At 64.0% G+C, this 114793-nt stretch carries 98 protein-coding genes and 1 tRNA gene (2 of these 99 running past the window's edge); 47 read left to right on the top strand and 52 right to left on the bottom strand.

The features are described from left to right. The 3 genes from lolD to OTERR_RS07555 all read left to right on the top strand — a co-directional run. Positions 1-554, top strand: partial view of a lipoprotein-releasing ABC transporter ATP-binding protein LolD gene (gene lolD / locus OTERR_RS07545; protein ID WP_149425338.1) — the 3' portion only. The gene continues 166 nt to the left of window position 1, outside the view; the window shows 554 of its 720 coding nt (coding positions 167-720); its start codon lies beyond the left edge, outside the window; its stop codon occupies positions 552-554. 440 nt (positions 555-994) lie between these two features. Continuing rightward, positions 995-3010: a methyl-accepting chemotaxis protein gene (locus OTERR_RS16015; protein ID WP_187775330.1), complete on the top strand. Its 2016-nt coding sequence runs from the start codon at positions 995-997 to the stop codon at positions 3008-3010. Between the two features lie 316 nt (positions 3011-3326). After that, complete coding sequence (locus OTERR_RS07555) at positions 3327-5342, top strand: methyl-accepting chemotaxis protein (protein ID WP_187775331.1); 2016 nt, start codon at positions 3327-3329, stop codon at positions 5340-5342. Between the two features lie 14 nt (positions 5343-5356). Here OTERR_RS07555 and OTERR_RS07560 read toward each other — a convergent pair whose 3' ends face one another. The 3 genes from OTERR_RS07560 to OTERR_RS07570 form a co-directional block, all read right to left on the bottom strand. After that, positions 5357-5698 (bottom strand): GlpM family protein, encoded by a 342-nt coding sequence (locus OTERR_RS07560; protein ID WP_149425339.1) that lies wholly within the window; start codon positions 5696-5698, stop codon positions 5357-5359. A gap of 32 nt (positions 5699-5730) precedes the next feature. After that, entirely contained in the window at positions 5731-6762 is a 1032-nt protein-coding gene (locus OTERR_RS07565) for a potassium channel family protein (RefSeq protein ID WP_149425340.1), read from the bottom strand. 62 nt (positions 6763-6824) lie between these two features. Further along, positions 6825-7385, bottom strand: coding sequence for a DUF2062 domain-containing protein (locus OTERR_RS07570; RefSeq protein WP_054620703.1), 561 nt, complete (start codon positions 7383-7385; stop codon positions 6825-6827). Positions 7386-7536: 151 nt separating this feature from the next. Here OTERR_RS07570 and OTERR_RS07575 point away from each other — a divergent pair, with 151 nt between their 5' ends. The 8 genes from OTERR_RS07575 (at position 7537) to OTERR_RS07610 (ending at position 17416) form a co-directional block, all read left to right on the top strand. Then, complete coding sequence (locus tag OTERR_RS07575; protein ID WP_246154394.1) at positions 7537-10017, top strand: DNA internalization-related competence protein ComEC/Rec2; 2481 nt, start codon at positions 7537-7539, stop codon at positions 10015-10017. Between the two features lie 417 nt (positions 10018-10434). Next, entirely contained in the window at positions 10435-11385 is a 951-nt protein-coding gene (locus tag OTERR_RS07580; RefSeq protein ID WP_149425342.1) for an alpha/beta fold hydrolase, read from the top strand. Between the two features lie 8 nt (positions 11386-11393). Further along, positions 11394-12182, top strand: a complete 789-nt coding sequence (locus OTERR_RS07585; protein ID WP_149425343.1) for an alpha/beta fold hydrolase — start codon at positions 11394-11396, stop codon at positions 12180-12182. A gap of 316 nt (positions 12183-12498) precedes the next feature. After that, on the top strand, positions 12499-13056 hold the full coding sequence (locus OTERR_RS07590; protein ID WP_054620705.1) for an iron transporter: 558 nt from the start codon (positions 12499-12501) through the stop codon (positions 13054-13056). 3 nt (positions 13057-13059) lie between these two features. Next, the gene (locus OTERR_RS07595) at positions 13060-14709 is read left to right on the top strand and encodes a carbohydrate porin (RefSeq protein WP_149425344.1); all 1650 of its coding nucleotides are present in this window, start codon (positions 13060-13062) and stop codon (positions 14707-14709) included. Between the two features lie 15 nt (positions 14710-14724). Beyond that, positions 14725-15087, top strand: coding sequence for a cupredoxin domain-containing protein (locus OTERR_RS07600; RefSeq protein ID WP_246154395.1), 363 nt, complete (start codon positions 14725-14727; stop codon positions 15085-15087). A 60-nt stretch (positions 15088-15147) separates the two neighbouring features. Continuing rightward, complete coding sequence (locus OTERR_RS07605) at positions 15148-15993, top strand: FTR1 family iron permease (RefSeq protein WP_149425345.1); 846 nt, start codon at positions 15148-15150, stop codon at positions 15991-15993. Further along, entirely contained in the window at positions 15986-17416 is a 1431-nt protein-coding gene (locus tag OTERR_RS07610) for a 4Fe-4S binding protein (RefSeq protein WP_246154396.1), read from the top strand. The genes OTERR_RS07605 and OTERR_RS07610 overlap by 8 nt, the downstream gene beginning before the upstream one ends. A gap of 100 nt (positions 17417-17516) precedes the next feature. On the opposite strand, the gene OTERR_RS07615 is transcribed toward OTERR_RS07610, so the two are convergent. After that, positions 17517-18380: a DMT family transporter gene (locus OTERR_RS07615; RefSeq protein ID WP_149425346.1), complete on the bottom strand. Its 864-nt coding sequence runs from the start codon at positions 18378-18380 to the stop codon at positions 17517-17519. A gap of 161 nt (positions 18381-18541) precedes the next feature. Between OTERR_RS07615 and OTERR_RS07620 the strand changes: the two genes are divergently transcribed. Continuing rightward, entirely contained in the window at positions 18542-19900 is a 1359-nt protein-coding gene (locus tag OTERR_RS07620) for an aminotransferase-like domain-containing protein (RefSeq protein ID WP_246154398.1), read from the top strand. 75 nt (positions 19901-19975) lie between these two features. Here the strand turns inward: OTERR_RS07620 and nadC are convergent, their stop codons facing one another. The 8 genes from nadC to OTERR_RS07660 all read right to left on the bottom strand — a co-directional run bounded on the left by nadC (position 19976) and on the right by OTERR_RS07660 (position 29337). Next, on the bottom strand, positions 19976-20860 hold the full coding sequence (gene nadC, locus OTERR_RS07625; protein WP_149425348.1) for a carboxylating nicotinate-nucleotide diphosphorylase: 885 nt from the start codon (positions 20858-20860) through the stop codon (positions 19976-19978). Between the two features lie 71 nt (positions 20861-20931). Further along, positions 20932-21591 (bottom strand): nucleotidyltransferase family protein, encoded by a 660-nt coding sequence (locus OTERR_RS07630; protein WP_149425349.1) that lies wholly within the window; start codon positions 21589-21591, stop codon positions 20932-20934. Between the two features lie 7 nt (positions 21592-21598). Then, the gene (locus OTERR_RS07635; protein ID WP_149425350.1) at positions 21599-22765 is read right to left on the bottom strand and encodes an XdhC family protein; all 1167 of its coding nucleotides are present in this window, start codon (positions 22763-22765) and stop codon (positions 21599-21601) included. Between the two features lie 23 nt (positions 22766-22788). Further along, entirely contained in the window at positions 22789-25035 is a 2247-nt protein-coding gene (locus OTERR_RS07640; protein WP_149425351.1) for a xanthine dehydrogenase family protein molybdopterin-binding subunit, read from the bottom strand. A 9-nt stretch (positions 25036-25044) separates the two neighbouring features. Continuing rightward, on the bottom strand, positions 25045-25548 hold the full coding sequence (locus OTERR_RS07645) for a (2Fe-2S)-binding protein (protein WP_149425352.1): 504 nt from the start codon (positions 25546-25548) through the stop codon (positions 25045-25047). 229 nt (positions 25549-25777) lie between these two features. Then, positions 25778-26584: an ABC transporter substrate-binding protein gene (locus OTERR_RS07650; protein WP_149425353.1), complete on the bottom strand. Its 807-nt coding sequence runs from the start codon at positions 26582-26584 to the stop codon at positions 25778-25780. A 106-nt stretch (positions 26585-26690) separates the two neighbouring features. Next, complete coding sequence (locus tag OTERR_RS07655) at positions 26691-27962, bottom strand: O-acetylhomoserine aminocarboxypropyltransferase/cysteine synthase family protein (RefSeq protein WP_149425354.1); 1272 nt, start codon at positions 27960-27962, stop codon at positions 26691-26693. Between the two features lie 175 nt (positions 27963-28137). After that, the gene (locus OTERR_RS07660; RefSeq protein ID WP_149425355.1) at positions 28138-29337 is read right to left on the bottom strand and encodes an MFS transporter; all 1200 of its coding nucleotides are present in this window, start codon (positions 29335-29337) and stop codon (positions 28138-28140) included. A 153-nt stretch (positions 29338-29490) separates the two neighbouring features. Between OTERR_RS07660 and OTERR_RS07665 the strand changes: the two genes are divergently transcribed. Continuing rightward, entirely contained in the window at positions 29491-30396 is a 906-nt protein-coding gene (locus OTERR_RS07665; RefSeq protein ID WP_149425356.1) for a LysR family transcriptional regulator, read from the top strand. 224 nt (positions 30397-30620) lie between these two features. Here OTERR_RS07665 and OTERR_RS07670 read toward each other — a convergent pair whose 3' ends face one another. From OTERR_RS07670 to prfB, 4 genes are all read right to left on the bottom strand, one after another. Continuing rightward, positions 30621-32117, bottom strand: coding sequence for a DASS family sodium-coupled anion symporter (locus OTERR_RS07670; RefSeq protein ID WP_054620986.1), 1497 nt, complete (start codon positions 32115-32117; stop codon positions 30621-30623). Positions 32118-32525: 408 nt separating this feature from the next. Then, positions 32526-34496 (bottom strand): bifunctional tRNA (5-methylaminomethyl-2-thiouridine)(34)-methyltransferase MnmC2/FAD-dependent 5-carboxymethylaminomethyl-2-thiouridine(34) oxidoreductase MnmC1, encoded by a 1971-nt coding sequence (mnmC, locus tag OTERR_RS07675; protein WP_149425357.1) that lies wholly within the window; start codon positions 34494-34496, stop codon positions 32526-32528. A 96-nt stretch (positions 34497-34592) separates the two neighbouring features. Beyond that, positions 34593-36110 (bottom strand): lysine--tRNA ligase, encoded by a 1518-nt coding sequence (lysS, locus tag OTERR_RS07680; RefSeq protein WP_149425358.1) that lies wholly within the window; start codon positions 36108-36110, stop codon positions 34593-34595. Between the two features lie 161 nt (positions 36111-36271). After that, a protein-coding gene (gene prfB, locus OTERR_RS07685; RefSeq protein WP_149425359.1) for a peptide chain release factor 2 occupies positions 36272-37376 on the bottom strand; the annotation gives its coding sequence in 2 pieces (ribosomal slippage) (positions 36272-37294 and positions 37296-37376; 1104 coding nt in all). Positions 37377-37579: 203 nt separating this feature from the next. Here prfB and OTERR_RS07690 point away from each other — a divergent pair. Then, on the top strand, positions 37580-38512 hold the full coding sequence (locus OTERR_RS07690) for a DMT family transporter (RefSeq protein WP_054620982.1): 933 nt from the start codon (positions 37580-37582) through the stop codon (positions 38510-38512). Positions 38513-38548: 36 nt separating this feature from the next. On the opposite strand, the gene OTERR_RS07695 is transcribed toward OTERR_RS07690, so the two are convergent. The 14 genes from OTERR_RS07695 to OTERR_RS07760 all read right to left on the bottom strand — a co-directional run bounded on the left by OTERR_RS07695 (position 38549) and on the right by OTERR_RS07760 (position 52321). Beyond that, the gene (locus tag OTERR_RS07695) at positions 38549-38743 is read right to left on the bottom strand and encodes a hypothetical protein (protein ID WP_054620981.1); all 195 of its coding nucleotides are present in this window, start codon (positions 38741-38743) and stop codon (positions 38549-38551) included. Between the two features lie 11 nt (positions 38744-38754). Beyond that, on the bottom strand, positions 38755-39069 hold the full coding sequence (locus OTERR_RS07700; protein ID WP_054620980.1) for a hypothetical protein: 315 nt from the start codon (positions 39067-39069) through the stop codon (positions 38755-38757). A gap of 130 nt (positions 39070-39199) precedes the next feature. Then, a complete protein-coding gene (locus OTERR_RS16565) occupies positions 39200-40459 on the bottom strand; it encodes a transglutaminase-like domain-containing protein (protein WP_054620979.1) in 1260 nt (419 codons plus the stop codon). An 85-nt stretch (positions 40460-40544) separates the two neighbouring features. Beyond that, positions 40545-42011, bottom strand: a complete 1467-nt coding sequence (locus OTERR_RS07710; protein ID WP_149425360.1) for a PhoH family protein — start codon at positions 42009-42011, stop codon at positions 40545-40547. A gap of 109 nt (positions 42012-42120) precedes the next feature. After that, positions 42121-42579 (bottom strand): peroxiredoxin, encoded by a 459-nt coding sequence (locus OTERR_RS07715; RefSeq protein ID WP_054620977.1) that lies wholly within the window; start codon positions 42577-42579, stop codon positions 42121-42123. A 199-nt stretch (positions 42580-42778) separates the two neighbouring features. Beyond that, positions 42779-44251, bottom strand: coding sequence for a methyl-accepting chemotaxis protein (locus tag OTERR_RS16570; RefSeq protein WP_149425361.1), 1473 nt, complete (start codon positions 44249-44251; stop codon positions 42779-42781). Positions 44252-44542: 291 nt separating this feature from the next. Next, positions 44543-45445, bottom strand: a complete 903-nt coding sequence (locus OTERR_RS07725; RefSeq protein WP_149425362.1) for a polysaccharide deacetylase family protein — start codon at positions 45443-45445, stop codon at positions 44543-44545. A gap of 150 nt (positions 45446-45595) precedes the next feature. Next, positions 45596-46639 carry a bifunctional UDP-4-keto-pentose/UDP-xylose synthase gene (locus OTERR_RS07730; protein ID WP_054620974.1) on the bottom strand — a complete coding sequence of 348 codons (1044 nt, stop codon included), beginning with the start codon at positions 46637-46639 and terminating at the stop codon, positions 45596-45598. A 36-nt stretch (positions 46640-46675) separates the two neighbouring features. Next, positions 46676-47557: a formyltransferase gene (locus OTERR_RS07735; RefSeq protein WP_246154400.1), complete on the bottom strand. Its 882-nt coding sequence runs from the start codon at positions 47555-47557 to the stop codon at positions 46676-46678. 73 nt (positions 47558-47630) lie between these two features. Continuing rightward, positions 47631-48644, bottom strand: coding sequence for a glycosyltransferase (locus OTERR_RS07740; RefSeq protein WP_149425364.1), 1014 nt, complete (start codon positions 48642-48644; stop codon positions 47631-47633). Positions 48645-48672: 28 nt separating this feature from the next. Then, positions 48673-49800, bottom strand: a complete 1128-nt coding sequence (locus OTERR_RS07745; RefSeq protein ID WP_149425365.1) for a DegT/DnrJ/EryC1/StrS family aminotransferase — start codon at positions 49798-49800, stop codon at positions 48673-48675. A 17-nt stretch (positions 49801-49817) separates the two neighbouring features. Next, complete coding sequence (locus OTERR_RS07750; protein ID WP_054620970.1) at positions 49818-50192, bottom strand: SMR family transporter; 375 nt, start codon at positions 50190-50192, stop codon at positions 49818-49820. An 18-nt stretch (positions 50193-50210) separates the two neighbouring features. Continuing rightward, positions 50211-51863 (bottom strand): glycosyltransferase family 39 protein, encoded by a 1653-nt coding sequence (locus tag OTERR_RS07755; RefSeq protein ID WP_149425366.1) that lies wholly within the window; start codon positions 51861-51863, stop codon positions 50211-50213. 86 nt (positions 51864-51949) lie between these two features. Continuing rightward, positions 51950-52321 carry an Mth938-like domain-containing protein gene (locus OTERR_RS07760; RefSeq protein WP_149425367.1) on the bottom strand — a complete coding sequence of 124 codons (372 nt, stop codon included), beginning with the start codon at positions 52319-52321 and terminating at the stop codon, positions 51950-51952. A 244-nt stretch (positions 52322-52565) separates the two neighbouring features. Between OTERR_RS07760 and OTERR_RS07765 the strand changes: the two genes are divergently transcribed. From OTERR_RS07765 to OTERR_RS07775, 3 genes are all read left to right on the top strand, one after another. Further along, entirely contained in the window at positions 52566-53795 is a 1230-nt protein-coding gene (locus OTERR_RS07765) for a pyridoxal phosphate-dependent aminotransferase (protein ID WP_187775343.1), read from the top strand. A gap of 44 nt (positions 53796-53839) precedes the next feature. Further along, positions 53840-55150, top strand: a complete 1311-nt coding sequence (locus OTERR_RS07770) for a homoserine dehydrogenase (protein ID WP_054620966.1) — start codon at positions 53840-53842, stop codon at positions 55148-55150. Positions 55151-55241: 91 nt separating this feature from the next. Next, positions 55242-55841, top strand: a complete 600-nt coding sequence (locus OTERR_RS07775; protein WP_149425369.1) for a DUF1318 domain-containing protein — start codon at positions 55242-55244, stop codon at positions 55839-55841. 249 nt (positions 55842-56090) lie between these two features. On the opposite strand, the gene OTERR_RS07780 is transcribed toward OTERR_RS07775, so the two are convergent. Beyond that, a tRNA-Asn gene (locus tag OTERR_RS07780) sits at positions 56091-56166 on the bottom strand. Positions 56167-56348: 182 nt separating this feature from the next. Between OTERR_RS07780 and OTERR_RS07785 the strand changes: the two genes are divergently transcribed. Next, the gene (locus OTERR_RS07785) at positions 56349-57953 is read left to right on the top strand and encodes an AsmA-like C-terminal region-containing protein (RefSeq protein WP_187775332.1); all 1605 of its coding nucleotides are present in this window, start codon (positions 56349-56351) and stop codon (positions 57951-57953) included. Positions 57954-58026: 73 nt separating this feature from the next. Here OTERR_RS07785 and OTERR_RS07790 read toward each other — a convergent pair whose 3' ends face one another. Then, positions 58027-59235, bottom strand: coding sequence for an amino acid aminotransferase (locus tag OTERR_RS07790; protein WP_149425371.1), 1209 nt, complete (start codon positions 59233-59235; stop codon positions 58027-58029). Positions 59236-59390: 155 nt separating this feature from the next. Here OTERR_RS07790 and uvrB point away from each other — a divergent pair, with 155 nt between their 5' ends. Next, complete coding sequence (gene uvrB, locus OTERR_RS07795) at positions 59391-61472, top strand: excinuclease ABC subunit UvrB (RefSeq protein ID WP_149425372.1); 2082 nt, start codon at positions 59391-59393, stop codon at positions 61470-61472. Between the two features lie 259 nt (positions 61473-61731). Further along, a complete protein-coding gene (locus tag OTERR_RS07800; protein WP_082396824.1) occupies positions 61732-62316 on the top strand; it encodes an arsenate reductase/protein-tyrosine-phosphatase family protein in 585 nt (194 codons plus the stop codon). A gap of 82 nt (positions 62317-62398) precedes the next feature. Here OTERR_RS07800 and OTERR_RS07805 read toward each other — a convergent pair whose 3' ends face one another. Beyond that, the gene (locus OTERR_RS07805; RefSeq protein WP_149425373.1) at positions 62399-65242 is read right to left on the bottom strand and encodes an Rne/Rng family ribonuclease; all 2844 of its coding nucleotides are present in this window, start codon (positions 65240-65242) and stop codon (positions 62399-62401) included. A gap of 468 nt (positions 65243-65710) precedes the next feature. On the opposite strand from OTERR_RS07805, the gene rluC reads away from it, so the two are divergent. The 4 genes from rluC to sppA all read left to right on the top strand — a co-directional run bounded on the left by rluC (position 65711) and on the right by sppA (position 68755). Continuing rightward, positions 65711-66688: a 23S rRNA pseudouridine(955/2504/2580) synthase RluC gene (rluC, locus tag OTERR_RS07810; protein WP_149425374.1), complete on the top strand. Its 978-nt coding sequence runs from the start codon at positions 65711-65713 to the stop codon at positions 66686-66688. Beyond that, a complete protein-coding gene (locus OTERR_RS07815) occupies positions 66672-67328 on the top strand; it encodes an HAD-IA family hydrolase (RefSeq protein WP_054620959.1) in 657 nt (218 codons plus the stop codon). The genes rluC and OTERR_RS07815 overlap by 17 nt, the downstream gene beginning before the upstream one ends. Beyond that, a complete protein-coding gene (locus OTERR_RS07820; RefSeq protein WP_246154401.1) occupies positions 67325-67711 on the top strand; it encodes a Rieske (2Fe-2S) protein in 387 nt (128 codons plus the stop codon). Before OTERR_RS07815 ends, OTERR_RS07820 begins: the two co-directional genes overlap by 4 nt. Before the next feature lie 66 nt (positions 67712-67777). Beyond that, on the top strand, positions 67778-68755 hold the full coding sequence (gene sppA / locus OTERR_RS07825) for a signal peptide peptidase SppA (RefSeq protein ID WP_149425376.1): 978 nt from the start codon (positions 67778-67780) through the stop codon (positions 68753-68755). A gap of 91 nt (positions 68756-68846) precedes the next feature. Here the strand turns inward: sppA and OTERR_RS07830 are convergent, their stop codons facing one another. The 9 genes from OTERR_RS07830 to map all read right to left on the bottom strand — a co-directional run bounded on the left by OTERR_RS07830 (position 68847) and on the right by map (position 80523). Continuing rightward, positions 68847-70283 carry a flavodoxin domain-containing protein gene (locus tag OTERR_RS07830; protein WP_149425377.1) on the bottom strand — a complete coding sequence of 479 codons (1437 nt, stop codon included), beginning with the start codon at positions 70281-70283 and terminating at the stop codon, positions 68847-68849. A gap of 28 nt (positions 70284-70311) precedes the next feature. Next, positions 70312-71118: a DUF4198 domain-containing protein gene (locus OTERR_RS07835; protein ID WP_149425378.1), complete on the bottom strand. Its 807-nt coding sequence runs from the start codon at positions 71116-71118 to the stop codon at positions 70312-70314. Between the two features lie 45 nt (positions 71119-71163). Beyond that, positions 71164-71676, bottom strand: a complete 513-nt coding sequence (locus OTERR_RS07840) for a DUF2271 domain-containing protein (protein WP_149425379.1) — start codon at positions 71674-71676, stop codon at positions 71164-71166. A gap of 19 nt (positions 71677-71695) precedes the next feature. Beyond that, a complete protein-coding gene (locus OTERR_RS07845) occupies positions 71696-72316 on the bottom strand; it encodes a PepSY-associated TM helix domain-containing protein (protein WP_149425380.1) in 621 nt (206 codons plus the stop codon). Positions 72317-72327: 11 nt separating this feature from the next. Then, the gene (locus OTERR_RS07850; RefSeq protein ID WP_149425381.1) at positions 72328-73008 is read right to left on the bottom strand and encodes a Fe2+-dependent dioxygenase; all 681 of its coding nucleotides are present in this window, start codon (positions 73006-73008) and stop codon (positions 72328-72330) included. Positions 73009-73120: 112 nt separating this feature from the next. Beyond that, positions 73121-75433: a TonB-dependent receptor gene (locus OTERR_RS07855; protein ID WP_149425382.1), complete on the bottom strand. Its 2313-nt coding sequence runs from the start codon at positions 75431-75433 to the stop codon at positions 73121-73123. Between the two features lie 344 nt (positions 75434-75777). Then, the gene (locus OTERR_RS07860) at positions 75778-76881 is read right to left on the bottom strand and encodes an alpha-hydroxy acid oxidase (RefSeq protein ID WP_054620951.1); all 1104 of its coding nucleotides are present in this window, start codon (positions 76879-76881) and stop codon (positions 75778-75780) included. 232 nt (positions 76882-77113) lie between these two features. Beyond that, the gene (locus OTERR_RS07865; protein ID WP_149425383.1) at positions 77114-79690 is read right to left on the bottom strand and encodes a [protein-PII] uridylyltransferase; all 2577 of its coding nucleotides are present in this window, start codon (positions 79688-79690) and stop codon (positions 77114-77116) included. A gap of 11 nt (positions 79691-79701) precedes the next feature. Next, complete coding sequence (gene map, locus OTERR_RS07870) at positions 79702-80523, bottom strand: type I methionyl aminopeptidase (RefSeq protein WP_149425384.1); 822 nt, start codon at positions 80521-80523, stop codon at positions 79702-79704. Positions 80524-80956: 433 nt separating this feature from the next. Here map and rpsB point away from each other — a divergent pair, with 433 nt between their 5' ends. The 16 genes from rpsB (at position 80957) to OTERR_RS07950 (ending at position 96027) form a co-directional block, all read left to right on the top strand. After that, complete coding sequence (rpsB, locus tag OTERR_RS07875; RefSeq protein WP_054620949.1) at positions 80957-81703, top strand: 30S ribosomal protein S2; 747 nt, start codon at positions 80957-80959, stop codon at positions 81701-81703. Positions 81704-81818: 115 nt separating this feature from the next. Beyond that, positions 81819-82718 carry a translation elongation factor Ts gene (tsf, locus tag OTERR_RS07880; RefSeq protein ID WP_054620948.1) on the top strand — a complete coding sequence of 300 codons (900 nt, stop codon included), beginning with the start codon at positions 81819-81821 and terminating at the stop codon, positions 82716-82718. Positions 82719-82739: 21 nt separating this feature from the next. Beyond that, positions 82740-83456, top strand: coding sequence for a UMP kinase (pyrH, locus tag OTERR_RS07885; protein ID WP_149425385.1), 717 nt, complete (start codon positions 82740-82742; stop codon positions 83454-83456). A 13-nt stretch (positions 83457-83469) separates the two neighbouring features. After that, complete coding sequence (frr, locus tag OTERR_RS07890; RefSeq protein WP_054620946.1) at positions 83470-84027, top strand: ribosome recycling factor; 558 nt, start codon at positions 83470-83472, stop codon at positions 84025-84027. Between the two features lie 19 nt (positions 84028-84046). Then, positions 84047-84820: a polyprenyl diphosphate synthase gene (gene uppS, locus OTERR_RS07895; RefSeq protein WP_149425386.1), complete on the top strand. Its 774-nt coding sequence runs from the start codon at positions 84047-84049 to the stop codon at positions 84818-84820. Then, positions 84813-85649, top strand: coding sequence for a phosphatidate cytidylyltransferase (locus OTERR_RS07900; RefSeq protein WP_149425387.1), 837 nt, complete (start codon positions 84813-84815; stop codon positions 85647-85649). Before uppS ends, OTERR_RS07900 begins: the two co-directional genes overlap by 8 nt. 26 nt (positions 85650-85675) lie before the next feature. Beyond that, positions 85676-86857 (top strand): 1-deoxy-D-xylulose-5-phosphate reductoisomerase, encoded by a 1182-nt coding sequence (gene ispC, locus OTERR_RS07905; RefSeq protein ID WP_149425388.1) that lies wholly within the window; start codon positions 85676-85678, stop codon positions 86855-86857. Positions 86858-86891: 34 nt separating this feature from the next. After that, positions 86892-88265, top strand: a complete 1374-nt coding sequence (gene rseP, locus OTERR_RS07910) for an RIP metalloprotease RseP (RefSeq protein WP_342780120.1) — start codon at positions 86892-86894, stop codon at positions 88263-88265. Positions 88266-88267: 2 nt separating this feature from the next. Then, positions 88268-90580 (top strand): outer membrane protein assembly factor BamA, encoded by a 2313-nt coding sequence (gene bamA / locus OTERR_RS07915; protein WP_054620942.1) that lies wholly within the window; start codon positions 88268-88270, stop codon positions 90578-90580. 26 nt (positions 90581-90606) lie between these two features. Further along, positions 90607-91110, top strand: a complete 504-nt coding sequence (locus OTERR_RS07920) for an OmpH/Skp family outer membrane protein (protein ID WP_223116054.1) — start codon at positions 90607-90609, stop codon at positions 91108-91110. Position 91111: 1 nt separating this feature from the next. Continuing rightward, complete coding sequence (lpxD, locus tag OTERR_RS07925) at positions 91112-92113, top strand: UDP-3-O-(3-hydroxymyristoyl)glucosamine N-acyltransferase (protein WP_246154403.1); 1002 nt, start codon at positions 91112-91114, stop codon at positions 92111-92113. A gap of 5 nt (positions 92114-92118) precedes the next feature. Next, positions 92119-92556, top strand: a complete 438-nt coding sequence (gene fabZ / locus OTERR_RS07930) for a 3-hydroxyacyl-ACP dehydratase FabZ (protein ID WP_054620940.1) — start codon at positions 92119-92121, stop codon at positions 92554-92556. Further along, positions 92553-93329: an acyl-ACP--UDP-N-acetylglucosamine O-acyltransferase gene (gene lpxA / locus OTERR_RS07935; RefSeq protein ID WP_054620939.1), complete on the top strand. Its 777-nt coding sequence runs from the start codon at positions 92553-92555 to the stop codon at positions 93327-93329. Before fabZ ends, lpxA begins: the two co-directional genes overlap by 4 nt. 2 nt (positions 93330-93331) lie before the next feature. Beyond that, positions 93332-94537: a lipid-A-disaccharide synthase gene (gene lpxB, locus OTERR_RS07940; RefSeq protein WP_082396815.1), complete on the top strand. Its 1206-nt coding sequence runs from the start codon at positions 93332-93334 to the stop codon at positions 94535-94537. After that, complete coding sequence (gene rnhB, locus OTERR_RS07945) at positions 94527-95141, top strand: ribonuclease HII (protein ID WP_149425391.1); 615 nt, start codon at positions 94527-94529, stop codon at positions 95139-95141. Before lpxB ends, rnhB begins: the two co-directional genes overlap by 11 nt. Positions 95142-95214: 73 nt before the next feature. After that, on the top strand, positions 95215-96027 hold the full coding sequence (locus OTERR_RS07950; RefSeq protein ID WP_246154405.1) for a TrmH family RNA methyltransferase: 813 nt from the start codon (positions 95215-95217) through the stop codon (positions 96025-96027). Between the two features lie 91 nt (positions 96028-96118). Here OTERR_RS07950 and ppsR read toward each other — a convergent pair whose 3' ends face one another. The 6 genes from ppsR to OTERR_RS07980 form a co-directional block, all read right to left on the bottom strand. Further along, positions 96119-96952 carry a posphoenolpyruvate synthetase regulatory kinase/phosphorylase PpsR gene (gene ppsR, locus OTERR_RS07955; protein WP_054620936.1) on the bottom strand — a complete coding sequence of 278 codons (834 nt, stop codon included), beginning with the start codon at positions 96950-96952 and terminating at the stop codon, positions 96119-96121. Positions 96953-97067: 115 nt separating this feature from the next. Further along, complete coding sequence (gene lldP, locus OTERR_RS07960; RefSeq protein WP_149425392.1) at positions 97068-98714, bottom strand: L-lactate permease; 1647 nt, start codon at positions 98712-98714, stop codon at positions 97068-97070. 255 nt (positions 98715-98969) lie between these two features. Next, the gene (locus OTERR_RS07965) at positions 98970-101750 is read right to left on the bottom strand and encodes an FAD-binding and (Fe-S)-binding domain-containing protein (protein ID WP_149425393.1); all 2781 of its coding nucleotides are present in this window, start codon (positions 101748-101750) and stop codon (positions 98970-98972) included. 54 nt (positions 101751-101804) lie between these two features. Continuing rightward, positions 101805-103283: a LutB/LldF family L-lactate oxidation iron-sulfur protein gene (locus tag OTERR_RS07970; protein WP_149425394.1), complete on the bottom strand. Its 1479-nt coding sequence runs from the start codon at positions 103281-103283 to the stop codon at positions 101805-101807. Next, positions 103280-103966, bottom strand: coding sequence for a LutC/YkgG family protein (locus OTERR_RS07975; RefSeq protein WP_149425395.1), 687 nt, complete (start codon positions 103964-103966; stop codon positions 103280-103282). The genes OTERR_RS07970 and OTERR_RS07975 overlap by 4 nt, the downstream gene beginning before the upstream one ends. A gap of 1 nt (position 103967) precedes the next feature. Next, the gene (locus OTERR_RS07980; protein WP_149425396.1) at positions 103968-104795 is read right to left on the bottom strand and encodes a (Fe-S)-binding protein; all 828 of its coding nucleotides are present in this window, start codon (positions 104793-104795) and stop codon (positions 103968-103970) included. A 289-nt stretch (positions 104796-105084) separates the two neighbouring features. On the opposite strand from OTERR_RS07980, the gene OTERR_RS16575 reads away from it, so the two are divergent. The 3 genes from OTERR_RS16575 (at position 105085) to OTERR_RS07995 (ending at position 108588) form a co-directional block, all read left to right on the top strand. Next, positions 105085-105849, top strand: coding sequence for an FCD domain-containing protein (locus tag OTERR_RS16575; RefSeq protein WP_054620930.1), 765 nt, complete (start codon positions 105085-105087; stop codon positions 105847-105849). A gap of 132 nt (positions 105850-105981) precedes the next feature. Next, entirely contained in the window at positions 105982-108357 is a 2376-nt protein-coding gene (gene ppsA / locus OTERR_RS07990; RefSeq protein ID WP_149425397.1) for a phosphoenolpyruvate synthase, read from the top strand. A 9-nt stretch (positions 108358-108366) separates the two neighbouring features. Further along, positions 108367-108588 (top strand): NfeD family protein, encoded by a 222-nt coding sequence (locus OTERR_RS07995; RefSeq protein ID WP_054620928.1) that lies wholly within the window; start codon positions 108367-108369, stop codon positions 108586-108588. A 135-nt stretch (positions 108589-108723) separates the two neighbouring features. On the opposite strand, the gene OTERR_RS08000 is transcribed toward OTERR_RS07995, so the two are convergent. Then, the gene (locus tag OTERR_RS08000; RefSeq protein ID WP_149425398.1) at positions 108724-109005 is read right to left on the bottom strand and encodes a hypothetical protein; all 282 of its coding nucleotides are present in this window, start codon (positions 109003-109005) and stop codon (positions 108724-108726) included. 178 nt (positions 109006-109183) lie between these two features. After that, complete coding sequence (smpB, locus tag OTERR_RS08005) at positions 109184-109633, bottom strand: SsrA-binding protein SmpB (RefSeq protein ID WP_054620926.1); 450 nt, start codon at positions 109631-109633, stop codon at positions 109184-109186. A gap of 68 nt (positions 109634-109701) precedes the next feature. Between smpB and OTERR_RS08010 the strand changes: the two genes are divergently transcribed. Both OTERR_RS08010 and OTERR_RS08015 read left to right on the top strand, forming a co-directional pair. After that, positions 109702-110142 carry a type II toxin-antitoxin system RatA family toxin gene (locus tag OTERR_RS08010; protein ID WP_054620925.1) on the top strand — a complete coding sequence of 147 codons (441 nt, stop codon included), beginning with the start codon at positions 109702-109704 and terminating at the stop codon, positions 110140-110142. A gap of 7 nt (positions 110143-110149) precedes the next feature. Then, entirely contained in the window at positions 110150-110464 is a 315-nt protein-coding gene (locus tag OTERR_RS08015) for an RnfH family protein (protein ID WP_149425399.1), read from the top strand. 121 nt (positions 110465-110585) lie between these two features. On the opposite strand, the gene OTERR_RS08020 is transcribed toward OTERR_RS08015, so the two are convergent. Beyond that, the gene (locus OTERR_RS08020; protein ID WP_149425400.1) at positions 110586-111182 is read right to left on the bottom strand and encodes a DUF4124 domain-containing protein; all 597 of its coding nucleotides are present in this window, start codon (positions 111180-111182) and stop codon (positions 110586-110588) included. A gap of 72 nt (positions 111183-111254) precedes the next feature. Here OTERR_RS08020 and guaB point away from each other — a divergent pair, with 72 nt between their 5' ends. Together guaB and guaA are read left to right on the top strand one after the other, a co-directional pair. Beyond that, complete coding sequence (gene guaB / locus OTERR_RS08025; protein WP_054620922.1) at positions 111255-112718, top strand: IMP dehydrogenase; 1464 nt, start codon at positions 111255-111257, stop codon at positions 112716-112718. A 68-nt stretch (positions 112719-112786) separates the two neighbouring features. Beyond that, positions 112787-114352: a glutamine-hydrolyzing GMP synthase gene (guaA, locus tag OTERR_RS08030; protein ID WP_054620921.1), complete on the top strand. Its 1566-nt coding sequence runs from the start codon at positions 112787-112789 to the stop codon at positions 114350-114352. Positions 114353-114555: 203 nt separating this feature from the next. Here the strand turns inward: guaA and OTERR_RS16715 are convergent, their stop codons facing one another. Further along, on the bottom strand, positions 114556-114793 hold the end of the coding sequence (locus tag OTERR_RS16715) for an IS1/IS1595 family N-terminal zinc-binding domain-containing protein (RefSeq protein WP_425466028.1). 377 nt of this gene lie beyond the right edge of the window; only the last 238 of its 615 coding nucleotides appear in the window; the start codon falls outside the window, past its right edge; its stop codon occupies positions 114556-114558.

The following is a 114793-nucleotide window of genomic DNA, read 5'->3' on the forward strand; positions in this document are numbered from 1 at the left end:
TCGGTGCTTCGGGCTCGGGCAAGAGCACCCTCTTGCACCTGCTCGGTGGCCTGGATACGGCCAGCGCTGGCGAGGCCCGCCTCAAGGGTCGGCTGTGGAGCGGCATGAACGAAAGGGAGCGGGGCGCCTGGCGCAATGCCCACCTGGGCTTCGTTTACCAGTTTCACCACCTGCTGCCGGAGTTCTCCGCCCTGGAAAACGTGGCCATGCCGCTGCTCATCCGCCGCACCAAGGAGGATGAGGCCCATCGTCAGGCCAAGGCGGTGCTCGAAGCGGTCGGCCTGGGCCACCGCCTCACCCATACCCCGGGCGAGCTGTCCGGTGGCGAGCGCCAGCGCGCCGCCCTGGCCCGGGCCCTGGTGACCAAGCCGGCCTGCGTGCTCGCCGACGAGCCCACCGGCAACCTGGACCGGAGTACCGCCGACCAGGTCTTCAACCTGATGCTCGACCTGGCCCGGGATCAGGGCACCGCCTTCGTCGTGGTCACCCACGACCTGGAGCTGGCCGGGCGCTGCCATCGCCACCTGCGCATCACCGACGGCCGCCTCGGCTAAGGCTGTCGTGCCGGCCTAGCGGTCGGTCGCGGTCGTCCATTCGTCGGTTGTCAGCCCGACGACAGGAACGGCTGTGTCCTTGCACCGACTCAAGCGGGGAGTTCCGGTTGCCAGGGCCGATCCTGGCTCCGGGCGGCCGCGATGGCCTTCTGTTGCGCGCCTGCCATGGGGTGCTACAGCGCCGGCACGGTGCCACTATGGGATTTTTCGCAATGCTGCCCGCGTAATTTTCTGCCAGACGCGTGCGTCTGTGCTGCCGCTTGTCGGTTTGCCCCTGTTGCTTGAGTGGTTTTTCCCCAGAGGTGCGTAAAATACTGGCCCTTTGATCGCCAGGGTGTCGCATTTGGCGTTTCGCCGGCATGGAATTTTCGGCGCCATCCTCTGGTCATATCCCGCGAGCCTATCTTTTTTCTCGCAGCGCACGCTCTGACAGGATTCCCATGAAGACTCTCTTTGGCCCTGCCGTCTGGCTGATGAACCGTTTGTCCTACCCGCGCAAGTTCCTCCTGCTTGGCGGGGTAGTCCTGGTTGCGGTGGTGTTGCTCCTGACCAACCTGTACACCACCCTCAACGGCTTGATCGACCTGTCGCGTAACGAGCTGAGCGCCCTGGAAACCCTGCGCGACAGCCAGACCCTGGTGCAGAAGCTGCAACAACACCGGGGCATGTCTTCGGCGGTGCTCAACGGCAACGAGGCCATGAAGGCCGGCCGGGCCGCCAAGGAGGGGGAGGTGAGCGAGGCCTTTGCCCGCACCGAGAAGGCCCTGGGGGCGGGCCTGGCCAACGATCCGGATTGGCAGAAGCTCAAGGACGACTGGGCCAAGCTGCGTAGCGAGGGGCTCAACCTGCCGGCGGCGGAAAACCTGGCTCGGCACACCCGGCTGATCGATGATGTACTCATCTTCCAGGTGACCATCGCCGATGTGCAGGGCCTGACCATCGACCCGGACATCGATTCGTTCTATTTGATCGATACCATCGTGCACAAGCTGCCAGCGACCCTGGAGCGCCTCGGCCAGCTGCGCGCCCGAGGTGCCGGCATCCTCACCCGCAAGGAACTGAGCGAAACCCAGAAAGTGGACCTGGGGGCCCTGCTCGCCGACCTGGACGCCCAGACCAAGTACTACCGTATCCAGATCGCCAAGGCCCAGAAGGTTAACGGGGCGGTCAAGGGCCTGCTCGGCGATTCCGGTCAGAACTTCCTGGCTGCGGTAGACGGCACCACCAAACTGGTCCGCGAGGACATCCTCGGCGGACACTACGCCACCGCGCCCAAGGCCTACTTCGACCAGGTCACCGGGGTGATCGACCAGGGCTACAAGCAGATGTTCGATACCCTGATGCCGGCCACCGCCACCCTGGTGCAGACCCGCATCGCCCACGCCCAGCGCAGTCTCTACATCGCCCTCGGCACGCTGGTGCTGGTGGCCCTGATGGCCGCCTACCTGGCGGCAGGCATGTACCTGTCGGTGATGAAGGGCCTGACCGACTTCGCCCGGGGGGCCTACGTCATGTCCAAGGGCGATCTGACGGTGCGCGTCAGCGTCGACACCAAGGACGAGCTGCAGTGCCTGGCCGAGGGCTTCAACGCCCTGGGCGAGGGATTCTCCAAGCTGATCCGCAAGGTCCAGGAAACCTCGGGCAAGCTCACCGAATCGTCCCGCCAGGTGGCCGAATCCTCCTCCCAGATCACCGAGGCGACCCAGCAGCAGAGCGATGCGGCGGCCAACATGGCGGCTGCTGTCGAAGAAATGACCGTGGGCATCGACCACATCAGCCATAGCGCCACCGAGGCCCACACCCTGTCGGCCCATGCCGGCGAGCTATCGGAAGCCGGGGCCGGCAAGGTCCAGGCGGTGGTGACGGAAATCCAGCGGGTGGCCGAATCGGTGACCGGCTCGGCCGCGGTGATCGAGGATCTGGGGCGCCATTCCGAGGGCATCTCGACGATCGTCAACACCATCAAGGAGATCGCCGACCAGACCAACCTGCTGGCCTTGAACGCCGCCATCGAGGCGGCCCGGGCGGGAGAAGCCGGACGCGGTTTCGCCGTGGTGGCCGACGAGGTGCGCAAGCTGGCCGAGCGTACCGCCCGCTCCACCCAGGAAATTTCCGAGATGATCGGGGCCATCCAGAACGGCACCCGGGAAGCGGTGGACAGCATGCAGGGCGGCGTGGAACGGGTCGATCAGGGGGTACAGCTGACCGGCGAAGCGGGGGAGGCCATGGGCGAGATCCGCAGCAGCTCGCACCAGGTGCTGACCATGACCAACGACATCGCCATTTCCCTCAAGGAGCAGAGCGCCGCCGCCACCGAGATCGCCCGCAACGTCGAGCGCATCGCCCAGATGGCCGAGGAAACCAGCGCCGCTGCGGCAGGCAACGCCGATACCTCGGCCCACTTGCAGTCCCTTGCCCTGGAAATGCAGGAAGAGGTGCGCCACTTCAAGCTCTGATCCGTCGCTTTCCGATCGCTGCCCGGATCGCAAGGACTGGCGCGGATCTTCAAGGTAGGGGCTCTGAGAGCGAGCAACGACGCCATTCTCCACAGGGGGGGCGTGAAGATCGGCGCCCCGCCTAGGGTTTGGGCCGGTGTGTCAAAAAAGACCGCTTTTTTAAAGCGGTCTTTTTGTTTTCATCCGCCTGAAATCTGATCTGCGTGAAAGACGACCTGGGGTGCCCTGCCTAGGATTTGCTCAAATCCTGCCGCGCGCATTGGAGCTCCGGCTCCCGCGCCAGCAGAGCAATCCAAAACCATCGGGGGGGTTTCCCATGTCGTTGTTCCTCACGCCCGCCGTGGCGCTCATGAACCGCTTGCGCTACGGGCGCAAGTTTGCGCTGATCGGCGCCGTCGCCCTGGCCGCCATCGCCATCGTTTTTGCCGGTCTGTTCATTCAGCTGCGTGAGGTCATCACCCAGTCGCGCCAGGAACTGGCGGGCATTGAATTGCTCCAGCCGTTTGGCTCCCTGATCCAGGCGAGCCAGCAGCATCGCGGCCTGTCCGGCGGCGTGCTGGGCGGCAACGATGCCCTCAAGGGCAAGCTCGACCAGCGCACCCGCGACATCGAACGCATGGTCGGCGACCTGGACGGCCGCTTGCCGGCCGAGTTGCGCGGCAGCCCCCGCTGGACGTCGGTGCGCGAAGAGTGGCAGTCCATCCAGAGTGACGGCCTGTCCTGGGTGGCCTCGGAAAACATCGGTGCCCATACCCGTCTGATCGACGACCTGCTGCTGATGCAGATGGATACGGCCGACCACTTCCACATCACCGTGGATCCGGACATGGGCAGCTTCTACCTGCTCGAAACAGCCGTGGTGAAGCTGCCGTCCATGCTGGAGCGGCTCGGCCAGACCCGGGCCCTGGGCACCGCCATCCTGGCGAAGAAACAGATCGCCGATAGCCAGAAAGTCAGCCTGGGAGTGCTGGCGGCCCAGGTGCGCGACACCCTGCGCTTTCTCAACCTCAACCTGGACAAGGCCGCCGCCCTCAACCCGGTGGTGCGCGACACGCTGCAGAATGCGGCCAAGGAGATTTCCGCCGGTAGCGAGGAGGTGGTGACCCTGGTCGGGCAGGATCTGCTGACCGGCAGTCTGGCGACCGAGTCCACCGCCTTCTTCGATCAGGTCACCCGCGCCATCGACAAGGGCTACGTCCAGTACTTCGACACCCTGCTGCCGACCGCCCGCGAACTGATCGATGCGCGCATCGTGAAGGCCGAGCAGACCCTGGCCATTGCCGTGGGGGCTACCGTGCTGCTAGCCCTGCTCTTCTCCTATCTGGCCGCCGGGGTAGCCCGGGCGGTGAGCGAGAGCATCGGCGAAGTCGCGGCGGGCGCCCAGCGCATCGCCTCCGGCGACCTGGGGGCCCGGGTGCGGGTGCGCAGCCAGGACGAGCTCCATGCCGTGGGCAATTGCTTCAATCAGGTGGCGGAATCCTTTGCCGCCCTGGTGCAGAACGTGCAAAGCAGTGCCCACCGGCTTACCGAAGCCGCCGAAGGGCTGGCGCGTTCCAGCCGGGAAATTTCCATTTCGACCCAGAACCAGAGCGAATCCGCCTCGGCCATGGCCGCCTCGGTGGAGCAGATGAGCGTCGGGGTGGATCACATCAGCCAGAACGCCGACGCTACCCGGGCGCTGTCTGCCGAGGCCGAGACGATGTCCGGCCAGGGCGCATCGGTGGTCGGCAACGTGGTCGAGGGGATCGGCGCGATCGCCGAGGTGGTGCATCGCTCGTCCGCCACCATGGCCGACCTGGGGCGTCACTCCGAGAGCATCACCACCATCGTCAATACCATCAAGGAAATTGCCGATCAGACCAATTTGCTGGCCTTGAATGCGGCCATCGAGGCGGCCCGGGCTGGCGAGGCGGGGCGTGGCTTCGCCGTGGTGGCCGACGAAGTGCGCAAGCTGGCCGAGCGTACCGCCAGTTCCACCCAGGAGATCGCTACCATGGTCGGCGCTATCCAGAACGGGGTGAAGGAGGCGGTGGTCGGCATGGACGAAGGGGTTGCCCGGGTCGGGGATGGGGTGCGCCTGACCCATGAGGCCGGCGCCACCATGACCCACCTCCAGGCAGGGGCGCGGGAGGTGGCCGGTAAGGTGGAGGAAATCACTGAGGCCTTGCGCGAGCAGAGCGCCGCCGCCCAGGATATCGCCCGCAACGTCGAGCGCATCGCCCAGATGGCCGAGGAAAACAGTGCCGCCGTGGCCGAGAACGCCAGTACCGCCGGCGAACTGGAATCCCTGGCGGAATACCTGCAGGGCGAAGTGGGGCGCTTCCGCGTCTGAGGGGCGGGCCGGGGTCAGGCGCTGTGCCAGCGGCCCCAGGCCAGCACCAGCAGCACTGCCAGCGCCAGCCAGACCAGGGTGGCCGCCGCCAGGGCGGGCACCAGGGGGAGGCGATCCACCAGGACGTAGAGGGACCCCAGGTAGCCCAGATAGGGCAGCACCGCCCACAGGCCGAACAGCACGGTGGCCTTGAGGTCGGCCGGGCCGCGTTCGCTGCCTACGATGTAGTGGGCGATCAGGGCGAAGGTGGGAAACAGCGGCACCAGCCCGGCGATGTAGTAGTTGCGGGTCTTGGCCAGCAGGGCGATGAGCACCACCACGGCGCCACCGAGCAGGGCTTTGAGTACGAGGGCCATTGGGGCGTGAGAGGGAAACGAGGCGTAGCGCCTCAGGCGATCATGGCGATCAGGGCTTCTTCGAGCTCGATGCGCCCCGCCGGGCTGGCCATGGCAATCAGCACGTGGCCGGGCTCCAGCTCGAATTCCTTGCTCGGGTTGAACACCCATTCACCTTGCATGCGTACCGCCAGCAGCACGTACTCGGCGCTGCGCAGGGCCAGCTTGCCGAGCAAGGTCGGGGTGAAATTGGGGGGCACCGCCACTTCCTCGACACGCAGGCGCTTTTCCGACTTGAGCATCTCGTCGAGGAAGGACACCACGTGGGGGCGCACCATCAGGGAGGCCAGGCGCATGCCGCCGGTCAGGTCCGGGGCGAAGATGGCATCGGCACCGGCCTTCTTCATCTTCTCGGTGTTGCGCACTTCCTGGCAGCGTGCCACTACCCGCAGGCGGGGGTTGAGCTGCTTGGCGGTGATGATGATCATCAGGTTGCGCGAATCGTCGCCGGTAACGGCGAAGACCCCGGCCGCTTCGGCGATTCCGGCTTTTTCCAGCATGTCGTCGTCGGAGGCGTCGCCGTGCAGGGCGAGCAGGCCGGGGAATTTCTCCCGGTAGGCGTCGAGGAGTTCGTGGTTTTCCTCGATGGCGACGAAGTGCCGGTTGGTGCCTTCCAGTTCCCGGGCGACGTTGCGGCCGACCCGGCCGAAGCCGCAGACGATGTAGTGGTCCTTGAGCTGACGGATCATCTTGTCCATGCGTTTTCTCTTCAAAGTGCCGTTCAGGTCCGATTCGAGCACCATCACCGTGACCGAGGAGAACAGGAACGACAGGGTGCCGGCGCCGAGCATGCCGATGAACACGGTAAACATCCGCGCCGGCGGATTGTCGGTCATCTCGATGATTTCACCGAACCCGATGGTGGTCAGGGTGATGAAGGTCATGTAGAAGCAATCGAACCAGCTGTAGCGGCCGCTGGTCAGAGCGTGGTAGCCGACGGTGCCGATGACGAGCACCAGGACCAGGAGTGCCAGTGCCGCCTGCAGGTAACGGAGCACGTTGCTGGATTCGCGTTGCAGGCTCATGGGCGCGGAGCGTGGAGTTGGGAGCGGGGGGAGGGGAACGGCGGCGCAAGGCCGTGTTCGTATCAGGGGGCGGGGGAGGGCGGCCGCTGCCGTTCGCGACAGCGCGCGTGCCAGGTGCGGACCAGGTAGTAGCGCCAGCCGGCGCGCACGATAGCGTATCCCAATGACGCCAGCAAGAAGGCCAGCAGTACCAGACCCACACCCAAGGGTTTGCCCAGCCCGAGCACCCAGTGGCCCATGGCATCGAGCCAGGCGGCCAGGTTGCCGAAACTGAACTCGGGCGGATTGACGAAGGTGCCGCTGGCGCTGCCCAGCACCAGCCGCCCCAGTTCGAAGGCCAACCAGTAGAGCGGAACGATGGTGAAGGGGTTGGTGTACAGGGTGGTGACGAGGGCCAGGGGCAGATTGACCCGCAGCACGATGCAGCAGATGGCTGCGCCGAGCATTTGAAAGGGGCCGGGAATCAGGCCGCAGAACAGGCCGACGGCGATGCCTCCCGCGGCGGAGTGGCGATTGAGATGCCACAGCCGGGGGTGGAGCAGGGTATCGGAAAAAGGACGCAGCCACCGGTTGTCGTGGACGGCATCGTGGTGCGGCAGGAAGCGTTTGAAAATCTTGCGCATGGCCTGGAAATAGTAGCGAGAAATTGCCCGGCGATGCGTTTTACCGATGGGCGGTCGGCCGGCCGGGTGCATTTTCGTCCGCCTGGGCCGGACATGCTGGGAGTCCGCCTGCGGGGGTTGAGTTCTGGTTTAATCCATTGTCATGAGACTGGTGTCGATTGCGTTCGCCCTGGGGGTGTTGCTGCTGCAACTCCAGGGCCATCTGCCCCCCTGGTCCTGGCTGACGCTGCTCCTGCTGGCGAGCCTGGGCGGGGCGGCAGCCGCCTTGCGTGTCCGGCGGCTGCAGCAAGTGGGTCAGGGGCGCGGCCGGGGGACGCATGCGCGCTGGGCGAGCCTCTTGCTCCTGGCCTGCTTTGCCGCGCTGGCCGGATTTTCCTGGAGCGCTTGGCGGGCTGGCCTTGCCCTGTCCAGCCAGCTTGCCGCCGCCGACGAGGGGCGCGACTTCGTCGTCACCGGCATCGTCAGCCGCATGCCGCAGAACACCGCCCTGGGCATCCGCTTTCAACTCGATGTGGAACAGCTCGACCCGGCCGGGCCGCTGCCCGGCCAGGCGGCACCGATTTCCATGCCCCAGCGCTTGTCGTTGGGATGGTGGGGCGGGCGGCGCCAGGGGGCCGTCGCCGAATCGGAGGAGCGGCATAGACCGGTGGTTCACGCCGGTGAGCGCTGGCGCCTGACGGTGCGCCTGAAGCGTCCCCATGGTTTGCGCAATCCTGGCGGCTTCGATGCCGAGGCCTGGATGCTGGAGCGCGGGATCGATGCCACTGGCACTGTCCGTCTGGCGCAGGAGCGCCTGTCACCTTTCGTGATTCGTCCCGACACCACCATTGAGCGGGTGCGCGAGGCGGTGCGCGATCGGTTTCTCGCCACCTTGCCCGCCCAGGACTATCCCTGGGGAGGCGTGCTCGCCGCCCTGGCCGTGGGCGATCAGCAGGCGGTGGATGCGGGCCAGTGGCGGATTTTCGCCCGTACCGGGACGACCCACCTGATGTCGATTTCCGGCCTGCATGTCACCCTGGTGGCGGGGTTGGTGGCAGCCCTGGCCGGCGCCCTGTGGCGCCGCCATCCCCGTGCCCCCCTGGGCCTGGCGACCCCCCGGGCCGCGGCCCTGGCCGGGGTGGCCGCTGCCTTGATCTACACCCTCCTGGCCGGAGCCGGAGTGCCGGCGTTGCGCACCTTGTCCATGGTGGGCGTCGCCGCCCTGGCCGTGGCGACCGGGCGCGCCACCCGGGTCAGCCGGGTATTGGCGGCCGCCTTGCTGGCAGTGCTGCTGCTCGATCCCTGGGCGGTACTGGCGCCGGGGTTCTGGCTTTCCTTCGGCGCGGTGGCGGCACTGCTGTACGTCGGGGCCGGGCGCGTGGGCCACCACGCCAGCCCCACGCCGGAAGCGGTGCCGGCCTGGCGCCGCCGGGTGCGGGACGAACTGGCACGCTTCGGCCTGACCCAGTGGGCGGCCACCTGGGCAACCCTGCCCCTGGTGCTGTTCTTCTTCCAGCAGTTCTCCCTAGTCTCCCCCCTGGCCAACGCCGTCGCCATTCCACTCATCAGCCTGGTGGTCACCCCATTGGCCCTGCTTGCTGCCCTGGTGCCCCTCGATAGCCTGCTGTGGCTGGCCCATGGCGTACTGGCACCACTCATGGCGGCGCTGCAGTGGCTGGCCGACCAGCCCCTGTCCGTGTGGACGCCGGCGGCTCCCCCTGCCTGGAGCGTGGCCCTGGCCTTGGCGGGTTTGGGATTGCTGCTCGCCCCCCGCGGCCTCCCCGGCCGTCTGGCCGGGCTGGTCTTGCTGCTGCCGGCGTTGTCCTGGCCGGCGTCCCGCCCGGCGCCGGGCGAGGCCTGGGTCACCGTGCTCGATGTCGGCCAGGGACTGGCAGTGGTGGTGCGCACCGCCGAGCACACCCTGGCCTACGATACCGGGCCGGCCTGGGGGGAAACGGATGCCGGCGAGCGGGTGGTCGCCCCCTATTTGCGCACCCTGGGGGTGGATCGCCTGGATGGGCTGGTGGTGACCCATTCGGACCGGGACCACTCCGGTGGAGCGCTGTCGGTGCTCGCTGCCTTTCCCGTCGACTGGCTGGTGGATACTCTGCCACCGGCCCATCCTGCCCACCATTTCGATGTCCCGCGCAGCGCCTGCGAAGCCGGGCTGGCCTGGGTGTGGGACGGCGTTCGCTTTACCGTGCTGCATCCACGCCCCGAGGCCCTGGTGCCCGGGGTCAAGCCGAATCGGCAGAGTTGCGTGATGATGGTGGAGGCTGGCGGGAGCCGCCTGCTGCTCGCTGCCGACCTGGAAATTCCCGATGAGGCCGCGGTGGTGGGGCGCAGCGGCAGCGCCTTGGCGGCCGATGTGCTGGTGGCGCCGCACCATGGCGGCGCCAGCGCCTCGTCCCCGGCCTTCGTCGCTGCAGTACGGCCGGCCCAAGTGGTGTTTTCCGCCGGCTATCGCAACCGCTTTGCCCATCCGCGGAGCGAAGTGGTGGAACGCTACCGACAAATCGGCAGCGTGGTCTGGCGCACCGACCGTGACGGGGCAATCGGTTTTCGCCTGGGCCCTGCCGGAGTCACGGGCATCGCCGAGCGGCAACGCCAACCGCGTTATTGGGCGACCGCCGACGAGGCATCGGCAAGATAGCGCGCATTGCTCCCGTTCTGGATGCGGAATCCGACCTAACCCCAACGCGGGTAAGGACTTTTTCGCTTGTCCACAGAATCTGTGGATAACTTTGTGAATAAGTTTGGGATGAGTGACCTAAGTCGCCTTTCCGCAAGGGTTTTTGTTACTTTGCCTATAAACCGGGCTCGAAAAATACTTATTTAAAAACAGTTGGTTAATATATTTTTTTGCTTGGCAAGAGGGTTTTGTAACCGATCTATAACTTTTGTTACAGGGAGCGGTGCGGTGTGCATAAGTCAAGGCCTTGGGGCAACTTTTTTTCCCGAAAAAGTCTTGACAGACCCGATTGCGCGCTGGGTAAAACCATTGCCCCCGGCAGGCGTATGGCATTGGTTATGATGGCGGCTGATTCGTTGTTGGGAAACTAATTACGCCATGTCCGCGTTAAGCGCTCTGCACCGTTGGTGGTCCCGGTTTGCCGGCGACACCAAAGATCAACACGCGGCAGTCGCTCCGGCTGCCCGTCCTGAGCCACGTTTGCATCAGGTGTTATGCGCCGACCCCCACGGTCTGCACCGCATGGCCTATGCCGAATGGGGCGATCCGGCCAATCCACGGGTGGTGGTATGCGTCCATGGCCTGACCCGCAATGGCCGGGATTTCGATGAACTGGCCCGAGTGCTGGCGACGGATTACCGGGTGATCTGCCCCGACGTCGTTGGCCGTGGGCGCAGCGAATGGCTCAACGATCCGGCCGACTACGGTTTTCCCGCCTACATCGCCGACATGGTGACCCTGGTGGCCCGGCTCAACGTGGAGTCGGTGGACTGGGTCGGTACGTCCATGGGCGGCCTGATCGGCATGTTGCTGGCAGCCCAGCCCAAATCGCCGATCCGCCGTCTGGTGCTGAACGATGTGGGGCCGGTGATTACCGCCGAATCCTTGCAACGCATTGGCCAGTACGTTGGCAATGCCCCTCGTTTTCCCAGTTTTGTCGATGCGGTGACCTATGTGCGTACCGTTTCGGCTCCCTTCGGTCCGTTGAGTGACGCTCAATGGCAGGCCTTGACCGAGCACTGTGTTCGCCAGGGCGACGATGGGCAGTGGGCCATGGTCTACGACCCGGGTATTGGCGCGCCTTTCCGTAACGCTTTTGTCTATGCCGACGTGGACCTGTGGGGCTTTTATGAGGCGCTGCGGATTCCCGTGTTGGCCATTCGCGGTGCCGAATCCGACCTGCTCACGCCAGATGTTCACCGTGCCATGGGCGCGCGGGGCCCCCGGGCGCAATTGGCGGAAATCCCCGGGGTCGGCCATGCACCCATGTTTACCGACGCCGGCCAGATCCGGCTGATTACCGAGTTTTTGCGTCAGGAGTCGCAATGAATGCAGGAATGAACGTTGTCTACCAGCCCAGCCGTGTGACGGTTCATGGATTGGAATTGGAAGTCGGTTGCTGGACCCCGACGGGTGAGGGGGAGGGGGCGGATCTGGTGCTGCTGCACGAGGGGCTGGGTAGCCTCTCGCTGTGGCGCGACTTTCCCGAGCAATTGGCGGCGGCCACCGGCAGGCAGGTATGGGCCTGGTCGCGCCAGGGCTATGGTGCCTCCGGCCGCGACCCCCGGCCCCGTACGCCGGATTATCTGGAGATCGAAGCCCGGGACTGGCTACCCGCCACCCTGAAGGCTCTGTGCATCGAACGTCCGGTACTGGTCGGCCATTCAGACGGCGGTTCCATCGCCCTGTTGCACGGCATCCTGTTTCCTGGCGCCCAGGCTGGATTGGTGGCGATCGCTCCCCATAGCTGGGTGGAGGAGGAGTCCCTGGCGGGCATCCGAATCGCCGGGCAGTCGTGGCGTGACAGCATGGGCAAGTCAGGGGGCTTCCAGGCCCGTCTGGCCCGCCATCACGGCGATGCCGACCGGGTGTTCGCCGACTGGCACGATACCTGGCTGTCGCCGCCGTTCCGCGATTGGGACATCCGGGGGCGCTTGTCCGCGATTGCCTGTCCGACCCTGGCGGTGCAGGGCCGTCAGGACGAATACGCCACCTTGGAGCAGATTCATGTGGTCCGCGACCGGGTGAGTGGCGCCCAGGCTGCGATAATCGAGGATTGTGGTCACTCGCCCCACCGGGAGCAGCCGGCGGCGCTGCTCCAGATTATTCATAACTTTCTCGACTAGAGATGTTAATTTTCTGACGAAAGGCTGACGTATTGGCTTCGCCTTTGCTCAGTTGTTTCTGGCGATTAATCCTTTCAAAACGCACCGTTACGGTGCGTTTTCTTTTTGAATTCCATGATGGGAAAGATGTTTTCTTGATCTTTGGTAAAAAATTAGTGTTTTTGCCGGTTTTTACATTTTTGATATTGCACCAGATAGCAAGCTTTACGATAATTATTCTCAGTTAGATCATGAGCAAGCCAGCCAAGCCCGTCGCGGGCCGCTCCTAAGGGGCCAGCCAGCTCGACATTCAAAAAATCACCTGGGAGTTTTCATCATGCGCTGGCGCCTTCTTCTTGGAAAAACGGTTTTTGCACTGGCTGTTTCCTGTCTTGCCACTCTTTCCGCCCAGGCGGTGGAATATCCGATCGGTACGCCACAGCAGCGCGCCGGTATGGAAATCGGCGCGGTCTACCTGCAGGCGGTGACCATGGAGCCGGACGGCATGATGCGCAAGGTGGAAGAATCGGACATCCACCTGGAGGCCGACATCCACGCCATGGGCGGCAACCCCAACGGGTTCGAGGAAGGGGCCTGGATTCCCTACCTGGTGGTCAAGTACGAAGTCACCAAGATCGGCGGCACCAACCAGAAGGTGAGCGGCGAGATGATGCCCATGGTGGCCAACGACGGTCCCCACTACGGCGACAACATCAAGCTGTTTGGCCCGGGCAAGTACCACGTCAAGTACACCGTGATGCCGCCTTCCGCCAACCCCCACTCCCATTTCGGCCGTCATACCGATCGCCTCACCGGTGTCCGCCCCTGGTTCAAACCCTTCGACGTGGAATACGAATTCACTTACGTCGGCGTGGGTAAAAAAGGCGGGTACTAAACCATGGCCTCTCAACCCCTGTGGCGGCCCGTTCGACTGGCCGCAATGGTGGCGCTCGCCCTGACGCCGGCCCTCGGTCAGGCCGCCAGCGACACCGATGTGCGCAAATTGCTGGAAAGACTCAACCAACGGCTCGACAAGCTGGAGCAGCGCAACGCCGAACTTGAGGCCGAATTGAAGGCTGCCCGGGCGGCGCCAGTTTCTGCGGTTGCCGGCTCGGCAGCGGCGACCAAGGGCCAGACCCGGGCATCCACCGCATCCGTTTCCTCCACCCAGCCCGGCCTGGCCGGTCAAGCACCGGCTCCGGTTTCCCTGGAAGAGCGGGTCAAGAGCCTGGAAGAGCAGAACGCCAAGGTGGCCGCGGGGCTCAGCCGTGAAGACGTGAGCGAGAACGAGCCCGACCTGACGGCACGCCTCAAGGCGGTGGAATACCAGTCCCTGGGCATGCTCAAGCAGGCCCGCATGGCCGAGGCTCTGGAAGGCATTACCGCCGGCATGAGCCTGTCCACCGTGGCCCAGCGTCCCGGAAACGGCAGCGGCCCGAATGGCACCGATCTCTACGGCCAGTCCAACAACAGCCAGCTCAACTATCGGGGCGACGTCTATGTAACCCTGCCCCTGGACAACATCGGCGACATCGAGAGCCGCATCTTCGCCCAGTTCCGCTTTGGCCAGGGCTTTGGCCTCAACAACCTGTACAGCTTCTCCAAGCCTAATGCCACCGCCTTCCGCGTTACCGGCCTCAACCCGGACGACTCGGTGGCAATCCTCGGCCAGGCCTGGTACCAGGCGACCATCCCCTTGCCCTACGGCGGCTTCAAGCCCCACTCCAAGGAAAGCCTGGAAGTCACCTTCGGCAAGATGGACCCCTTCGTCTTCTTCGACCAGAACGCCGCCGCCAACGACGAGACCAAGCAGTTTCTCAATACCGCCTTCGTGCACAACCCGCTGCTTGATGCCGGTGGCGACATCGGCGTCGATGCCAACGGCTTCGCGCCGGGCTTCCGCATGTCCTACGCCAACAGCGTGAACAAGCGCGAAGTGTGGCGGCTGTCGGCCGGTGTATTCGGAGCCGGACGGGGCGCCAACTACTCCCGCTTCTTCTCTTCGCCCTTGCTGATTGCCCAGGCCGAAACCCAGCAGCGCTTCTTCGGCGGTCTGCTCGGCAACTACCGCCTCTATTACTGGCGCAACGGCCAGGCGCCGACCTTCGAAGACGGCAGCGCCAAGCGCTCCGGCTGGGGTATTTCGGTGGATCAGCGGGTCGGCGATACCGTCACCCTGTTCGGCCGCTACGGCCAGCTGGTGCAGAATACCGGCGCCCGCTTCGACCGTGCTTTGACCCTGGGGGCCGAGATCAATGGTTCCAACTGGAACCGGGGTGGCGATTCCCTCGGTATCGGCCTGGGCATGATGCGCGCCGCCAACGACTTCCGCAGCGTGTCCAGCCTGATCGACGTGGATGGCAACGGCGTGCCCGACTACGGCTTTGCCGCCAAGGGCAGCGAGCGGCTGGTCGAGGTGTATTACCGCTATCGCATCAACAAGCAGTTCGAGTTGTCGCCCGACTTGCAGTACATCGCACGGCCGGCCGGCAACGCCGACAGCAAGGCGATTACCCTGATGGGCCTGCGTGCCCAGCTGACCTACTGATCCGGAGGCTTGCCCGTGAAATCCATCCGTCTTCCCCGTATCCCCCGACTGCTCCTGGCACTGGCCGCCCTGGTGGCGGGAGCCACGGTGAGCGCGCCGCTCCTGGCGGACGAACTGCCCACCTTTCCTCTCGTGATCCGCGCCGGCAAGTTCTATCCCGACGTGATCGAAGTGCCGGCCAACACCAAGTGGAAGCTGACCATCCACAACGAGGGCCCGGGGGCCGAGGAGTTCGAGAGCATCGAGCTGCGCAAGGAGAAGGTGCTGGCCCCCGGGGCCAGCAGCTTCCTCGTCTTCGCACCGATGAAGCCGGGCACCTACAAGTTCTTCGGCGATTTCCACCCGGAAACCGCCCAGGGCAAGATCATCGCCAAGTAATGCCGCCGTTGCGGCCACTCGCCTTCGTGTATCGCAGTCTTTGCAGTTGGAGTTCGCATCATGGGAAATGCCCTGTTCATCGTCTGGCGTGAAAGCCTGGAAGCCATGCTGGTGGTGGGGGTGCTCTATGCCTGGCTGGCGCGCAATGCTCCGGAGCGCCTGCGCGCCCTCTGGGCCGGCACTGCCGGGGGGCTGGCCCTGGCCGGCGGCCTGGCCTACGCCATCGTCAGTGTTCAGGACGAGTTGTCGGGCGAGGCGGTGGAGTGGTTTCAGACCGGGGCCCTGCTGCTCGCTGCGGTACTGATCGCCCAGATGGTGCTATGGATGCAGAAGCACGGTCGGCACATGAAGAAGAGTATCGAGGCCGACGTGGCGGCGGCGTCCGAAAAGGCCGGTGGCCTGGGCATCGCCCTGGTGGCGGCCCTGGCCATCGGCCGCGAAGGGGCCGAGACGGTGATCTTCCTCTACGGCGTCGGCCTGGAGCAGGGCAGTGCCCTGACCACCCTGAGCGGTGCGGCCATCGGCCTGGCGCTGGCCGGGCTGACCGCCTGGGCGGTCAGCCGCGGCCTGCGCGGCCTCACCTACGCAACCTTCTTCCGCGTCACCAGCCTGCTGCTGCTGATGTTCGGTGCCTCCCTGCTGGTGGCCGGCATCGACCGGCTGGTGGGGGCCGGTCTACTGCCGGCCCTGGTGGATCCGCTCTGGGACACCTCGGCCCTGCTCGACGACACCAGTGGCCTGGGCAAGCTGCTCTATGCCGTGCTCGGTTACCGGGCCATGCCGTCCCTCAGCCTGGTGCTGGCCTACGCTGCCTACTGGGCCGTGGTGTTCCTGGTCGGTCGGATCGGTAGTGCGCCCGCCAAGCCCGCCATGCCTATGCCTGCCCGGGAGAATGGTCGTGGCTAAGGCCGCCGTCATCCCCATCGTTCCGGTCGGACAGCGCGCGGCGCCTTCACCCATGCCGGCCACCTGGCTGGCCCGGCTTGGGGAAGCGATGCGCCGTCACCGCCGCATCATCCTGGCCATCCAGTGGGTGGTCATTGTCTTTTATGTCGTCCTGGTCACAGTACCGGCCTTCCTACCCCTGCCGGAAACCGGCGCCACCATCGTCTCCAACTTGACCCTGGCCGCCCAGTTCGTCTTCTGGGGCATCTGGTGGCCCTTCGTCATCTTCACCACCCTGTTCGCCGGCCGGGTCTGGTGCGGTGTGTTCTGCCCCGAAGGGGCCCTGGCCGAGCATGTCAGCCGCTTCGGCCTTAACCGGCGAGTGCCCAAGTTCATTCGCTGGAGCGGCTGGCCCTTCGTCGCCTTCATCCTGACCACGGTCTATGGCCAACTGGTGAGTGTCTATGAATACGCCCAGGCAGCCCTGCTGGTGCTGGGCGGCTCGACTCTGGCGGCCATCGCCGTGGGTTTTCTCTATGGCCGCGAAAAGCGGGTGTGGTGCCGCTACCTGTGCCCGGTGAGCGGCGTGTTCAGCCTGCTCGGCCGGGCGGCGCCGCTCCAGTTCAAGGTGGATCGCCAGGTATGGCGCGAGCACCGGCCCAACTTCCGTCTCGAATGTGCGCCCCTGGTGGATGTGAAGGGCATGACCGGCTCCTCCGACTGCCACCTGTGCGGCCAGTGCAGCGGCTTCCGCGAGGCGGTGCACCTCACCGCCCGCCTGCCCGGCAGCGAAGTGGCCCGGCTGCCGGACGGCGAGGTGTCAAAGTGGGACGCCCGCTTGGTGGTGTTCGGCATGCTCGGCGTGGCGGTGGGCGCCTTCCAGTGGAGTTCCAGCCCCTGGTTCGTCATGGCCAAGCAGGCCCTGGCCGAGTGGCTGGTGGATCGGGAATGGTTCGGCCCCCTGGAGTCGGACATCCCCTGGTGGATCCTGACCCACTATCCGGAGGCCGGCGACGTGTTCACCTGGCTCGATGGCGCCCTGGTGCTGGGCTACATCGGCGCCATGGCCCTGGTCGTGGGAACCTGGATCAGCCTCTGGCTGGCCCTGGCCGGCCAGCTGACGAAGGGGCCCGGCGACACCTGGCGCCACGCCGCCCGGCGCCTGGCCTACACCCTGACGCCCCTGGCCGGCCTGGGCATCTTCCTTGGCCTATCGGCCTTGACCGTCACCCTGCTTAAGGCCGAAGGTCTGCGCTTTCCCTGGCTTGGTAGCGCCCGCGGCATGGTGCTGGCGGTGGGCGTGCTGTGGAGCCTGGGCCTGGCCTGGCGCCAGCTGCATCACCGCAACGCCCCCCCGTCGCGTATGGCCGCTGCTTTGACCTGCATGGCCATGGCCGTAGTTCCGGTGGTAGGGAGCTGGATGATGTTGTTCTACGTCTGGTAAGCCTCAGCACGGCTGGATTCGCAACTGGCCGTTCGCTTTACCTAACCGCCCGGTCCGCGACCGGGCGGTTTTCATTTCACACTCAGCACACTCAGCACACTCAGCACGCGAACTTCCTGGCCCCGGCGACGCAGGCGACAGCGCCCAGGGTCGCGGCCAGCATTGTCCCGTCCACCGCTTCGTGGAGCAGCAGCGCCGCCAGACCAAGGCCGAGGAAAGGCTGAATCAGCTGTAATTGTCCAATTGCCGCGATGCCGCCTTGGGCCAGACCCCGGTACCAGAACACGAAGCCGATCAGCATGCTGAAGAGGGAAACATAGGCGAGACCGAACCAGGCTGCTGGCCGGACCTGGCCGAAGGCGGGCGGCCAGGTCAGCAGGGTGGCGGGCAGCATGACGGGAAGGGCCAGCGCTAATGCCCAGCTGATGGTCTGCCAGCCACCCAGCCGGCGGGACAGTACTGCCCCCTCGGCATAGCCGAGGCCGCAGCCGAGGATGGCCACCAGCATCAGCAGGTCGCCTACCAATGACACCTCCAGGGTGCCCCAGGCGGCGTAGCCGACGATGCAGGCGCTGCCGAGCAGTGAGAACAGCCAGAACGCCGGTCGGGGGCGTTCGCCTCCGCAGAGAACGGCGAAGAGGGCGGTGCACAGGGGCAACAGCCCGACGAACACGACCGAGTGGGCCGACGAAACATGCCGCAACGCCAGGGCGGTCAGCAGTGGGAAACCGACCACCACGCCCAGGGCCACCACGGCCAAGGCGGGGATATCGCCGAGTGCCGGACGGGGTTGCCGCAGCGCCAGCAAAAACCCAAGCCCCAGCAGCGCGGCGATCGTCGCCCGGGCGGCGGTGAGAAAAATGGGATCGAAGTCCAGGACGGCGATGCGGGTCGCCGGCAGCGAGCCAGCGAAGATCGCCACGCCCAGGAAGCCATTGAGCCATCCGTTCGATTTTTGCGTCATGACGCGCTCCGTTTGCGTGGGTCATCAGTTCATCACCCCGGCGGCAGAGCGGCCATATACAATGCAGTACGATTTAAAGTAACTGTTATGGGTTTGTTGCCCTTACAGTCCGCTGGTGGAGACCCAGGATGAAGGAACGTCGAACCCGGATCGACGCTGTCATGGAAGCCGTTCGCACCCGGATCGCTGCCCGCGCCTATCCGCCCGGGGCGCGCCTGCCCTCGGTGCGGGCCCAGGCGAAAACCCTGGGGTTTTCGGTGTCCACCGTGGTGGAGGCCTACGAGCGCTTGGTGGCGGAGGGCGTCATCACGCCTCGCCAGGGCTCGGGGTTCTACGTTGCTGGGCCAATCGCCCCTCTGGCCCTGGCGGAAATCGGCCCCCGGCTCGACCGGCAGGTCGACCCGCTCTGGATATCGCGCCAGGCCCTGGAAGCGGAGCCCGATGGCCCCAAGCCCGGCTGCGGCTGGTTGCCACCGTCGTGGATGTACGAGGCGGGGATGCGCCGGGCATTGCGCGCGGTGGCGCGGGCGGATTCCGCGATGCTGGCCGACTACGCCACGCCCCGCGGATTGCCGGCGCTGCGCCAGGTGCTTGCCCGGCGCATGGCGGCGGCCAAGGTGGAGGCTACGCCCGAGCAGATCATGCTCACCGATTCCGGCACCCAGGCCATCGACCTGATCTGCCGTTTTCTGCTGGAGCCGGGGGATACGGTCCTGGTGGACGATCCCTGTTATTTCAACTTCCACGCCCTGCTGCGGGCCCACCGGGTGAACGCCGTGGGGGTGCCGTTCACCCCCAACGGGCCGGACGTGGCCGCGTTCGCGGCCGCCCTGCGGGACCATTCGCCCCGGCTCTACATTACCAACTCCGGCATCCACAATCCGACCGGGGCGACGTTGTCTCCCGCCACCGCCCATCGCCTCCTGTCGCTGGCCGACGACTCGGACCTGGTGATCGTCGAGGATGACATCTTTGCCGATTTCGAAACCAATCCGGCACCGCGGCTGGCGGCCTTCGACGGCCTGCGGCGGGTGATCCAGGTGGGCAGCTTTTCCAAGACCGTCTCCGCCGCCTTGCGTTGCGGCTACATCGCCGCCCGGGCCGACTGGATCGACAGCCTGATCGACCTCAAGCTCGCCACCGGCTTCGGCGGCAGCCAACTGGCGTCGTCCGTGCTGCTCGCAGCGCTGACCGACAGCGGCTACCGCAAGCACATGGAAACGGTGCGCACGCGTCTGGCCGGGGCGATGCTTCGGACCGTGGACCGGCTCGCCGCGCTGGGCATAACGCCCTGGATCGTTCCCCAGGCGGGCATGTTCCTGTGGTGCCGCTTGCCGGCGGGCATCGATGCGGCGGACCTGGCCCGGGCGTGTCTGCGTGACGGCCTGGTGCTGGCGCCGGGCAATGCCTTCAGCCAGTCGCACAGCGCCGGCGGTTTTCTGCGCTTCAACGTCGCCCAGTCCGAGGATGGCCGGGGGTACGACATCCTGGCCCGGGCGCTGGCCGGCTGCGGCAACTGAAACGGGGCGGCCGAGGCGGCTAAAAAGCAACAGGCCCGCGATTGCGAGCCTGGAGCGGTGGAGGCGGGGGACGGCTCAGTCCTGGACGAAGCGCATCGACAGGTCCAGGGCGACCACGTCCTTGGTCAGGCCGCCGATGGAGATACGGTCCACTCCGGTTTCGGCGATGCCGCGCAGGGTGTCGAAGTTGACGCCGCCGGAGGCTTCCAGGATCGCCCGGCCGGCGGTGCGGGCCACGGCCTCGCGCATCTGTTCGTTGCTGAAGTTGTCGAGCAGCACCATGTCGGCACCGGCGGCCAGGGCTTCGTCGAGCTCGGCCAGGCTTTCCACTTCCACCTGGATGAACTTGCAGCGCCCCTCGGCGCCGGCCGCCACCTGGCGGGCCGCGGCCATGGCGGCGGTGATGCCGCCGGCGGCCATGATGTGGTTTTCCTTGATCAGGATGGCGTCGTAGAGGGCGATACGGTGGTTCTCGCCGCCGCCGCAGCGCACCGCGTACTTCTGCGCCAGGCGCAGGCCGGGCAGGGTCTTGCGCGTATCGACGATGGCGGCCTTGGTGCCGGCCACCGCCGCCACGTAGCGGGCGGTCTTGGTGGCGACGCCGGAGAGCAGCTGGAGGAAGTTCAGCGCCGAGCGTTCGGCGGTGAGCAGGGCTTGGGCGTTGCCGCGGATCTCGCACAGCACCTGGTTGGGGGCCACCCGGTCGCCGTCAGCGGCGTGCCAGACGATCTGCACGTTGGGGTCCAGGGCGGTGAAGCAGCGCTCGAACCAGTCCCGGCCGGCCAGCACGGCGTCTTCCCGGGAGATCACCGTGGCGCGACCGGGGCGGCCGGCGGGCACCAGAGCGGCGGTCAGGTCGCCGGGGCCTACATCCTCGTCCAGGGCGGCGGCGACGTTGCGGTCGATGATGTGGGAAGGGGGCAGGGCCGCGGCCAGGGCGGCGGAAGGGGCGCGGGACATGGGGGATACTCGGCTGTGAGTGACGGAAAGCCGGGCATTCTACCCCCTCCGTCCCCTCCAGGGCGGTCAGCTCAGGCAGCCCGGCCGGGCCAGTTGCGCGGCCAATCCTCGCTGCGGTCCAGGTCTACCAGGCATCCAGGGTCGTCCACCTCCACCAGTCTGGTATCGGGCTGCATCAGGAGATGGCGGGCTCCCTGTTCGCCATGGAGCGCCGACAGGGATGGTTCCAGATGACGGGCAAATGCCACCGGGTGGCCGCGCTGGCCCTGATACACCGGGGCTGCAATCGATGCCCCCTGGCGCAGGGCGGTAGCTACGGCCCGGGGCGTGTCGGGGTGGATGAACGGCATGTCGGCCAGGGTGACCAGCCAGCCCTGGGGGTTGAAGGCCAGGCTGCGGCGGATGCCGGTGGCCAGGCTGTCGCCCAGGCCCGGTTCCGGCTCGGTGGCTACCGGCACCAGGGCGATGCCGTGGTGGCCGAGCAGTACCGAGGCTGGCGAGCCGGGGCGCACCACCGCTAACACCAGGTCGCAGGCGCTCTTCAAGGATTGGGCTGCTGCCAAGGCCACCGGGGTGCCCCGGTCGGCGTGGGGCAGGTTGTAGGGCAGTGGTTCGAGCAGTTTTTCACCGCCGTAGCGCCGTGCATAGCCGGCGGCGAGTAGCAGGCCGATGACTGGACGGGTTGGTTGGCGTACGGTGGTGCGCTGGGGGCGGGATGTGGGCGGAGCCATGGTGACCTCACGAGCGGATCCCGCAGCGCGGCAGGGGGGATTGGAAAGCAGTAGCGACGACGGCGATGCCGGCGCCCTCGGTGGGGGCCGGATTGGTGCCCTGGCGCATGAGGGTATCGTCCGTGCCGCAGTCAGATGCGGCCGCCCTGGCATGGCCCGCCGGGGCCGCCGCATCCATCTGCCGGGCCGTGCCCCGGCTCACCGCCACCAATTCGGCAGCGATGGCCACGGCGATTTCCGCCGGGGTGCGGCTGTTGAGCGATAGGCCGATGGGACCGTGCAGCCGAGCCAGTTCGGCTTCGCTGAAGGCGAAGTGTTCCATCAGCCGGGCGCGGCGCAGTTGCTGGTTGCGTCGCGATCCCAGGGCGCCGACGTAGAAGGCCGGCGAACGCAGGGCTTCGAGCAGGGCCAGGTCGTCGAGCTTGGGGTCGTGGGAGAGGGCGACGATGGCGCTGCGCGGGTCGGGGCGGAAGGTCGTCACCGCATCGTCGGGCATTTCGCTGCTCAGCTCCGCGGCGCTGCTTCCACCCAAGGCCTGCAGGTCGCCCCAGGCGGCACGGGCCTCGGGGCGGGGATCGCACAGGGTGACCCGGTAGCCGAGCAGGGTGGCCATGGGCAGTAGGGCGGCGCTGATTTGGTTGGCACCGATCACCAGCAGCCGGTGGCGCGGGCCGTAGGTGACGGAAAAACCGTCGGGCCATGCGGTGAAGTCGGCCTGGCCCGTGGTCGCTGGGCTACCGGCAGCATCCGCCAGTTGCGGCGCTTCGCCCAGGCGCACGCTGCGGCGCACCAGCCGGCCGGCGGCCAGCCGCTCGCGCCAGTCGGCCAAGTGCGCCTGGGGCACCGCCGGCTCCAGGGCGATGGACAGGCGGCCTCCGCAAGGCAGGCCCCAGAGCACCGCGTCGGCCTGGTCCATGCCGTAGTGGCGCAGGGCCGGCCGGACAATCTGGCCGGCGCGGATGGCCTCGGCCAGATCGTCCTCGACGCAGCCGCCGGACACCGAGCCGACCTGGACGCCGTCGCCGCGGAAGAAGGCCACCGAGCCCACCGGCCGGGGGGCGGTGCCGAAGGTGGCCACCACCGTGGCGACGGTAACGGCTTCGCCCTGGGACGCCCAGCGGACGGCGGTTTCCAGGGCGGCCTCGTCGGGATCGAGGAGGGGCGCGGGGTTCATGGGATGGTCCTCGGAAAGCCGCGTCAGGCCTTGGCCTTGATGAAGGGCTGTTCGGTGGTCCACTCCCCGGTCAGGCTGGCCAGGGCGTTGGCCACCGCCGGGGCGATCACCGGGGTGCCTGGTTCGCCGACCCCGGTGGGGGCGCCGGCGGAAGGCACGATGTGCACGTCGATGTGGGGCATCTCATCGATGCGCAGCACCCGGTAGGCGTCGAAGTTGCGCTCCCGCACGGCCCCCTTGTCCACGTGGATGGCGCCGAACAGGGCACCTGAGAGGCCGTAGCCGATGCCGCCCTCCATCTGGGCTCGGACCACGTCCGGATTGATCGCCAGACCGCACTCCACGGCGCAGGTGACCTTGTCCACGGTAAAGCTGCCGTCGCCGCGTCGGGTGACTTCGGCCACCTGGGCCACCATGGTGTTGAAGGATTCGTGCACCGCCACGCCCCGGGCGCGCTGTTCGCCGGCCTTGCCCGGGGCCAGGGGCGTACCCCAGCCGGCCTGTTTGGCGGCCAGCTCCAGGGCTGCCAGGTGGCGCGGGTGGCCGGTGAGCAGGGCGCGGCGGCCGGCCACCGGGTCGGTGCCGGCTTCCTTGAACAGGCGGTCGAGGAAGGTCTCGGTGGAATAGGCGGTGTGGGTGGCGCCGACCGAGCGCCACCACTGCACCGGCACCGGCTGGGTGGGGGAATGCAGGTCCACGGTGAGGTTGGGGATGCGGTAGGGCAGGTTGGCGGCCCCTTCCACCGAGGTGCCGTCGATGCCGTTCTTGACCAGGGCACCTTCGAAGGCGGTGCCGGCGATGATCGACTGGCCGACGATGCGGTGCTGCCAGGCGACGATCTGGCCGGCCTTGTCCAGGCCCGCCACCAGCTTGTGCACGTAGATGGGGCGGTACCAGCCGGCGCTGGTGTCGTCCTCCCGCGTCCACACCAGCTTCACCGGCAACCGTTTGCCCTGGTCGGCCAGGCCCTTGGCGATGTGGGTGGCCTCCAGTAGGTAGTCGGAGTGGGGGTTGGCGCGACGGCCGAAGCTGCCGCCAGCGAACAGCATGTGCAGGGTGACCTTTTCCGGCGGCAGGCCCACGGCCTTGCCCAGGGTGATCTGGTCCACGGTCTGGAACTGCTCGCCGTTCCAGATTTCCAGGGCGTCGCCGGTGAAGTGGGCCACCGCGTTCATCGGCTCCATGGCGGCGTGGGCCAGGTAGGGGAAGGTGTAGGTGGCTTCCACCACCTTGTCCGCATTGCCCAGGGCCTGGGCGCTGTTGCCGTCGTTGCGTGCCACCAGGCCGGGCTTCTGCGCCAGTTGGCGGTAGTCGGCGATGATCGAGTCGCTGCCGCCGGCAAAGGCGCCGGTTTCGTCCCACTGCACCTGGAGTTTTTCCCGGCCTTGGCGGGCCGACCAGAAGTCCTTGGCCACCACGGCCACGCCGGAGGGAATCGGCAGCACTGCCACCACGCCCTTCACCGCCAGGGCCGGGGCCGCGTCGTAGCGGGCCATGCGGGCACCGAAGCGGGGCGGGTGGGCGACCACGGCGGTGAGCATGCCGGGCAGCTTGAGATCCTGGGTGTAGATGGCGCTGCCGTTCACCTTGGCGGCGGAGTCGGTGCGGCCGACCCGCTTGCCGATCAGGACGAAGTCCTTGGGGTCTTTCAGCACCACCGTCTCGGGCACCGCCTCCTTGGCGGCGGCGTCGGCCAGCTCGCCGAAGCTGGCCTGGCGGCCGCTGGCGGCGTGGCGCAGTACGCCGTCCTTGACCGTGATCTCGCCGGCCGGCACGTTCCAGCGCTTTGCCGCGGCGGACACCAGCATGGCCCGGGCGGTGGCGCCGGCCTTGCGCATCTGCTCGAAGGAGTTGGCCATGGCAGTGCTGCCGCCGGTGCCCTGGGTCGGGCCCCAGAACAGGTTGTTGTAGCGTTTGGCGTCCGCCGGGGCGCCCTCGACCTTGATCTGGCTCCAGGCCGCGTCCAGTTCCTCGGCCACCAGGGTGGGCAGGCCGGTGAAGGTGCCCTGGCCCATTTCCAGGTGTTTCACCACCACCGTCACGGTGTTGTCCGGGGCGATGCGCACGAAGGCGTTGGGGGTGAGGGTGGCACCAGCAGCGGTCTTCTTGTCGGCGGCCAGGGCTGGGGGCAGGCCCATCCACACGGCCAGGGCCAGCCCGCCGCCGGCCTTGATGAAGGTGCGCCGGCCGGCGCTGGCCGGGGCGTTGGCATCGTCGGCCGCGGGGATGGGGGAGGCGTCATCCACGGCCAGGGTGATTTTGGCGTCCATGGTGCCTCCTTACGCCTTGGCGCTGGAAAGATCGCGGGCCGCTTCGTGAATCGCGGCCCGGATGCGGTGGTAGGTGGCGCAGCGGCAGACGTTGCCGGCCATGGCGGTATCGATGTCGGCATCGCTGGGCGACGGGTTGTCGGCCAGCAGGGCCACGGCGGACATGATCTGGCCGGACTGGCAGTAGCCGCACTGGACCACGTCGAGGCGGGTCCAGGCACTTTGCACGGCCTTGGCGGCCCGGGCGCGGCGGTCCTTAGTGGGCAGGGCCGAGGACGGGGCGGAGACGCCCTCGATGGTGGTGATGGCCTTGCCGGCCACGGCGGAGACCGGCAACTGGCAGGAGCGTACCGGGGCGCCGTCCAGGTGCACGGTGCAGGCGCCGCACTGGCCGATGCCGCAGCCGAACTTGGTGCCAGTGAGGTTGGCGTGGTCGCGGATGGCCCACAAGAGGGGCATATCGGCGGGCACGTCGAGGCGGACGCGCTTGCCGTTGAGGGTGAACTGGATCATGGCGGCTCCAGAACGAAAGGAGAAGGGTGGGGCCGCTGCCAGGACCAGGGCATATGGCCCGTGGACAGGCATCGGCACAAAAACCGGTGTATGACCCGCGCCCGCTGGTGGGCGTTCCGTGAATGTTTGGGCGGACCTGCTGAATTGGCGGGCCATCCAATGATGACAGCCTGCCGTCCGGGACGGAACAGGGCAATAGGCCGTTTGGGTGGGCCCCCGCCGGCTGGGGTCAGCCCCGGGCGAGGGCTTCGGCGGCGTCGCGGATCGCCGCCGCCAGGGCGGGCAGGCCAAGGCGGATGGCGGCCGGGCCGGGGGCCAGGATGTCGGCGGACTTGACCTCGGCCAGCTGGCCCCGGGCCAGGGCCGGAATGACGTCCCAGCCCGGGCGGGCCTGGACCTTCTCGGGGCGGAAGTGCTTGCCGCACCAGGAGCCGACGATCAGGTCCGGGGCGCGGCGCACCACCTCGTCCGGATCGGCGATGATCCGCTCCTTGGCCCCGGGTTTAGCCGCCAGTTCGGCGAAGATGTCCTCGCCACCGGCAATGGCGATGAATTCCGACACCCAGCGGATGCCCGAAATCATGGGCTCGTCCCATTCCTCGAAATACACCCGGGGGCGGCAGGGTAGGGCGGCGGCAGCCTGGCGCACCGCCTCGACCCGGGCCGCCAGCTCGTTGGCCAGGGCCTGGGCCCGCTCGGGGGCGCCGACCAGCCGGCCCACGGTCTCGACCATGGCCAGGATGCCGGCCACGTCGCGCTGGTTGAACAGATGTACCTCGACGCCGGCCTTGACCAGGTCGGCGCAGATGCCCGCCTGGAGGTCGGAAAAGGCCAGCACCAGGTCCGGGCGCACCTCCAGGATCTTGTCCGCCTTGGCCGAGGAAAAACCGCTGACCTTGGGTTTTTCCTTGCGCGCCCGGGGCGGATGGACAGTGAAGCCGGAAATGCCGGCGATGCGCGCTTCCTCCCCCAGGTCGTAGAGCACCTCGACGGTTTCAGTGGACAGGCAGACGATGCGTTGCGGCAGGCGGGGCATGGGGGGCAGGCGGAACGGAAAAGTCCCGCATCTTAAAGAGAAACGGGGCGTCCGGAAAACCGTGGCCGGTCTTCCGGACGCCCCGCGGGCAGGGGGCGCGGCGCCTTTAGACGGCGGCCAGGGCCTGCTCCAGGTCGGCGATCAGGTCGTCAATGTGCTCGATGCCGATGGACAGGCGCACCGTGTCCACCGTGACCCCCGCCTTGGCCAGCTCTTCGGGATTGAGCTGGCGGTGGGTGGTGGAGGCCGGGTGGCAGGCCAGGGACTTGGCGTCGCCGATGTTCACCAGACGGGTGAACAGCTTGAGGGCGTCCTGGAACTTGGTACCGCCCTCGATGCCGCCCTCGACGCCGAAGGTGAGGATGCCGGAGGGCTTGCCGCCCAGGTATTTCTGGGCCAGGGCGTGGTCGGGGTGGTTCTCCAGGCCGGCGTAGTTCACCCACTTCACCTTCTTGTGGCCTTGCAGGTACTTGGCGATGGCGAAGGTATTGTCGACGATGCGCTCCATGCGCAGGGCGGCGGTTTCGATGCCCTGGAGGATGAGGAAGGCGTTGAAGGGGCTGATAGCAGCACCCATGTTGCGCAGGGGAACCACACGGGCGCGGCCGATGAAGGCGGCGGGGCCCAGGGCTTCGGTGTAGACCACGCCGTGGTAGGAGACGTCGGGTTCGTTGAGGCGCTTGAAGCGTTCCTTGTGCTCAGCCCAGGGGAACTTGCCGCTATCGACGATGATGCCGCCGATGGAGTTGCCGTGGCCGCCCAGGTACTTGGTCAGGGAGTGCACCACGATGTCGGCGCCGAACTCGATGGGGCGCAGCAGGAAGGGGCTGGCCACGGTGTTGTCCACGATCAGCGGAATGCCGTTGCGGTGGGCGATCTCGGCCAGCTTCTCAATGTCGGTGATGTTGCCCAGGGGGTTGCCGATGGTTTCGGCGTAGATGGCCTTGGTCTTGCCGTCGATCAGCTTCTCGAAGGAGGCCGGGTCCCGGTAGTCGGCGAAGCGCACCTGAATGCCCAGCTGGGGCAGGGTGTGGGCGAACAGGTTGTAGGTGCCGCCATACAGGGTGGCGGTGGAGACGATGTTGTCACCGGCTTCGGCGATGGTCTGGATGGCGTAGGTGATGGCCGCCTGGCCGGACGCCAGAGCCAGGCCCGCAATGCCGCCTTCCAGGGCCGCGACGCGCTTTTCCAGCACGTCCTGGGTGGGGTTCATGATGCGGGTGTAGATATTGCCCGCCACCTTCAGGTCGAACAGGTCGGCACCGTGCTGGGTGCTGTCGAAGGCGTAGGAGGTGGTCTGGTAGATGGGCACCGCCGCCGCCTTGGTGGTCGGGTCGGGCGAATAGCCGGCGTGGACGGCCAGGGTTTCGAGCTTCATGGAGCTTCCTTTGGCTGAAACGGGGCGCTCTGAGCGCCCCGTGGTCGGGTTGTTATCGTGTGCTGCCGGACCCGCGAGGTCCGGAGAGTGGGGCGAGTTTAGCACCCTGGAATTTCCCGCTTATACGGAATGGGAATACCCAAAGAAGCCGCTGGGCGATCCACGCCCCTGTCGCTCAGACGAGGCTGACGTGCCGGCGCTGGGTCCAGCCCCAGGCCAGCAGTCCAAGCAGGCTGAATACGATCCCGGTGCCCACCACGCCGCTCCAGCCCGCCTGGCTGTAGGCCGTGGCGGAAAGCAGTGACCCGGCGGCGGCACCGATGAAATTGCTGGTCATGTAGCCGGCGGTGATGCGATTGCGCGCCTCGGGGCGGATCCTGTAGATGGCCCCCTGGTTGCTGATGTGGACACCCTGCACCGCCAGGTCCAGGGCCAGGATGCCGATGATGAAGGCCGTCAGGGACTGGCCGGCGAAGGCCAGGGGTAGCCAGGAGAGCAGCAGCAGGACTAGGCCGACGCTGGTGGTGGCCTCCCCTTTGCCACGGTCGGCCAGCCGGCCGACGGGGGCGGCGGCCAGGGCGCCGATGGCCCCGGCCAGGCCGAACAGGCCGATGGTGCCCTCAGAGAAGCGGAAGGGCGGGGCGGCGAGCAGGAAGGCCATGGAGGTCCACAGGACGCTGAAGGTGGCGAAGGTCAGGGCGCCGAGCACGGCCCGCACCCGCAGCACCCGCTCTTCCTTGAACAGGGTGGCGATGGACAGCAGCAGGCGCGGGTAGGGCAGCCCGGCAGTTTCATGGTGGCGGGGCAGGGCCCGGTAGAGGATGGCGGCCATGACCACCATGGCCAGGGCACCGACCCAGTACACCGTGCGCCAGCTACCGAGGGCGGCCAGGGAGCCGGCCACGGTGCGGGCGAGCAGGATTCCAAGCAAGAGGCCGCTCATCACCGTGCCCACGGTCTTGCCGCGCTTGTCCGGAGTGGCCAGGGTGGCGGCGAAGGGCACCAGCAGTTGGGCCACCACCGAGAGCAATCCTGTCAGGGCGGTGCCCAGCAGCACCACGCCGAAGTGGGGGGCGAAGGCGGTGGTGAGCAGGCCGGCGGCGCACAGCAAGGTCATGGTGACGATCAGCCCGCGGCGCTCGAACAGATCCCCCAGGGGCACGATCAGGAGCAGGCCCAGGGCGTAGCCGAGCTGGGCGGTGGTGACGATGAAGCCGGCCTGGGCGGCGCTCAAGCCCAGCTCGTCGGCCATGGTCGGCAACAGGGGCTGGGGGTAGTAGTTGCTGGCCACGGCCAGGCCGGTGGCCATGGCCATGATCAGGACCAGCAGCGACGAGAGTGGGGAGTGGCGGGTGGTGGAGGCGGACGCGTTCATCAGGGCTGTCGGGGGAAAGGGGCGGCATCGAGGCCGCCGTCGTTGGAATCTTGGCTATCGCCGGCCAGGCCGGAGGGGTGGAGTATCTGGTACCTTGTTCAATCACTCCAATGCATTGTTTTCATCGAATTGATGATGAAATAAGATTAATCAATGAACCTGCGCCAACTCACTTACGCCGTCGCCGTGGCCGAGGAAGAGAACTTCACCCGGGCCGCCGAACGCTGCCATGCCGTGCAATCCGCTCTCAGCCACCAGGTGGCCCGGCTGGAGGACGAACTGGGCACCAAGTTGTTCGAGCGCACCTCGCGCCGGGTGCGCCTCACCCCTGCCGGCCGCACCTTCCTGACCCACGCCCGCCAAGTGCTGGAAGCCACACGACGCCTCCAGGACGAGGTCGCCGCCACCAGCGGCGAGATCCGAGGCACCCTGTGTATCGGCACCATTTCGACCCTGACCGCGGTGGACCTGGTGGAATTGCTCGCTGCCTACCAGGAACGCCATCCCCAGGTGGACGTGCAGATCCACATGGGCATGAGCGACCGGTTGCTCGACGAATTGCGCGAACAGACCAGCGACGTAGCGTTCATCGGCTTGTGGCCTGGGGAAGCGGTGGCCGGGGTGGAATCACGCCAGCTTTGCGACGAGACGCTGATGGCGGTGCTGCCGCCGGACCACGCCTTGGCCAGTCGCGCCCTGCTGACCCTGGCCGAACTGGCCGCCTATCCCCTGGTGGATTTTCACGCCGGCACCGGGCCGCGCCGCCAGACCGACGAGGCCTTTGCCGCCGCCGGGGTGCGCCGCCGCGTTCAATATGAAGTGAGCCATGTCGATCTGCTCGAAGGCATCATTCGCCGCGGCCTGGCCCTGGGGCTGGTACCCGCCGCCACGGCGGTGGGCTACCGGGAGTTGGCGGTGGTGCCCGTCCAGCATGCCCCGCGGCGGCGCGTCTATTTCGCCTGGGGGCGCAACCCCACCCCGGCGGCAGCGGCCTTCCAGGCCCTGGTCCACGCCAAGCTCGACACCATCGCCCCAGTGCCTGATCCGGCCGGCGCCTGAGCATCGCCGTTGTGCGCTTTTTTAGGCTCTTCTTCTTATCGTGAGCCCAAGATCCGCGCCAGATAACGATTTCCACGACCCCTCCCTGGAGAACCGCGCCATTCCTTGCCTTCCGAGGATGCCATCTGGAAAGCCGCGTCCTTCCTTGGGTTCGAGCCAGACCCCATGAAAAAGCCCCGGCAGGGCGAACCGTGCCGGGGCTTGTACAGCGGGTGGCTTCAGGCTTACTTGGCCACCGTCAACAACCCGAGGAAGTTCCACCAGGTCAGGGCAAAGAGCAGCAGCATGGCGTAGCCCACCGCGGTGATCCACAGGCCGAACTTGGTGAACTGCTTGCTGGTGAAGGTCTCAGTACCCAGGCAGACCATGTTCTGGGGTGCATTCACCGGCAGGATGAAGCCGAAGCTGACGACGAAGCCGAGCAGCATGGTCATGCCGCCGACGTTGATGTCGCCCCCCAGGCGCTGCAGCACAGCGATCATGATCGGGATCATCGCCGAGGTCAGTGCCGTGGCGCTGGCGAAGCCCAGGTGGATGAGGATCAGGAAGGCCGACAGGGCGGCGAACACCCAGAACGGGGTGAGGGTTTCCAGGTGAAGGCTGCGCACGGCGATGTCGGCCAGCCACAGGGCGGCCTTGGTATCTAGCAGGGCGGTCCCCAGGCTGATGCCGACGCCGAAGACGATCAGGGTGCCCCAGGGCACCTTGGTCTGCACTTCCTTCCAGGTCATCACGCCGATGCCGGGCAGCAGCATGATGGCCAGGCCCACCAGGGTGGTGGAGGTGGTGTCGAAGTTGTGGAAGGACTTTTCCGTGCTCCAGAAACCGAGCAGGGTGATGGCGATGGCCAGCACGCGCCATTCCTTGCCGGTCATCGGGCCCAGTTCGGACAGGGCCTTCTTCATGGCCTCGCGGCCACCCTCGATGCGCTCGGTCTCGGGCGGGAAGAGGCGGCGGGCGATGAAGTAGAGGGCTACCGACATGGCGATGCTCCACGGTGCGCCGGCCACCAGCCAGTCCATCCAACTCGGCGAGTCGCCCAGAATCTTGCGCATGAAGCCGATGGTCAGCACGTTTTGGGCGGCGGAGGTGAGGATGCCCACGTTCCACACGCTGGTGGCCTGGGCCACCATCATCATGATCGAGGCGGCGAATACCGAGCGCTTGTCCACCCCGAAGGCGGTGATGATGCCGGCCATGATCGGCACCACGCAGGCGGTGCGCGCCGTGGCCGATGGCACGATGAACGAGAGCAGGATGGTGACGACGATGGCCCCGAGCAGAATGCGCCGGGAGCCGGTGCCGATCACCGACAGGGTGCGCAGGGCGATGCGCTTGTCGAGGCCGCTGGCGGTCATGGCCACCGAGATGAACAGGGCGGCGCCGACCAGGGCCAGGGCGGTGTTTGAAAAGCCGCCCAGGCCCATCTGCAGGCCGCCGGTGGTGCCGAGGATGACCGCCGGGTTCTTCGGGCTCGGCGCGGTGCCGAGCAGGAAGGCCATCATGGCGACGATGACCACCGACGAAACAGCGTAATCAAGGGCCTCGGTCAGCCAGACGATCACCGCGAAGGCCAGCACGGCAAGCATGCGCTGGCCGGCGATGGACAGGCCGGCGGGTTCGGGCAGGGCGAGGATGGCGGCCGCTGCAACGGCGCCGATGACAACCCCCCAGGGGATCGTTGGGGGTGCCTTGGCGGCGATTGGGGTGGGAGTGCTCATGTTTTTCTCCTTCTAGGTGTCGTACGGGCAAGCCGCGGGAGTTCGCGGAAATCCGGACAGCATCCGCCACCCCTCGGTGTGAATTCGGCCAGACGTCTTACTAATGTCATAGCCGAGTCGCCAGTGGATTGTGAAGGAAAGCATGGGCGGAGAAAATCCCCTGGGTTGAACAGGGGTATTGCCGCGGAATTAACGCCGATGCCGGGCAGGCGCACCGCCATGCTTTGCTGTCACCACCGTGAATGCTGTCGTTGGATGGTGACAAAAGTATAGATGGTGAATTATTAATTCGCCTGAAAGTGGCGTGGATACTTGCGCTGGATCAATGACGGAATGTGATTTGCACATTCCGTAAGCAAACTTGTCGATGTGGCTAGCCGCGCTGGCTGCCGGTGCCCGGGGACGCGCTCAGTCTTCGCTGGCGGCCCGCCAGCGTCGTCCGGGCAGGAGGAAGCGGGCCGGGTCGAGGGCGCCGGCCAGGTCGATTTCCAGGGGCAAAGGGTCGCCGGCCATCTGCGACGCCAGCAGTTCGCCGGCGTGGGCCGACCACACCAGCCCCCGGGCGCCGAAACCGTTGGCCAGCCACAAGCCGGGCTGACGCGGGATGGCGGCCAGATCCTGGGCCGGTTCGGCAGCGACGGCGGGCAGGGCGCCAACCATGGGCAGCCGGTCCGGCGATACCGGGCGGAAACCCACCCGGCCTTCCAGGGTGTCCGGGTCCAGGGGCGGTACAGCCTGGGCCGTCAGGCCGGGCAGGATGAAGTCGAGCTTTTGCAGGTTTTCCCGATGCTCGTTGGGACGCATCGCCGGGTCCGTGTCCCCGGCGATGAAGCTGGCGCCGCACACCCGGTAACCATCCACCACCGGCGTGACGTAGCCGAGGCGGCACACCACCACCTGGGGTGCGGGCAGGGCGGCGGCAGGGATCACCGTGGTCTGGCCCCGGGCCGGGCGCAGGGGCAGCCAGGGCGCCGGGTAAAGGGCCTTGGCCGCCGCCGCGTTGGCCAGCACCAGGTGGGGAGCGCGGCCGAGCAGAGTACCGTCCTCGGCGTGGGCCGCCCATTCGCCATCGATGTGGGCGATGGACGCCACGGCCTGGCCGAAGCGGGTGCGGATGCGTTCGGGAAAGCGGGCCAGGTTGGCGCGGCACAGCGACGGGGGCACGCCCCAGCCGCCGCCGGGGAAAAACCAGCCGCCGGCAGAGGTGGGCCAACCGGCGATGGCCGAGGCTTCGTCCTGGTCGACGTAGCGCAGGTAGCCGGCGGGGGGCTGGTGCTGCTCCACCACCTTGCGCTGGGTGGCCTCATGGACCGGGTCCCGGCCCAGGTGGAGTACGCCGCTGGCGCCCCACTGCACCGGCAGGCCGGCGGCCGTGAGGGTTTGCAGATGGCGCCGGGTGTAGAGGAAGGCGGCCCGGGTGAGGCGGGCGAGACGGTTGTCATCCACCGCCGGCAGGGGGCGCAGCACCCCGACCCGGTTGCCCGAGGCCCCGGCGCCCGGGCCGACGCTGTCGATCATTTCTACCTGCCAGCCCCGGGCGGCCAGACGCTCGGCCACCGAGGTGCCGGCAAACCCGGCGCCGATGACCAGGGCGCGCCGGTCGTCGGCGGGCGTGTGGCTTGCCTCGGCCGGCGCCGGATCGTTGCTCCGGGCAGCCCGTTCCCCGGTCAGCCGTTCACGCTTGGTGCCAAAGCCCGGCACCTTCTCGACGCGGAAGCCGGCCCGGGCCAGCCCCTCGCGCACGGCGCCGGCCACCGACCAGGTGGCGATGCGCGCCCCGGGGGCAGCGAGGCGGGCCAGGGGGTAGAACACCTGGGGCGACCACAGCTCCGGGTTTTTGGCCGGGGAAAAACCGTCCAGGTAGATGGCGTCGGCCTGGGCCGAAAGCTGGGGCAGGGTGGTCAGGGCGTCGCCGAACAGCAGGGTCAGGGTGACCCGCTCCCCATCGTCGTCAGAGCCCAAGTGCAGGCGGTGAAAGCCGGGCAGCAGTTCGGGCCAGGCCTGGCGCAGCTCGTCGGCCAGGGGGGCGAGTTCCGGGTAGGCCCGGTGCAGCACCGCCAGGTCGTCCGCCGAGAAGGGGTGCTTCTCGGTGGAGATGAAGTACAGCTCCCGGGAACGGGCTGGGTCGGCGCGCCAGGCGGCCCAGGTGGCGAGAAAGTTGAGCCCCAGGCCGAAGCCGGTTTCCAGGATGGTGAAGCGCTGCCGTCCCTGCCACCGTTCCGGCAGGCCGCAGCCGGCCATGAACACCTGGCGGGCCTGTTCCAGCCCGCCGGCGGCGGTGTGGTAGACGTCGCCGTAATCCGTGGAGCGGGGCGTGCCGTCGGGGGCGAAGTCGAGGCGGGCCGGCTGGATCGGGGTGAAGGGATGGGCGGCGGACATGGCGGCGGGGGGACGAATTGGGTGTGAGGCGGCTGGAATGGACAACGGCCCGCGGTCAGGCGGGCCGTTGCGGCGGTGTGGCGTGAAACCCGGGACTCAGTCCTTGCGCATGTGCGGGAAGAGGATCACGTCGCGGATGGCCGGGCTGTCGGTGAGCAGCATCACCAGACGGTCGATGCCGATGCCGCAGCCGCCGGTGGGAGGCAGACCGTACTCCAGGGCGCGGATGTAGTCGGCGTCGTAGTACATGGCCTCTTCATCGCCCGCATCCTTGGCCTGGGCCTGGGCGAGGAAGCGCTCGGCCTGGTCTTCCGGATCGTTCAGCTCGGAGAAGCCGTTGGCGATCTCGCGGCCGACGATGAACAGCTCGAAGCGCTCGGTGATCTCGGGATCGGAATCGCTCTTGCGTGCCAGGGGCGACACTTCCACCGGGTAGTCGACGATGAAGGTCGGCTCCCACAGCTGGGCTTCGGCGGTTTCTTCGAAGAACATCAGTTGCAGGGCGCCCAGACCCATGTCGCTGCGCGGGTCGGCCTTCATTTCGCGCAGCTTGTGGCGCAGCCAGGCGGCGTCGGTCAGCTGGGCCTCGGTGTACTCGGGGCAGTGCTTCATCACCGCCTGGACGATGGTCAGGCGGTGGAAAGGCTTGGACAGGTCCAGCACCCGGCCCTGGTATTCGAATACCTCGGTGCCCAGGGCATCCCGGGCGGCGTGGCGCAGTAGGCCTTCGGTGAAATCCATGAGGGTCTGGTAGTCGGCGTAGGCCTCGTAGAACTCCATCATGGTGAATTCGGGGTTGTGCCGGGGCGAGACGCCTTCGTTGCGGAAGTTGCGGTTAACTTCGAAGACCTTCTCGAAGCCACCCACCACCAGGCGCTTCAGGTACAGCTCGGGAGCGATGCGCAGGAACATTTCCATGTCCAGCGCGTTGTGGTGGGTGACGAAGGGCTTGGCCGAGGCACCGCCGGGGATGGGGTGCATCATCGGCGTTTCGACTTCGAGGAAGCCGGCATGGACCATGTAGTTGCGGATGGACTGGATCATCCGGCTACGGGCCAGGAAGGTGAACCGGGAGTTCTCGTTGGTGATCAGGTCCAGGTAGCGCTGGCGGTAGCGCTGCTCGATGTCGGTCAGGCCGTGGAACTTCTCGGGCAGGGGGCGCAGGCACTTGGAGAGCAGACGCACCTCGCTGGCCTTGACGGTCAGTTCGCCGGTCTTGGTGCGGAACAGGGTGCCGACCACGCCGACGATGTCGCCGCTGTCCCAGTGTTTGAAGTCGGTGTAGACCTCTTCGCCCACCGCGTCCTTGGCCACGTAGATCTGGATGCGGCCGGACAGGTCCTGGATGGTGATGAAGGAGGCCTTGCCCATGACCCGCTTGAGCATGATGCGGCCCGCCACCTTCACTTCCACCGGGGTGGCTTCCAGGGCTTCGCCGTCCTTGTCGCCGTAGATCTCGAACAGCTTGCCGGCGGTGTTCTCACGCTTGAAGTCGTTCGGGTAGGCGGCACCGGATTCACGCCATTTGCCAAGCTTGGCGCGGCGTTCGGCGATGATGTGGTTTTCGTCCTGGGGAAGCTCGTTGGTTGGGTGTGCTTGGGCTGCGTCGGTCATGGTGGTCTTTCGTGCGTGGCGTGGGGAGGCGCCACCGGAATCGTGCGTAATTCGTGCTTGACGTGCGTTGCAATGCATCATTTTCGCACATCGCGCCGGAGACGACGCGGGTGCGCGGGCCAACAACCCTCCGGGACCTGAGCCCCGGAGGCGGTCGGCGTTTAGACGCCCTGTTTCAGGCTGGCCTCGATGAACGGATCCAGGTCGCCGTCGAGGACGCCCTGGGTGTTGCCCACTTCGACGTTGGTGCGCAGATCCTTGATGCGCGACTGGTCGAGCACGTAGGAACGGATCTGGTGGCCCCAGCCGATATCGGACTTGGCGTCCTCCAGCTTCTGCTGCTCGGCCTGGCGCTTGCGCAGTTCATGCTCGAACAGGCGGGCACGCAGCATCTTCCAGGCTTCGTCCCGGTTGCGGTGCTGGGAACGGTCGTTCTGGCACTGCACGACGATGCCGCTGGGCACGTGGGTGAGGCGCACCGCCGAGTCGGTCTTGTTGATGTGCTGGCCGCCGGCGCCGGAAGCCCGGTAGGTGTCGGTGCGCACGTCGGCCGGGTTGATCTCGATTTCGATCGAGTCGTCCACTTCCGGGTAGATGAACACCGAGGTGAAGCTGGTGTGGCGCCGGGCGTTGGAGTCGAAGGGGCTCTTGCGCACCAGGCGGTGGATGCCTGTTTCGGTACGCAGCATGCCGTAGGCGTAGTCGCCGCTGATCTTGATGGTGGCGCTCTTGATGCCTGCCACTTCACCCTCGGACTCTTCCAGCACCTCGGCGGTGTAGCCGCGCCGCTCGCAGTAGCGCAGGTACATGCGCAGCAGCATGGAGGCCCAGTCCTGGGCTTCGGTACCGCCGGCGCCAGCCTGGATTTCCAGGAAGCAGGGGTTGGGGTCCTGGGGGTTGTTGAACATGCGCCGGAATTCGAGTTCGTGCACGTCCTTTTCCAGGCTGTCCACATCGCTCACGACGGACTGGAGCATGTCGTCGTCGCCTTCTTCCCGGCCCATTTCAAAGAGCTCGCGGGCATCGGACAGGCTTTGTTCGATGGTGTCGAGGGACACCACCACCCCTTCCAGGGATTTCTTTTCCCGACCCAGTTCCTGGGCGACTTTGGCGTCGTTCCAGATGGCGGGATCTTCGAGCTTTTTGGAAACCTCGACTAGGCGCTCTTTCTTGGCAGCGTAGTCAAAGATACCTCCGTAGGTCGGTGGTCCGCTGGGCGAGGTCGGCGAGGTGATTGGCGATGCTGTTGAGTTGTTCGGCTTCCATGGCGGTTTCCTATAGGGGCGCAGGCCTTGACGGCAGTGGAGCGGGCCCGGAGCGCGGCCCAGGGCAGGGCGGGCGAGGGGCCGGGCAAAACCTCATAGTATACCGCAGGGAGCCTGGTGCTTCGCTCATGATAGAGTCCATGGCCCTGTTCCAACTTTTGCTGCCGATGCCGGGCGAGCGAACCGCCAGCGGCGCCTGTTACCGTGACTTCTCCCAATTCTTCTTCCGCTGCGCCGGAGCGTGCCGTTGAGCACGAACGCCTGCCGGCCCTGGGCCTGCTGCTGCTGGCTGCGATCGCTGTCGGCTGGGGGCTCAACTGGCCGATCATGAAGGTGGTGCTGTCGGAGGTGCCGCCCCTGAGCTTTCGCGGTTCCTGCCTGACCTTGGGCGGCCTGGGCATGTTGTTCCTGGCCCGCTGCACCGGGCAGTCCCCGCGCATTCCTGCCGGTGCCATGCCGCGCCTGCTGCTGCTGTCTGCGACCAACATCGTCGGCTGGAACGTATTGATCGTGTATGGCCTGCTTACGCTGCCTTCGGGGCGGGGGGCGCTGCTCGGCTACACCATGCCCTTGTGGGGCATCTGCCTGTCGGTGTGGCTGCTCAAGGAACAGTTCACTGCGCGCAAGCTTCTCGGCCTGATCCTGGGATTTTCCGGTGTGGGGTTGTTGATCGGCGAAAGCCTGGGCGTGCTGTCCGCCACGCCCGTGGGGGTGGCCTGCATGCTCGGTGCGGCCTTTTTCTGGGCCCTGGGTGTGGTCCTGATCAAGCGTTTGCCGGTCGCCATGCCGACCATGGCGTTGACCGGCTGGATGATGCTGCTGGGTGGGGTGCCGATCGCCGTGGCGGCGCTGCTGCTGGAAACGGACAAGTGGCATCCCCTGACCTTCTGGCCGGCGTTTGGCCTGGTCTACAACCTCTTCGTCGCCTTCATGTTCTGCTACTGGGCCTGGAACCGTATCGTACTGATGGTGCCGGTGTCGGTATCGTCCCTGTCGTCCTTGGTCACGCCGCTGATCGGCCTCGCCGGTGGCATGGCCTTTCTCGGCGAGCGGCCGGGCTGGCAGGAGGCCCTGGCGGCGGCCTGCATTCTCGGCGCCCTGGCGGTGGTGTCGTTACCGGGGCGCCGCGATCGCTGAGAGGCGGGACGGTGTGGGGGGAACGGCCCCGACCGTTCAACCCGGTGGAGATGGGGACATGGCATTGGCTTGGCGTTGCGCCAGTTCGTCGAGGATGCGCCGGCGCACCACCTGGCGGAGGGCAGCCTTGCACGCTGGGCTGCATGTCATCTGGCGGCCGTAGCTGAGGCGATCAAGGATGTCCGGCACGTCGTGGATCTGGCCGCAGACCGGGCAGCAGTGCGCAACCATGGCTGCACTCCTTACAGAGCACGAGAGGCATAGCGGGCGAGGTCAGCTGGTTGGGCTGCCACCGCCGGCGATACCAGCATGACTTCACGGCGAGGCGTGTCCGCCAGCCCGATCGCCAGAGTGATGGCGGCGGCGCTGGCAGCAGCAACCGCCAGGCGGAGCGGGGTTTCCCAGCGCTTTAATGCCTGCGCCAGGGCCGCACAGCCATGGGCGTCGGAGGCGAACGTCTGGAACAGGATTTCTTCGCCGGGTCGGTCGGCCAGGCGCGTGGCGATGCGTAGCAGGTCGTGTTCCAGGGTGATGCCGATACAGATGACGCGCTTCATCGAGGGAGCTCCTCTTGGTTCCGGATTTGTTATCCGTATGGCGTCAGCGTAGGCCCGGCGGCGCAAGGCCGGCATCAAGAACGTTCCCTTGACGGTAAAGAACCCGTCAAGGGTCAAGCGGCGGCGCGGATCAGCTCTCGACCGTACGCGATTCCTGCTGCCAAGTGATGGCGTCTGCAGGCAGCAGCACTGCCTCGGGGCCATCCCCCAGGGCGACCTGGGGGGCCATGACCCAGCCGAGAGGGCGGCTTGGGCCACCGGGCAGGCGGACGTCGCTGCCGGCGTGGTAGGCGATCCAGTTCATCTCCCAAAAGCCGAACAGGCGTTTTTTCAGGGCCGAGGTTTTCGGATCTTCGGCGCGCAGATTGTCCTGGGCGATGGCACGGCGTACATCGGCCGGGTCAACGGGCACCCAGCCGTAGGCCGCCACATAGAACTCGGCACGACAGTGCTGGGCCGCGGCGATGTTGCCGCTGGCACCCAGGCTGGGGAACTGGCGCGATTCGCCGATGCGCTGGCCATAGACCACCCGGGCGGGGATGCCCGAAGCCCGGCACAGGCCGACGAACAGGGTGCTGGCGTTCCAGCCCGTGACATCGTCGCACAAGGTGATCTGCCGATCGGCGCCGATCAGGTTCTGTACATCGCCACTGGGGCAGTCGTTGCGTCCGGCGGACTTGATCGGCTGGTCGATGATCCAGTCGTAGAACGCCCGGGCCTGGGGCATGGGCTCGCGGATGCGACCGGAGATACGCTCGGCGGCATCGGCGATGGCACCATCCAAGGGCAAGCGGCTGCTGCCCTGCAGGTAGCGCTGCAGGGTGTCGTCGTCCTCGTGGCGGTTGCCACGCCGGGTGATGTCGAAGAGGCGCTGTCGGGTGGCTACGCGGCTGCTGATTTCCAGCTCCGGGGTGACGCCGTCCTTCCAGTCGGCTACCAGGAAGGTGATATCGCTGTAGGGGTCGCGCTTCAGGCCGATGCGCTCGAAGTTGCCTTTCCAGGTGACGTCCATCTCCCGTTGCCAGTCCGATTCCCGGGGCAGGGGAATCCAGGCGCGACTACGGCCGCGGCCCGGCAGCTTGGCCTGGAGGCGGCCGGTCAACTGGTACTCGCGCCATTCGAACTGGGGGGGCGGGGTGAGGGACACCGGGGTCAGGGGGCGGGACTGGCGGAAGCCGCTACCACTGGTTTCGCGCAGGCTGGAACTGGCGCCCTTCTTGGCGATGGGTTTGGCCTGGGTTTTGGCACCAGGTTTGGCGCCTGCTTTACCGGCAGGTTTGCCGGCCGGTTTGGCCGGGGCCGCCTTTTTCTGGACCGGCTTGGCCAGGACGGGGGCGGCGGAGAAGAGGGAAATGAACGCCGAGGCGGCGAGGAAAGCGCGTCGTTTCATGGACTGATTGATCCGTTCGCAGGAAAAAATACGACCGCCGGGAGCGGGGCTCAGGGCGGTCGTTGAAATTTGTATGGTTACAAAATCATAGCACCTCGGCGGCGTGGTCGGCCAGGCGGGAGCGCTCGCCCCGCGCCAGGGTGACGTGGCCGGAGTGATCCCAGCCCTTGAAGCGGTCCACCACGTAGGTGAGGCCCGACGAGCCCTCGGTCAGGTAGGGGGTGTCGATCTGGGCGATGTTGCCCAGGCAGACCACCTTGGTGCCCGGGCCGGCCCGGGTGATCAGGGTCTTCATCTGCTTGGGGGTGAGGTTCTGGGCCTCGTCGATGATCAGGTACTTGTTGAGGAAGGTGCGGCCGCGCATGAAGTTGAGGGATTTCACCTTGATGCGGCTGCGGATCAGGTCCTGGGTCGCCGCCCGGCCCCAGTCACCGGAACCGGCCTCGTCGTCGGTCTTGTTGAGGACCTCCAGGTTGTCTTCCAGGGCGCCCATCCAGGGGGCCATCTTCTCTTCCTCGGTACCGGGCAGGAAACCGATGTCCTCACCCACCGGCACGGTCACCCGGGTCATGATGATCTCGGCGTAGAGCTTGCTCTCCAGCACCTGGGTCAGGCCCGCCGCCAGAGTCAGCAGGGTCTTGCCGGTGCCGGCCTGGCCGAGCAGGGTGACGAAGTCGATCTCCGGGTTCATCAGCAGATTGAGGGCGAAGTTCTGCTCCCGGTTGCGGGCTGTGATGCCCCATACGGCATTCTTTGGGTGGGAGTAGTCGGTGAGGGTTTCCAGCACCGCGGTCTTGCCCGAGACTTCCTTGACCCAGGCCGCCAGGGGGTTGCCCTGGCCTTCTTGCCAGACGAACTCGTTGACCATGAACTGGGGGCACATGGGGCCAGTCAGGCGGTAGCGGGTCTTGCCGTTTTCCTTCCAGGACTCCATGCCCTGGCCATGCTTGTCCCAGAAGTTGGCGGGCAGTTCCTGGGTGCCGGCGTAGAGGACGTCCGTATCCTCCAGCACCTTGTCGTTGAAGTAATCCTCAGCGGCCAGGCCCAGGGCGCGGGCCTTGATGCGCATGTTGATGTCCTTGGACACCAGGATCACCTGGCGCTTCGGGTGCTTGCGCTGCAGGTGCACCAGCACCGACAGGATGTGGTTGTCGGCCTTGCCTGTAGGCAGCGCCGTGGGTAGCTCGCCCGAGATGGCCTCGGTCTGCAAGAACAGCCGGCCGGTGGCCAGCTTGTTGGACGGGCCGGTGAGTTCGACCCCTTCGTCGATGCTCTCGCTGGAGGCCACCAGCTCATCGAGCATGCGCGACACCTGGCGGACGTTGCGCGAGATTTCCGACATGCCCTTCTTGTGGTTATCCAGCTCCTCCAAGGTCATGATCGGAATGTAGATGTCGTGTTCCTCGAAGCGGAACAGACTGGTGGGGTCGTGCATCAGCACGTTGGTATCGAGGACGAACAGCTTGGAGGGGCTGGCAGCGACCGCTTTTTTGGCTGCTTTGGGAGCGGTTTTCGGGGCGGCTTTGGCTTGCGCTGCAGATTGGCGGGCCATGGAGTTTCCTTGCGTTCGTTGATGACGAGACTGGGGGGCAACAAGCGACACGACGGCGGGGTGCTACGGATAAAACGGCGAAGCTAGGGAACCGTATAGCAAGGCAAGGTTACAGGGCGCGCACGGCGTCCAGCACGGCCTGGGCATGGCCGGGAACCTTCACTCCGCGCCATTCCTGGGCCAGCTTGCCGGTGCGGTCGAAGACGAAGGTACTGCGCTCGATGCCGCGTACCTGCTTGCCGTACATGTTCTTCATCTTGATCACGCCGAAGGCATTGCAGACGGTTTCGTCGGTGTCGGAGAGCAGTTCGAAGGGCAGTTCCAGCTTGGCCTTGAAGTTGGCGTGGGATTTCAGGCTGTCCCGGGAAATGCCGACGACGACGGCCCCCGCGGCGAGGAAATCGGCATAAAGGTCGCGGAACTGTCCGGCCTCGGTGGTGCAGCCCGGGGTGCTGTCCTTGGGATAGAAATAAACCACGACCGCCTGGCCGGCCTGGGTGGCTGCTGCCAGGTGAAAGTCGCCGCCGGTGCCGGGGAGGGTGAAGTCGGCGGGTACGCTAGTGCTCATCGGGGTCTCCTTGAAAGGCCGAAAATGCATTCGTTAGGGCCATTCTCAGGAAAGTGGCGCTTCCCGGCAAGTGTGTCTGCGCAAACGCGCTGGGCCCGGCCGTTACCGGGCACCCTCTGGAGATTGGCTTGTGGCGCGGTTCTCCAGAGGGTGGGGGGTATGACGTCTTCTTCCGCGGTGTGGCGGCCGGCCTTAGCCGTCAGGCATTGGCCGGGCTGGCCATGGCGCCATCCAGCTGGCCCATCAGGTGATCGAGGCGTGAGGTCGCATCGGCGATGCTCTGGGTTTCCTGGGAAAGGACGCCGGTGGCTTGGCCGAAGGTCGTGATCTCGGTTGAGAATGCGCTGAAACGCTCCTGCTGATGAAGCGCTCCGGACGCGATGTCATTGAGCAGGCCGGCAATCACCTGCGCTTCGCCAATGACGGCGGCCAGTCGTTCCTGGGCCGCCCGGGCATTGTCCCGGCCATCCTTCATTTGCGCGCCACCGTTACGTACCGCCTGAAGGGCGTCCTGGGTGGCGGCGAGGATTTCGGCGATGCGCCGCTCGATGTCGCCGGTGGCGTGTTGGGTTCGCTCCGCCAGCTTGCGCACTTCGTCGGCGACGACGGCGAAGCCCCGCCCCGTTTCTCCGGCCCTGGCTGCCTCGATGGCAGCATTGAGGGCCAGCAGGTTGGTCTGGTCGGCCACGTCGCGGATGATCTGGACGATGGCGCCAATCTCGTTGTTGCGCGCCCCCAGTTCCTCGATTCGGGCCACAGCCTGGCCGATAGCCTGGTGCGCTTGCTCCAGGCGATCCACCGCTGAATCCATGACCACACCGCCGGCACTGGCCTGATCCCCGGCTGCTTCGGCCAGCCGGTTGGCCTCGGTGGAACGGCGGGCATTTTCCTGGGCGGCGGCAATGATGGCATCGGCGGTAGCCGCCATGGACTGGGCCCGTGTCTGCTGCTGGCCCATGGTGTCGGCGATACGGCCAGTGGCGCCGGCGATTCCTGCACTCTCCCGGGAGGCGGCGCCTACCGAGGTGGTGATTTGGGTGAGTAGGGTTTCAAGGTGGGCGGAGGCCGCCTCGGCGTGGCGGCGCGCTTCCTCCAGGTTGCCGAAGGAGTGCTGGCGGGCCCGCTCGAAGGCCAGGGCCAGTGCGAACACCACCACCAGCAGGCCGATCAGGGACTTGCCCTGAAGGGTTGGCAGCAGTTCATGGGGGAGGGGAGAGGCCGGTAGTAGTCCCCGGCCTTCGATGGCCATCAGCAACCCCACGGAGGCCAGGGAAAGGGCGCTCCACAGGTAGCCGGCTCCCCGCCCGGCAATGAACACCGCTGCCAGGGGGATGGTGGCAAACCAGACAATGCTGGTGGAGAAGAGGCCGCCGTTGACCGCCACCATCCAGACCACCATGCCGAACATGGAGGCGGTGACGAACTGGGCCGCCAGGCGCACGCTGCCGGTGCCTTTGAGCAGGAAGGGGCCGAGCAGCAGGCCAAGGCTGCCGACCAGAATGCCGTTGGCCATCGGGTAGTGGCCGTGCTTGTAGTAGGACAGGGCGAACAGGGGCGCCACCAGAGCGGCGATCAGGCCGACGCTGACCACGGTGCGGGCACGGACAGCGGCCTCCGGCGAAGTACGGACATTCTCGGGGAAAAACCAGGCGACGACCTGGGCAAGGGCCATGGCGAAATCCTTGATGACGGAAAAGCCATGAAATTTAGATCAAACGTTCGTTTGAATCAATTGCCGAGGGGTTGGCGGACCGCTCAAGTTGCCGAAAATTGTGAAAGCTTGCGTTCGTGGTGGAACAGTGGCGCCGACCTGAATACCGGTACCAGGCGAAGCCGACCGCTGCAGGATGAGGGGGGAATGACGCACCGCCGCCGTCCCGCAACGAAAATTCCGGGAAGGCGGCGGTATGAACGTGTGCCTGGATTGGGCCGCCAACTTCGGGCAGCCCTCCCTAGGCTGGAATCAACAGGGTGCGCCTTGCACCATTAGGCGGCCGGAGCGGCCGGGAATCTCACCCCAGCCGATTTCGTGGCGGGGCAGGCTGGCCACGTCCAGGGAATCGAACAGCGTACGAGTGGCGACAAGCTGGTAGCCCTGGGCTTTCCAGCCAGCGAGCAGGCGGTCGAAGGCCGGTGCCAGTTTGCCCCCTTCCAACTCAGCGTGCAGGGTGTAGACGTGGTCCCGGTCCGCCGCCTGGGTCAGGCGCAGCAGATGGTCGGCCACATTCCCCTCGGTGATGCCGTCGGCGCCGATCAGTTCGTCCAGGGTAGGCAGGGTCGTCGGCAACTGGGGTACGGTCAGCTCACGACCTTGCCAGACCGGGCGGAAGGGGTGGAGACCCCGGCCGTCGGAGGCGTAGTCCATGCCCGTTTCCCCTTCCAGGGCCAGAGCGGTGCCGTTCATCTGCCAGCCGGCTGCACCGTGGGTCCGGGGCGGTTCGCCAAAGACTTCGGTGAAGCGCTGCACCGCCTTGCCGAACTCGGCCCGAGTCCAGGCTTCGTTGGCATTGCCCACGCCGTCCTGCCACTTCACGTGGTCCCAGCAGTGGATTCCGACTTCGAAACCGGCGTCACGGGTGGCGCGCAGCACGTCGGCCGCTTTTTTGCCGATATCCGGCCCCGGCAGCAGGGTGCCATAGAGCAGGGTCTTGATACCGTAATGGGAGACTACCGAGGTGCGTTGCACCTTCTTGACAAAGCCCGGGCGCAGGGCCCGCTTGACCGCCCGGCCGGTGTGATCCGGGCCGAGGGAAAAGAGGAAGGTGGCGCCGGCCTGATGGCGGCGCAGCAGCTGGATCAGGGTGGGTACCCCTTCCCGGGTGCCACGGAAGGTGTCCACGTCGATCTTGAGGGCGAGGTAGGGCATGGGGGATTCGGTGAAGTGGAAACAGTCAGCAGCCGGGTGCGGGCTGGGCGGCTGGGCAGAGTGGGGCACCAAGAACAACGCGCCGCCGTCGGAATGATCCGGCCGGCGGCGCGTTGTTCTGGAGGATGGGCCCAGAGGTTGCGGGCGTAATCAGTCCACCAGCTTGCGGGCTTCCGCAACTTGGCCGCGGTAGGCGTCGAAGATGTTCTTGAGGGAATCCTCAAACGTGATCTTCGGTTCCCAGCCCAGGTCGGCCATGGTGTTGGTGATTTTCGGCACCCGGTGCTGGGTGTCCTGATAGCCCTTACCGTAGTACTCGCCGGAGGTGGTTTCGACCATCTGCACCCGACCAGCGCTCTCGGCGTACTCGGGGTACTGCTTGGCCAGGTCGAGCATCAGGGTGGCCAGTTCGCGCACCGAGTAGTTGTTCTTCGGGTTGCCGATGTTGTAGATCTTGCCGGAGGCCACGCCGTCCTTGTTCTCGATGATCTTCATCAGGGCGGAGATACCGTCGGACACGTAGGTGAACGACCGCTTCTGGGCGCCGCCATCCACCAGTTTGATGTTCTCGCCGCGCACGATGTGGCCGAGGAACTGGGTGATGACGCGGGAAGAGCCTTCCTTCGGGGTGTAGATGGAATCCAGGCCCGGGCCGATCCAGTTGAAGGGGCGGAACAGGGTGTAATCCAGGCCTTCCTGCTGGCCGTAGGCATGGATTACCCGGTCCATCATCTGCTTGGCGCAGGAGTAGATCCAGCGGGGCTTGTTGATGGGGCCGAGGACGAATTCGGAGTTTTCGGGGTCGAACTCGGCGTCCTTGCACATGCCGTACACCTCGGAGGTGGACGGGAAAATCACGCGCTTCTTGTACTTCACCGCCTGGCGGATGATCGGCAGGTTGGCTTCGAAGTCCAGCTCGAATACCCGCAGCGGTTCCTTGACGTAGGTGGCCGGGGTAGCGATGGCCACCAGGGGCAGGATCACGTCGCATTTCTTGACGTGGTACTCGATCCACTCCTTGTTGATGGTGATGTCACCTTCAAAGAAGTTGAAGCGGGGATGATCGAGCAGGCTGGCCACACGGTCGTTGGCCATGTCCATGCCGTACACCTCCCAGTCCGTGGTGTCGATGATGCGCTGGGAAAGGTGGTGGCCGATAAAGCCGTTCACGCCGAGGATCAGGATTTTTTTCATGACGAGGTAGAGAGGCAGGAAATCGAAAAAGGGAGATCAGAGCAGGATCGAATTGTGCTCTTTTCCGGTAACAAGTGCGCTAAAACGCTCCGCAGTCAGGGGCGTGTCATCCAGTTCAGCAGCCAATACGCGCAGTTTGCGACCATCGCCACAGCGGGCCGTCAGCTGGCCTGCCTCGACCGTCAGGGCGGGAGGCTGGCCGACTTCGGCCGGCGCGTCGACAAGCAGGGTACGCAGCACTTTGAGCCGACCCAGGTCGGTATCGCTGAAGGCACCCGGGTAGGGAGGCGCGACGGCGCGGACGAGATTATGAACGCTCTGGGCCATGTTCCGCCAGTCGATTCGGCCATCCTCGGGTTTGCGGCCCCCGAAGTAACTGCCATTGGCCAGATCCTGGGCCTGGAATTCGGTAGTGCCGGCGAGCAGGCCGGGAAGGGCACGATGCAGGCAGATTTCAGCTGCGACGGTCACCTTATTGAAGACCTCGAAGGCAGTGTCGTCGCCCAGGATGGGAACTGCCTGCTGGTCCACCAGGCGCCCTGCATCCGGCTTCTCGACCATTTCATGGAGGCTGGCGCCGGTTTCGTGTTCGCCATGGATAACCGCCCAGTTCACCGGGACGCGGCCCCGGTACTTGGGCAGCAACGAACCGTGCATGTTGAAGGCGCCCCGGGGCGGGATCGCCAGGAGCGGTGCCTTCATCATCTGGCGGAAGTAGAAGGAAAAGAAGAAATCCGGCCCGGCTTCCGCGATTCGGGCCAGCACTTCGGGGGCGTTGACATCTTCGGGGGTGATGACCGGGATGCCTCGCTCGCGGGCAATGTCGGCGACCCGCTGAAACCAGATGTTTTCACGGGGATCATCTTCGTGGGTGACCACAAGGGGAACGGTAACGCCGGCATCGAGCAGGGTCAGCAAGCAACGGGCCCCAACGTTGTGGTAGGCGAAGACGATGGCGCGGGAAGATGTGGACATCGTGAGAGTCTGGAAGTCAGGGCTGCAAGGTCGGGCGGGAGGCCGGCAGGGTAGAAGCATCTTCTGACGAAGTGCTGACAGCCGGAGATTCGAGGATGGTGCCGATCCGGTAGCGGGGACGGTAGCGAACCTGCATGTGGATGCGGCCCACGTATTCGCCCAGGATGCCTTGGCCGAACAGCACCAGACCAATCAGGAAGAAGGCGAGGATGTCCCGGTCCCAGATCACGTCGATCAGGCCGGTGACTTCATGGTTGAACAGGCGGTGGATGATCACGCCGACGTAGGTGACCACCGACAGCATGGAGACCAGGATGCCGAGCAGGGAGAAGAACTGTAGCGGGGCCACCGAAAAGCCGGTCATCAGGTCGAAGTTGAGGCGGATCAGGCTGTACAGGGAATACTTGGATTCGCCAGCGGAGCGGGCCTCGTGCTCGACAACGACTTCGGTGGGCTGGTGGGCGAAGGTGTAGGCCAGTGCCGGGATGAAGGTGTTGACCTCCTTGCAGTCGAGCATGGCTTCGACGATTTCACGACGGTAAGCACGCAGCATGCAGCCCTGGTCGGTCATCTTGATACGGGTAATCCGTTCGCGCAGGCGGTTCATGCTCTTCGAGGCGACCGAGCGCCACAGGGCGTCTTCACGCTGGCGGCGGATCGAGCCGACGTAGTCGTGACCGGCGCGCACGGCGTCGAGCAGCTTGCCGATTTCTTCCGGCGGGTTCTGAAGGTCGGCGTCCAAGGTCACCACCACGTCCCCACGGCATTGCTCGAAGCCCGCCATGATGGCCATGTGCTGGCCGGCATTGGCGGCCAGCAATACCACGCGGGTCACGTCCGGACGGCGCTGGAATTGCTCGCGCAGCAGGGCGGCGGAGCGGTCGCGGCTGCCGTCGTTGACGAAAATGACTTCGTAAACGGTGCCCAATTGATCCAGGGCCGGGTAAAGGCGATCGTAGAGCGACTGGAGACCGGCCTCCTCGTTATAGACCGGAATGACGACGGACAACTCGGGATGGGCGTGACTCATGGTTCGGCAGACGGTGATTGGTATTGATTCAGCGGAGCAGCAGGGTGGCCAGGGCGGCGACGACCCGATCCACGTCGGAGTCCGCCATGGCCGGGAAAAGGGGGAGGGTCAAAATACGCCGGCCGATGTCTTCGGCAACCGGGCAATCCCCCTCTTGCCAGCCAAGACGACGGTAGAGGGTGGTGAGGTGCAGGGCAGGGTAATGGACGCCGCTGCCGATGCCCTGTTCCTTCAAACCGGCCATCAGGGCCGCACGGTCGTGACCGGCAGGCACCAGCACCTGGAACATGTGCCAGTTGGATTGGGTGAAATCTTCCAGGGGCAAACCGAGCAGCTGCGCCAGGCCGGCGGCACGCAGGGCAACGAAATAGCGTTGGGCAAGCACGCGCCTGCGGGCGGTGAATTCATCAAGGCGCTTCAGCTGGCCCAGGCCAACCGCCGCGGCGACATCGGTGAGGTTGCCCTTGTGGCCGGTCATGTCCACGTCGAGAGTGCCATCGGGAAAACGCTGCACGCCTTGCAGGCGCAACCGGTCCACCTTGGCCGGTTCCACATCGGGGGGTAGCACCAGCGCCCCGCCCTCGCAGGTGGTCAGGTTCTTGTTGGCGTGGAAGCTGAAGGAGACAAAACCCGAGCTGTCGCCGAAGGCCTGGCCGATGGGCGTGCCGTTCCAATTGGCGCCCAGGGACTGGGCTGCATCTTCGATCACCCGCAGCTTATGGCGGGTAGCCAGGGCGTAGAGCGCGTCGCGGTCCAGAGGCAGACCGGCCAGGTCTACTGGAATGATGGCCTTCGTGCGGGGCGTGATGGCGGCCTCGACCTTGGCCAGGTCGAGCATGCGGGTGGCGGGGTCGATGTCGGCAAAGACCGGGCGGGCGCCACGCTTGACTACCACGTTGGCGGTGGCAGCCCAGGTCAGGGGGCTGGTGATGACTTCATCGCCGTGGCCTATCCCCGCCAGTTCCAGGGCAATTTCCAGGGTCAGTGTCCCAGAGTTGAAAACCTTGACCGGGCGTCCGCCGCACAGGGCAGAGAGTTCGGCTTCGAACTGCTGGCACTTGGGGCCGGTGGTGATCCAGCCGGAGCGCAGCACATCGGCCACGGCGGCAATGGTTTCCTCGTCGATGCTGGGGCGAGTGAAGGGCAGAAAATCCATGGCGATAACCTTGACGCTTAGTGGGAACGGGCGACTAGCCAGACGCCGACGATGATGAAGCCGATGCCCATGAGTTTCTGAGTGGCCAGGGGTTCGCCGAACCATTGCCAGGCGATGAAGGCGTTGATGACGTAGCCGATGGAGAGCATCGGATAGGCGATCGACACCGGCACCCGGGAGAGGGCCATGATCCATACCACCAGGCTGACGGCATAACAGGCCATGCCGCCCATGATGTGGGGCTCGAAGGCGAGCTTGAGGCCGATGGGCAGGACGTTGTCGAGCTGAAAGTCGAAATGGCCGACAGCATTGGTGCCGGCCTTGAGGAGCAACTGTGCCGCGGCGTTGAGCAGGACGCCGGTGAGGATGAGGGCGAAGCTGATGGCAGTCATGAGGGGAAATGGGGTGAATCAGGGCTGGGGCTTGCGGACGATCACCCGGCGGGAATCCTTGGCCAGGACCTCCATGGGCACGCCCTGGGCCTGCAATTGATTGAAGGTGTCCGGCGGCAGCAAGGCAAAGGCCTGCTTGTCGGCCTCCCAACGCTTGACGAAGCTGGGCACGTCCGGGATGAACTTTTCCGGCTCCTGCTGGATGCCGAAATCGAGCTCATCCTTGTACTGCACCATGGTCGTGGTGCGCTTGAGGTAGGGCTGCAGCGTCTGGTCGTAGGTGTTTACGCTGTAAAACGGCAGGCTGTCATCCATGTAGGGCTTGACCTTCTGCACGATGTCCCAGGCCGACATGGATTCGCGCTGGGTCTCGTGGCCGCTCAGGGTGAGCTGGGCGCAGACCAGGCCGCCGATGGCCACCACCATGGTTGCAAAGGTTTTGCGTTCGCGCTGGAACAGGATGAAGCCGGCAATGGCCGATCCCGTCAGGATTACCGCTGCGCCGATCAGCCAAGGCTGGTAGGCAGGAACATCGGGGTTGTCGTTACGGATCGACTCCAGGTTCGGCACCCACAGCGCGGCCCCAACGTAGATCAGGCCGAACAGCACTACTGGGAGCATGTGCCAGCGCAGTTTGCGCCCGGAAGTGCGGTCGATGGCCCGGCCAACCAGGATCGCTCCGGCGGGGAAGAGCGGAATAATGTAGGAGATCAGTTTGGAGTGGGACGCGGAGAAGAACCCGAAGATCACCACTGCCCAGATGAGCAGGAAGCGATCGGCGCGGAACTCGCCGCGGCCACGCCCGGGCGTGCGCACAATGTTCCAGCATTCGGCCAGGAACAGGGTGACCCAGGGCATGAAACCGACCAGCAGCACCGGAATGAAGTACCAGGCCGGCTGGTAGCGCCCATGCACCTTGGTCAGGAACCGCTCGAAATGCTCGTGGATGAAGAAGAAATGGAAGAACTCCGGGTTCTTCAGGCTAACAGCGACGAACCAGGGCACCGTAACCAGTAACAGCAGGCCCAGGCCCGACAACCAGCGCATGCGCAGCCAGAAGGCGAAATCCCGCTGGACCAACGAGTAGAGCACCAGGGCGGCACCGGGTAGTACCAGCCCGATTAAGCCTTTCGAGAGCACGGCCAAGCCCAGGCCGATCCAGGCTAGCCAAAGCCAATTCCGTTCGCTGCTGGTGCTGATATCGGCACGGCGGCTGAGGGCGAAGGCAAACACCGCCAGGTTGAGGAAGAAACAGACCCCCATGTCCAGGGACAGGACGTGGGAAAGCACGACGTACAACAGGCTGCCGGAAAGCGCCGCTGCGCCGAGAAACCCCGCGTTTTTGCCGAACAACCGGGCACCGGTAAGCCAGACGGCGAGAATGCCGAACAGACCCGTCAGGGCCGGCCACAGGCGGGCGGACCAGTTGTGTTCGCCGAATACCGTATAGGAAACCGCCGTTGCCCAGTATTGCAGGGCCGGCTTTTCAAAATACTTGAGATCGTTAAGCCGGGGGGTGGTCCAGTCGCCGCTCACGACCATTTCCCGCGGGATTTCCGCGTAGCGCCCCTCGTCCGGACGAACCAGCTTGCGGTATTCAAGGTTGCCAAACCAGACAACCAGCACAATCAGTAGAAATAGGAGTAGAGAGCGCGGGCGACGAGATTCCATTAGTTTTTTCTTTTGATGATGCGGTGTCCGGGAGCGTTACCACCAGGTAACGAGAAAGCCATGCAATTTGCAGCAAGTATCCCTGGTTAGGGCAGCAGCAAGGCGCAAATCACCTTGCGGTCCTCAGCAGCGAGGATGTTGTACGTACGGCAGGCCGCCTGGGTATCCATTGCTTCCAGACTGCGTCCGGTCGCGAGCAGGGGTTGGGTCAGGCGCGGGTGGGGGAAGCGGAAAGACCGGCCGGTGCCCAAAATAAGGATTTCGGCATCGGTGGCGGCCAGCAGTGCGAAATCATCCTCGCTCAAGGCGTCGAAGTCATGACTCGTCCATCCGGGGGTGAGCCGGGTTGGGCTGACCAGCAGGTTGCTTTCGTGGCGCTTCCCGTTAACGGTGACGTAGCCGTCGCCGTACCCGGAGAAGGTGTAGAGGCCATCGGTTCTGGAAAGGTGGAGCTTCATCGGTGCCGAGTGCTTCCGTTGCGATGCACAACGCCTTAAGAAAGGGTAGGATTATAGGCTTTCCCGACAAGATAGGCCGGGCCGTTTTAGTCGATCGCGCATCTTTCGGGTGCGCTTCGGGTGGGGCGGTTGCAGGGGCGTTGTATAACGCTCTCGTTCGGCCGATACCGACATGAGTGATCTCTCTAGCCCTTCCGGCACGCTTACCGAATCTTTTTCCGACGCTCAAGACGCGCCTACTGCCATGCAACCGATCCTGAAATCCGCCAAGCTTGCCAACGTCTGCTACGACATTCGTGGACCGGTGCTGGCCCGAGCTAAGCAGATGGAGGACGAAGGGCAGAAGATCATCAAGCTCAACATCGGTAACCTGGCTTCCTTCGGCTTCGACGCGCCCGAGGAAATCCAGCAGGACATGATCCGCAACCTGCCCAATTCTGCTGGGTATTCCGACTCCAAGGGCATCTTCTCCGCCCGCAAGGCGATCATGCACTACACCCAGGAGAAGAAGATCAAGGGCGTGGGGCTGGAGGACATCTACATCGGCAATGGCGTGTCCGAGCTGATCGTGATGGCCATGAACGCCCTGCTCAACCACGGCGACGAGGTGCTGGTGCCGGCGCCCGACTATCCGCTGTGGACTGCCGCCGTGAGTCTGTCCGGCGGTACGCCGCGCCATTACATCTGCGACGAGGGCGCCGGCTGGCTGCCCGACCTGGACGATATCCGCAGCAAGATCACCGACAACACCCGGGCCATCGTCCTGATCAACCCGAACAATCCGACCGGGGCCCTGTACCCGGACGACCTGCTGCGCGAGATCGTCGAGATCGCCCGCCAGCACCAGCTGATCATCTACGCCGATGAGGTGTACGACAAGGTGCTCTACGACGGGGTGACCCACACCTCCATCGGCTCCCTGTCCGAGGACGTGCTGACCATCACCTTCAATGGCCTGTCCAAGAACTACCGCTCCTGCGGCTACCGGGCCGGCTGGATGGTGGTGTCCGGCGACAAGCGCCACGCCCAGGACTACATCGAGGGCCTCAATATGCTGGCCTCGATGCGTCTGTGCGCCAACGTGCCGGGGCAGTTCGCCATTCAGACCGCCCTGGGCGGTTACCAGAGCATCAACGACCTGGTGGCCCCGGGTGGTCGCATGCGCCGCCAGCGCGATCTGGCCCATGAACTGATTACCGCCATCCCCGGGGTAACCTGCGTCAAGCCCAAGGCGACCTTGTACATGTTCCCGCGGCTCGACCCGAAGATGTACCCGATTGCCGACGACCAGCAGTTCATCTGCGAACTGCTGGAAGCGGAGAAAGTGCTGCTGGTTCAGGGCACTGGCTTCAACTGGCCCCACCCGGATCACTTCCGGCTGGTGTTCCTGCCCCATGAGGACGATTTGCGCGAGGCCATCGGCCGCATCGCCCGCTTCCTCGATGGTTATCGCAAGCGTCACGGCAACGCCTGACGCCACAACGGCAATTATTCCTTTCATCCACAAGCAAGAGCTCTATGAAACCCATCAATGTCGGCCTTCTGGGCATCGGTACCGTCGGGGGCGGTACGTTCACCGTTTTGCAGCGTAACGCCGAGGAAATTACTCGCCGTGCCGGGCGCCCCATTCAGATTACCGTGGTGGCCGACAAGGATGTGACCCGGGCGACAGCGATTACAGGCGGCGCCTGCAAGGTGGTGGACGATGCCTTTGCCGTCGTGAGCGACCCCAACATCGACATCGTGGTGGAGTTGATCGGTGGCTACGGCGTGGCCAAGGAGCTGGTGCTCAAGGCCATCGAAAACGGCAAGCATGTGGTGACCGCCAATAAGGCCTTGCTGGCTGTCCATGGCAGCGAGATTTTTGCCAAGGCCCGGGAAAAGGGGGTGATGGTAGCCTTCGAGGCCGCCGTGGCTGGCGGCATTCCCATCATCAAGGCGGTGCGCGAGGGGCTTTCTGCCAACCGTATCCAGTGGATCGCCGGCATCATCAACGGCACCACCAACTTCATCCTCTCCGAGATGCGCGACAAGGGCTTGTCGTTCGAGACCGTACTCAAGGAAGCCCAGCGACTGGGCTATGCCGAGGCCGATCCGACCTTCGACGTCGAAGGGGTGGATGCCGCCCACAAGGTGACGATCCTTTCGGCGATCGCCTTCGGTATTCCGGTGCAGTTCGACAAAGCGCACGTGGAAGGGATTTCCAAGCTCGATGCCACCGATATCAAGTACGCCGAACAGCTGGGTTATCGCATCAAGCTGTTGGGTATCACCCGGCGTCGCGAACAGGGCATCGAGCTGCGTGTCCATCCCACCCTGGTGCCGGCCAAGCGCCTGATCGCCAACGTCGAGGGTGCCATGAACGCCGTTCTGGTCCAGGGCGATGCCGTGGGCGCCACCCTTTACTACGGCAAGGGCGCCGGCGCCGAGCCGACGGCCAGCGCCGTGATCGCCGACCTGGTGGATGTCACGCGCCTGGCCACTGCCGATCCGGAGAACCGGGTGCCGCATCTGGCCTTCCAGCCCGATCAACTGGCCGACTTGCCGGTGTTGCCCATCTCGGAAGTGGAAACCGCCTACTATCTGCGCATGCGGGTCGAGGACAAGCCGGGTGTGCTGGCAGACATCACCCGCATCCTGGCAGACGAGGGGATCTCCATCGACGCCATGCTGCAGCGCGAGCCAGATGAAGGCGAAGCCCAGACCGACATCATCATCCTGACCCATATCTGCGTCGAGAAGCAGGCTGATGCCGCGATCGCCAAAGTCGAAGCGCTTCCTGTCGTTCAGGGTAAGGTCACCCGGTTGCGCCTGGAAAATCTTCAGTAAGGTGTTCGCCCCCAGCGCTTGACGGGGGCTCCTCATCCGATAAAAAGCCTGCGAAACTGTTTCGCAGGCTTTTTTCGTTGGAGGGCCCTGTATGACATCGTTGCCTTTGATGGGCTGGATTCGTCGGGCTCCGTGGCGCGCGCTTGGCGTGCTGCTCGGATTGGTCGTCCTATCTGCTTGTACCAGCGTAGGGCTCTATACCGGTGCAGCAGGTACCCAGGAAGAGGCGAGGGCGGTTGTTCGCGTGGTCTATGGGCAGGGCGGCGATAGCGAGGTGGATCGGCTGCCTTACGAGGGTGGTGATCTGAGTCGGGTCGTGCGTTGCCTACGCGACCGTTATCCGCGCTTGCAGGCGTGGTATGTCCAAGGCGTGATCGGCAACACCTTGGGGGGCTTTGTCGCTATTCGTGATGATGATCGTCGGCAAGAGGTGCGCGACTTGGTGCGCCAGGAGAACCGGGATCGGGCTCAGCTTTATACGCACTCCTCGGGCGAGGTCGGGCATGGCACTGACGACCTTCAATCCTGGCTGCCCTATGAGCAGGAAAGCTTTGGAGCCGAGTGGGTGAAACAATCGCCTTCCGGCTGGTGGTACATGGACAGGGCGCGGCTGTGGCACAAGAAACAGACGCCGGCCGACGTGCCGCCAGTGCGAGAGTCTCAACCGATTAATAGCCGCTTTGTCTGGTGATGCAAAGGTATGTTGATTTATCGTGGGGCACTACGGGTTTTGCGCCTCTTTCGTCAGTTTTCCGCTGCCTGGCAAGAAATTACACGTTCTTGTCCAAAAAGACGGTGGTTGGCGGCCTTAAACTGCTCTGGATAGGCTTTCTATCGTTGGGTTTTTGATGTTAGGGTCGGATTGAGGCGCGGAGGGCAAGCGCCAGGGGAAAGCGCAAAGCAAAAGGGGCTCCGATTTCTCGGAGCCCCTTCTGGAATTTGGCTCCCCGACCTGGGCTCGAACCAGGGACACACGGATTAACAGTCCGTTGCTCTACCGACTGAGCTATCGGGGAATCGCTTCGTTGCAGTTGTCTGCGTCGTTGCGAGAGCGCGAATAATAGGGGGTTGGCGTATCCAAGTCAACACTTTTCTTGCGAGAATGTTGTTTATGGACCAAAACCTCGTTTATTCCAAGACTCCGGCCGGTGAGGAGGCAATACGTCAGAGGACGCGTGTGGTGCAGCGAAACCTCCGTATGGTGCTTATCCTGGTCGATGGTAAAGCGCCCGTCGGTGAGTTGTCGGCAAAGGTGGGGAATGCCCAGTTGGTAGAGCAATCCCTACAGGAACTGGAGCGTGATGGTTTCATCGCCCCCGCAAGCGCGGGGAGTTCGGTATGGGTTCAATCTACCTCCGCACAGCATTCGGTGCATGCTGCCGATCCGGGGAGCATGGCTCCCGCTGAGCCGCTACTGGAGTCAGAAAAATCGTTCTTGCAGGCATCTCTGGCTGGCGGGGGTGAAGAAGGCACGGAGGATACCCGGCCGGAGGAGCCACCTGTTGCACCAAGCCTTCCGCCAGTTAAAAAGGAAAATAAGGCTGTCAACCTGAACGTGATTGATTTTTCTCGGTGGCGAAACTACCTGCCCAGGCCCGGCGTCATTGGGCTTGGTGCGCTGTTGTTGGCGATCGGAGCGATCTGGGCATCCTTTGGTGTCCCCGAGCAACGGTATCGCCACCTTCTGGCGGAAGCCGTGGGCCAGGTGCTTGGCCAGGCGGTCGAGGTCGGTGAGCTGCATCTTGGCTGGGCTGGGCAGCCTGCGTTGGTGGCCGGGAGCATCAAAGCTGGCAATGGAGGCATGAGTCTGGAGGAGGTTGCGCTGGTTCCTCAGTGGAGCAGCCTCCTTTCTCGGCATCCGCTATGCAAGCGTGTCGAGGTCAGAAGGGCGAACCTGCCCGTGGTTGCCACGGCGGGCCTTCATGCCCTCGGCGATAAGCTGGGGGGAGGAGGGCAGGGGGCCAGGATTGTTCTGCACGAGGTGACGCTTGGCTTGGGGAGCGTGGACCTTCCTGGACGATGGAGCGTCGATTCCCAGGGAGGCCCTGAGGGCCAGACGCTTATAACGAATACAGACAGGTCGCTGCGCGCAACCATTGCCGCTTCGTCTGCCGGGGTGACGGTAGCCTGGCAGGGCGTGAACTGGCAGCCAGATCCTGCGTTGCGCTGGAAGCTCGATCAGGTAGATGGGCAAGCGCTGATCTCCAGCGCACCGAGTGGCGCCATGCTGGTGACACTGAGCAAGCTGGATGTCCTGGCGCTGGATGGCCGCTGGCGGGGCGAGGGGAGGTTACAGCTAAACGGTGAAAAACTGATGCTTGATGGGCGGCTGGCGCTGCGTCATATGGCGGGCGCCCGTTTCTCCGAGTTGCTTGGACGCTCTAGGATCGCGTTGCAAGGCTCGTATTCGGCCGACTTGGCCGTGCGTGCCGAAGGTAGAGATTGGGCGGCACTGTGGGCTGGTTTGAGCTATGAGGGCAGTATCTCTGCGGGCAAGGGGGAGGTCGCCTCACTCGATTTGCTGCAAGCGGTCCGTGCAGGAGTGGGTCCATTTTCCCGTGGCGGTGCGACTACCTTCGACAGCTTGGAGGGGCGCATTCGCCGTGATCCGAAGAATATCCAGCTAAGTGGCTTGGCGCTGCAATCTGGCTTGGCCAGTGCAACGGGCCGGTTATCCATCGAGGGTGAGAGCAAGCTCGAGGGTATTTTTGACGTTCAACTGCGAGGCAGCGCCAATCGGTTGCGGGCTCAGGTGCAACTGAGCGGTACGGTCGCTGACCCGCAGCTGCGCCGACTCCGTTAATTGGCAGGATGGTGTAGCAATGAAAAACGCCCCTGAACGGGGCGTTTTTCATTGGTGAAAAAAGGCCTGAAACTCAGCCCTTCAGCACCTGAGCGATACCATCGGCCACGTAGTCGATGTTCTTGGCGTTGAGGGCTGCCAGACAGATGCGACCGGTGGAGACGGCGTAGATGCCGAAGTCCTTCTGCAGCACGGCCACCTGATCGGCGCTCAGGCCGGTATAGGAGAACATGCCCCGCTGCTTGACCACGAAGGAGAAGTCCTGGGCCACGCCCTTGGCGGCCAGCTTTTCAACCAGGCCAGTGCGCATGGCGCGGATGCGGTCACGCATGCCAGCCAACTCGGATTCCCACTGGGCGCGCAGTTCAGGGCTGCTCAGCACGGTGGCGACGATGGCGGCGCCGTGGATTTGCGGATTGGAGTAGTTGGTGCGGATGACGCGCTTCACCTGGGACAGAACGCGGGAAGACTCTTCCTTGCTGGCGGTGACGATGGACAGGGCGCCGACACGTTCGCCATAGAGGGAGAAGCTCTTCGAGAAAGAGCTGGAGACGAAGAACTGCAGGCCGGAGGCAGAGAACAGGCGGACCGCCACCGCATCCTGGTCGATGCCGTCGGCAAAGCCCTGGTAGGCCATGTCGAGGAACGGCACCAGGCCCTTTTCACGGCAGGCGGCGACCACTTCTTCCCACTGGGCATCGGAGAGATCGGCGCCGGTAGGGTTGTGGCAGCAGGCGTGCAGGAGAATCACCGAGCCGGCGGGCAGGGAGAGCAGCTTGGCCTTCATGCCGGCAAAGTCCACGCCGCGGGTGGCCGCGTCGTAGTACGGGTAGGTCTCCACAGGGAAGCCCGCGGCCTCGAACAGGGCGCGGTGGTTTTCCCAGGAGGGGTCGCTGATGTAGACCGTGGCGCCCGGGTTGAGGCGCTTGAGGAAGTCGGCGCCGATGCGCAGGGCGCCGGTGCCGCCGATACCTTGGGCGGTGACCACGCGGCCGGCAGCGATCAGATCGGAGCCGGCGCCGAACAGCAGGTTCTGCACGGCCTGAGTGTAGGTGGCCGGACCTTCGATGGGCTGGTAGCCACGGGGCGGAGCCGCTTCCAGACGGGCCTTTTCAGCAGCCTTGACGGCGGCCAGCAGCGGAATCTTGCCGTTGTCGTCGTAGTACACGCCAACGCCCAGGTTCACCTTGGTGGGGCGGGTGTCGGCGTTGAAGGATTCGGTCAGTCCGAGAATCGGATCCCGAGGGGCCATCTCGACGGCGGCGAAGATCGAGGAAGTCATAGGTGCTCCAGAAAGCTCCAAAAATAAAAACAGTGGGGTAGGGCAGGAACGTAACCGGAAAGGCCGGTCACTAACCCCTAGAATAGACGGCAACGGCAGGAACTTATCCCTGATAATTCCAGCGCGCCCGCCTTTGAACTGCACAAAATTTTAACATGGCTGAAATCGTAAAACTTGCCGAACACCGCTCGGTGGATAGCTCCAAGGTTGTTACCTATCCCGACAGCCCCTATCGCTTGCACCAGCCCTTTCCACCGGCCGGCGATCAGCCTGAGGCGATCCGCCAGTTGATCGAAGGTCTGGAGGACGGATTGTCGTTCCAGACCCTGCTCGGGGTGACGGGGTCGGGCAAAACCTACACCATGGCCAACGTCATTGCCCGCACCGGGCGGCCCGCCCTAGTGCTGGCCCCGAACAAGACTTTGGCGGCCCAGTTGTACGCGGAGATGAATGAGTTCTTCCCGGAAAACGCGGTGGAGTACTTTGTCTCGTACTACGACTACTACCAGCCGGAAGCTTACGTTCCCTCCCGTGATCTGTTCATCGAGAAGGATTCGTCGATCAACGAGCACATCGAGCAGATGCGCCTGTCGGCCACCAAGTCGCTGTTGGAGCGGCGCGACGTAGTGATCGTGGCCACTGTGTCATGCATCTACGGTATCGGCGACAAAGATGACTATCACACCATGATTTTGCACGTCCGCAAGGGCGACAAGATTGGCCAGCGCGACATCATCGAACGCCTTGCTACCATGCAGTACACTCGCAACGAGATCGATTTCCGCCGTGGCACCTTCCGGGTTCGGGGCGACGTAATTGACATCTTTCCTGCCGAACATGCCGAGCACGCCATCCGCATCAGCTTGTTCGACGATGAGGTCGATGGGCTGACCGTGTTCGATCCCCTCACCGGTCAGATTCTGCACAAGCTACCGCGATTTACTGTCTATCCATCCAGTCACTACGTAACCCCCCGGGCCACGGTGCTCCGGGCGGTGGAGACGATCAAGGCCGAGTTGCGCGAGCGCAGCCAGTATTTCCTGTCCACTGCCAAGCTAGTGGAAGCCCAGCGTATCGAGCAACGCACCAAGTTTGACCTGGAGATGCTGAACGAACTGGGGTTCTGCAAGGGGATTGAAAACTACTCCCGCCATCTGTCTGGGCGGCAACCCGGGGAGCCTCCGCCGACCCTGATCGATTACCTGCCGGCCGATGCCCTGATGTTCATTGATGAGTCCCATGTGACCATTGGACAGGTGGGGGCCATGTACAAGGGGGATCGTTCGCGCAAGGAAAACCTGGTGGAGTACGGTTTCCGTCTGCCCTCGGCGATGGACAACCGGCCGCTCAAGTTCGAAGAGTTCGAGCGGATGATGCGCCAGACGGTATTTGTCTCGGCGACTCCCTCCGAATATGAGGCGACCCACGCCGGCCAGGTGGTGGAGCAGGTGGTGCGGCCTACCGGCCTGATCGACCCGGAAGTGGTGGTTCGTCCGGCCATGAGCCAGGTGGACGATGTGCTCTCGGAAATCCGCAAACGGATCGCCCGGGAAGAACGGGTGCTGGTGACCACCCTGACCAAGCGCATGGCCGAGGATCTGACCGATTACCTGGGCGAGCACGGCGTGCGTGTGCGTTACCTCCACTCGGACATCGACACGGTGGAGCGGGTTGAGATCATCCGTGATCTGCGCTTGGGCGAGTTCGACGTGCTGGTGGGGATCAACCTGCTGCGTGAAGGTTTGGATATCCCTGAAGTGTCGCTGGTAGCCATCCTCGATGCAGACAAGGAAGGCTTCTTGCGGTCCGAACGTTCCCTCATTCAGACCATCGGTCGGGCGGCGCGTAACCTCAACGGTAGCGCAATCCTCTATGCAGACCGGATCACCAACTCAATGCAGCGCGCCATGGACGAAACCGGTCGTCGGCGCGAAAAGCAGATGGCGTTCAATGCGGCTAACGGCATCACGCCAAAAGGCGTGAGCAAACGTATCAAGGACATCATCGACGGTATCTATGATGCCGACGCCGCCCAGGAAACCCACAAGGTTGCCCAAGAGCGGGCTCGTTACGATGCCCTGGATGAAAAGACCGTGGCCAAGGAAATCAAGCGGTTGGAGAAAGCAATGCTGGAGCACGCCAAGAATCTTGAATTTGAGAAAGCCGCTGCAGCCCGTGATGAGCTTTTCAAGCTCAAGGAGAGAGCATTCGGGGCGGCAGTTCACGATGAGGAATGAGGCCCTAGTGCTCTTCAAGTGCCAGTTGTCCCGTGGCGGTCGCGTGCCCCTAATACCTTGCTATGTTAGCTCAATAACCTTGCTGGCCGAGTGAATCCTTAGTCGGCCATTGCCCATGTTGCAATGCAAATTGCGCAAAGGCACTTAGGGTGGCATTCTGTAATTAAGAATTAGGCGGTGTTTTTATTTGCGCGAATACGCACATTTCGGGCGATTTTTCGTCTGAAATGTAAATAACGCATTGAATAACAAGGCGTTTATGAAGATTTTATTCGTTTGCATGGGGAATATATGCCGCTCTCCGACGGCAGAGGGGGTTTTCCGTCATTTCGTGAACCAGGCCGGCTTGTCCGAAACGATTGAAATCGATTCTGCAGGTACTCACGGCTACCACGTAGGAGAGGCGCCGGATTCCCGTACACAGCGTGCCGCAGCAATGCGCGGCTATGATCTGTCGATGCTGAGGGCGCGGAAAGTTGCGGCTGCCGACATGGATTATTTTGATCTGGTGCTGGCGATGGATCGAGCCAATCTGGACACCTTGCGGCGGCTCTGCCCAAGCGACCGGCAGCATCGGCTCAAGCTCTTCATGCATTACGCCCGCCAGTTCGACGACGATGAAGTTCCCGACCCGTATTACGGCCTCGGGCATGGTTTCGATCTGGTTCTGGACATGGTGGAAGATGCTGCCCAAGGGCTGCTGGCTTCAATCTGCCGAGAACTGGGCAAGGATTCACTGCCTTCCTCTTCAACTGAGGCTAACGCTGAAAAGATGGCGTCGCCTCCGGAGGCAGGGGGAGCTCTTCCGGTCGCAGGGTTGGAGAGCGGTAAGTCGTTGCACTGAGTGGGGGGCGCTTAGAAAAAAACAAAGGGAGCCTAACGGCTCCCTTTGTTTTTGCAGCAAAGTTTAAGCTTGAGGGGCTAGATCAACCCTGGTTGTCCGTAGCACGGGTTTCAACCATGACCAGGGGTTCCGAGCTGACAGCATGCGCAGCACGACGAACCGGGCGACCACGAGGGGCTGCCGGCTCAACCGGAACACTCACTGGAGCCGCATCGGCTTTCGTTTCGATCATCACCAAGCCGGAATCGGCCAGGGCTTCGGCCACTTTGGGTGCTGGCGCCGGTGCCGGGGCGGTAACCGCTTCGATGACTGCCGGCTCAACGGGAGCAGCGGCTTCCACGGGGGCGGTGGGGGCCGGTTCTGCGTGGGCCTGAGCCAAAACTTCCGCGGCTTCTTGTGCCACTTCCTGGATCTGTGGGGCAGGTTCCGCCGCGACAGGGACCGCAGGGCTGAGGACAGGCTCGCTGGCTGCGGGGGCGGTCGTTGCAGCCTGTTCCACCTGCTCGGCAGGTGCGGACGCAGTCACATCGATTTCCGCTGTCGGCTGGACGATTTCTTCCTGGCCAGTTTCCCCCGCTACGTTCTCCTGCGGGCGGCGCTCACCGCGTTCGCGACGGCCACCACGGCGACCGCGACGGCGGCTGCCTTCTTCGCCGCTGCCTTCTGCAGTAGCTTCGCTTGCCGGAGCTTCCGCAGCCGGAATCGCTTCCACGGCAATACCGGCTTCCACTGCCGCGGCATTCACCAAGGCCTCCTGGGTCGCTACTGCATCGGCCTGTTGCTTGGGAGAGCGCTCACCGCGCTCGCGGCGCCCTTCGCGACGTTCACCGCGCTCGGGACGCTCAGCGCGTTCCTGTCGTTCGGCACGCTCAGCCGTGACCTGGCCTTCTTCGTTCTGCTGGACCGGGCGCTCACGACGATTGTCGCGGCCTTCGCCACGGGGCTCGCGCCCTTCGCCGCGACTCCGACGGCCTTCGCCAGCTTCACCGCGTCCTTGCTGAGCCGGGCGATTTTCCTGGGAGGAGCGATTGCGCCCTTCGCCACGGCTCTCACGGGTTTCCTGGGTCTCCTTGCCGCGGCCTTCGCCACGGCCCGTATCGCTACGTTCGCCGCGCCGGCCACGGCCTTCGCTGCGACGACCATCACGCCCCTCCCCGCGGCCATCGCGCTGGCCGTTACGGCCGCGAGGCGCCGGTGCCGGAGCGGCTGTCTTCTCCTCCGGACGATTGCCGCGGAACCAGCCGAAAATGCGGGAAATGATGCCCGGCTCGCCGACTTTGGTGCTGGCTTCAGGCGCCTTTTCCGGCACCACAGGGGCGGGCTGCTCCGGCGTCAGATTCTTGATGGCAGCTTCCTGACGTACCGGTTTGGCGTTGGCTTCGGTAGCCAGCGCTACTTCGTCGGCAGGCGCATTGACCATGCGATAGGACGGGGCGCGGACTTCTTCCTGGTTCAGGTCGTCGTGGCGCAGGCGGATGATTTCGTGGGCCGGGGTCTCCAGGTGCTTGTTGGGGATGAGCAGGATTGTGACCTTGTGGCGGAACTCGATCGCCTGGATGTCGTTGCGCTTCTCGTTGAGCAGGAAGGTGCCCACGTCCACCGGCACCTGGCAGTGCACGGCGCCCGTGTTTTCCTTCATGGCCTCTTCTTCGAGGATACGCAGGATGTGCAGGGCCGCGGACTCGGTGGAGCGGATGTGGCCGGTGCCGTTGCAGCGCGGGCAGGGGATGTAGCTAGTTTCGGCCAGGGCGGGACGCAGGCGTTGACGGGACAGTTCCATCAGGCCGAAGCGGCTGATCTTGCCCATCTGCACCCGGGCGCGGTCGTAGCGCAGCGCATCGCGCAGGCGGTTTTCCACCTCGCGTTGGTTGCGCTGGTTTTCCATATCGATGAAGTCGATGACGATCAGGCCGCCCAGGTCGCGCAGGCGCAGCTGGCGGGCCAGTTCCTCGGCCGCTTCCAGGTTGGTGCGGAAGGCGGTGTCCTCGATGTCCTGACCGCGGGTGGCACGGCCGGAGTTCACGTCCACGGCCACCAGGGCTTCGGTATGGTCGATCACGATGGCGCCGCCGGAGGGCAGGTTCACCTGCCGGCCGAAGGCGGTCTCGATCTGGTGCTCGATCTGGAAGCGAGAGAAGAGGGGGACGTCGTCGCGGTAGCGCTTGACCCGGCTGACGTTGGCGGGCATTACCGTGCCCATGAAGGCTTGGGCCTGCTCGAAGATCTCGTCGGTGTCGATCAAGATCTCGCCGATGTCCGGCTGGAAGTAGTCGCGGATGGCGCGGATGACCAGGCTGCCTTCCTGATAGATCAGCAGCGGGGCTTTCTGTTCGGAGGAGACGCCTTCGATAGCGGTCCACAGTTGCAGCAGGTAGTTCAGGTCCCACTGCAGCTCTTCAGCGCTGCGGCCGATGGCGGCGGTGCGCGCAATCAGGCTCATCCCGCCGGGGACCTCGATCTGGTCCATGATCTCCCGCAGCTCGGCACGCTCATCACCCTCGACGCGGCGGGAAACACCGCCACCGCGGGGGTTGTTGGGCATCAAAACGAGGTAGCGGCCGGCCAGGCTGACGTAGGTGGTCAGGGCGGCGCCCTTATTGCCGCGCTCGTCCTTGTCGACCTGGACGATCAGCTCTTGACCTTCGCGCAGAGCATCCTGAATACGGGCCTTGCTGACTTCGACGCCCGGCTGGAAGTAGGCGCGGGAGACTTCCTTGAACGGCAGGAAGCCGTGGCGGTCGGCGCCGTAATCGACGAACGCCGCTTCGAGCGACGGTTCGATCCGGGTGATGACCCCCTTGTAGATGTTGCTCTTGCGTTGTTCCTTGGCGGCCGACTCGATGTCGAGGTCGATCAGTTTCTGACCGTCGACAATCGCGACACGGAGTTCCTCGGCCTGTGTCGCATTGAAAAGCATTCGCTTCATGTGTGGGCTCCCGCGCGCCGGCACGGGCAGCCTCCCACTGCAGGGCAGCGAGGCAATTAGTTGTGCGGTTTCCTGTTGTACATGAAGGGCCGTAGGTTCAACTAATTCTTGAAAATCGCTGGGAGTATCGGGTAGCGCTGATGGGTCGGTAGGTTATTACCGGGTTTCAGCCGGAAAAGCCGTTGTGGGGCGTGCCGGGGAAACCGCTACTGTTCTGCATGGGCGGCTGAACGTGCGTTTATCGCTTTAATGCTTGAGGCGCGCAAATCCAGTACCATCGCTGCTTTTTGGTGAGCGACATTAACCGTCTGATTTAGCGTTGGCCTGATCTTGCGCAGGTTCGCGCAAGCGAGGCGGCTGTGGCTGGCCACGGGTGTATTCCGGTGTGTTGGAACGGGTCCGTTCGGTCTTACAGCGCAGCGTCCCTTTCAGGCTGAGACGAAAATCGCAGGAAGTATATATCCAAAAATGTCCGAGATTCAAAAAAGCACGGTAAACCGCGTCGTTATTGATGCCGACGAGGCGGGGCAGCGGCTCGACAACTATCTGGTGCGCGTCTGCAAGGGCGTGCCGAAAAGCCATGTTTACCGCATCTTGCGCAGCGGTGAGGTGCGGGTAAACAGCGGCCGGGTCGATGCCGCCTACCGTTTGCAAGCGGGTGATACGGTGCGTATCCCGCCCATCCGCCTGGCCGAAAAGCCGGTGGCTACCGCTACCGCCGAAGTCGGCATGCTGCGCGCCGAGTTGCCGGTGGTGTATGAAGACGACGCCTTGCTTGCCATCAACAAGCCGGCAGGTATTGCCGTCCATGGCGGCAGTGGCCTGTCCTTTGGCGTCATCGAGGCCTTGCGCCGGCAGCGCCCCCAGGCACGCTTCCTGGAGCTGGCCCACCGGCTCGACCGGGAAACATCGGGGCTGCTGTTGATCGGCAAGAAACGCTCGGCCCTGACGGCGTTGCATGATCTGTTTCGCCATCACCGCGCCGACAAGCGCTACCTGGCCCTGGCCAAGGGTCGCCTGGAAAAACCGGTGACCCACGTTCAAGCGGCACTGCACAAGTACTTGACCGAGGACGGTGAGCGGCGTGTTTCGGTCCATGAAGACGGCAAGGCTTCCCACAGTATTTTTCGTCTCGTGGCCCGCTGGCAATCGGCTTCGCTGGTGGAGGCGCAGATAAAGACCGGGCGAACCCACCAGATCCGGGTGCACTTGAACCACCTGGGGCACCCTATCCTGGGGGATGAAAAATACGGGGATTTCGCCCTGAACAAGGCCTTGGCCAAGGATGGACTGAAACGCATGTTCCTGCATGCCTGGCGCTTGTCGTTTCCTCACCCTTTGACTGGGGAGCGACTCAATCTGGAGGCTCCCTTGCCCTCTGAACTACACCAATACCTCGTCCGACTGTCGGCACGGGAGCAACAGGATTATGGCGAAGCAATTTGATCTGATCGTTTTCGACTGGGATGGCACCTTGATGGATTCGGCGGCGGCCATCGTCACTGCAATTCAGGCCGCCAGCCGCGATCTGGGCCTGTCGGTACCCACTGACCGCCAAGCTCGCTACGTGATTGGCCTAGGGCTGGCCGATGCACTGCATCATGCCGTGCCGGACCTGCCTCGGGAGCGCTACGAGGAAATGGTCGAACGCTACCGCTACCATTACCTCTCCCGGGATCATGAACTGACGTTGTTTGGCGGGATCCCCGAACTGATGGCCGAGCTACAGGATGCCGGCTATGCGTTGGCGGTGGCGACCGGCAAGAGTCGTCTCGGTCTCAACAGGGCATTGGCGGTGAGCGGTCTTGAAGATTTCTTCCATGCCACGCGTTGTGCCGACGAGTGCCATTCCAAGCCCCATCCGCAGATGTTGCAGGAGCTGATGGAGGAGTTTGCGGTTCCGCCCGGGCGCACCCTGATGATTGGCGATACCACCCACGACCTGCAGATGGCGGCTAACGCCGGCACAGGTGCAATTGGCGTTACCTATGGTGCTCACGTGCCTGAGGAACTCAAAGCCCTGGGGCCGCTGGCAGTGGTTGATGCGGTCGAGGAACTTGGGACGTGGCTACGCCGTCACGGATGATGGAACCCGAAGACGGGGAATCCACCCAATACGCTTACATCTGCCAGGCCGCCGACTTGGAGGATGGAGGAAAAGGTGTGCGCTTTTCGGTGTGGCGCCACGGTGTAGCCGAGCCGGCCTTCGTCGTCCGTTTTGCCGGACAGGTCCGGGGATTTCTCAATCGCTGCGCCCATGTTCCCGTAGAGCTGGATTGGCAGGAGGGAGAATTCTTCGATCATTCAAGGCTATACTTGATTTGTGCAGTGCATGGCGCGCTCTACGACCCGCATTCCGGGCGCTGCCTCGGTGGCCGTTGCAATGGTCGCGGATTGATTCCTGTACCGGTGGTGGAACGCGAAGGGGCCGTATTTCATATGGTTGATGCCGATAACATTGATCTGTGATCGGGAATCTCAAGCAAGTCGTCGCCCCGCACTGCCTTATTCATTATTTCAAGTGTTGAAATCTCCATGGCTGATTATCCTCAACCCGACTCACAACCGAGCGGTACCACCGACCCCCAATGGGAGCGCAAGCTGCTGGAAAAGCTCGCTACCGCATCCTTGAGCGAGCAGCGCGCACGGCGCCGCTGGGGGATTTTCTTCAAGCTGCTAGGGTTCGGCTACCTGGCGGTTTTCATCTTCCTTGCCCTGGATCTGGGGGGATCGGACAAGCTGCCGGACGGCAAGCATACGGCGGTCGTCTATGTGCATGGCACCATCGACGCCGGTGGCGTCGCCAGCGCCGAGAAGATCAATGCCGCGCTACAGTCAGCCTTTGAGGACAAGCGTACTGCCGGCGTCATCCTCCGTATCAATAGCCCCGGCGGCAGCCCGGTCCAGTCGGGCATCATCTACGACGAGATCAAGCGCCTGCGTACCAAGTACCCGGATACCCCGCTGTATGCGGTGGTCGAGGATCTGTGTGCTTCCGGCGGCTACTACGTGGCGTCCGCGGCGGACAAGATCTACGCCAACAAGGCCAGTCTGGTCGGGTCTATCGGCGTGCTGATGGACGGTTTCGGCTTTACCGGCACCATGGACAAGCTTGGCGTGGAGCGGCGCCTCCTGACGGCCGGCGAGAACAAGGGCTTCCTCGACCCGTTCTCGCCCCAGGAGCCGCAGCAGAAAGCCTACGCCAAGGCCATGCTCGACGAGATCCACCGCCAGTTCATCGAGGCCGTGCGCAAGGGGCGCGGAAATCGTCTCAAGGAAAGCCCGGAAATCTTCTCCGGCCTGGTCTGGACCGGCACCCAGGGCGTCAAGCTGGGCCTGGTGGACGACTACGGCACGGTGGATAGCGTCGCCCGGGACGTGATCAAGGCGGAAAAACTGATGGATTTCTCGGTCAAGGAAAATATCGCCGAGCGTTTTGCCAAGCGTTTCGGTGCCGACATGGCGCAGAGCCTGGTGCTCAAGCTGTTCGGCGAAGGTCCGGCGGTACGCTGATCGGGTTTCTCCTGCCAAGCAAAACGCCCATCCGGCTTGGATGGGCGTTTTGCTTTGGGCAGTGTGAAACCCTTCCAGGGACGCGTCGTCCTCAGTAAACGTCGCGACGGTAGCGACCTTCCACTATTAGACGATCCAGGGCGTCGACGCCGATCAGATCGGCGAGGGTCTGGTGTACGGCTTCTGCCATGCCTACCGCGTTACCGCAGACGTAAAGGGAGGCGCCCTGGGCCAGCCAGCTGTGCAAGTCGGTAGCGGCGGCACGCAGGTGGTCCTGGATATAGACCTTGTCGGCCTGATCCCGGGAGAACGCCAGATCCAAGCGCTGCAGCAGCCCCGTTTGCCGATAGTCCTCGATCTCCTCCCGGTAGTGGTAATCGCAGGCAGCGTTCCGTTCGCCGAAGAGCAGCCAATTCGGTCTGGCCCCCGCTTGCCGGCGCGCGCGCAGGTGGCCGCGCAGGCCGGCCATGCCGGTGCCGTTGCCGATCAGGATCAGGGGACGCCGGATGTTATCGCCCAGGCGGAAGTTGCGGTGTGGGAGCAGGCGGGCCATGACGCAACCGCCGACGGCGATGCCTGTACTCAGCCAGCCTGAAGCCGCTCCGAGGCGCCCGTCCGGGCCACGCTGCTGGCGGATGAGCAGATGCACCCGGCCGTCGCTGGGGATCGAGGCGATCGAATAGTCCCGAGGAGGCAGTAGTTCGCCGTCGATGCCGGGGGCGGCCACTTGCAGCAGGTCGCCGGATTCCCAAGAGGGCGCCGCGTCGTTTTCCGGCGGGCAGAGTTCCAGGTGGAATACCGCTTCACCCTGGCTTCCCGGATTGAGATGGCGGCGCTCGGCAAGGCGCCACGGGGAATATTTTGGGGGCAGCCAGGAGAGGGTTTCACTACTGCTGGCGCCATCCCCGCTAGCCTCCCGGTACCCCGCGACGTGGGCCAAGGCATGGCGCCAACGTTCCAGGGCCGTGGCATCGCCGTTGTTCACCTCAATGCGTTCGAATAGCGGAGTCGCTCCTGCTTCTTGCAGCCAGGTGTCGAGATTGCGACCGAAGCCGCAGAAGTGGCGATATTCCCGGTCGCCCAAGGCTAAGAGGCCGTAGGTAAGACTCCTCAGTGGAGTGGTTTGCCCCGTTTTTTCCGCCAGCAGGCGGCGCACGAAGGTGGCGGCGTTGTCCGGAGGATCGCCTTCGCCGCAAGTGCTGACCACGAACAGGGCCGGTGAGCCGCTACGCAAGTCGGCCAGGGCGAGGTCGGCCAGGGGGGTCAGGCGCACGGCTTGTCCCGCGCCGCGCAGGGCCGTGGCGCTGCGCTCGGCCAGTTCCTCGGCAAAGCCGCTCTGGCTGGCAAAAGCCAGTAGCAGTGGCGCCTGCTGGCCCGGGATGGGCAGGATGGGTAAGGTGGCGGCGGCCTGGAGGGCGCGGCGCCGCTTGTTCCGGGCGCGGACCAGAATGCCGGCACACAGGCCGGCATAGGCCAGCAACATGGCGGCGGCCCCGGCCAGCCGGGGCACGTCGGGCAGGATCAGCATGGCCGGACGATGGCGTACTGCCGGGGCATCACTGGGGCAGCACTTCCAGGGTGACGGCGTAGGTCAGGCGCCGTTCGCTGGCTGCCTTGACCGTGGTGCGCTGGTCTTTGGTTTCTGCTTCCAGCCAGTACATGCCGGGTTCGGGCCAGGTGAGGGTGATATTGCCGTCGGCGTTGGTGGTCAGGCGGATTTCACCCTGCTGGTTGCGGTAGCGGGATTGGCCGCGCACCACGGTCACCTCGATGCCGGCCGCCGGCTTGCCATCCACCAGGAAGCGGAAGCTGGCGGCCTCGCCGGCCACCAGATCGTTGGGGTGGCTGGGAGCCACGGCGATCATTTCCAGTCCGGCGCCGCTGGCTTGGAGAGGGCTGGGCTTGCCGACGGTGACGAAGGTCTCGATGCGGCCGACCTGCTCCCCGAGGCGCACTTCGGTGGCGCCAGCGGGAATGTCCTTGGCGTAGGCGTCGATGGTGCCGCGGAAGCGCTTCGCTTCGCCGTTGAGCTTGTAGTTGCCCATGACACCGTGGTTGACCACGGCCAGCCGGTAAGTACCAGGTTGGGCCAGGTTAACGTCGAAGACGCTGCGCAGTTTGCCGCGGGAGAGGTTGTCCACCGCCACCTTGTCGCCGTTGGGGGCGGACACCGTCAGGTTGTCCAGGGCCAGGGGCATGTGGTTGAAGAAGAACAGATCGTTGGAGACGGCGGCGTCCACGGTGATCCACTGGGCCTTGGAAAGGACGGTGGAGGAGGGCAGCAGCCAGACGTTGTGGGCCTGGGCCAGGGGCAGGTTGAGGCACAGGGCCAGGGCGGCGGCGAGCTTCAGGGGGCGGGACATCGGGGACTCCTTGGACGAAAGAGGGAAATCGGCGGGATGGCGCGGTCAGGGCTTCAGATCGAGGACGATGGTGCCCAGCTCGGTCTTGCCCTGAGCCTTGAGCTGCAGGGGTTTTTGCGGTGGCCATTGGAAGGGGATGTACACCACCTCCCGTCCGCCCACTTCCCGGGCGGCTTCCACTGCCAGGCGATAGTCGCCGGCGGGCAGGCGGCCGAGAGGTTTGCTGCCCTCGCTGAAATTCAGCTTGTGCTTACCCACCGCCCGGGTGGCGCTGGTCACCGCATCCAGGGGCATTTCCAGTTCCCGGCCGCTGCGCCGCCACCACTGGCGCAGATCCTGGAGCCACTTGGTGCCTTCCTTATTGGACTTCTTCAGGTCGTACCAGACGGCCAGGTTGGCGGCCACGCTCTGATCGGCCCGTTCGACCCACAGGGCGACGTAGGGGCGGTGGTATTCGGCCACGTTGAGGCTGGGAATTTCGACGTCCACCGCCAGGTCGGCAGCGGAGGCGCCGCTGGCGGCGAGAAGCATTGCGGCAAAGGATAGGGAATGTCGCATGGGAGGATTCGGGGAGCAGTCAGTGAATGAAGAGGAGGACCAGCAGCGCCGGGATCACGACCCCCAGGCCGACCACCGGCCAGGTAGCGGGACGGTTGCCGGCGTGGTACTTGAGGATGAGCAGGCCGGTGAGGGAAAACATCAGGCAGGCGGCAGCGAAGATGTCAATGAACCAGCGCCAGGCGGTGCCGGTGTTGCGGCCTTTGTGCAGATCGTTGAGGTAGGACACCCAGCCCCGGTCGGTGCGTTCGTACTCCACCGCGCCGCTGGCCCGGTCGATACGCAACCAGGCATCGCCACCAGGGCGGGGCAGGGGCAGATAGACCTCGTCGGCCGACCATTCCGCCTCCCGGCCGGCAGCGTTCACCGCCAGGGTGTCGCGCAGCCAGGGCTGCAGCGCGGCGGGTAGGGGTGCGGTAGCCTGGTTGCGCTCCAAGGTGGTGAGCAATTCCGCCGGTAGCTGGGCTGTACGTTGTTCCACCTGGGGCCGGGCGGCGATGTCGGCGGCGTGGTTGAGGGTGATGCCGGTGACGCTGAACAGCAGCATGCCGAGCAGGCAGACGGCGGAACTGATCCAGTGCCAGTGGTGCAGGGTCTTCAACCAGCCGGCACGGCGCTGGCTGTGCTTCAGGTCGTCCATGGCCGGGTGGTTCACAGCTCTGCCCATTGGCGCAGCAGGTTATGGTAATGGCTGGTGAGGGCAATGACTTCCGGGGTGTCCCCCACCTGCTGGCGCAGCTTCTGGATGGTCACGTCAAGGTCGAACAGCATCGTGCGGCGCCAGTCGTCCCGGACCATGCTCTGGGTCCAGAGGAAGGAACAGATCCTGGCGCCTTTGGTGACGGGCTCCACCCGGTGCAGGCTGGTGGAGGGATAAACGATGGCATCGCCGGCGGGCAGCCGGGCAGCGTGGCTGCCGTAGGTGTCTTCGACGATCAGTTCGCCACCCTCGTACTCGTCCGGGTCGGAGAAGAACAGGGTGGTGGAAACATCGGTGCGCAGGCCCAGGGGGCTGCCGTGGGCGTAGCGGATGGCGTTGTCCACGTGGTTGCCGAAGTAGCCGCCGCCCTCGTAGCGGTTGAAATAGGGCGGCAGGATGCGCTGGGGCAGGGCCGCAGAAAAAAACAGGGGATTGGCCATCAGGGCACTGGTGACGATCTCCCGGAGGTGCTCTAGCGCTGGGGAGCCTTCCGGCAGTTGCCAGTTGCGCTTGGCCTGGGCGGATTGGACGCCGGTGGTGGCCTTGCCGTCCCCCCATTCGGCGTTGTCGAGGATGCGACGGCATTCCGCCACCTGCTCGCGGCTGAGCACTTCCGGTACGTGCAGCATCATGATGGTGTTTTCCTCGTAGTGCGTGTTTAGCGACGGGGGAGCGTGGGCTGCTACCCGAAAAAGCGAGCCCCCGTCCGCGCTTGATGTACGCACGGACGGGGGCTGCAACGGCTTAGAACTTGAAGATGCCGGTCAACATGGCCTGGCGGCCCGGTGCGACGCCGACCATGTGGGTGGCGTAGGCAGCGTTGTAGTAGGTCTTGTCGAAGATGTTGTTGACGTTGAGGCGGACGCTGATGCTCTTGTCGACGTCATAGGTCGCCATGCCGTCGAAGCGCCAGTAGCTCGGCACCCACTTGGTGTTGGCCGCATCGCCATAGACCTTCGACATGTAGTAAGCGCCACCGCCCACGGTCAGCTTGGGCATGACCTTGTAGGTGCTCCACAGGCTGAAGCTGTCCCGCGGGGTGTTGGGGAATTGGTTGCCCTTGTTGGCGGCGTTGTCGTTGTAGGTCCAGCTGGTGGCGGCGGTGTAAGGCGGCGTTGCCCGGGTGGTCCATACCGAGGGCCCGGTATCCACCAGCTTGCTGTCCATGTAGGTGTAACCGCCGAATACCTGCCAGGCCGAGGTGATGGCCCCGGCAAAGCCCAGCTCGACGCCATTGATGCGCTGTTTGCCGACGGTGGCCATGGTGAAGGGGTCGATGTTCACCTTGGCGTTGGTCTTCTCGATGTTGAAAATCGCACCGGTCAGGGCCAGCTTGTTGTTGAGCAGGTTCCATTTGGTACCCAGCTCGATGCTGCGCACCTCTTCGGGTTCCAGGTCCTTGTTGGTCAGGGTAATGCTGTCGGCACCGTCGCCGGACGAAATACCCGAGGGGTTGGCTGCCGTGGCGTAGTTGAGGTAGATGCTGCCGTTGTCGCGGGGCTTGTACACCACGCCCATCTGATAACTCCAGAAGTTGGAGTCGTTGCTCAGGTTGGCCGTGGTCGGCTTGCTCCCGTCGGTGGAATACCCCTCCTGCTTGGTCGAGAAACGGTCGTGACGCAGGCCCAGGTTGAGCAACCACTGCTTGCTCAGGGTCAGGGTGTCGAAGGCGTAGATGCCCAGGGTGTTGGTGGTGGTCCGCGCCCCTTGGGTGCTGCGCGCTACCGTCCCGGTCCAAGGATCGTTCGCATTGGGGTTCTGGATGTCGGCCAGGGACGTGCCGGTCACGGTGTAGCCACGGCTATCCACCTCGTTCCGGCTCAATTCGACGCCGGTAGCGATGCGGTGCTTGATGCCGCCGGTGGTGAATTCGCCGAGCAGCTCGGTGGCGTTGATGATGCCGTCGCTGACCGAATGACGGCTCTTGGCCGACCGCGGCAGGGTGGTGCCGGTGACGATCGAGAGGTTTGAATCGCCCGGGTTGGTCGCCACGTAGTCGTTGGACGAACGGGTGTAGCGGGTCGAGTTGCGCAGGGTGAAACGGTCGTTCAGGTCGTGCTCGATCTTCAGGGTGCCGCTATCCACCTCGGTCTTGCGGAAGTCGCGGTCCTTCAAGCCGTAGAAGTTGGCACGATCCACGTTGAGCGGTCCGCCATCGCCATTCTTGCTGTAATTGGGGTTGATGGTCGGTGCTGTAGTGGGGGCGGTGGCGCCGGTTTTGGTGTTGTACTTGCTAACCGGGTTGTTGTACGGAATGCCGTAGTCGGGCATGTCATCGGTCTGGAAGTGGTACAGGCCCAGGTTGATGCGGGTCGGGGTACCCAGGCCGAGGGCCAGGTTGGGCGCGATGCCAAAGTGCTTGAGATCCACGTGGTCGCGGCCGGCGACGTTGCTGTCCTCACCCAAGACGTTGATGCGGAAGGCGGCGTTGTCACCGACCTGACGGTTAAGGTCCGCCGTGGCCCGTTTGTAGCTGCTGGTGCCGACACCGGCGGTGACTTCGCCAAAGTTGCCGAGACGGGCGTTCTTGGTGGTCAGGTTGATGCTGCCGCCCACGGCGCCGCCGCCGCTATACGCCGAGTCCGGCCCTTTCACCACGTCCACCTGTTCGACGTTGAACATGTCGCGGGATTGGGAGCTCGGGTCGCGCAAACCGTCAATGAAGAAGTTGGACTGGGAATCGAAGCCGCGGATGAAGGGACGGTCCCCCGCCGGGTTACCGCCTTCGCCCATGCCGAAAGTGATGCCCGGGGTGGTACGCAACGCTTCCTGCAGGGAGGTGGCGTTGGTCTGGTTGAGTACTTCCTTGGTGATGACCGTCACCGATTTTGGCGTGTCCACCAGGGGTGCGGTGAACTTGCTGGAGGCCGCGGTATCGGCCTTGTAGGCGGTATCCGCAGCATTGGCGGAAACATTGACGTTGGGCAGCACGGCCTCGCCCTGGGTCTGGGCCAGGGCGGCACCCGGTACCGAAATGGCCAGGGCGGTCAGGGCGGCGGTGCCGTTGAGGCGGGGATGACGGTCGAGCGGATGCTTGCGGCTTTCGATGTGAGCCATGAAAGGGAAACTCCGGATAGAGAGAAGTCAGGTTTTGGCTGGCTTCCCATCCATGAACCGAGGTTTCCGGCGTGATCGCGTGACGCGTCCGAAGCGGTTGGAGGGGTGGCTTGCTGGTGTCGGATGCGACGTATGAGCGTGCATCCGTTGAATTTTGCAAATGATAAGAAATCTCATTTGCAAAAGTCAAGAAATTGTTACATTTCCCGCCGTGACGGCTCATGCGTGTTTTGCCGCTACAACACGTGGTGGTCGCGCCGTACGGCCGGCGGCAGCGATGCGCTAGGTAAGTGAAGCGTTGGTAGCTTGTGCGCAGCAACGCGCCTCGCGCTTGGCGGCGGGCATCATGGCCACAGGCGATCCGGGCCGATGTCGTCGAGCCGGGCGCAGCCGGTCAGGGCCATCACCACTTCGAATTCTTCGCGCAGGATCTTGAGCACATGGGCCGCGCCCAGGGGACCGGCGGCAGCCAGGCCGTAAACCCAGGGACGGCCGATCAGCACGGCTCGGGCGCCCAGGGCCAGGGCCTTGAAGATGTCGCTGCCGCGGCGGATGCCGCCGTCGAGCAGGAGCGGAATACGCCCGCTCACCGCCTCGGCCACCGCGGGCAAGGCGTCGATGGCGGCTGGCAGGGTGTCGATGGTGCGTCCGCCGTGGTTGGAAACCACCAGGCCATCGACGCCCAGCGCCAGGGCCTGGCGGGCGTCCCGGGGCGAGAGGATGCCCTTGAGGATCAGCGGCAGCCGGGTGAGGTCGCGGATGGCCGCGATGTCGGCCCAGGTCGGGGCCGTGGCCAGCAGGCCGTCGAAGACCGGGCTCTGACCCGGCTGCAAGGTGGCCAGGGGGCTGGACGGCGCCGGCATGTCGCGCAGGTTGGCCGCGTCCACGCCAGGAGGCAGGTGAAAGCCGGCCCGTTGTTCCTGGTTGCGCAGCCCGCTCAAGGGGGCGTCCACGGTGACCACCAGGGCCCGGTAGCCGGCTGCTTCGGCCCGTTCGATCAGGTGCCGGGTGTAGCCCCGGTCGGGCTGGATGTAGAGCTGAAACCACAGGGGCGCCCGGGTGGCCTGGGCGATTTCTTCCAGGGGCACGCTGGCCAGGGTGCTGACCACCATGGTCGCTTCCAGGGCTTCGGCGGCCTGGGCAGCGGCCAACTCGCCATCGTTGTGGAAGAGACGCTGATAGGCCACCGGGGCGAGCAGGATTGGGTGGGCCAGGGGCTGGCCGAACAGGTCGAGGCGGGTGTGGCCGCCGCGTAGGTCGGCCAGGACGTGGCTGTTCAGGCGCAGGGCGTCGAAGGCATCCCGGTTGCGCCGATAGGTTAGTTCGTCGGCGGCGCCGCTGGCCAGGTAGGCCCAGGCGTTGTCGTCCAGGCTGTGGCGGGCATAAGGCTTGTAATCGCTAACGCAGGCGATGTCGCGGGGGATTGCGGTGAGGCAGGGGGTCGGCATGGGCGCGGCCTGGAGGGTCGTCGATCGCGATAGATAATAGTCATTATCATTTGCGAGTCAACGCAAGCGGCCACAAGCGAACCCGGGTGCTGGGGAAGCAAAACTGCGGGGGGAGGGCTGAAGGTCCGCGCCAGTGCTTGTTCTCCGCGATGGTGCCCGGAAAACCCGCGCCGTTATTGGCGCTTGGGGGGTACCGGCTGAAGAACAAGCATTGGCGCGGGGTTTGGGCTGCCTATACCTGGAGCTCGTCGAGCAGATCGCTTTCCAGGCGCACTCGGCCCGCGCTTGAGACCAGGTCGCCACCGGAAATGAGAAAAACGTCTTCCACCCGGTCGCCGAGGGTGGCGATCTTGGCCGTGTGCAGGTAGGCGCCGTGCCGGGTCAGGGTCAGGGCAATCTTGAACAAAAGCCCCGGCCGGTCGGCAGCCACCAGGGATAGGACGAATTGAGCGCCTTTTTCGTCCGGGTGGATGGTGACTTCCGGCGTGATCGGGAAGTGCTTCACCTGGCGCGATAGACGGCCGGTGGGCGGTGCTTCGGGCGGTGTCTGATGGCAGAGGCGCTGAGCCAGTTCGTGCTCCAGGTAACTGACCAACTGGCGGTAATCCTCGCGCCCGGCCACGTCGAGCAGCACGAAGCTGTCCAGGGCGTAGCCGTGGCGGGTGGTGTGCACCTTGGCGTCGACGATGGAGAAGCCCTCCCGGCCGAAAAAGCCGCAGATGCGGGCGAACAGATCCGGTTGATCCTTGGCGTAGACCATCACCTGGAGCCCTTCCTCGTTGCGGTTGGGGCGGGCCTTGACGATGGGTTCCGGGGTGTTGATGCGGTAGTGCAGGTTGCGGGTGTGCCAGGCGATCTCTTCGGCGCTGTGGCGCAGGAAATAGACCGTGTCGAGCTGCTTCCACAGCCCTTCGTGCACCGTGTCCGACAGGGCGAAATAGCGCAGCAGGCGCATGGCCTCCTGCTGGCGCTCCTGGATGACGCCATGCGGCTCGGGGGCTTCGTCCCGGGAGAGGACGTTCAGGGTTGCCTTGTACAGCTCTTCGAGCAGCTGGCCTTTCCAGGCGTTCCACACCTTGGGGCTGGTGCCGCGGATGTCGGCCACGGTGAGCAGATAGAGGGCCACCAGGTGGCGCTCGTCGCCCACCACGGCGGCAAAGTGCTTGACCACGTCCGGGTCGGAAATGTCCTGCTTCTGCGCGACGTGGCTCATGGTCAGGTGATGGCGCACCAGCCACACCACCAGTTCCGTATCCTCCGGCGCCAGGCCGTGGGTGTCGCAGAAGGCCCGGGCGTCCGCGGTGCCGAGTTCGGAGTGGTCGCCGCCACGGCCCTTGGCGATGTCGTGGAAGAGGGCGGCAATATAGAGCACCCATGGTCGCTCGAAGGCGTTGATCAGCCGCGAGCAGAGGGGGTATTCGTGGGCGAATTCCTCGACGGCGAAGCGGCGCAGGTTGCGCAGCACCTGGAGGATGTGCTGGTCCACCGTATAGACGTGGAACAGGTCATGCTGCATCTGGCCGACGATGGCGCCGAAATTGGGCAGGTAGCGGCCGAGGATGCCGTAGCGGTTCATGCGGCGGAATTCGTGCACGATACCGCGGGGGCTCTTGAATAGTTCCAGGAACAGGGCTTGGTTGGCCGGGTCGGCGCGGAAGCCCTCGTCTATGTGGAAGCGGGCCCGGTACAGGGCGCGCAGGGTGCGGGCGGTCATGCCCTTCAGCTCCGGATGGCGCTGGAGCAGCAGAAAGGCTTCGAGGATGGCTGACGGCTGGGTTTCGAACAGGTCGTCGGCACGCATCTCGAGCAGGTCGTGGGCGCCCTGGAAACGTTCGTTGATCGGCCAGGTGGCCCCGACCGGGGGCGGGAAAAGGCGCACCCCCAGATTCTGCAGCAGGATGGTGTTGAGCTGCAGCGCGGCTTTGGCCGAGCGGTAGTACTGCTGCATCAGCAATTCGCTCTCGCGCCGCGTGGCGGTGGGCTGGTAACCGAACATCTGGGCCACGGCCGTCTGGTGATCGAACAACAGGCGGTCCTCACGGCGCCGGGTATGCAGGTGCAGGCGGATGCGGACATCGTCGAGAAAGCGCTCGACGCTGTTGATCAGGGTTTCTTCCTCGGCGGTGAGCAGCCCGGCGGCGGTGAGTTCGGCCCAGTTGTCGCCGATGCCCGCCGCCTTGGCGATCCACAGGATGACCTGCAGGTCGCGCAGCCCGCCCGGGCTTTCCTTGCAATTCGGCTCCAGGCTGTAGGGCGTCTCGTCATAGCGGATGTGCCGCTCTTCGAGCTCCAGCTTCTTGGCCTTGAAGAAGGCCTTGGGGTCGAGGTGCTGGTACAGGCCGGCCTGAAACGTCTTGAACAGCTCCCGGTCCCCGGTCAACAGCCGGGCTTCGATCAGGGCGGTCTGCACCGTGATGTCGTTGTTCGCCTCGGATAGGCATTCTTCGACGGTGCGCACACTGTGGCCGATTTCCAGGCCAATGTCCCAGAACAGGCTGACCAGTTGCGATAGGCGGGCTTCTTCGGCAATCCCCAGGGCGCCCGGGAGGAGGATCAGCAGGTCGATATCGGAGGCCGGAAACAGCTCCCCCCGGCCATATCCCCCCACCGCGACCAGGGCGAACGTGGCGGGCAATTCCAATTCATTCCACAGGTCGATAAGGGCTTCGTCCACTACCCGGGCTCGCCCTGCGAGCAGTCGGCGCGCATCGGGGGTTGCCAGGTAGGCGATGCGCAGGGCTTCCTGTTCGTCCTTGAGGCGGTTGCGGTAGCGGGGAATCAGATCGTTGGGCAGGGGCAGGGGGGCCATGAAGCGGGCAATCAATAAATGATCGGATAGCCATCCACCAGGGCAGGCTTGGTCCGGCTGCCGGCGGAAACCGTCAGCACTTCGACCCCGGTTTCGGTCACCACCACGGTGTGTTCCCATTGGGCGGAGAGGCTGCGATCCTTGGTGACGATGGTCCAGCCATCCGGCAGCTCCTTGATCGCCGCCTTGCCGGCGTTGATCATCGGCTCCACGGTGAAGATCATTCCCGGCTTGAGTTCCGGCCCCGTGCCGGCGCGGCCGTAATGCAGCACCTGAGGGTCTTCGTGGAATTTCTGGCCGATACCGTGGCCGCAGAATTCCCGCACCACCGAGAAGCCGTTGCCTTCGGCGTACTTCTGAATGGCGGCGCCAATGTCGCCCAGGTGGGCGCCAGGCTTGATCTGGGCGATGCCGAGCCACATGCATTCGAAGGTGATTTCGCACAGGCGCTTGGCCTGGATCGAGCCTTCGCCGACGATGAACATGCGGCTGGTGTCGCCGTGCCAGCCATTCTTGATCACGGTGATGTCGAGATTGACGATGTCACCGTTCTTGAGCACCTTCTTGTCAGAAGGAATGCCGTGGCAAACCTGCTGGTTGATCGAAGTGCAGATCGACTTGGGGTAGGGAGTATAGCCCGGCGGCGTGTAATTAAGCGGAGCGGGGATGCAGCCCTGCACGTTCACCATGTAGTCGTGACACAGCCGATCGAGTTCGGCGGTAGTGACGCCGGGTTTGACAAAGGGCGTGACGTAATCGAGCACTTCTGCCGCGAGGCGGCAGGCAATGCGCATTTGTTCGATATCGGCTGGGGATTTGATGGTGATGCTCATTGTTCTTGGGATCTTTCGAGGGAAAAACCGGGCGCATCGCCCTGGGCAAAGGGGAAAAGGATAGGCCAAGGCCTCGCCTTAGGCAATTTGGAAGACCCCGGCAGGGCCGATGAAAGGGTAGGGCGGCGAGCGGCAGGGGAGTGCTGGATTGGGCCGGTCTGGGGGAAAACCGTTCCCGGAATTGAAGCGGCCGGCCGTTGGGTGCTATACTCTTGCGGCTTTTCTTCGGGGCTTCCCGAAAGAAAGTGGCTTGTAGTCTAGGCTAAACAGTAAGGCCGTTGGTTCGGGGCGGTTCGTTCCGGGTTTTCGGCTGTTTCCCCGTGCGGCGGTAGCGCTGCCGGGTCAATCCTCACATCCGCACATATATGGGGTGTCCGTGAGTTTCGCGGATCGACAATGGCGGATGGCGGTTTAAACCCTTAGGAGTCCTTTCATGGCAACCATGCGTCAAATGCTTGAGGCCGGTGTTCACTTCGGCCACCAAACCCGTTTCTGGAACCCGAAGATGTCCCAGTACATCTTCGGTGCTCGCAACAAGATTCACATCGTCAACCTGGAAAAGACCCTCGTTAAGTACAACGAGGCGATGGCGTTCGTGAAGAAGCTCGCGTCTAACCGCGGCAACATCCTCTTCGTCAGCACCAAGCGTCAGGCTCGCGAGATCATCGCCGAGGAAGCTACCCGCGCTGGCGTTCCTTACGTTGACCAGCGCTGGCTGGGCGGCATGCTGACCAACTTCAAGACCGTGAAGCAGTCCATCAAGCGTCTGAAGGATATGGAAGCCGCCGTTCAGGACGGTTCCGCCGAGCGCATGGGCAAGAAAGAGGCCCTGCTGATGAAGCGCGAGCTGGAAAAGCTGCAGAAGTCCATTGGCGGCATCAAGGAAATGGGCGGCCTGCCTGATGCCCTGTTCGTGGTCGACGTGGGCTACCACAAGATCGCCATCACCGAAGCCAACAAGCTGGGCATCCCGGTGATCGCCGTGGTCGATACCAACCACTCCCCCGAAGGCGTGGACTACGTCATCCCCGGTAACGACGACTCCTCCCGCGCCATCCGTCTGTACGCCCGCGGCGTGGCCGACGCCATTCTGGAAGGTCGTAGCCAGTCCCTCCAGGAAATCGTTGCTGCCGGTTCCGACGACGAGTTCGTCGAAGTCCAGGAAGAGTCCGCCGAGTAAGGCTGGCTGAACGGTTCTTCCCCGCTGTGGCTGCAAGGTCCGGTGGGCAGGTAGTGTGCAATGTCAGCGGCCGCCTTCGGGCGGCCGCCGCTTAATCAAGAGATTGGAGCAGAAAATGGCGGAAATCACCGCAGCGATGGTCAAGGAACTGCGCGAAAAGACCGACGCGCCCATGATGGAATGCAAAAAGGCCCTGTCCGAAGCCGCTGGCGACATGGATAAGGCTGAGGAAATCCTGCGCGTCAAGCTGGGCAACAAGGCTTCCAAGGCCGCTACCCGTGTGGCCGCCGAAGGTATCGTTGGCGTGTACATCTCCGCCGACGGCAAGCTGGGCTCCATCGTCGAAGTCAACTGTGAAACCGACTTCGTCGCCAAGAACGACGACTTCCTGGCTCTGGTGAAGAACATCGCCGAGCTGGTCGCCACCAAGAACCCGGCCGACGTGGCCGCCCTGTCCGCCCTGGAAATCGGCGGCCAGTCCGTGGAGTCCATCCGCGCCGCCCTGGTGGGCAAGATCGGCGAGAACATGACCATCCGCCGCTTCGTGCGCACCGAAGCTCAAGGTAAGCTGGTCTCCTACATCCACGGCGGCGCCAAGATCGGCGTGCTGCTCGACGTGGTTGGCGGCGACGAAACCACTGCCAAGGACATCGCCATGCACATCGCGGCGTCCAAGCCCAAGTCCTTGGATGCCTCCGGCGTTTCCGCGGACCTGATCGAAACCGAGCGCCGCGTCGCCATCGAGAAGGCCAAGGAAGCCGGCAAGCCCGAAGCCATGATCGAAAAGATCGCCGAAGGCACCGTGCAGAAGTTCCTCAAGGAAGTCACCCTGCTGGGCCAGGTCTTCGTCAAGGCCGAAGACGGCAAGCAGACCATCGAGCAACTGCTCAAGGCCAAGGGTGCTTCGATCCCGGGTTTCACCCTGTACGTGGTGGGCGAGGGCATCGAGAAGAAGGTCACCGACTTCGCCGCCGAAGTGGCCGCCCAGGCTGCTGCCGCTGCCGCCAACAAGTAATAACTGTCCAAGGGAGATCCCATGTCCGCACCCCGCTATAAGCGCATCCTTCTCAAGCTGTCCGGTGAGGCGCTCATGGGCGCGGACGCCTATGGGATCAACCGCCAGACCATCTCCGAGATCGTCGAGGAGATTCGGTCGGTGACCGACCTGGGTGTCCAGGTCGGTATCGTGATCGGTGGCGGCAACATCTTCCGCGGTGTTGCCCCCGCCGCCACGGGCATGGACCGGGCCCAGGCCGACTACATGGGCATGCTGGCCACGGTCATGAACAGCCTGGCGTTGCAGGACGCCATGCGCGCCGCCGGACTCGTTTCCCGGGTCCAATCGGCTTTGAATATCGAACAGGTGGTCGAGCCCTATATCCGCGGCAAGGCCATCCGTTATCTGGAGCAAGGCCGGACGGTGATCTTCGCCGCCGGTACCGGCAATCCCTTCTTCACCACCGATACCGCCGCCGCCTTGCGTGGTGCCGAGATCGGGGCCGAGATCGTGCTCAAGGCCACCAAGGTGGATGGCATCTATACGGCCGACCCGAAGAAGGACCCCAGCGCTACCCGCTTCGACAAGATCAGTTTTGACGAGGCCATCTCCCGCAATCTGGCGGTGATGGATGCCACGGCTTTTGCCTTGTGTCGTGACCAGCAGCTGCCGATCAACGTTTTCTCCATTTTCAAGCGCGGCGCCCTGAAGCGGGTCGTGCTCGGCGAGAACGAAGGCACCCTGGTCTACTGCTGACGGAGAACTTGCAATGATCGCTGAACTGAAAAAAGCCACCGAACAGAAAATGATCAAGTCGCTGGACGCGTTGAAAAACGATCTGGCGAAAGTGCGTACCGGCCGTGCCCACACTGGCATCCTCGACCATGTGATGGTGGATTATTACGGCACGCCGACCCCGATCAATCAGGTGGCCAACGTCACCCTGGTCGACGCGCGCACCATCGGTGTTCAGCCTTGGGAAAAGCCCATGGTGGCCAAAGTCGAGAAGGCCATTCGCGATGCGGATCTGGGCCTGAACCCAGCCACTCAAGGGGATTTGGTGCGTGTTCCGATGCCCATGCTGACCGAGGAGCGCCGCAAGGAGCTTATCAAGGTCGTCAAGGGCGAAGGTGAAAATGCCAAGGTGGCGATCCGCAACCTGCGTCGTGACGCCAACAATGGTCTGAAGGATGCGGTCAAGGCCAAGGAAATCTCCGAGGACGACGAACGTCGCGCCCAGGACGATATCCAGAAACTCACCGACAAGTTTGTAGCCGACGTGGACAAGCTGCTGGTGGAAAAGGAAAAGGAACTGCTGGCCATCTAACGTCCGGCTTCCCTTATCCATGTCCTCGTTTGTCAGTTCCACCGGCGGCATCCCGTCGGTGGGCGATGTTCCCCGGCATATTGCCATCATCATGGATGGCAACGGTCGCTGGGCGAAAAAGCGCTTCCTGCCCCGTGTCGCCGGCCATACCCGCGGTGTCGAAACCGTGCGGGAAATGGTGAAGGCGTGCCTTGCCCGCGGGGTTTCCTTCCTGACCCTGTTCGCCTTCAGTTCCGAGAACTGGCGTCGCCCGGAAGGGGAGGTCAGCTTCCTCATGCAACTGTTCGTCAAGGCGTTGAAGCAGGAGGTCAAGCGCCTCCACGCCAATGGCGTACGCTTGCGGGTCGTCGGCGATTTGTCTCGCTTCGATCCGGCCCTGCAAGAGATGATTGCCCTGGCGGAGGCTGAGACTGCAGCCAATGAGCGTCTTACCCTGACGGTCTGCGCCAACTACGGTGGTCGCTGGGACATCCTCCAGGCTGCCAATCGGCTGGCTGCCGCTGAGCCTGCCAAGGTTGGCGCCTGGACCGAGCACGATCTGGCCCCCTACCTGGCCATGTCTTACGCGCCTGAGCCGGATCTCTTCATCCGTACCGGCGGCGAGCAGCGGGTTTCCAACTTCCTTCTCTGGCAACTGGCCTACAGCGAACTGCATTTCACCGACGTCCTCTGGCCGGAATTCGATTGCTCGGCATTGGATGAAGCGATTGCGTCGTACCGTCGCCGTGAACGCCGCTTTGGCCGTACCAGCGAACAACTCCAGGCTTCACCGCCTTCCTCGCCCCATGCTTAAGACGCGGGTCATCACCGCGGTCATCCTGCTGCTCGTCTTTCTGGGCGCTATTTTTCTCCTGCCGCGCAGCATCTGGGCGTTGTTCTGCGGTGTGGTCGCCGTGCTGGCAGCCTGGGAATGGGGGGGCTTTCTCGGTTTGGCTTCCCGTAGTCGGGTGTTTTTGGCCGGTGCTGTGGGGCTGCTACTTTTGGCGCTGACCTTGGCGCTGCCTGGCATGCTTGGCATCAGCGACGGTTTCGTCTTGCAGGGCTGGGCCTTCGGCCGCTTTCTGCTCGTGCCCTCGGTACTGTTCTGGGCCGTGGCGGTACCGCTTTGGTTACGTTACCGCTGGCCGCTGAAATCCCTGCCACTGGGGTTGCTTGTCGGTGCCGTGGTCATTCTGCCCACCTGGTTGGCCCTGGTTCAGTTACGCGCGCTAGGCCCTTGGCCACTTCTGGCGATCATGGCTGTAGTATGGATGGCCGATATCGCAGCATATTTTTCCGGCCGGGCTTTCGGTAAACACAAACTCGCCCCTAACATCAGTCCCGGCAAGACTTGGGAGGGGGCGCTGGGCGCGGGGGTAGGGGTGATTGCCTATGGCTGGATCCTGCGCACCACGTTTCCGGATTACCTCGATATTGCCCCGCTCACCCTGGCCCTGGGCTTGGTTCTGGTCACGGCGGTCAGCGTGATCGGTGATCTGTTCGAATCCCTACTCAAGCGCCAGGCCGGTATCAAGGACAGCAGCCAGTTGCTGCCCGGCCATGGCGGGGTGTTGGACCGGATTGACAGCCTGACGTCCACCCTGCCGCTGGTGACCCTGCTCTGGTTGGTGTTTCAACGCTGACCGGGCCATTTTGGCCAAGTAATTCCATGCCTGCGCAGACCCTCACTCTTCTTGGCGCCACTGGCTCGATTGGTGGCAGCACCCTGGACGTCGTCCGGCGCCACCCCAATCGCTACCAGATCTTTGCCCTCACCGCGTTTCAGCGCATGGCCGAGCTCGCCGAACTGTGCCGCGAATTTCGTCCTGCGTATGCGGTGGTGGCCACCCCGGAACAGGCGGTAGCACTGACGGGGCAATTGCGCGCTGCTGGCCTGGCGACCGAAGTCCTGTCGGGTGAACAAGGCTTGATCCAGGTTGCCGCCCATCCTGACGTCGATACCGTGATGGCGGCCATTGTCGGAGCTGCGGGCCTGGAGTCCGCCTTGGCGGCCGCCCAGGCCGGCAAGCGGGTGCTCCTGGCCAACAAGGAAGCCTTGGTCATGGCCGGTCCTGTTTTCATGACCGCAGTCCGAGAGCATGGGGCCACGTTGCTGCCGATCGATAGCGAGCACAACGCCATTTTCCAGTCCTTACCTCAAGGCTTCTCACGGGATTTGGGGGAGAACGGGGTGCGGCGCATCCTGCTAACTGCTTCTGGTGGCCCCTTCCGCTCGACGCCTGCCGAAGTGCTGGCCACGGTGACGCCGGCGCAGGCCGTCGCCCATCCCAAGTGGTCGATGGGCCCCAAGATTTCCGTTGATTCGGCGACCTTGATGAACAAGGGCTTGGAAGTCATCGAGGCCCACTTCCTGTTTAATCTGCCTGCGAACCGGATTGATGTAGTGGTGCATCCGCAGAGCATCATCCACTCCCTGGTCGAGTATGTTGATGGCTCGGTGCTGGCCCAGCTCGGCAACCCGGACATGCGCACTCCTATTGCTCATGCCCTGGCGTATCCGGAGCGGATTGCCTCCGGGGTGGCACCCCTTGATCTCTTTCAAGTCGCCCGCCTCGATTTCGAAGCTCCCGACTTGGTGCGTTTCCCCTGCCTTGGTTTGGCTTATCGGGCGTTGAGCGAGGGCGGGCGGAGCCCCGCCGTGCTCAATGCGGCCAATGAAGTGGCTGTGGTCGCGTTCTTGGCCGGCCGGATCGGGTTTACGGCGATTCCCTCCACGATTGCCGCTGTGATGGATGAGGTCGGGACTGGACCGGTTCGTTCGCTGGAAGACGTTCGCGAAGCCGATCGCCAAGCCCGCCAGGCGGCGCATAAGCGCTTGGCGATCCATTGACCCCTGCTAACCGGTAGCGCTTGTTCCGAGGGCGATGGCCTTGATCAATTTCCTGTACTACGTAGTCGCTTTTGCTGTCGTCCTCGGTGTGCTCATCGTTGTGCACGAGCTTGGTCATTACGCTGTGGCGCGCTGGTGCGGGGTCAAGGTATTGCGTTTTTCAGTTGGTTTTGGGCAGCCGTTGTGGTCCCGACACCTTGGGCGTGATGGCACAGAGTGGGTTTTGGCCGCTTTTCCCCTGGGCGGTTACGTCAAGATGCTCGACGAACGGGAAGGCGAAGTCGATCCCGCGGAGCGCCACCGTTCCTTCAACGCCCAGTCGGTTGGCAAGCGAATGGCGATAGTCGCGGCTGGGCCTGTGGCTAATTTGCTGTTGGCGATTCTTCTCTACTGTTTTGTTTTCTGGCAGGGCGCCCCCGAGCTGCGTCCCTTGCTTGGTACTCCGCCGGCTGCTTCTGCCCTGGCGCAGAGTGGTGTGGAAAATGGCGAAGAGGTCCTCCGGCTCGACGGTCATGAGGTCGCTTCGCTGCAGGATTTGCATTGGCAGTTGTTGCGCCGGGCCAGCGAGGCCGAGTCTGTTGTGTTGGAAACCCGTAATCTGCGTGGCGAGATCAACGAGCGCCGTGTCGCGATAGCGCCAACCCTGGCTGAGTTTGGCTTGGAGGCCGATTTGCCGGATAGGCTTGGCGTGACCTTGTTCCGGCCGTACATCCCGCCACGCTTGGGTTCCGTCTCCTCGTCCGGCGCCGCGGGCGTGGCAGGGATGCAGGTTGGCGATGTGGTGGTTGGTATCGATGGTGTCACTGTCGATACCTGGGGTGAGGTGGTTACTCGTGTCCGTGAGGCCGTCGGTAGATCCCTGGGGATTGAGGTGGTACGCGCCGGTAGGCATCTGCATTTCGTCGTGACCCCGACTGAAGAGAATGAGCGGGGTCGGGTCATTGGCAGGATCGGGGTTGGCGTCGCCGTCCCCGAGAACTTGCCGCAACTTGCAATCACGGTGCGGTACCCATTGGGCGAGTCACTGCAGCGGGCGGCGCGGGAAACCTGGGAAAAATCCTTTTTCAGCCTCGAAATGATGGGCAAGATGCTGGTGGGGCAGGTCTCCCTGAAAAACCTGTCCGGGCCTGTCACCATCGCCGACTTTGCCGGACAGTCAGCCAAGCTCGGCTGGGCATCGTTTCTCAAGTTCATGGCCCTGGTTTCGATCAGCTTGGGGGTGCTGAATCTGCTGCCGATTCCCGTCTTGGACGGTGGGCACCTGATGTATCATATGCTGGAGTTGTTGCGGGGCCGCCCCGTTTCCGAACGTATCCAGGAAGTTGGTCAGCGGATTGGCCTTTCCCTGCTGTTTGCCCTCATGGCATTCGCCCTTTATAACGATTTCGCCCGTCTCGCTTCCGGTTGACTATGAAGAAAAACCTCATTGCGGGGTTGATCGGGGGGCTTTTTGCCACCGCGATCGCCTCGCCTGCCTGGGCCTTTGATCCTTTTGTCGTCAAGGACATCCGTGTCGAAGGGATCCAGCGTACCGAAGCTGGCACCGTGTTCAGCTATCTACCAGTCAAGGTCGGCGAGACCATGACTGAAGAAAAGGCCTCCCAGGCCATCAAAACTCTTTTTGCTACTGGCTTCTTCAAGGATGTCCGTATCGAAGTCGAGGGGGATGTGCTCGTCGTGTCGCTCGAAGAGCGCCCGGCCATCTCCAAGATCGATTTCGTCGGCATGAAGGAGTTCGAAAAAGATCAGATTACCAAGGCCCTTAAGGAAATCGGCATCGCCGAGTCACGCATCTTCGACCGGGCCATGCTGGATAAGGCCGAGCAGGAGCTGAAGCGCCAATACTTGGCGCGCGGCAAGTACGCAGCCAAGATCAAGACAACGGTGACGCCGTTGGAGCGGAATCGGGTCGGGATCAACTTCACCATCGATGAAGGGGATGTCGCCAAGATCAAAGAGATCAGCATCGTTGGCGCTCAGGTATTCAAGGAAAAAGAACTCCTTGAACTGTTCCAGCTGACTACCCCCGGATGGCTGACCTGGTACACGAAGAACGATCAGTACTCCAAGCAAAAGCTCTCCGCCGATCTGGAAACCCTGCGTTCTTATTATCTAAACCGTGGTTATCTGGATTTCAGCATTGAATCCACTCAGGTATCCATAAGCCCGGATAAGCAGGATATTTTCATCACGGTCAACATTGTTGAAGGTGAGCGTTACCAAGTTTCGTCCGTAAAACTGGCAGGTGATCTTTCTCTCTTGCCGGAAGATGAGTATAAAAAGCTGGTTACGCTGCGTGCAGGTGATGTGTTTTCTCGCGAAACACTGAATGCATCGACAAAAGCGATTTCTGAGCGATTGGGGGCTCAGGGTTATGCGTTTGCTAACGTGAACGCAGCTCCCGAAGTTGATAAAGAAAAGCGCCAGGTTGCTTTCACAATTTTTGTCGATCCGGGCAAACGGGTGTACGTGCGTCGCATCAACATTGCCGGCAATACCAAGACCCGCGACGAAGTTGTTCGCCAGGAAATGCGCCAGATGGAAGGTGGCTGGTACGATGCGGATAAAATCCAACTCTCCAAACAGCGCATTGACAAGACCGGTTATTTCTCTGAAGTAACTGTAGATACTCCTGCCGTCCCCGGTACTTCGGACCAGGTTGATGTCAATATTGGCGTCACTGAAAAGGCAACCGGCAATGTAATGGTCGGCATTGGCTTTTCCAGTTCGGACAAAGTCATCCTTTCCGGTTCCATCTCGCAGGCCAACCTGTTCGGTAGCGGTAAATACCTCTCCCTGCAGGTGAATACGGCCAAGGCGTTCAAGACCTATGCCTTGTCTTACACCAATCCATACTTTACGGTTGATGGTATTAGTCAAGGTTTCGATATCTACAAGAAAACCTACGATCCTTCCCTTTCTTCCAGCTATGTGCAGACCTACAAGACGGTTTCTTGGGGTGGTGGATTGCGCTGGGGCGTACCAATTGCGGAGAAGGAGTCGATCAGCTTCGGCTTAGGCTATGACAGTACTAATGTCACCTTGTTTGATGATAGCCGCCGGATCTACAAGGAGTTCGTGCAGAAGTTTGGTAACGACAATTCCAGCATCCTCTTGTCATCGGGTTGGTCCCGGGATACCAAGGATAGTCTGATCTATCCAACTTCAGGTGGATATACTCGCGTTGGTGCTGAAGTTTCCACCCCAGGCGGAACTTTGCGTTATTACCGTGCGACGGCGCAGCATCAGCGTTACTTCCCGCTATCTAAGACGTTCACCTTGATGGTAAACGGTGAGCTTGGTATTGCTAATGGCTATGGTAATCGGGATCTGCCGTTCTATAAGAATTTTTATGCAGGCGGTGTGACTTCGGTTCGTGGTTATCAGCAATCTAGCCTCGGCCCCCAGCAGGATGGCGAGGCTATTGGTGGCCAGAAACGTGTGCTGCTCAATACTGAATTGCTTTTCCCGTTCCCCGGTTCAGGTGTAGATAAATCCTTGCGCCTTTCCTGGTTTGTTGATGCGGGTCAGGTGTTTGGGTCGAACGACGATTACGGCCGCTACGAAAAACTTTCCTTGTCCGAGTTGCGTTATTCCACTGGTCTGGCCCTTGCTTGGACTTCTCCGCTTGGGCCGCTAAAATTTGGTATCGCCAATCCGCTGAACAAGAAGGACGGGGATAAGACCCAGCGCTTCCAGTTCCAGTTCGGAACGGTTTTCTGATCTAGGAGTTCAAGTTGAAACGCACGATGCTTGCGGTGGCGCTGTCTGCCGCTCTGTTCGGTGTGGCGGGTTCTGCTGCCGCCGATACTAAAATTGGTTTTGTGAATACCCAGCGCGTTTTCCGTGACGCACCGGCTGCGGTCAAGGCGCAGAAGAAGCTGGATGGCGAGTTTTCCAAGCGTGACCAGGAACTCCAGGCCATGGCGAAAAAACTCCAGAGCCTGCAAGAAGGTCTGGAAAAGAATGCCGTGACCCTGTCCGAGAATGATCGCCGCAACAAAGAGCGGGAAATCAACGATCTGAACCGGGATTTCCAGCGTAAACAGCGCGAATTCCGGGAAGACCTCAACCTGCGTCAGAACGAGGAGATGGCTGCCGTTCTGGAACGGGCCAACCGTGCCATTAAGGCTATTGCCGAGGCCGAGAAGTACGACCTGATCCTCCAGGATGCGGTCTGGGCCAACCCGCGCCTCGATATCACCGACAAGGTCATCAAGGCTCTGTCTGACGACAAAGCGGCCGCCAAGTAAATTGGTAGGGAAGATTTTGTCAGGGCAGGGGCTGCGTCTTGCCGACATCGTCGCCCGTTTGGGTGGTGAGTTGATTGGCGATGGCGATACGCTGATTTGCGGTATCGGAACTTTGGCAGAGGCGGGGCAGGGCGATATCGCTTTCCTCGCCAATCCCAAATATAGGGGCCAGTTGGCGGATACAGGTGCCTCGGCGGTTATCGTTCCGCCGGCTGCCGCCGACGGGACGGAGCGGCCGCGCATCGTGGCAGCCAACTCCTACCTTTACTACGCCCGCGTTGCCCAGTTACTACACCCGACGGCAGTGCCAAATCCGCCGATTCACCCCAGCGCCGTGATCGGCGAAGGGGTAACCCTGGGGCGCAACGTCGTCATCCATGCGGGTTGCGTAATTGGCGATGGCGTATCCATCGGTGACGACACAGTCATTTACCCGAATGCGGTCATCTACCAGGACTGCGTGATCGGTGCCCGTTGTGTCATCCAGGCCGGTGCAGTGATTGGTGCTGATGGTTTTGGCTTCGCCAAGGATGGTGCCGCATGGGTGAAAATTCCCCAAATTGGCCGGGTGGTAATTGGCGACGATGTTGAGGTTGGCGCCAATTCGACCATTGACCGGGGGGCGATCGATGACACGGTGATCGCTAACGGGGTCAAGATCGACAACCTGGTGATGATCGCCCACAACGTCCAGATCGGTGAGCACACCGCCATGGCCGGTTGCGTGGGGATTGCCGGAAGTACCAAGATCGGTGCCCGTTGCACGATCGGGGGGGCTGGCATGATCAGTGGCCACCTGACGCTCGGGGACGACGTGCATATTTCCGGCGCCACCTTGGTGGCTCGCAATCTGCCGAATCCTGGTCACTACACGGCCGCCTATCCGCTCGAAGCCCACGAGGGCTGGCTCAAAAACGCCGCTCACTTGCGTCATCTCGATAAGTTGGCCAAGCGGGTCAAAGAGCTTGAGAAAAAACTTGAAAAATCAGAGGGAAAAAATTGAATTCCATGGACATTAAAGCGGTAATGGAGCATCTGCCGCACCGTTATCCGTTTCTCATGATCGATCGTATCCTGGCCATCGAGCCTGGCAAGACTGTGCATGCGGTCAAAAACGTGTCGATCAACGAGCCCCAGTTCCAAGGACATTTCCCCGGCAACCCGGTTTTCCCGGGTGTCATGATCGTTGAAGCGCTGGCCCAGGCGGCGGGCGTGCTGGCATTCACCTCTACCGGTGACAAACCCAACGAAAAGACCGTCTATTACCTGGCCGGCGTGGATAAGACTCGCTTCAAGAAGCCGGTGGTGCCGGGCGACCAGCTACACCTGCATGTCACGGTAGACAAGGTGAAGGCAGGTATTGGCCGCTTCAAGGCCGTTGCCCAGGTGGATGGCCAGACCGTGTGTGAAACCGAACTCTTGTGTGCCGTACGGACCATCGAATGACCCAGATTCACCCGACCGCCGTCGTCAGCTCCCATGCGCAACTGGGGGAAAACGTCACTATCGGCCCCTACAGCATCATCGGTGATCACGTCGTCATCGGCGACAACACCAGCGTGGGCGCTCATACGGTGATCGAGGGCCATACCACCATTGGCCGGGATAACCAGATCCACCATTTCTGTGCTCTGGGCGGGGTTCCCCAGGACAAGAAATACGCAGGTGAGCCGACCAAGCTGATCATCGGTGACCGCAACACCATCCGTGAATTCTGCTCGTTCCACACCGGCACCATCCAGGATGCGGGTGAAACCCGCGTAGGTAGCGACAACTGGATCATGGGCTACGTGCATATCGCCCATGACTGTGTGGTAGCCAACCACACCATTCTCGCCAGCAATGCCCAGATCGCCGGCCACGTACACGTGGATGACTGGGTGATCTTGGGCGGCATGACTGGTGTTCACCAGTTCGTGCATATTGGTGCCCACGCCATGACCGGCGGCGGCACCATCCTGTTCCAGGATCTGCCGCCCTTCGTGATGGCCGTTGGCAACAATCCGGCGCCCAAGGGCATCAACAGCGAAGGCCTGAAGCGTCGCGGCTTCTCGCCGGAAAGCGTGATGGCGATCAAGCGCGCCTACCGTACCCTCTACCGTTCGGGCCTGACCCTGGAAGAGGCACGGGAGAAGATCGGCGCCGAGGCTGTTACCTATCCCGAACTCAACCCCCTGGTTGAGTTTCTCGCCCAGTCCAAGCGCGGCATTCTGCGTTAAGCATGACCCGTCCCCTTCGCATCGCCATGGTGGCGGGGGAGGCGTCGGGCGACCTCCTGGGCGCCAACCTCATCGCCGCCCTCAAAGAACGCCTGCCCAATGCCCATTTCATGGGCATTGGTGGTCCGAAAATGCTCGCCCAAGGCCTGGACTCCTGGTGGCCCCAGGAAAAACTGGCCGTCATGGGGCTGGTGGAGGTGCTCAAGCACATCAAAGAGCTGTCCGGGATTCGTAAGGGCCTGGTCAAGCGCCTGCTGACGGACCCACCCGATGTCTTCATCGGTATCGATGCTCCGGATTTCAACTTGGGGCTGGAAAAACAGCTCAAGGCCAAAGGCGTGCCCACGGTGCACTACGTCAGCCCGTCGATCTGGGCCTGGCGGCCAGGGCGGATCAAGGGTATTGCCAAGGCGGTGTCCCACATCCTCTGCCTGCTGCCGTTCGAGCCGGCCTTGTACGACGCCAAGGGCATTGCCAATACCTACGTCGGCCATCCCCTGGCGGATCTGATTCCCCTGCACGTGAGTCAGTCCGAAGCTCGCTTCAAGCTCGATCTGCCGCCCAATGCACCGATCTTTGCCCTGCTGCCGGGTAGCCGTACCACCGAACTGAATTTCCTTGCCGACACCTTCATCGCCACCGCCAAGCTGATTGCTGAAAAGCTGCCTGGAGCGATCTTCTTGGTTCCCTTGGCTACCCGGGAAACTCGGCTTCAGTTCGAAACCGCCTTGTACCACGCGGGCGCCCAGGAGCTGGCCTTCCGTCTGCTCTTTGGCCATGCCCAGGACGCCATGGCGGCGGCAGACACTGTGCTGGTGGCCAGCGGTACCGCCTCCCTGGAGTGCGCCTTGATGAAGCGCCCCATGGTCATCACCTACAAGGTGGCGCGCCTGTCGGCCTTTCTGTGGCGGCGCATGTCCATTTCGCCCTGGGTGGGGTTGCCCAACATTCTGGCCCACCGGGAGGTGGTGCCCGAGTTGCTGCAGGAAAAGGCCACGCCGGAAAACCTGGCCGAAGCCCTGCTCACCCTGCAGCAGGACAAGGATGTGCGAGCCGCCATGGTCGAAGAGTTCGAGCGCCAGCACCTGCTATTGCGCCAAAACGCAGCTGAGCGGGCCGCGGGCGCGGTGTTGAAGACCTTGGGTATCGTTCCGCCCCCGCTGGCGGCAGCGGCCCTGGCGACCGAATCGGCATCCCATGGCGGATAAGCTGGCCAAGGTGCCGCTGGTATGGCTGACCGGCCCCGTCGCCGGGGTGGATGAAGCTGGTCGGGGCCCCCTGGCGGGGCCAGTGGTGGCTGCCGCGGTCATTCTCGATCCGGCCCGCCCCATCACCGGCCTGAACGACTCGAAGAAGCTATCAGAAAAGCGCCGCGACGCCCTGGCCCCGGAAATCCGTGAAAAAGCCTTGGCCTGGGCGGTGGCCGAAGCCAGCGCCGAGGAAATCGACCAGATCAACATCCTGCAAGCCACTTTTCTGGCCATGACCCGGGCCGTGACGGCTCTGGGGCAGCTGCCGGAAAAGATCCTGGTGGATGGCAACAAGGTGCCGCGCAGCCTCGCCGTCCTTTGTCCGGCTGAAGCCGTAGTTAAGGGCGACGGCACCTATGCCTGTATCGCTGCCGCCTCGATCCTGGCCAAGACCCACCGGGACGCCCTGATGAAAGCCCTGGACCGGGACTACCCGGTCTACGGCTTTGCCCAGCACATGGGCTACCCGACCGCCGCCCATCTGGAGGCCTTGCAGACTCACGGGCCTTGCACCGCCCACCGGCGCAGTTTTGGCCCGGTGGCACAATTGAGCCTGCTCTAACCGGCTCCTCCCGCCACCTGCCTGTCCTGTGGCGGCTGGTGTCCACGCTTCCCCTTATTCAGCCACCCCCATCGTGAAGAACGTCCGCACCATCAGTTCCCGGGACAATCCCCGCATCAAGCGCCTGAAAAAGCTTGCCGGCTCTGCCCGGGAGCGACGGGAGGAGGGGATGATGCTGCTCGACGGGGTGCACCTGCTTGAGGCCCTGCTGGCGGTCCGCATCAAACCTCGCGAACTGTACGTGGCGGAAAGCGCCCTTGCGCAGACCTCCGGCGAGATTGCCACTTGCCTGGCTCGGCCTCTGCTCGGCGCCACCCCTTTGTACGTGCTGCCCGACCACCTGCTCCGGGACGTGGCGCCCACCGAGACGCCGACCGGCCTGCTAGCCGTGGCCGAACTGCCGGCGGCGCCGGGACAGCCGGACCCCCAGGCCGATGCTGTGCTGCTCGATGGGGTGCAGGACCCGGGCAACCTGGGCACCCTGATCCGCACCGCTGCCGCCGCCGGCTTTCGCCAGATTGTCCTGTCGCCCGGCTGTGCCGACCCGTGGAGCCCCAAGGCCTTGCGCGCCGCCCAGGGGGGCCAGTTCCGCGCCACCCTGTTCGAGGGCCAGGACCTGTGCACCTTCCTCAAGGTCTATCGGGGCACGCCCATGGTGACGCGGCTCGACGGGGCCACCTCCCTGTATGCCATGGCCGATGCCCCGTTCCAGGGACCGGTGGCCTGGGTGTTCGGCGCCGAAGGGCGGGGCGTTTCCCCTGCGGTGATGGCGGCCGTGCCTACCGGCGTGCTGATCCCTCTGCCGGGGCGGGTCGAATCCCTCAACGTGGCTGCCGCCGCCGCGATCTGCCTGTTCGACACCCTGCGTCGGCGTGGCGTTAAATAATCACGGGAGTACCCGGTGCGTCCAACAAAAAACCCGGCTTCGGCCGGGTTTTTTGTTGTCTGGGTTGCCTTGGTTGTTCAAAGCACCGTGTTCAGAAGTCTTCGCTGCGCTCGATGCGCACTTCCTGCATCACCGTGGTGGAGATCTCCTCGATGGATTTCGAGGATGAATCCAGCCAGCGGATGCCTTCGCGGCGCATCAGCTTTTCGGCTTCGTGCACTTCGTACTGGCAGTTGGCCAGGGACGCATACTTGCTGTTGGGCCGCCGCTCCTCGCGGATCTGGGACAGACGTTCCGGATCGATGGTCAGGCCGAACAGCTTTTCCCGATAACGCTCGATGGTGGACGGCAGCTTCATGCGCTCGAAGTCCTCGGGGATGAGCGGGAAGTTGGCCGCCTTCACGCCGAACTGCATGGCCAGGTACAGGGAGGTGGGGGTCTTGCCGCAGCGGGAGACGCCCACCAGGATCACGTCCGCTTCCATCAGGTTGCGGTCGGTGATGCCGTCGTCGTGGGCCAGAGTGTAGTTGATGGCGTCAATGCGGCTCTGGTAGCCGGTGGAGTTGGTGCTGCCGTGGGACTTGCCGACACTGTGGTTGCACACGGCGCCCAGTTCGGCCTCCAGCGGGGCGAGGAAGCTTTCGAAGAACGACAGGCAGAAGGCGTCGGCCTGATGGACGATGGCCGAGAGCTTGCCGTCCACCAGGGTGGTGAACACGATCGGGCGGATGCCGTCGCGCTGGGCCGCCTCGTTGATGCGCGCCACGGCGGCGTGGGCCTTCTCCTCGCTGTCGATGAAGGGTGCGCGCACCGGCCTGAATTTCACCCCCTCGAACTGGGTGAGCAGGCTGTGGGCCATGGTTTCGGCGGTAATGCCGGTGCCATCGGAAATATAGAAGACGGTGCGGTTGATCGACGAATTCATGAGGCGGTCGCGGGTTGGCGCCGGGGTGCGGCGCGGATGAAGGGCGCAGTAAATAAAAACGGCGGCCGAAAGATCCGGCCGCCGCTGAAGTTTACTGGAAGTTGCTATCCCGGACTCAGGGAATCATCCACGTAAACACGTAGGCCTGCAGGGTGGTGATGATGCCCACCATGGTGGCGAACAGCAGGCTGTGCTTGACCGTGAAGCGGAACAGGTCCGATTCCTTGCCGACCAGGCCCACGGCGGCGCAGGCCACGGCGATGGACTGGGGCGAGATCATCTTGCCGGTGACGCCGCCGGTGGTGTTGGCCGCTACCAAGAGGGTGTCGGAAACGCCCACCTGGTGCGCCGTGGTGGCCTGCAGGGAGCAGAACAGGGCGTTCGACGAGGTGTCGGAACCGGTCAGGAACACGCCCAGCCAGCCGAGGAACGGCGAGAAGAACGGGAACAGGGCGCCGGTGCCGGCCAGCAGCAGGGCCAGGGTGGCGGACAGGCCGGAGTAGTTGGCGACGAAGGCGAAGGCCAGCACCATGCCGATGGAGTAGATCGGGCGCTTCAGTTCGACCACGGTCTCCTTCAGGGTCTTGGCCGCCTCGGCGGGCTTCATGCCGAGCACTAACATGGTGATGATGGCCGCCAGGAAGATGGCGGTGCCGGTGGCGGCGAGCAGGTCGAGCTTGTACACCGCGGCGTAGGGCGTGGCCTTGGCGACGATCGGTTCCACCTTGGTCACCAGCTTGTCGAGCATGGGCACCGGGAACTGGAGCACCGTGCCGTACAGGGCACCGTCCTTGGCGAACAGGGCCTTGAAGGGCTTGAGGCTCCAGATGGTGACCATGACGGTCAAGATGACGAAGGGCGACCAGGCCTTGGCGATCTGGCCGAAGGTGTAGTGCTTGTCTTCGCCCAGCTCGGCGTGGTGCTGCTTGTCGAAGCGGAAGACGTTCTTCGGCTTCCAGTTCTTCAGGAACACGGTCAGGCAGATCAGGCTGACCAGGGCCGACGTGATGTCCGGCAGCTCGGGGCCGATGAAGTTGGCGGTGAAGTACTGGGTCACGGCAAACGACAGGCCGGCCACCAGGATCGCCGGCCAGGTCTCGCGCACGCCGCGCAGGCCGTCCATCATCATCACCAGCCAGAAAGGCACGATCACCGACAGCAGCGGCAGCTGGCGGCCGGCGGCCTGGCCGATCTTGAAGGCGTCGATGCCAGTCACCTGGCCGGCCACGGTGATGGGGATGCCCATCGCGCCGAAGGCCACCGGGGCGGTGTTGGCGATCAGGCACAGGCCGGCGGCGTAGAGCGGGTTGAAGCCCAGGCCGACGAGCAGGGCGGCGGTGATCGCCACCGGGGCGCCGAAGCCGGCCGCGCCTTCGAGGAAGGCGCCGAAGGCAAAGCCCACCAGCAGCATCTGCAGGCGCTGGTCATCGGTGATCGACACCACCGACGAACGGATGATGTCGAATTGGCCGGTCTTGACCGTGATCTTGTAGAGGAACACCGCGGCCACGATGATCCAGGCGATCGGCCACAGCCCGTAGAGGAAGCCGTAACCGGCCGAGGCCAGGGCCATCGGCACCGGCATCTGGTAGAAGAACACGGCCACGGCCAGGGCGATGGCCACGGTGATGGTGCCGGCGATGTGCCCCTTCATGCGCAATACGGCGAGGGCGATGAAGAAGAAGAAAATCGGCAGTGCGGCGACCAGCGACGACAACCAGAGGTTGCCCAGCGGGTCGTAAATCTGCATCCAGGGTTGCATGAGGTACGGCCTCCTTCAGGGGATTGCTGTGGGTAACGAAAGTTAGTGCTTGAGGGGTGCTGGGGAGCATTCCCGCCGGTCGCTTTTAATTGGGTACTGCCTCGATCGCCGCGCGGGTAGTTGATCTCCACGGGGTGCCTTCGGAAAACAAGCACACACGGGCCTCCCGAGACGGTCCCTTTCGAGATCGGCTCCCAGTCTTGCTTTCAGGGGAGGGGTGTTGTTTTCCGGCGGCACCGCCGCGGGGAATTGGGATCAGCAGGTCGCCATGCGGGCGGCCTCCTGGCTGCATTCGTCGAGCAGATGGACGATGGACTGGTACGGCACGCCGGTGGCAGCAGTCAGGCCGATCTCGCAGGTCTTGTTGCTCGAATAGCCGCCGCAACAATTGGCCGGCACGTCGTCGTGAATCTTGCGCAGGGCGTGGGCGTTGAGCTCGGGCACGACAAAGCCCCGGTCGCCGCCGAAGCCGCAGCACTTCACCTCGGGGGGCATCACCACCTGCTCGGCGCAGGCCCGGGCCAGGGCCTTGAGCTTGGTTTCGGCGCCCATGCGCCGGGCGCTGCAGTTGAGGTGAATGAGCACCGGGTCGGCCTTCTTTTGCAGCATCAGGCGCGGCAGCAGGGCGTCGTGGGCGAACTCCACCAGGTCATAGACTGGCAGCCGCTCGGCCAGGTAGGTCTTCATGCGCAGGGAACAGGCGCTGGCGTCGAGCACGATCGGATACTTGCCGTTGTCGCTGGCCTCGCGCAGGGCCGCCTCCAGCTCCGCCGACTTGCGGTCGGCTTCCGCCGCCAGGCCCTTGCTGGCAAACGACTGGCCGCAACACAGGGCATCGATGCCGGCGGGAATGATCGGCGCGTAGCCGGCCCGCTCCAGCACCCGGATGACGGTGGCGGAAAGCGCTTCGGCCGGGGTGTCGGCGCCAAAGATGCGGCCGGCGCAGGTGGGGAAGTACACCACCTTGTCGCCCTGGCTGGCCGTGGCGCGGCCCGCCGGCTGGGGGCGCGGCATGCCGGCTTTCCAGGCGCCGCCGGTGAGTTTGCCGAGCAGTTTGGCGCCCACCAGGGATTCGGCCAGGTGGCCGGCTTTGAGGGCTGTGCGCGCCAGGGCCTGGGTGGTGGCGAAATGCTGGGCGGCCACCTGGCCGAGCTGGCGGGCCACGCCGGACAGGTTCTCGCCGCGTACGGCGCGCACCAGGGCGCCGGTCTCGATGCCCACCGGGCAGGCGGTGGAGCACAGGCCGCAGCCGGCGCAGGTTTCCAGGCCCTGATAGAGGTAGTCCTCGCCCAGCTCGCCAGTGGCTTCGCCGGCGGCGTGGCGGCGTGACAGCTCGCGCCAGGCGACGATGCGCTGGCGCGGCGACAGGGTCAGGCCGTGGGACGGGCACTGGGGCTCGCAGAAGCCGCATTCGATGCAGCGGTCCACCGGGGCGTACAACTCGCCGGCGGCGGGCATGGGCTTGAGGTGCTGGAGGTGGGCCTCCGGGTCGTCGTTGATGATCACGCCCGGGTTGAGCAGGCCTTCCGGGTCGAACAGGGCCTTGATCTGGCGCATCAGGCCGTAGGCCCGGGCGCCCCATTCCAGTTCGACGAAGGGGGCCATGTTGCGCCCGGTGCCGTGCTCGGCCTTGAGGGAGCCGTCGTACTTCTTGACCAGCAGGGCGCATACGTCGTCCATGAAGGCGGCGTAGCGGGCCACCTCGGTTTCGATGCCGAAATCCTGGGTGAACACGAAGTGCACGTTGCCTTCCAGGGCGTGGCCGAAAATGATCGCCTCGTGGTAGCCGTGCTTGGCGAACAGGTGCTGAAGGTCCAGGCAGCAGGCGGCCAGGTCGGGCACCGCCACCGCCACGTCCTCGATGATCACCGTGGTGCCGGGTTTGCGCACCGCGCCGACGGCGGGGAAGGTGCCCTTGCGCACGTTCCACAGCCGCTCAATCTCGGCGGCGTCGGTGGTGAAGGCTGGGGCTTCCACCAGGGGGTAGGCGTTCAGTTCGTCCAGCACCGCGCCGATGCGTTCTTGCAGCTCGGCGGCGGAAGGGGCTCGGGTCTCGATCAGTAGCGCCGTGGCGCCTTCGTCCAGGGTTTTGAGCAGCGGCGGCATGCCCGGCTTGTGGGCCACAGCGCGCAGCGACGCCCGGTCGAGCAGCTCGACGGCATCCACCGGCCGGGTCTTGAGGCCCACCACGGCGCGGCAGGCGGTCTCCATGTCTGGGAAGAAGGCCAGGGCGCTGGCCTTGTGGGCGTACTCCGGCACGGTGCGGTAGGTCACCTGGGAAATGAAGCCCAGGGTGCCTTCGGAGCCGATCATCAGGTGGGCCAGGATGTCCACCGGGTCGGTGAAGTCCACCAGGGCGTTGAGGCTGTAGCCGGTGGTGTTCTTGATCTTGTACTTGGTGCGGATGCGTTCGCACAGGGCCGCATCGGCGCGCACGTCGTCGGCCAATTGGTCCAGGCGAGAGAGGAGGGCGGCGTGGCTGACCCGGAAGGTGGCGACGCTGGCGGCATCGCCGGTGTCGAGCACGGTGCCGTCGGCCAGCAGCACCCGAATCGCGGCCAGGGTGTTGTAACTGTTCTGGGCGGTGCCGCAGCACATGCCGCTGCTGTTGTTGGCGGCCATGCCGCCGATCTTGGCGGCGTTGATCGAGGCCGGGTCGGGGCCGATCTTCTTGCCCAGGGGGGCGAGGCGCCGGTTCACCTCGGCACCCACCATGGCCGGGCCCACCGCCACGGTGGCACCGTCGACGGCGATGGCACAGGTGGCCAGGCCTTCGCCGAGCAGCACCAGCACTCCGTCGGTGACCGCCTGGCCGCACAGGCTGGTGCCGGCGGCACGGAAGGTGACCGGGCGCTGGTGCTGGCGCGCCAGGTTAACCACATCGCGGACCTCATCCTCGTCGTTCACCACCGTCACCACTTCCGGAATCAGGCGGTAGAAGCTGCCGTCGGTGCCATAGGCAAGACGGCGCAGTTCGTCGGTAATGACCCGATCAGCGGGCAGGCGGCGGCGCAGGGCGTCGATCAGAGCGGACACGGTCGGTGCTCCCAGGCAGGGATAGTCGGTGGAAAAAGAAGGGGCCGGTGGGGCTTAGTGGCGCTCGCGCACCATGTCCCGCAACCGTTTCGGCGCGGGCTTCAGGGGCGTGCGGGCCACCGTCCAGCCACTCTGGCGCGAGGGCGAAAAGACACGGAAGCGCGAGGCCAGCCAACTGAAGGCCTTATAGGCGCCAGGCTGGGCGTAGATGCGCGCCCACATGCGCCAGGCGAAGGACACCAGGGGCTTGTAGCCGGCCCCCTGGCCGACCATGGCCGGGTTGGCGTGAGGTGCGCTCTGGGCCTCGCCGCGCAGGCGCACCAGCAGTTCCGGGATGGGGATCTTCACCGGGCATACTTCGCCGCAGGCGCCGCACAGGGTGGATAGGGTGGGCAGCAGGTGGGTCTGCTCCAGGCCCATCATGTGGGGCGAGACGATCTTGCCGATGGGGCCCGGATAGGTGGTGCCGTAGGCGTGGCCGCCGATGCGGGTGTAGACCGGGCAGTGGTTCATGCAGGCACCACAGCGGATGCACTGCAGGGTCTTGCGCAGCTGCTCGTCGGCGTAGGCCTGGGAGCGGCCGTTGTCGAGGAGCACCAGGTGCACCTCTTGCGGGCCGTCCTTCTCGTCGGCCTTGCGTGGGCCGGAGATCAGGTTGAAGTAGGTGGATACCGCCTGGCCAGTGGCCGAGCGGGTCAGGATCGAGTACAGGGGCGCCACGTGCTCGAGTTTTTCCACTACCTTCTCGATGCCGGTGATGGCGATGTGCACCTTGGGCACGGTGGTGCACATGCGGCCGTTGCCCTCGTTTTCCACCAGGCACAGGGTGCCGGTCTCGGCCACGGCGAAATTGACGCCGGAGAGGCCGATCTCGGCCTGCTCGAACTTCTCGCGCAGCACCTGGCGGCCGATCTGGATCAGGGCGTCCACGTTGTCGGTGTAGTCGACCCCGGGCACCTTCTCGGCGAACAGAGTGGCGATCTGCTCCTTGGTTTTGTGGATCGCCGGCATGATGATGTGGGAAGGCTTCTCCCCGGCCAGCTGGACGATGTACTCGCCCATGTCCGATTCCAAAGCACCGATGCCGGCGGCTTCCATGGCGTGGTTGAACTCGATCTCCTCGCTGACCATGGACTTGCCCTTGACGATCAGCTTGGCCTGATGGCGCCGGGCGATGTCGAGCATGATGGCGTTGGCCTCGTCCGGGGTCTCGGCCCAGTGCACGTGGACGCCGTTGCGGGTCAGGTTGGCTTCGAGCTGTTCCAGCAGGTCGGGCAATTTCGACAAGCTGTACTGGCGGATCGCTTCCGACAGGCTGCGCAGGGACACCAGTTCGGATTCGTCCGGAAACTGGGCGGCCCGCTTGGCCATGAGGAAATCCATGGCGCCGCGGAAGCTGCTGCGCAAGTGGTCGTCGTTCACCGCCGCGTGGACCCGCTCGCGCAGGGCCTCGGCCGACACGAAGGCGATGGGCTGGCCGGCCGCCGGCTTGCCCTGGGCTGCATGGACCGTGTGAGGCGTGGGGGCGTTCATTGCGTGGCTCCTTCCCGGGTGGTGACCAGCACGATCAACTCCTTCGGGCCGTGGGCGCCGTAGGCCAGGGTCTGCTGGATGTCGGCGGTCTTGGACGGGCCTGAAATCAGCAGGGCGTTGGTGGGCAGGCCGCCGGCCCAGTTCTCGGCGCGCAGGGCATCGAAGAAGGTGGGGTGGATGGTGGCGGCGTCGAGCAGCACGAAGTGGATCGGCGGCACCAGGGACAGGGTGCGCGGCTCGGCGGGGGAGGGCCACAGGATCAGGGTGCCGGTCTCGGCAATCGCCCCACGGGCCTGGGTGAAGCCTGCATCCACCTTATGAAAGAGGTCGGCCTTGATGTCTTCCACCTGGCCGGCCCAGGGGCGCAGGGTGGTGCCGCCGGCGGCGAAGGCAGCGGCGTCGAGCCGCTCGCCGGCCGGAGTGGCGGCGCCGTAGAGCAGGCTGGACACGCCCTTTTCCGCGCACAGGCGGGCGAGCAGTTCAGGCCAGGACTCTTCCAGGGTGACGTGGACGTCGGCGTGGAAGCTCTCGATGCCGGTGCGGAAGCGGGCCAGTCGGTCCAGGGTCGATTCCTGGCGCTTCCGGGCCGCGTAGTGGGCGTCGAGCTGGGACGTGGGCACGGGCAGGGGGCTCTGCGGCGCGTTGGCGCGCAGCTTGGCGAGGATGCGATCGCGGGCGCTCATGTCAATTGCTCCCGGACGTCTGGCCGCCGGTGCGGCGCAGCAGGAAGGTGGCCAGGTGTTCGCCCGGCAGGGACGGTTTGACGCGGCCGGCGTCCAGGTCTTCCTTGGCGGCGCGCTTGGTGATGTTGAGCAGGCAGCCGCAGTCGGCGGTGACCACTTCGCTGGCGCCGGTGGCCTTCAGGGCGGCGACCTTGTCGCTGACCATGGCGGTGGATACGTCCGGGTGCTTGAGCGAGAAGGTGCCGCCGAAGCCGCAGCATTCCGATTCGTGGCCGTGGTGGGCGAGGGTGACGTTGCCCAGCTTGGCCAGCAGTTCCCGGCCCACCAGATGGGTGCCCATTTCGCGCCGGGCGGAACAGGAGGTGTGCAGGGTGACAGTGGTGGGCTCGCCCTGGTCGGGGCGGTTGAAGCCGACAACGTGAAGCAGGAATTCGGCGAACTCGTAGGTCCGTTCGGCGATGGCCTTGGCCTGGGCGTAGCGCGCCGGGTCGTCGGCGAAGATCTTTTCCCAGTGCCAGCGGATCATGCCGCCGCAGGAGCCGGAGGGAACCACCACCGGGTAGTCCTCGGGGAACAGGTCGAGCTGGGAGGCCGCCACCTGGCGGGCCTCGTCGGGAAAGCCGCTGGAGAAGGCGGGCTGGCCGCAGCAGGTCTGGTTGTCCGGGAAGATCACCCGGATGCCTTCCCGCTCCAGGAGGGCGATGGCGTCCATGCCGGCCTCGGGGACGAACAAATCCACCAGGCAGGTGCCATAGAAATACACCGCCTCGGGGCGGGGGGGGTAGGCGCGCACGGGGTGTTCGCCCGCGCTCACGAGGGGGACGCTCATGTCTCCTCCAGTCCTGCCGGCTGGCGTCGGGGTGTCCGGAACGCTGCGGCTTTTCGGTTGGCTTCGGTTATGAACCTGTAAATCGACTTACGGTAAATTGGTAAGACCAATATCTCCGATGGCGACAGAAGTTACGCACAGCCAAAGAAAAAGTCAATCCTCTATAAGACTCAAGCGGTTGATTTTGCAGTGCACAACTAGAAAAACCTGTGGTTTGTACGTAGGCAATTCTTGTAAAGCCAGTGTTTAAGCCGTATCATGGTGGTCTTACCAATTAAATGGAGCTCGGATGCCCGCTGGCAAGATTGCAGTGCAGCGACTCTCGGATACCATCGCCCACGATCTGGAGCGACGCATTCTGGAGGGCTCCCTGAAGCCGGGAGACCGGTTGCAGCCCGAGCGTGAGCTGGCTGCCGAGCTGGGGGTATCGCGCCCGTCGTTGCGCGAGGCGATCCAGAAACTGGTGTCGAAAGGCCTGTTGCACAGTCGCCAAGGTGGTGGCACCTACGTCACCGACCAATTGGACGCGGCCTTTACCGACCCTTGGCAGCAGATGCTGCGCCTGCATCCGAATATCCAAGCCGATCTCCTTGAGTTCCGCGGCATGCTCGAATCCGAGGCCGCGTCCCTAGCCGCACGCCGGGCGACCGACGCCGATCTGCTGCGCATCGGCCAGGCCTACGAGCGGGTCGAGGCCTTGTTCGCCGAAGGGCCTTCCGCGACGGTGTTCGAAGAGCAGGTCACGGCCGACCTGGCTTTCCATCAAGCCATTGCCGAAGCCGCGCATAACGTGATGTTTGGCCACTTGACGGCCAGCTTGTTCCGAGTCACCCACGATCACATCGACCGCAACCTGCGCCACCTGCGCCGCATGGAAGAGGATTGGCTGGAGTTGCGTGACCAGCACGCCGCCATATGGGAGGCGATCCGTACCCGTAATCCGCAGGCGGCTCATGGTGCAGTGCGGCGGCACATTGATTTCGTTCGGGAAAGCATGCTGGAGACGGCACAGCACGAAGAACGGGAAACCCGTGCGTTACGTCGCCTAAAGTGAGAAAATCGCCGTCTTTCGCTGCGGCACGCAGACGGGGTGTTGCTCAAACCCGCATCAGCTAACGATTTTTTTTGTAGTTTCTTTTGCCCCCAACCTTGCATTCATGCATTACTCGAAAGGATTAATCCGGCGATGAGCGCTTATGTGATCAGCTTCGATCAACTTCGGATGGACGATGTTGAGAAAGTGGGGGGCAAAAACGCCTCGCTCGGCGAAATGATCAGCCAGCTGGCGAACACCGATGTCCGTGTTCCCGGCGGCTTTGCCACCACTGCCGAGGCCTACCGGGTGTTTCTCGCCCACAACGGCTTGGCCGACCGCATCCACCAGGCTCTCGATACCCTCGACGTCGATGACGTCAAGAAACTGGTGGAAACCGGTGCCCAGATCCGTCAATGGATCGTCGACACCCCGTTCCCGGCCGAGCTGGAAAAGCAGATCGCCGAGCACTACCAGGGCCTGATCAAGGATTCCTCCCCCGAGGCTTCCTTTGCCGTGCGTTCCTCCGCCACCGCCGAGGATCTGCCGGATGCCTCCTTCGCCGGCCAGCAGGAATCCTTCCTGAACATCGTCGGCCTGGAGAACATCCTCCACGCCATCAAGGAAGTGTTTGCGTCGCTCTACAACGACCGCGCCATCGCCTACCGGGTGCACAAGGGCTTCACCCACGCCGAAGTAGCCCTGTCTGCCGGCGTGCAGCGCATGGTCCGCTCCGACAAGGGCGCTTCCGGCGTGATGTTTACCCTGGATACCGAATCCGGCTTCCGTGACGCCGTGTTCGTCACTGCCTCCTATGGCCTCGGCGAGACCGTGGTGCAGGGCGCGGTGAACCCGGATGAGTTCTACGTGCACAAGCCCATGCTGGAAGCGGGCAAGAATGCCGTGATCCGCCGCAACATCGGCTCCAAGCTGATCAAGATGGTGTTCACCGAGCAGAAGGTCGCCGGCAAGTCCACCCAGACAGTTGACGTGCCCGAAGCCGACCGCATCCAGTTCTCGATCACCGACGCCGAGGTCATGGAACTGGCCCGCTACGCCGTGATCATCGAGAAGCACTATGGCCGCCCGATGGACATCGAGTGGGGCCGCGACGGTGTGGACGGCAAGCTGTACGTGCTCCAGGCCCGTCCTGAGACGGTGAAGTCCCAGGAAGGTCACGACCGGCTGCAGAAGTTCAAGCTCAAGAGCTACTCCAAGGTGCTGGCTTCCGGCCGTGCCATCGGTCAGAAGATCGGCGCCGGCCCGGTGCGCATCGCCACCCATCCCTCCGAGATGGACAAGGTTCAGCCCGGCGACGTGCTGGTGGCTGACATGACCGACCCGAACTGGGAACCGGTGATGAAGCGCGCTTCCGCCATCGTCACCAACCGGGGCGGCCGTACCTGCCACGCGGCGATCATCGCCCGTGAGTTGGGCATCCCCGCCATCGTCGGTTGCGGCGACGCCACCGAGACTCTGTCCGACGGCGATCTGGTGACCGTGTCCTGCGCCGAAGGCGATACCGGCCACGTCTACCGTGGCAAGCTCGACTTCGAAGTGATTTCCCGCGATCTGGGCGCCATGCCCGAGATCGACACCAAGATCATGATGAACGTGGGCAACCCGGAACTCGCCTTCGAGTTTTCCCAGCTGCCCAATGCCGGCGTGGGCCTGGCCCGGGTCGAATTCGTCATCAACAACGTCATCGGCATCCACCCCAAGGCCATCCTGGACATCGACCGCTTGCCCGCCAGCAAGCGCGAGGAAATCCAGCGCCGCGCCCGGGGTTACGCCAGCCCGAAGGAATTCTTCGTCGAGAAGCTTGCCGAAGGCGTGGCCACCATCGCTGCTGCCTTCTGGCCCAAGCCGGTGATCGTGCGTCTCTCGGACTTCAAGTCCAACGAGTACCGCAAGCTGCTTGGCGGCGAACTGTACGAGCCCGAGGAAGAGAACCCCATGCTGGGCTTCCGCGGCGCCTCGCGCTACATCGCCCAGAGCTTCCGCGACTGCTTCGAGATGGAATGCCGCGCCATGAAGAAGGTCCGCGAGGAAATGGGCCTGACCAACGTGGAGCTGATGGTGCCCTTCGTGCGCACCGTCGGTGAAGGCAAGCAAGTCGTTGAGCTGCTCGCCGAGCATGGTCTGAAGAAGGGCGAGAACGGCCTCAAGCTGATCATGATGTGCGAGATCCCGTCCAATGCCCTGCTGGCAGAAGAGTTCCTCGAGGTGTTCGACGGCTTCTCCATCGGCTCCAACGATCTGACCCAGCTGACCCTGGGGCTGGATCGGGACTCCGGTCTGGTGGCCTCCCTGTTCGATGAGCGCGATCCCGCCGTGAAGACCCTGTTGGCCATGGCGATTTCCGCCGCCAACAAGAAGGGTAAGTACGTCGGCATCTGCGGCCAAGGGCCTTCCGACCACGCCGATCTGGCCGAGTGGCTGATGGAGCAGGACATCACCTCCATCTCCCTCAACCCGGATACGGTGGTGGACACCTGGCTGCGCCTCGCCGGCCAGGCTCAGCAGTAAGGCGGCGATATGGATTTCGCCTGGTGGCACTGGCTGCTGCTGGGCGTCGTCCTGATGGGCATCGAGCTTCGGCTCGGTGCCCTTTTCGTTTGCTGGTTCGGCGCTGGAGCCTGGGTGGTGGCGGGTGTGCTCTACGCCTTTCCCGGAGCGACTTTCGGCGCCCAGGTGTTTCTCTGGCTCACCGCCTCCATGACCCTGGTGTGGACCTGGTTCCAAATCTTTCGACGCTAGCCGCCCAACCGGGGCGTGCGGATAAAAAAAGCCGGAGCGCTGATGCGTCTCCGGCTTTTTTTTATCCGATTCGGCTGGGGGGCTTGGCTCACCTGTCAGCCGTGGGGCTGACTGGCACGCAACGGTTTTTCATGCTTAGCGCTGCCGGCGGATGGACGTCCATAGAAGGAAGGCGCCAACGCCACTCAATGCCAATCCGACAGAAAATGAAGACACCGGCCCGGTCCTGGCGCTCACTTCGATCGTCGGGCCCGCGATCACGTATGCTCCTGCCCCGATAAACCCCAGACCAGACAAGAGGGTTCCCAAGCGCTTTGCTGCTTTCTCGTTTTTCATTTTCGAGAGCAACCAGGCAATGCCGTTGGTGGAAACCATGAGCACGGCTAGAAAAGCGACAACCTTGAACAGGTTTTCCATAGACGACGTTTCGGGTGATGCGTACCTGTTGCGTACCGTGTGGCGGCTGAAACCCCGCGTCCCTGGCCGATCTTCAGGCGGGATGCGCCAAGCTCCAATACTGGCGCGGACCTTCGCGTTGTGGCGGCTGGAGAACGAGTATCGGCGCGGGGTTTGGCAGGGGGGGGCTGAAACGCTATCAGCGCTGCCGTTCCTTCATCAGCTGACCCTGTTCCCGCTTCCAGTCCTTCTCTTTTTCGTCGCTGCGCTTGTCGTGCAGCTTCTTGCCCTTGGCCAGGCCGATCTCCAGCTTGATGCGGCCCCGGGTGTAGTGCAGGTCGATGGGCACCAGGGTGTAGCCGGACCGCTCGACCTGGCCGATCAGCTTGTCGATCTGGGCCCGGTGCAGCAGCAGCTTGCGGGTGCGGGTCGGGTCTGGCGTGACGTGGGTCGAGGCGGTGGGGAGGGCGGTGAGGTGCATGCCGAGCAGCTGGATCTCGCCCTTCTTGATCACTACGTAGGATTCCTTGATGTTCACCCGCCCGGCACGAATAGCCTTGACCTCCCACCCTTGCAGGGCGAGGCCGGCTTCGATCTTTTCCTCGATGAAGTAGTCGTGGAACGCCTTCTTGTTGACGGTGATGCTCATGGCGCCTGGGTTTTCGCTAAAATGATCGATTCTACTTGATTCCCGGGGCACCGGTGCCCCCGAACCCCATGGCCTTGGTTGAAAAGTCAGTACTCATCGAACATACGGCCCAACATATGTTCGACTTGGTGGATCGGGTCGAGGATTATCCGCAGTTTTTACCCTGGTGCGGCGCTACCGAACTCAAAGCCCGTACGGACACGCAGACCGTAGCCACGTTGCACATCAACTACCACAGCGTCAAAGCCCATTTCACCACGGAAAACGACAAGGAAATTCCGCGCTGGATGGCCATCAAGCTAGTCGACGGACCGTTCAAGAAGTTGGAAGGGCGCTGGCATTTCAAGCCCTTAGGCGATGCTGCCTGCAAGATCGAGTTTTCCCTGGCGTATGAGTTTTCCAATAAATTGCTGGAAAAGATCATCGGCCCGGTGTTTTCCCACATCGCCAACACCTTCGTCGATGCCTTCGTGAAGCGGGCCGATCAGGTCTACCGCCAGGGAAAATGAGGTTCCGATGAAGATCGAAGTCGTCTACGCCCAGTCCGCCCAGCAAGACCTGGTGAGCCTGGAGTTGCCCGAGGGGGCCGTGGTACAGCAGGCCGTCGAGGCTTCCGGGCTGTTGAACAAACATCCGGAAATCGATCTGACAAAGAACAAAGTGGGGATTTTTGCCAAGCTCGCTCGGCTCGACACGCCGTTGCGCGACCGGGATCGGGTCGAGATTTATCGCCCCCTGATCGCCGATCCCAAGGAGGTTCGTAAAAAACGGGCGGCGGAAGGCAAGGCGATGAAGAAAGGGGCAGGGGAGGGCGGTGAGGCAGAGGCCTAGACGCTAGTGTCTAGTGTCGTGCGATTGCACGTCAGCTTCGCCATGTCCGCCGGCGCTCAATGCGTCGGAACTCAATAAAAAAGCCCTGAATCATCAGGGCTTTTTTGTTATTGCAGGGCGGCTATTTGCACAGGTTGTCAGCCGCCTGCTTGGCGCGGGCTATTTCGGCCTCGCGCTGTTCGTCACCCAGGATTTCCTTCTCGCCCTTGTCGTTGTATCGGGCAATGCGTTGCCCGTTGCGCAGGGCTTCCAGGTACTGACTGGCCCGGGCGCATTCTTCACGGCGCTGGGCTTTGTCCTGGGCTTCCTTGGCGGCCTTTTCTTCCCGATCCTTGGCTTCTAGTTGGCGCTTGCGGAATTCAAGCTCCCGGTCGGCCATGGTTTTGGGCTGTGGCGGGGGGCTCGGTGTGGCGCCGGGGGGCGGAGGCTCGCTTGCCGGCGCCGCTGCATTGGCATCTGCGCCACCACTTTCCTTGGCGGGGAGTGTGTAGCCGGAAGCCTTGCCATTGCCGCCCACGGTTCGTGCTTGTTTGCTCGAGCGCGGGGGAGGGGAATCGGAAATGATGGTCTTGCCGTTCGCGTCCTTCCAGATGTAAGTCTCGGCGCCAGCGGTGTTGGAAAAACCGGTCAGAACCAGGGCGTAGCCAAGTGCAACGAAGGTAGCCACATGCCTCGGCAAGGCGCTGCAAGTTGGCTGGAAGCGGCTGAGAATGGGCATCAAACGATCCTTTTATTGTCCCGGGAATGGCTACCCGCGTATAATCGCATTTTGAGCCAAAGGTTTGAAGCCATGCGTCTGATCCAGAAGGCGTTGACGTTCGACGACGTCCTCCTCGTTCCCGCTCACTCCGACATCCTGCCCCGCGATGTCAATCTGCAGTCCAAGCTGACTCGCCAGATTTCCCTCAACATGCCGCTGGTGTCCGCTGCCATGGACACCGTGACCGAAGCCCGCCTGGCGATTGCCATCGCCCAAGAAGGCGGTATCGGTATCGTGCACAAGAACCTCACGGCCAAGGCCCAAGCGGCCGAAGTGGCCAAGGTCAAGCGCCACGAGGCCGGTGTGCTCAAGGATCCCATCACCATCACGCCGAACATGACGGTCGGCCAGGTGGTGGAAATCACCCGCCAGAACCGCATCTCCGGCATGCCGGTGGTGGACAAGAACGGCAAGGTGGTGGGGATCGTCACCAACCGGGACCTGCGCTTCGAATCCAACCTGGCCCAATCGGTCAAGGAGATCATGACCCCGCGCAAACGCCTGGTCACGGTCAAGGAAGGCGCCAGCATCGATGAGGCCAAGGAACTGATCCGCCTGCACCGCCTGGAGCGGGTGCTGGTGGTGGACGATGAATTCCGCCTGCGCGGCCTGATCACCGTCAAGGACATCCTCAAGGCTACCGAATACCCCAACGCCGCCAAGGACGATCATGGTCGCCTGCGCGTCGGCGCCGCCGTCGGCGTCGGTGCCGGTACCGAGGAGCGGGCTGAGGCTCTGGCCGAGGCCGGCGTCGACGTGATCGTGGTCGATACCGCCCACGGCCACTCCCAGGGGGTGCTTGACCGCGTCACCTGGGTGAAGAAGAACTTCCCCAATGTGCAGGTGATCGGCGGCAACATCGCTACCGCTGAAGCCGCACTGGCGCTGGTCGACGCCGGCGCCGACGGCGTCAAGGTCGGCATCGGCCCCGGCTCCATCTGCACTACCCGTATCGTGGCTGGCGTGGGTGTGCCCCAGATCACCGCCATCCATAACGTTTCCGAAGCGCTCAAGAACACCGGTGTTCCCCTCATCGCCGACGGCGGCATCCGCTATTCCGGTGATATCGCCAAGGCCATCGCAGCAGGTGCCAACGTGGTCATGCTGGGCGGGTTGTTCGCCGGTACCGACGAAGCACCGGGCGAGGTCGAATTGTTCCAGGGCCGCTCCTACAAGTCCTACCGGGGCATGGGCTCTCTCGGCGCCATGCAGGCTGGTGCCGCCGACCGCTATTTCCAGGAAAGCACCGCCAACGTTGACAAGCTGGTGCCTGAAGGCATTGAAGGCCGTGTGCCGCACAAGGGCCCGGTGCTCAACGTGATCCACCAGCTGATGGGCGGCCTGCGTTCGTCCATGGGCTATCTGGGCTGTCCGACTATCGCGGACATGCACGCCAACGCCACCTTCGTGGAGATCACCTCTGCCGGCGTGCGCGAGTCCCATGTCCACGACGTGCAGATCACCAAGGAAGCACCCAACTACCACGTGGATTGATTCCAGCGTCGGTTCCCCGGGGCGGCCCAGCGCGGCCGCCCTTATCGTTTTTACCAGAGCACTTCGCCATGGCTCACCAGAAAATCCTCATTCTCGATTTCGGCTCCCAGGTCACCCAGCTCATCGCCCGCCGCGTGCGTGAGCAACAGGTCTACTGCGAACTGCATCCCTTCGACGTCAGCGACGAGTTCGTCCGCCAGTTCAACCCTCAGGGCATCATCCTCTCCGGCGGTCCGAACTCGGTGTATGAAGCCCTGGACTGGAAAGCGCCCCAGGCTGTTTTCGAGCTGGGGGTGCCGGTGCTCGGCATCTGTTACGGCATGCAGACCATGGCCCAGCAACTGGGCGGCAAGGTGGAAAGCTCGGGTAAGCGCGAATTCGGCTTTGCCGAAGTGCGCGCCCGGGGCCATTCCGCCCTGTTCAACGGTATCGAGGACCGCACCAATGCCGAAGGCCACGGCCTGCTCGAAGTGTGGATGAGCCACGGCGACAAGGTCACCGACCTGCCGGCCGGCTTCAAGGTCATCGGTAGCAGCGATTCCTGTCCGGTGGCGGCGATGGCTGACGAGGACCGCAAGTTCTACGCCGTGCAGTTCCACCCGGAGGTCACCCACACGATCAAGGGCAAGGAAATGATCGCCCGCTTCGTGCACGAAATCTGCGGCTGCGGCCACGACTGGAACATGCCGGACTACGTGAACGAGGCCATCGAGAAGGTGCGTGCTCAAGTGGGCGACGAGGAGGTGATCCTCGGCTTGTCCGGCGGTGTCGATTCCTCCGTGGTGGCGGCGCTGCTGCACCGGGCCATCGGCGATCAGCTCACCTGCGTGTTCGTGGACAACGGCCTGTTGCGCCTCAACGAGGGCGAGATGGTCATGCAGATGTTCGCCCGCAACCTCGGTGTCAAGGTCATCCACGTCGATGCCACTGAGCAGTTCATGGGGCATCTGAAAGGCGTTTCCGATCCCGAGGCCAAGCGCAAGATCATCGGCCGCGAGTTCGTCGAGGTCTTCCAGGCCGAAGCCAAGAAGCTGCCCAACGCCAAGTGGCTCGCCCAGGGCACTATCTACCCGGACGTGATCGAATCCGCCGGCTCCAAGACCGGCAAGGCCCACACCATCAAGAGTCACCACAATGTGGGCGGCCTGCCGGAAACCCTCAACCTCAAGCTGCTCGAGCCCCTGCGCGAGCTGTTCAAGGACGAGGTGCGTGAACTGGGCATCGCCCTGGGCCTGCCCCACGAGATGGTCTACCGCCATCCGTTCCCCGGCCCCGGCCTGGGGGTGCGCATCCTGGGCGAGGTGAAGAAGGAATTCGCCGACCTGCTGCGCCGCGCCGACGCCATCTTCATCGACGAACTGCGCGCCGCCGATTGGTACGACAAGACCAGCCAGGCGTTCGCCGTGTTCCTGCCTGTGAAGAGTGTGGGCGTGATGGGGGACGGCCGCACCTACGAATACGTGGTGGCCCTGCGCGCCGTGCAGACCCAGGACTTCATGACCGCCCACTGGGCCGAATTGCCCCACAGCCTGCTCGGCAAGGTGTCCAATCGCATCATCAACGAGGTGCGCGGTATCAACCGGGTGGTCTACGACATTTCTGGTAAGCCCCCGGCGACTATCGAGTGGGAGTGACTTTTAGAGTGTAAGTTGTTGATTTATATGGTTTTGTAATTACACAAAAGCTTCAAAAAATCAATAAGTCGTTGATTTTTAAGGGCTGCGAAGTTACGGTTGCACGTAAAGCTACACATTGCTGTAGCTTCTCAAAATCGTAGTAACTCGCAGCCCATATGCCTCTCAAAAAACACTCATTTTACGACGACGAAGAACCAATATCACTGATGTGGGGGGGCATCCAGGACCGCCAGCTTGAAGTCGGCCGTTTGTTCGCTACGGTTGCGGACTACGAGGACCGGGATCTGTTCAGTATTGATTCCCCGTTTTCGGGCGACACCGCCACGGTGACGTGGGGGCGAGGCAAGTGCCTTTGAAAGATTCCAGGAAGAAGGTCTCGTCTGCTTCGACGATACCCGCCTCGTGCTGGGCCTGATGGCTCGCTGTCTGGTGCAGGAA

The organism is Oryzomicrobium terrae (genome assembly GCF_008274805.1).
GTDB lineage: Bacteria > Pseudomonadota > Gammaproteobacteria > Burkholderiales > Rhodocyclaceae > Oryzomicrobium > Oryzomicrobium terrae.

Excerpts from the sequence above, each read along its gene's own strand:
- OTERR_RS16015 (WP_187775330.1), top strand. The coding sequence starts at position 995 with ATGAAGACTCTCTTTGGCCCTGCCGTCTGGCTGATGAACCGTTTGTCC.
- OTERR_RS07555 (WP_187775331.1), top strand. The coding sequence starts at position 3,327 with ATGTCGTTGTTCCTCACGCCCGCCGTGGCGCTCATGAACCGCTTGCGC.
- OTERR_RS07560 (WP_149425339.1), bottom strand. The coding sequence starts at position 5,698 with ATGGCCCTCGTACTCAAAGCCCTGCTCGGTGGCGCCGTGGTGGTGCTC.
- OTERR_RS07565 (WP_149425340.1), bottom strand. The coding sequence starts at position 6,762 with ATGAGCCTGCAACGCGAATCCAGCAACGTGCTCCGTTACCTGCAGGCG.
- OTERR_RS07570 (WP_054620703.1), bottom strand. The coding sequence starts at position 7,385 with ATGCGCAAGATTTTCAAACGCTTCCTGCCGCACCACGATGCCGTCCAC.
- OTERR_RS07580 (WP_149425342.1), top strand. The coding sequence starts at position 10,435 with ATGTCCGCGTTAAGCGCTCTGCACCGTTGGTGGTCCCGGTTTGCCGGC.
- OTERR_RS07585 (WP_149425343.1), top strand. The coding sequence starts at position 11,394 with ATGAACGTTGTCTACCAGCCCAGCCGTGTGACGGTTCATGGATTGGAA.
- OTERR_RS07590 (WP_054620705.1), top strand. The coding sequence starts at position 12,499 with ATGCGCTGGCGCCTTCTTCTTGGAAAAACGGTTTTTGCACTGGCTGTT.
- OTERR_RS07595 (WP_149425344.1), top strand. The coding sequence starts at position 13,060 with ATGGCCTCTCAACCCCTGTGGCGGCCCGTTCGACTGGCCGCAATGGTG.
- OTERR_RS07605 (WP_149425345.1), top strand. The coding sequence starts at position 15,148 with ATGGGAAATGCCCTGTTCATCGTCTGGCGTGAAAGCCTGGAAGCCATG.
- OTERR_RS07615 (WP_149425346.1), bottom strand. The coding sequence starts at position 18,380 with ATGACGCAAAAATCGAACGGATGGCTCAATGGCTTCCTGGGCGTGGCG.
- OTERR_RS07620 (WP_246154398.1), top strand. The coding sequence starts at position 18,542 with ATGGAAGCCGTTCGCACCCGGATCGCTGCCCGCGCCTATCCGCCCGGG.
- nadC (WP_149425348.1), bottom strand. The coding sequence starts at position 20,860 with ATGTCCCGCGCCCCTTCCGCCGCCCTGGCCGCGGCCCTGCCCCCTTCC.
- OTERR_RS07630 (WP_149425349.1), bottom strand. The coding sequence starts at position 21,591 with ATGGCTCCGCCCACATCCCGCCCCCAGCGCACCACCGTACGCCAACCA.
- OTERR_RS07635 (WP_149425350.1), bottom strand. The coding sequence starts at position 22,765 with ATGAACCCCGCGCCCCTCCTCGATCCCGACGAGGCCGCCCTGGAAACC.
- OTERR_RS07640 (WP_149425351.1), bottom strand. The coding sequence starts at position 25,035 with ATGGACGCCAAAATCACCCTGGCCGTGGATGACGCCTCCCCCATCCCC.
- OTERR_RS07645 (WP_149425352.1), bottom strand. The coding sequence starts at position 25,548 with ATGATCCAGTTCACCCTCAACGGCAAGCGCGTCCGCCTCGACGTGCCC.
- OTERR_RS07650 (WP_149425353.1), bottom strand. The coding sequence starts at position 26,584 with ATGCCCCGCCTGCCGCAACGCATCGTCTGCCTGTCCACTGAAACCGTC.
- OTERR_RS07655 (WP_149425354.1), bottom strand. The coding sequence starts at position 27,962 with ATGAAGCTCGAAACCCTGGCCGTCCACGCCGGCTATTCGCCCGACCCG.
- OTERR_RS07660 (WP_149425355.1), bottom strand. The coding sequence starts at position 29,337 with ATGAACGCGTCCGCCTCCACCACCCGCCACTCCCCACTCTCGTCGCTG.
- OTERR_RS07665 (WP_149425356.1), top strand. The coding sequence starts at position 29,491 with ATGAACCTGCGCCAACTCACTTACGCCGTCGCCGTGGCCGAGGAAGAG.
- OTERR_RS07670 (WP_054620986.1), bottom strand. The coding sequence starts at position 32,117 with ATGAGCACTCCCACCCCAATCGCCGCCAAGGCACCCCCAACGATCCCC.
- mnmC (WP_149425357.1), bottom strand. The coding sequence starts at position 34,496 with ATGTCCGCCGCCCATCCCTTCACCCCGATCCAGCCGGCCCGCCTCGAC.
- lysS (WP_149425358.1), bottom strand. The coding sequence starts at position 36,110 with ATGACCGACGCAGCCCAAGCACACCCAACCAACGAGCTTCCCCAGGAC.
- OTERR_RS07695 (WP_054620981.1), bottom strand. The coding sequence starts at position 38,743 with ATGGTTGCGCACTGCTGCCCGGTCTGCGGCCAGATCCACGACGTGCCG.
- OTERR_RS07700 (WP_054620980.1), bottom strand. The coding sequence starts at position 39,069 with ATGAAGCGCGTCATCTGTATCGGCATCACCCTGGAACACGACCTGCTA.
- OTERR_RS16565 (WP_054620979.1), bottom strand. The coding sequence starts at position 40,459 with ATGAAACGACGCGCTTTCCTCGCCGCCTCGGCGTTCATTTCCCTCTTC.
- OTERR_RS07710 (WP_149425360.1), bottom strand. The coding sequence starts at position 42,011 with ATGGCCCGCCAATCTGCAGCGCAAGCCAAAGCCGCCCCGAAAACCGCT.
- OTERR_RS07715 (WP_054620977.1), bottom strand. The coding sequence starts at position 42,579 with ATGAGCACTAGCGTACCCGCCGACTTCACCCTCCCCGGCACCGGCGGC.
- OTERR_RS16570 (WP_149425361.1), bottom strand. The coding sequence starts at position 44,251 with ATGGCCCTTGCCCAGGTCGTCGCCTGGTTTTTCCCCGAGAATGTCCGT.
- OTERR_RS07725 (WP_149425362.1), bottom strand. The coding sequence starts at position 45,445 with ATGCCCTACCTCGCCCTCAAGATCGACGTGGACACCTTCCGTGGCACC.
- OTERR_RS07730 (WP_054620974.1), bottom strand. The coding sequence starts at position 46,639 with ATGAAAAAAATCCTGATCCTCGGCGTGAACGGCTTTATCGGCCACCAC.
- OTERR_RS07740 (WP_149425364.1), bottom strand. The coding sequence starts at position 48,644 with ATGAGTCACGCCCATCCCGAGTTGTCCGTCGTCATTCCGGTCTATAAC.
- OTERR_RS07745 (WP_149425365.1), bottom strand. The coding sequence starts at position 49,800 with ATGGATTTTCTGCCCTTCACTCGCCCCAGCATCGACGAGGAAACCATT.
- OTERR_RS07750 (WP_054620970.1), bottom strand. The coding sequence starts at position 50,192 with ATGACTGCCATCAGCTTCGCCCTCATCCTCACCGGCGTCCTGCTCAAC.
- OTERR_RS07755 (WP_149425366.1), bottom strand. The coding sequence starts at position 51,863 with ATGGAATCTCGTCGCCCGCGCTCTCTACTCCTATTTCTACTGATTGTG.
- OTERR_RS07760 (WP_149425367.1), bottom strand. The coding sequence starts at position 52,321 with ATGAAGCTCCACCTTTCCAGAACCGATGGCCTCTACACCTTCTCCGGG.
- OTERR_RS07765 (WP_187775343.1), top strand. The coding sequence starts at position 52,566 with ATGCAACCGATCCTGAAATCCGCCAAGCTTGCCAACGTCTGCTACGAC.
- OTERR_RS07770 (WP_054620966.1), top strand. The coding sequence starts at position 53,840 with ATGAAACCCATCAATGTCGGCCTTCTGGGCATCGGTACCGTCGGGGGC.
- OTERR_RS07775 (WP_149425369.1), top strand. The coding sequence starts at position 55,242 with ATGACATCGTTGCCTTTGATGGGCTGGATTCGTCGGGCTCCGTGGCGC.
- OTERR_RS07785 (WP_187775332.1), top strand. The coding sequence starts at position 56,349 with ATGGTGCTTATCCTGGTCGATGGTAAAGCGCCCGTCGGTGAGTTGTCG.
- OTERR_RS07790 (WP_149425371.1), bottom strand. The coding sequence starts at position 59,235 with ATGACTTCCTCGATCTTCGCCGCCGTCGAGATGGCCCCTCGGGATCCG.
- uvrB (WP_149425372.1), top strand. The coding sequence starts at position 59,391 with ATGGCTGAAATCGTAAAACTTGCCGAACACCGCTCGGTGGATAGCTCC.
- OTERR_RS07800 (WP_082396824.1), top strand. The coding sequence starts at position 61,732 with ATGAAGATTTTATTCGTTTGCATGGGGAATATATGCCGCTCTCCGACG.
- OTERR_RS07805 (WP_149425373.1), bottom strand. The coding sequence starts at position 65,242 with ATGAAGCGAATGCTTTTCAATGCGACACAGGCCGAGGAACTCCGTGTC.
- rluC (WP_149425374.1), top strand. The coding sequence starts at position 65,711 with ATGTCCGAGATTCAAAAAAGCACGGTAAACCGCGTCGTTATTGATGCC.
- OTERR_RS07815 (WP_054620959.1), top strand. The coding sequence starts at position 66,672 with ATGGCGAAGCAATTTGATCTGATCGTTTTCGACTGGGATGGCACCTTG.
- OTERR_RS07820 (WP_246154401.1), top strand. The coding sequence starts at position 67,325 with ATGATGGAACCCGAAGACGGGGAATCCACCCAATACGCTTACATCTGC.
- sppA (WP_149425376.1), top strand. The coding sequence starts at position 67,778 with ATGGCTGATTATCCTCAACCCGACTCACAACCGAGCGGTACCACCGAC.
- OTERR_RS07830 (WP_149425377.1), bottom strand. The coding sequence starts at position 70,283 with ATGCTGATCCTGCCCGACGTGCCCCGGCTGGCCGGGGCCGCCGCCATG.
- OTERR_RS07835 (WP_149425378.1), bottom strand. The coding sequence starts at position 71,118 with ATGTCCCGCCCCCTGAAGCTCGCCGCCGCCCTGGCCCTGTGCCTCAAC.
- OTERR_RS07840 (WP_149425379.1), bottom strand. The coding sequence starts at position 71,676 with ATGCGACATTCCCTATCCTTTGCCGCAATGCTTCTCGCCGCCAGCGGC.
- OTERR_RS07845 (WP_149425380.1), bottom strand. The coding sequence starts at position 72,316 with ATGGACGACCTGAAGCACAGCCAGCGCCGTGCCGGCTGGTTGAAGACC.
- OTERR_RS07850 (WP_149425381.1), bottom strand. The coding sequence starts at position 73,008 with ATGATGCTGCACGTACCGGAAGTGCTCAGCCGCGAGCAGGTGGCGGAA.
- OTERR_RS07855 (WP_149425382.1), bottom strand. The coding sequence starts at position 75,433 with ATGGCTCACATCGAAAGCCGCAAGCATCCGCTCGACCGTCATCCCCGC.
- OTERR_RS07860 (WP_054620951.1), bottom strand. The coding sequence starts at position 76,881 with ATGCCGACCCCCTGCCTCACCGCAATCCCCCGCGACATCGCCTGCGTT.
- OTERR_RS07865 (WP_149425383.1), bottom strand. The coding sequence starts at position 79,690 with ATGGCCCCCCTGCCCCTGCCCAACGATCTGATTCCCCGCTACCGCAAC.
- map (WP_149425384.1), bottom strand. The coding sequence starts at position 80,523 with ATGAGCATCACCATCAAATCCCCAGCCGATATCGAACAAATGCGCATT.
- rpsB (WP_054620949.1), top strand. The coding sequence starts at position 80,957 with ATGGCAACCATGCGTCAAATGCTTGAGGCCGGTGTTCACTTCGGCCAC.
- tsf (WP_054620948.1), top strand. The coding sequence starts at position 81,819 with ATGGCGGAAATCACCGCAGCGATGGTCAAGGAACTGCGCGAAAAGACC.
- pyrH (WP_149425385.1), top strand. The coding sequence starts at position 82,740 with ATGTCCGCACCCCGCTATAAGCGCATCCTTCTCAAGCTGTCCGGTGAG.
- frr (WP_054620946.1), top strand. The coding sequence starts at position 83,470 with ATGATCGCTGAACTGAAAAAAGCCACCGAACAGAAAATGATCAAGTCG.
- uppS (WP_149425386.1), top strand. The coding sequence starts at position 84,047 with ATGTCCTCGTTTGTCAGTTCCACCGGCGGCATCCCGTCGGTGGGCGAT.
- OTERR_RS07900 (WP_149425387.1), top strand. The coding sequence starts at position 84,813 with ATGCTTAAGACGCGGGTCATCACCGCGGTCATCCTGCTGCTCGTCTTT.
- ispC (WP_149425388.1), top strand. The coding sequence starts at position 85,676 with ATGCCTGCGCAGACCCTCACTCTTCTTGGCGCCACTGGCTCGATTGGT.
- rseP (WP_342780120.1), top strand. The coding sequence starts at position 86,892 with ATGGCCTTGATCAATTTCCTGTACTACGTAGTCGCTTTTGCTGTCGTC.
- bamA (WP_054620942.1), top strand. The coding sequence starts at position 88,268 with ATGAAGAAAAACCTCATTGCGGGGTTGATCGGGGGGCTTTTTGCCACC.
- OTERR_RS07920 (WP_223116054.1), top strand. The coding sequence starts at position 90,607 with ATGCTTGCGGTGGCGCTGTCTGCCGCTCTGTTCGGTGTGGCGGGTTCT.
- fabZ (WP_054620940.1), top strand. The coding sequence starts at position 92,119 with ATGGACATTAAAGCGGTAATGGAGCATCTGCCGCACCGTTATCCGTTT.
- lpxA (WP_054620939.1), top strand. The coding sequence starts at position 92,553 with ATGACCCAGATTCACCCGACCGCCGTCGTCAGCTCCCATGCGCAACTG.
- lpxB (WP_082396815.1), top strand. The coding sequence starts at position 93,332 with ATGACCCGTCCCCTTCGCATCGCCATGGTGGCGGGGGAGGCGTCGGGC.
- rnhB (WP_149425391.1), top strand. The coding sequence starts at position 94,527 with ATGGCGGATAAGCTGGCCAAGGTGCCGCTGGTATGGCTGACCGGCCCC.
- ppsR (WP_054620936.1), bottom strand. The coding sequence starts at position 96,952 with ATGAATTCGTCGATCAACCGCACCGTCTTCTATATTTCCGATGGCACC.
- lldP (WP_149425392.1), bottom strand. The coding sequence starts at position 98,714 with ATGCAACCCTGGATGCAGATTTACGACCCGCTGGGCAACCTCTGGTTG.
- OTERR_RS07970 (WP_149425394.1), bottom strand. The coding sequence starts at position 103,283 with ATGAACGCCCCCACGCCTCACACGGTCCATGCAGCCCAGGGCAAGCCG.
- OTERR_RS07975 (WP_149425395.1), bottom strand. The coding sequence starts at position 103,966 with ATGAGCGCCCGCGATCGCATCCTCGCCAAGCTGCGCGCCAACGCGCCG.
- OTERR_RS07980 (WP_149425396.1), bottom strand. The coding sequence starts at position 104,795 with ATGAGCGTCCCCCTCGTGAGCGCGGGCGAACACCCCGTGCGCGCCTAC.
- OTERR_RS16575 (WP_054620930.1), top strand. The coding sequence starts at position 105,085 with ATGCCCGCTGGCAAGATTGCAGTGCAGCGACTCTCGGATACCATCGCC.
- ppsA (WP_149425397.1), top strand. The coding sequence starts at position 105,982 with ATGAGCGCTTATGTGATCAGCTTCGATCAACTTCGGATGGACGATGTT.
- OTERR_RS07995 (WP_054620928.1), top strand. The coding sequence starts at position 108,367 with ATGGATTTCGCCTGGTGGCACTGGCTGCTGCTGGGCGTCGTCCTGATG.
- OTERR_RS08000 (WP_149425398.1), bottom strand. The coding sequence starts at position 109,005 with ATGGAAAACCTGTTCAAGGTTGTCGCTTTTCTAGCCGTGCTCATGGTT.
- smpB (WP_054620926.1), bottom strand. The coding sequence starts at position 109,633 with ATGAGCATCACCGTCAACAAGAAGGCGTTCCACGACTACTTCATCGAG.
- OTERR_RS08010 (WP_054620925.1), top strand. The coding sequence starts at position 109,702 with ATGGCCTTGGTTGAAAAGTCAGTACTCATCGAACATACGGCCCAACAT.
- OTERR_RS08015 (WP_149425399.1), top strand. The coding sequence starts at position 110,150 with ATGAAGATCGAAGTCGTCTACGCCCAGTCCGCCCAGCAAGACCTGGTG.
- OTERR_RS08020 (WP_149425400.1), bottom strand. The coding sequence starts at position 111,182 with ATGCCCATTCTCAGCCGCTTCCAGCCAACTTGCAGCGCCTTGCCGAGG.
- guaB (WP_054620922.1), top strand. The coding sequence starts at position 111,255 with ATGCGTCTGATCCAGAAGGCGTTGACGTTCGACGACGTCCTCCTCGTT.
- guaA (WP_054620921.1), top strand. The coding sequence starts at position 112,787 with ATGGCTCACCAGAAAATCCTCATTCTCGATTTCGGCTCCCAGGTCACC.